General features: G+C 71.6%; 92 protein-coding genes, 2 tRNA genes and 1 pseudogene (2 of these 95 only partly in view). 41 read left to right on the top strand and 54 right to left on the bottom strand.

All coding sequences use genetic code 11. From position 1 onward, the window contains the following. Positions 1 to 613, top strand: partial view of a S1/P1 nuclease gene (locus tag OV090_RS03455; protein ID WP_267702023.1) — the 3' portion only. It extends 452 nt beyond the left edge of the window; 613 of the gene's 1,065 nt are visible here — the last part of the coding sequence; its start codon lies beyond the left edge, outside the window; its stop codon occupies positions 611 to 613. A 192-nt stretch (positions 614 to 805) separates the two neighbouring features. On the opposite strand, the gene OV090_RS03450 is transcribed toward OV090_RS03455, so the two are convergent. After that, positions 806 to 1,639, bottom strand: coding sequence for an MOSC N-terminal beta barrel domain-containing protein (locus OV090_RS03450; RefSeq protein ID WP_267702022.1), 834 nt, complete (start codon positions 1,637 to 1,639; stop codon positions 806 to 808). Positions 1,640 to 1,987: 348 nt separating this feature from the next. Between OV090_RS03450 and OV090_RS03445 the strand changes: the two genes are divergently transcribed. The 3 genes from OV090_RS03445 to OV090_RS03435 all read left to right on the top strand — a co-directional run bounded on the left by OV090_RS03445 (position 1,988) and on the right by OV090_RS03435 (position 7,062). After that, complete coding sequence (locus OV090_RS03445) at positions 1,988 to 4,411, top strand: ATP-binding protein (protein WP_267702021.1); 2,424 nt, start codon at positions 1,988 to 1,990, stop codon at positions 4,409 to 4,411. Between the two features lie 136 nt (positions 4,412 to 4,547). After that, positions 4,548 to 5,630 carry an alpha/beta hydrolase gene (locus OV090_RS03440; RefSeq protein ID WP_267702020.1) on the top strand — a complete coding sequence of 361 codons (1,083 nt, stop codon included), beginning with the start codon at positions 4,548 to 4,550 and terminating at the stop codon, positions 5,628 to 5,630. A gap of 151 nt (positions 5,631 to 5,781) precedes the next feature. After that, positions 5,782 to 7,062 (top strand): DUF3089 domain-containing protein, encoded by a 1,281-nt coding sequence (locus OV090_RS03435; RefSeq protein WP_267702019.1) that lies wholly within the window; start codon positions 5,782 to 5,784, stop codon positions 7,060 to 7,062. A gap of 71 nt (positions 7,063 to 7,133) precedes the next feature. Here the strand turns inward: OV090_RS03435 and OV090_RS03430 are convergent, their stop codons facing one another. Next, positions 7,134 to 7,577 carry an N-acetyltransferase gene (locus OV090_RS03430; protein ID WP_267702018.1) on the bottom strand — a complete coding sequence of 148 codons (444 nt, stop codon included), beginning with the start codon at positions 7,575 to 7,577 and terminating at the stop codon, positions 7,134 to 7,136. Between the two features lie 170 nt (positions 7,578 to 7,747). Between OV090_RS03430 and OV090_RS03425 the strand changes: the two genes are divergently transcribed. Together OV090_RS03425 and OV090_RS03420 are read left to right on the top strand one after the other, a co-directional pair. Next, positions 7,748 to 9,553 carry a serine/threonine-protein kinase gene (locus OV090_RS03425; RefSeq protein WP_267702017.1) on the top strand — a complete coding sequence of 602 codons (1,806 nt, stop codon included), beginning with the start codon at positions 7,748 to 7,750 and terminating at the stop codon, positions 9,551 to 9,553. Beyond that, positions 9,540 to 11,909 carry a hypothetical protein gene (locus tag OV090_RS03420; protein ID WP_267702016.1) on the top strand — a complete coding sequence of 790 codons (2,370 nt, stop codon included), beginning with the start codon at positions 9,540 to 9,542 and terminating at the stop codon, positions 11,907 to 11,909. Before OV090_RS03425 ends, OV090_RS03420 begins: the two co-directional genes overlap by 14 nt. A gap of 250 nt (positions 11,910 to 12,159) precedes the next feature. Here OV090_RS03420 and OV090_RS03415 read toward each other — a convergent pair whose 3' ends face one another. Together OV090_RS03415 and OV090_RS03410 are read right to left on the bottom strand one after the other, a co-directional pair. Then, on the bottom strand, positions 12,160 to 13,272 hold the full coding sequence (locus OV090_RS03415; RefSeq protein WP_267702015.1) for a hypothetical protein: 1,113 nt from the start codon (positions 13,270 to 13,272) through the stop codon (positions 12,160 to 12,162). Between the two features lie 160 nt (positions 13,273 to 13,432). Continuing rightward, positions 13,433 to 13,756, bottom strand: a complete 324-nt coding sequence (locus OV090_RS03410) for a hypothetical protein (RefSeq protein ID WP_267702014.1) — start codon at positions 13,754 to 13,756, stop codon at positions 13,433 to 13,435. Between the two features lie 267 nt (positions 13,757 to 14,023). Here OV090_RS03410 and OV090_RS03405 point away from each other — a divergent pair, with 267 nt between their 5' ends. After that, positions 14,024 to 14,521, top strand: coding sequence for a hypothetical protein (locus tag OV090_RS03405; RefSeq protein WP_267702013.1), 498 nt, complete (start codon positions 14,024 to 14,026; stop codon positions 14,519 to 14,521). Positions 14,522 to 14,711: 190 nt separating this feature from the next. Here OV090_RS03405 and OV090_RS03400 read toward each other — a convergent pair whose 3' ends face one another. Both OV090_RS03400 and OV090_RS03395 read right to left on the bottom strand, forming a co-directional pair. Continuing rightward, positions 14,712 to 15,800 carry a hypothetical protein gene (locus OV090_RS03400; RefSeq protein WP_267702012.1) on the bottom strand — a complete coding sequence of 363 codons (1,089 nt, stop codon included), beginning with the start codon at positions 15,798 to 15,800 and terminating at the stop codon, positions 14,712 to 14,714. Between the two features lie 68 nt (positions 15,801 to 15,868). Continuing rightward, positions 15,869 to 16,771 carry an ATP-grasp domain-containing protein gene (locus OV090_RS03395; RefSeq protein WP_267702011.1) on the bottom strand — a complete coding sequence of 301 codons (903 nt, stop codon included), beginning with the start codon at positions 16,769 to 16,771 and terminating at the stop codon, positions 15,869 to 15,871. 126 nt (positions 16,772 to 16,897) lie between these two features. On the opposite strand from OV090_RS03395, the gene tssI reads away from it, so the two are divergent. The 6 genes and pseudogenes from tssI (at position 16,898) to OV090_RS03365 (ending at position 24,608) form a co-directional block, all read left to right on the top strand. Beyond that, entirely contained in the window at positions 16,898 to 19,027 is a 2,130-nt protein-coding gene (gene tssI / locus OV090_RS03390; protein ID WP_267702010.1) for a type VI secretion system tip protein TssI/VgrG, read from the top strand. Positions 19,028 to 19,042: 15 nt separating this feature from the next. Further along, positions 19,043 to 19,312, top strand: a pseudogene (locus tag OV090_RS50445) (PAAR domain-containing protein); the annotation flags it as partial. A 353-nt stretch (positions 19,313 to 19,665) separates the two neighbouring features. Then, complete coding sequence (locus tag OV090_RS03380; RefSeq protein ID WP_267702008.1) at positions 19,666 to 21,072, top strand: hypothetical protein; 1,407 nt, start codon at positions 19,666 to 19,668, stop codon at positions 21,070 to 21,072. Further along, positions 21,069 to 21,953: an Imm72 family immunity protein gene (locus OV090_RS50440; protein WP_267702007.1), complete on the top strand. Its 885-nt coding sequence runs from the start codon at positions 21,069 to 21,071 to the stop codon at positions 21,951 to 21,953. Before OV090_RS03380 ends, OV090_RS50440 begins: the two co-directional genes overlap by 4 nt. Continuing rightward, positions 21,950 to 22,849, top strand: coding sequence for a DUF4123 domain-containing protein (locus tag OV090_RS03370; protein WP_267702006.1), 900 nt, complete (start codon positions 21,950 to 21,952; stop codon positions 22,847 to 22,849). The genes OV090_RS50440 and OV090_RS03370 overlap by 4 nt, the downstream gene beginning before the upstream one ends. Positions 22,850 to 23,627: 778 nt before the next feature. Continuing rightward, a complete protein-coding gene (locus OV090_RS03365) occupies positions 23,628 to 24,608 on the top strand; it encodes a HAMP domain-containing sensor histidine kinase (RefSeq protein WP_267702005.1) in 981 nt (326 codons plus the stop codon). 90 nt (positions 24,609 to 24,698) lie between these two features. On the opposite strand, the gene OV090_RS03360 is transcribed toward OV090_RS03365, so the two are convergent. Both OV090_RS03360 and OV090_RS03355 read right to left on the bottom strand, forming a co-directional pair. Beyond that, entirely contained in the window at positions 24,699 to 25,436 is a 738-nt protein-coding gene (locus tag OV090_RS03360; RefSeq protein ID WP_267702004.1) for a hypothetical protein, read from the bottom strand. Continuing rightward, the gene (locus OV090_RS03355; protein WP_267702003.1) at positions 25,433 to 26,083 is read right to left on the bottom strand and encodes a hypothetical protein; all 651 of its coding nucleotides are present in this window, start codon (positions 26,081 to 26,083) and stop codon (positions 25,433 to 25,435) included. Before OV090_RS03355 ends, OV090_RS03360 begins: the two co-directional genes overlap by 4 nt. Before the next feature lie 212 nt (positions 26,084 to 26,295). On the opposite strand from OV090_RS03355, the gene OV090_RS03350 reads away from it, so the two are divergent. Continuing rightward, positions 26,296 to 27,918: a HEAT repeat domain-containing protein gene (locus OV090_RS03350; RefSeq protein WP_267702002.1), complete on the top strand. Its 1,623-nt coding sequence runs from the start codon at positions 26,296 to 26,298 to the stop codon at positions 27,916 to 27,918. Between the two features lie 1,041 nt (positions 27,919 to 28,959). Continuing rightward, positions 28,960 to 31,230, top strand: a complete 2,271-nt coding sequence (locus tag OV090_RS03345; protein WP_267702001.1) for a hypothetical protein — start codon at positions 28,960 to 28,962, stop codon at positions 31,228 to 31,230. A gap of 123 nt (positions 31,231 to 31,353) precedes the next feature. Here the strand turns inward: OV090_RS03345 and OV090_RS03340 are convergent, their stop codons facing one another. Beyond that, the gene (locus tag OV090_RS03340) at positions 31,354 to 31,686 is read right to left on the bottom strand and encodes a hypothetical protein (protein WP_267702000.1); all 333 of its coding nucleotides are present in this window, start codon (positions 31,684 to 31,686) and stop codon (positions 31,354 to 31,356) included. Positions 31,687 to 31,785: 99 nt separating this feature from the next. Continuing rightward, a complete protein-coding gene (locus OV090_RS03335; RefSeq protein ID WP_267701999.1) occupies positions 31,786 to 33,078 on the bottom strand; it encodes a pectin acetylesterase-family hydrolase in 1,293 nt (430 codons plus the stop codon). 197 nt (positions 33,079 to 33,275) lie between these two features. Between OV090_RS03335 and OV090_RS03330 the strand changes: the two genes are divergently transcribed. Beyond that, a complete protein-coding gene (locus OV090_RS03330; RefSeq protein WP_267701998.1) occupies positions 33,276 to 34,772 on the top strand; it encodes a trypsin-like serine protease in 1,497 nt (498 codons plus the stop codon). Positions 34,773 to 35,034: 262 nt separating this feature from the next. On the opposite strand, the gene OV090_RS03325 is transcribed toward OV090_RS03330, so the two are convergent. Together OV090_RS03325 and OV090_RS03320 are read right to left on the bottom strand one after the other, a co-directional pair. Continuing rightward, positions 35,035 to 35,748, bottom strand: a complete 714-nt coding sequence (locus OV090_RS03325) for a hypothetical protein (protein ID WP_267701997.1) — start codon at positions 35,746 to 35,748, stop codon at positions 35,035 to 35,037. Between the two features lie 275 nt (positions 35,749 to 36,023). Further along, the gene (locus OV090_RS03320; RefSeq protein ID WP_267701996.1) at positions 36,024 to 37,139 is read right to left on the bottom strand and encodes a hypothetical protein; all 1,116 of its coding nucleotides are present in this window, start codon (positions 37,137 to 37,139) and stop codon (positions 36,024 to 36,026) included. A 487-nt stretch (positions 37,140 to 37,626) separates the two neighbouring features. Here OV090_RS03320 and OV090_RS03315 point away from each other — a divergent pair, with 487 nt between their 5' ends. After that, on the top strand, positions 37,627 to 38,913 hold the full coding sequence (locus OV090_RS03315; protein ID WP_267701995.1) for a hypothetical protein: 1,287 nt from the start codon (positions 37,627 to 37,629) through the stop codon (positions 38,911 to 38,913). A gap of 429 nt (positions 38,914 to 39,342) precedes the next feature. On the opposite strand, the gene OV090_RS03310 is transcribed toward OV090_RS03315, so the two are convergent. Both OV090_RS03310 and OV090_RS03305 read right to left on the bottom strand, forming a co-directional pair. Continuing rightward, positions 39,343 to 40,344, bottom strand: a complete 1,002-nt coding sequence (locus OV090_RS03310) for a PEGA domain-containing protein (protein WP_267701994.1) — start codon at positions 40,342 to 40,344, stop codon at positions 39,343 to 39,345. A gap of 143 nt (positions 40,345 to 40,487) precedes the next feature. Next, entirely contained in the window at positions 40,488 to 42,815 is a 2,328-nt protein-coding gene (locus OV090_RS03305; RefSeq protein WP_267701993.1) for a serine/threonine-protein kinase, read from the bottom strand. A 165-nt stretch (positions 42,816 to 42,980) separates the two neighbouring features. Here OV090_RS03305 and OV090_RS03300 point away from each other — a divergent pair, with 165 nt between their 5' ends. Beyond that, on the top strand, positions 42,981 to 44,138 hold the full coding sequence (locus OV090_RS03300; protein ID WP_267701992.1) for a fibrinogen-like YCDxxxxGGGW domain-containing protein: 1,158 nt from the start codon (positions 42,981 to 42,983) through the stop codon (positions 44,136 to 44,138). Between the two features lie 89 nt (positions 44,139 to 44,227). Further along, the gene (locus tag OV090_RS03295) at positions 44,228 to 45,385 is read left to right on the top strand and encodes a fibrinogen-like YCDxxxxGGGW domain-containing protein (protein ID WP_267701991.1); all 1,158 of its coding nucleotides are present in this window, start codon (positions 44,228 to 44,230) and stop codon (positions 45,383 to 45,385) included. A gap of 32 nt (positions 45,386 to 45,417) precedes the next feature. Here OV090_RS03295 and OV090_RS03290 read toward each other — a convergent pair. After that, a tRNA-Leu gene (locus OV090_RS03290) sits at positions 45,418 to 45,497 on the bottom strand. 167 nt (positions 45,498 to 45,664) lie between these two features. On the opposite strand from OV090_RS03290, the gene OV090_RS03285 reads away from it, so the two are divergent. After that, positions 45,665 to 46,702, top strand: a complete 1,038-nt coding sequence (locus OV090_RS03285; protein ID WP_267701990.1) for a fibrinogen-like YCDxxxxGGGW domain-containing protein — start codon at positions 45,665 to 45,667, stop codon at positions 46,700 to 46,702. A 671-nt stretch (positions 46,703 to 47,373) separates the two neighbouring features. Next, positions 47,374 to 48,735: a DUF4041 domain-containing protein gene (locus OV090_RS03280; protein WP_267701989.1), complete on the top strand. Its 1,362-nt coding sequence runs from the start codon at positions 47,374 to 47,376 to the stop codon at positions 48,733 to 48,735. An 18-nt stretch (positions 48,736 to 48,753) separates the two neighbouring features. Here OV090_RS03280 and OV090_RS03275 read toward each other — a convergent pair whose 3' ends face one another. From OV090_RS03275 to nth, 5 genes are all read right to left on the bottom strand, one after another. Continuing rightward, positions 48,754 to 49,377, bottom strand: a complete 624-nt coding sequence (locus OV090_RS03275) for a hypothetical protein (RefSeq protein WP_267701988.1) — start codon at positions 49,375 to 49,377, stop codon at positions 48,754 to 48,756. 97 nt (positions 49,378 to 49,474) lie between these two features. Then, positions 49,475 to 50,482 (bottom strand): hypothetical protein, encoded by a 1,008-nt coding sequence (locus OV090_RS03270; protein ID WP_267701987.1) that lies wholly within the window; start codon positions 50,480 to 50,482, stop codon positions 49,475 to 49,477. A gap of 345 nt (positions 50,483 to 50,827) precedes the next feature. Continuing rightward, positions 50,828 to 50,895: transfer RNA gene (locus tag OV090_RS03265), tRNA-Asp, on the bottom strand. Positions 50,896 to 50,970: 75 nt separating this feature from the next. Continuing rightward, complete coding sequence (locus tag OV090_RS03260; protein WP_267701986.1) at positions 50,971 to 53,691, bottom strand: hypothetical protein; 2,721 nt, start codon at positions 53,689 to 53,691, stop codon at positions 50,971 to 50,973. A gap of 158 nt (positions 53,692 to 53,849) precedes the next feature. Further along, positions 53,850 to 54,488: an endonuclease III gene (gene nth / locus OV090_RS03255; RefSeq protein WP_267701985.1), complete on the bottom strand. Its 639-nt coding sequence runs from the start codon at positions 54,486 to 54,488 to the stop codon at positions 53,850 to 53,852. Between the two features lie 126 nt (positions 54,489 to 54,614). On the opposite strand from nth, the gene OV090_RS03250 reads away from it, so the two are divergent. Beyond that, positions 54,615 to 55,781, top strand: a complete 1,167-nt coding sequence (locus OV090_RS03250; protein ID WP_267701984.1) for a serine/threonine-protein kinase — start codon at positions 54,615 to 54,617, stop codon at positions 55,779 to 55,781. A gap of 148 nt (positions 55,782 to 55,929) precedes the next feature. Here OV090_RS03250 and OV090_RS03245 read toward each other — a convergent pair whose 3' ends face one another. From OV090_RS03245 to OV090_RS03235, 3 genes are all read right to left on the bottom strand, one after another. Next, complete coding sequence (locus OV090_RS03245) at positions 55,930 to 56,235, bottom strand: hypothetical protein (protein ID WP_267701983.1); 306 nt, start codon at positions 56,233 to 56,235, stop codon at positions 55,930 to 55,932. A gap of 273 nt (positions 56,236 to 56,508) precedes the next feature. After that, positions 56,509 to 56,730: a hypothetical protein gene (locus tag OV090_RS03240; protein ID WP_267701982.1), complete on the bottom strand. Its 222-nt coding sequence runs from the start codon at positions 56,728 to 56,730 to the stop codon at positions 56,509 to 56,511. Between the two features lie 69 nt (positions 56,731 to 56,799). After that, on the bottom strand, positions 56,800 to 57,270 hold the full coding sequence (locus tag OV090_RS03235; protein ID WP_267701981.1) for a hypothetical protein: 471 nt from the start codon (positions 57,268 to 57,270) through the stop codon (positions 56,800 to 56,802). Here OV090_RS03235 and OV090_RS50435 point away from each other — a divergent pair. Continuing rightward, positions 57,197 to 58,045 carry a DUF1993 domain-containing protein gene (locus tag OV090_RS50435; RefSeq protein ID WP_346660348.1) on the top strand — a complete coding sequence of 283 codons (849 nt, stop codon included), beginning with the start codon at positions 57,197 to 57,199 and terminating at the stop codon, positions 58,043 to 58,045. The two genes, OV090_RS03235 and OV090_RS50435, sit on opposite strands and share 74 nt — an antisense overlap. Positions 58,046 to 58,135: 90 nt before the next feature. Beyond that, entirely contained in the window at positions 58,136 to 59,746 is a 1,611-nt protein-coding gene (locus tag OV090_RS03225) for a GMC family oxidoreductase N-terminal domain-containing protein (protein WP_267701979.1), read from the top strand. 305 nt (positions 59,747 to 60,051) lie between these two features. Here OV090_RS03225 and OV090_RS03220 read toward each other — a convergent pair whose 3' ends face one another. Further along, positions 60,052 to 61,413 carry a lysine 2,3-aminomutase gene (locus OV090_RS03220; protein WP_267701978.1) on the bottom strand — a complete coding sequence of 454 codons (1,362 nt, stop codon included), beginning with the start codon at positions 61,411 to 61,413 and terminating at the stop codon, positions 60,052 to 60,054. 430 nt (positions 61,414 to 61,843) lie between these two features. On the opposite strand from OV090_RS03220, the gene asnB reads away from it, so the two are divergent. From asnB to OV090_RS03205, 3 genes are all read left to right on the top strand, one after another. Then, the gene (asnB, locus tag OV090_RS03215) at positions 61,844 to 63,469 is read left to right on the top strand and encodes an asparagine synthase B (RefSeq protein WP_267701977.1); all 1,626 of its coding nucleotides are present in this window, start codon (positions 61,844 to 61,846) and stop codon (positions 63,467 to 63,469) included. Between the two features lie 3 nt (positions 63,470 to 63,472). Next, positions 63,473 to 64,744 carry an aminotransferase class I/II-fold pyridoxal phosphate-dependent enzyme gene (locus tag OV090_RS03210; RefSeq protein ID WP_267701976.1) on the top strand — a complete coding sequence of 424 codons (1,272 nt, stop codon included), beginning with the start codon at positions 63,473 to 63,475 and terminating at the stop codon, positions 64,742 to 64,744. Between the two features lie 466 nt (positions 64,745 to 65,210). After that, positions 65,211 to 65,471, top strand: a complete 261-nt coding sequence (locus OV090_RS03205) for a GlsB/YeaQ/YmgE family stress response membrane protein (RefSeq protein ID WP_267701975.1) — start codon at positions 65,211 to 65,213, stop codon at positions 65,469 to 65,471. A 60-nt stretch (positions 65,472 to 65,531) separates the two neighbouring features. Here OV090_RS03205 and OV090_RS03200 read toward each other — a convergent pair whose 3' ends face one another. Next, entirely contained in the window at positions 65,532 to 67,343 is a 1,812-nt protein-coding gene (locus OV090_RS03200; RefSeq protein WP_267701974.1) for a hypothetical protein, read from the bottom strand. A 1-nt stretch (position 67,344) separates the two neighbouring features. Then, entirely contained in the window at positions 67,345 to 68,796 is a 1,452-nt protein-coding gene (locus OV090_RS03195; protein WP_267701973.1) for a triacylglycerol lipase, read from the bottom strand. Positions 68,797 to 68,936: 140 nt separating this feature from the next. Here OV090_RS03195 and OV090_RS03190 point away from each other — a divergent pair, with 140 nt between their 5' ends. Beyond that, a complete protein-coding gene (locus tag OV090_RS03190) occupies positions 68,937 to 69,653 on the top strand; it encodes a CoA transferase subunit A (RefSeq protein ID WP_267701972.1) in 717 nt (238 codons plus the stop codon). A 156-nt stretch (positions 69,654 to 69,809) separates the two neighbouring features. Next, complete coding sequence (locus OV090_RS03185) at positions 69,810 to 70,391, top strand: DJ-1 family glyoxalase III (RefSeq protein ID WP_267701971.1); 582 nt, start codon at positions 69,810 to 69,812, stop codon at positions 70,389 to 70,391. 100 nt (positions 70,392 to 70,491) lie between these two features. On the opposite strand, the gene OV090_RS03180 is transcribed toward OV090_RS03185, so the two are convergent. From OV090_RS03180 to OV090_RS03160, 5 genes are all read right to left on the bottom strand, one after another. Continuing rightward, complete coding sequence (locus OV090_RS03180; protein WP_267701970.1) at positions 70,492 to 71,079, bottom strand: DUF4291 domain-containing protein; 588 nt, start codon at positions 71,077 to 71,079, stop codon at positions 70,492 to 70,494. A gap of 56 nt (positions 71,080 to 71,135) precedes the next feature. Beyond that, positions 71,136 to 71,774, bottom strand: a complete 639-nt coding sequence (locus tag OV090_RS03175) for an SRPBCC family protein (protein ID WP_267701969.1) — start codon at positions 71,772 to 71,774, stop codon at positions 71,136 to 71,138. Further along, positions 71,771 to 72,130, bottom strand: a complete 360-nt coding sequence (locus OV090_RS03170) for a metalloregulator ArsR/SmtB family transcription factor (protein ID WP_267707060.1) — start codon at positions 72,128 to 72,130, stop codon at positions 71,771 to 71,773. Before OV090_RS03170 ends, OV090_RS03175 begins: the two co-directional genes overlap by 4 nt. Before the next feature lie 334 nt (positions 72,131 to 72,464). Further along, on the bottom strand, positions 72,465 to 74,564 hold the full coding sequence (locus tag OV090_RS03165; protein ID WP_267701968.1) for a hypothetical protein: 2,100 nt from the start codon (positions 74,562 to 74,564) through the stop codon (positions 72,465 to 72,467). 170 nt (positions 74,565 to 74,734) lie between these two features. Beyond that, a complete protein-coding gene (locus tag OV090_RS03160) occupies positions 74,735 to 75,268 on the bottom strand; it encodes a Rid family hydrolase (protein ID WP_267701967.1) in 534 nt (177 codons plus the stop codon). A 565-nt stretch (positions 75,269 to 75,833) separates the two neighbouring features. Here OV090_RS03160 and OV090_RS03155 point away from each other — a divergent pair. From OV090_RS03155 to OV090_RS03130, 6 genes are all read left to right on the top strand, one after another. Then, a complete protein-coding gene (locus OV090_RS03155; protein ID WP_267701966.1) occupies positions 75,834 to 76,121 on the top strand; it encodes a YciI-like protein in 288 nt (95 codons plus the stop codon). 435 nt (positions 76,122 to 76,556) lie between these two features. Further along, positions 76,557 to 77,666, top strand: coding sequence for a substrate-binding domain-containing protein (locus OV090_RS03150; protein WP_267701965.1), 1,110 nt, complete (start codon positions 76,557 to 76,559; stop codon positions 77,664 to 77,666). 15 nt (positions 77,667 to 77,681) lie between these two features. Next, entirely contained in the window at positions 77,682 to 78,668 is a 987-nt protein-coding gene (locus OV090_RS03145) for a hypothetical protein (RefSeq protein ID WP_267701964.1), read from the top strand. Between the two features lie 6 nt (positions 78,669 to 78,674). Further along, complete coding sequence (locus tag OV090_RS03140) at positions 78,675 to 80,042, top strand: hypothetical protein (protein ID WP_267701963.1); 1,368 nt, start codon at positions 78,675 to 78,677, stop codon at positions 80,040 to 80,042. A 412-nt stretch (positions 80,043 to 80,454) separates the two neighbouring features. Next, entirely contained in the window at positions 80,455 to 81,909 is a 1,455-nt protein-coding gene (locus OV090_RS03135; protein WP_267701962.1) for an SGNH/GDSL hydrolase family protein, read from the top strand. A gap of 201 nt (positions 81,910 to 82,110) precedes the next feature. Beyond that, positions 82,111 to 83,400 (top strand): DUF4388 domain-containing protein, encoded by a 1,290-nt coding sequence (locus OV090_RS03130; RefSeq protein ID WP_267701961.1) that lies wholly within the window; start codon positions 82,111 to 82,113, stop codon positions 83,398 to 83,400. A 7-nt stretch (positions 83,401 to 83,407) separates the two neighbouring features. On the opposite strand, the gene OV090_RS03125 is transcribed toward OV090_RS03130, so the two are convergent. The 17 genes from OV090_RS03125 to OV090_RS03045 all read right to left on the bottom strand — a co-directional run bounded on the left by OV090_RS03125 (position 83,408) and on the right by OV090_RS03045 (position 101,047). Further along, entirely contained in the window at positions 83,408 to 83,677 is a 270-nt protein-coding gene (locus OV090_RS03125; RefSeq protein WP_267701960.1) for a hypothetical protein, read from the bottom strand. A 149-nt stretch (positions 83,678 to 83,826) separates the two neighbouring features. After that, on the bottom strand, positions 83,827 to 84,096 hold the full coding sequence (locus OV090_RS03120) for a hypothetical protein (protein WP_267701959.1): 270 nt from the start codon (positions 84,094 to 84,096) through the stop codon (positions 83,827 to 83,829). Between the two features lie 53 nt (positions 84,097 to 84,149). Beyond that, positions 84,150 to 84,419 carry a hypothetical protein gene (locus OV090_RS03115; RefSeq protein ID WP_267701958.1) on the bottom strand — a complete coding sequence of 90 codons (270 nt, stop codon included), beginning with the start codon at positions 84,417 to 84,419 and terminating at the stop codon, positions 84,150 to 84,152. Beyond that, a complete protein-coding gene (locus OV090_RS03110; protein ID WP_267701957.1) occupies positions 84,416 to 86,803 on the bottom strand; it encodes a DUF4157 domain-containing protein in 2,388 nt (795 codons plus the stop codon). Before OV090_RS03110 ends, OV090_RS03115 begins: the two co-directional genes overlap by 4 nt. Positions 86,804 to 86,843: 40 nt before the next feature. Further along, the gene (locus OV090_RS03105) at positions 86,844 to 87,842 is read right to left on the bottom strand and encodes a right-handed parallel beta-helix repeat-containing protein (protein ID WP_267701956.1); all 999 of its coding nucleotides are present in this window, start codon (positions 87,840 to 87,842) and stop codon (positions 86,844 to 86,846) included. A 177-nt stretch (positions 87,843 to 88,019) separates the two neighbouring features. Then, positions 88,020 to 88,460: a hypothetical protein gene (locus tag OV090_RS03100; protein ID WP_267701955.1), complete on the bottom strand. Its 441-nt coding sequence runs from the start codon at positions 88,458 to 88,460 to the stop codon at positions 88,020 to 88,022. Positions 88,461 to 88,532: 72 nt separating this feature from the next. After that, complete coding sequence (locus OV090_RS03095; protein ID WP_267701954.1) at positions 88,533 to 89,438, bottom strand: ADYC domain-containing protein; 906 nt, start codon at positions 89,436 to 89,438, stop codon at positions 88,533 to 88,535. A 443-nt stretch (positions 89,439 to 89,881) separates the two neighbouring features. Next, positions 89,882 to 90,676, bottom strand: coding sequence for a lysophospholipid acyltransferase family protein (locus OV090_RS03090; RefSeq protein WP_267701953.1), 795 nt, complete (start codon positions 90,674 to 90,676; stop codon positions 89,882 to 89,884). Positions 90,677 to 90,680: 4 nt separating this feature from the next. Then, positions 90,681 to 91,589, bottom strand: coding sequence for a diacylglycerol kinase family protein (locus OV090_RS03085; RefSeq protein ID WP_267701952.1), 909 nt, complete (start codon positions 91,587 to 91,589; stop codon positions 90,681 to 90,683). A 77-nt stretch (positions 91,590 to 91,666) separates the two neighbouring features. Further along, positions 91,667 to 93,382, bottom strand: a complete 1,716-nt coding sequence (locus OV090_RS03080) for an AMP-binding protein (RefSeq protein ID WP_267701951.1) — start codon at positions 93,380 to 93,382, stop codon at positions 91,667 to 91,669. Continuing rightward, positions 93,383 to 93,616: an acyl carrier protein gene (locus tag OV090_RS03075; RefSeq protein ID WP_267701950.1), complete on the bottom strand. Its 234-nt coding sequence runs from the start codon at positions 93,614 to 93,616 to the stop codon at positions 93,383 to 93,385. It lies immediately after the preceding gene. Further along, on the bottom strand, positions 93,613 to 94,386 hold the full coding sequence (locus OV090_RS03070; RefSeq protein ID WP_267701949.1) for an enoyl-CoA hydratase/isomerase family protein: 774 nt from the start codon (positions 94,384 to 94,386) through the stop codon (positions 93,613 to 93,615). The genes OV090_RS03075 and OV090_RS03070 overlap by 4 nt, the downstream gene beginning before the upstream one ends. Next, a complete protein-coding gene (locus OV090_RS03065; RefSeq protein WP_267701948.1) occupies positions 94,383 to 96,017 on the bottom strand; it encodes an AMP-binding protein in 1,635 nt (544 codons plus the stop codon). Before OV090_RS03065 ends, OV090_RS03070 begins: the two co-directional genes overlap by 4 nt. Beyond that, complete coding sequence (locus OV090_RS03060) at positions 96,014 to 97,495, bottom strand: polysaccharide pyruvyl transferase family protein (RefSeq protein ID WP_267701947.1); 1,482 nt, start codon at positions 97,493 to 97,495, stop codon at positions 96,014 to 96,016. The genes OV090_RS03065 and OV090_RS03060 overlap by 4 nt, the downstream gene beginning before the upstream one ends. A 10-nt stretch (positions 97,496 to 97,505) precedes the next feature. Further along, on the bottom strand, positions 97,506 to 98,651 hold the full coding sequence (locus OV090_RS03055) for an SDR family oxidoreductase (RefSeq protein ID WP_267701946.1): 1,146 nt from the start codon (positions 98,649 to 98,651) through the stop codon (positions 97,506 to 97,508). A gap of 4 nt (positions 98,652 to 98,655) precedes the next feature. After that, positions 98,656 to 100,341 (bottom strand): SDR family oxidoreductase, encoded by a 1,686-nt coding sequence (locus tag OV090_RS03050; RefSeq protein ID WP_267701945.1) that lies wholly within the window; start codon positions 100,339 to 100,341, stop codon positions 98,656 to 98,658. A 28-nt stretch (positions 100,342 to 100,369) separates the two neighbouring features. Beyond that, positions 100,370 to 101,047: a haloacid dehalogenase-like hydrolase gene (locus OV090_RS03045; protein ID WP_267701944.1), complete on the bottom strand. Its 678-nt coding sequence runs from the start codon at positions 101,045 to 101,047 to the stop codon at positions 100,370 to 100,372. Between the two features lie 315 nt (positions 101,048 to 101,362). On the opposite strand from OV090_RS03045, the gene mqnB reads away from it, so the two are divergent. Next, entirely contained in the window at positions 101,363 to 101,992 is a 630-nt protein-coding gene (gene mqnB / locus OV090_RS03040; protein WP_267701943.1) for a futalosine hydrolase, read from the top strand. Further along, complete coding sequence (locus OV090_RS03035) at positions 101,989 to 102,807, top strand: 1,4-dihydroxy-6-naphthoate synthase (RefSeq protein ID WP_267701942.1); 819 nt, start codon at positions 101,989 to 101,991, stop codon at positions 102,805 to 102,807. The genes mqnB and OV090_RS03035 overlap by 4 nt, the downstream gene beginning before the upstream one ends. A gap of 85 nt (positions 102,808 to 102,892) precedes the next feature. On the opposite strand, the gene OV090_RS03030 is transcribed toward OV090_RS03035, so the two are convergent. Further along, the gene (locus tag OV090_RS03030) at positions 102,893 to 103,666 is read right to left on the bottom strand and encodes an ABC transporter ATP-binding protein (RefSeq protein WP_267701941.1); all 774 of its coding nucleotides are present in this window, start codon (positions 103,664 to 103,666) and stop codon (positions 102,893 to 102,895) included. A 109-nt stretch (positions 103,667 to 103,775) separates the two neighbouring features. Here OV090_RS03030 and OV090_RS03025 point away from each other — a divergent pair, with 109 nt between their 5' ends. Next, complete coding sequence (locus tag OV090_RS03025) at positions 103,776 to 105,719, top strand: YgiQ family radical SAM protein (RefSeq protein WP_267701940.1); 1,944 nt, start codon at positions 103,776 to 103,778, stop codon at positions 105,717 to 105,719. Positions 105,720 to 105,917: 198 nt separating this feature from the next. After that, a complete protein-coding gene (locus OV090_RS03020) occupies positions 105,918 to 106,643 on the top strand; it encodes a hypothetical protein (protein ID WP_267701939.1) in 726 nt (241 codons plus the stop codon). Here OV090_RS03020 and OV090_RS03015 read toward each other — a convergent pair. Beyond that, positions 106,600 to 107,517, bottom strand: a complete 918-nt coding sequence (locus tag OV090_RS03015; RefSeq protein WP_267701938.1) for a trypsin-like serine protease — start codon at positions 107,515 to 107,517, stop codon at positions 106,600 to 106,602. The genes OV090_RS03020 and OV090_RS03015 overlap by 44 nt on opposite strands. A 161-nt stretch (positions 107,518 to 107,678) precedes the next feature. On the opposite strand from OV090_RS03015, the gene OV090_RS03010 reads away from it, so the two are divergent. Beyond that, entirely contained in the window at positions 107,679 to 108,953 is a 1,275-nt protein-coding gene (locus tag OV090_RS03010; protein WP_267701937.1) for an endonuclease/exonuclease/phosphatase family protein, read from the top strand. A gap of 82 nt (positions 108,954 to 109,035) precedes the next feature. Here the strand turns inward: OV090_RS03010 and OV090_RS03005 are convergent, their stop codons facing one another. The 4 genes from OV090_RS03005 to OV090_RS02990 all read right to left on the bottom strand — a co-directional run bounded on the left by OV090_RS03005 (position 109,036) and on the right by OV090_RS02990 (position 114,433). Beyond that, a complete protein-coding gene (locus OV090_RS03005) occupies positions 109,036 to 110,055 on the bottom strand; it encodes an amidohydrolase family protein (RefSeq protein WP_267701936.1) in 1,020 nt (339 codons plus the stop codon). Beyond that, positions 110,045 to 110,674 (bottom strand): hypothetical protein, encoded by a 630-nt coding sequence (locus tag OV090_RS03000; protein WP_267701935.1) that lies wholly within the window; start codon positions 110,672 to 110,674, stop codon positions 110,045 to 110,047. Before OV090_RS03000 ends, OV090_RS03005 begins: the two co-directional genes overlap by 11 nt. Before the next feature lie 455 nt (positions 110,675 to 111,129). After that, on the bottom strand, positions 111,130 to 112,698 hold the full coding sequence (locus tag OV090_RS02995) for a hypothetical protein (protein ID WP_267701934.1): 1,569 nt from the start codon (positions 112,696 to 112,698) through the stop codon (positions 111,130 to 111,132). A 184-nt stretch (positions 112,699 to 112,882) separates the two neighbouring features. Continuing rightward, positions 112,883 to 114,433, bottom strand: coding sequence for a sigma 54-interacting transcriptional regulator (locus tag OV090_RS02990; RefSeq protein WP_267701933.1), 1,551 nt, complete (start codon positions 114,431 to 114,433; stop codon positions 112,883 to 112,885). 160 nt (positions 114,434 to 114,593) lie between these two features. Here OV090_RS02990 and OV090_RS02985 point away from each other — a divergent pair, with 160 nt between their 5' ends. After that, on the top strand, positions 114,594 to 114,911 hold the 5' end (the start) of the coding sequence (locus OV090_RS02985) for a hypothetical protein (RefSeq protein ID WP_267701932.1). The gene runs 606 nt beyond the window's last position; the window shows 318 of its 924 coding nt (coding positions 1-318); the start codon lies at positions 114,594 to 114,596; its stop codon lies beyond the right edge, outside the window.

Genomic DNA, 114,911 nt, shown 5'->3' with positions numbered 1-114,911 from the left:
GAACCGACCGGTCGGGGTCCAGCAGGCGCTGCCGAACGCGCTGCGCGAGCTCGACGATCGCAGCTTGCCGGTCGAGCGCCGGGCGGTCGCTCTGGCGTGGGTGCTCCACCTGGTCGGCGACTCGCACCAGCCGCTGCACACCGTGGCGCTGTTCTCGTCGCGGCACCTGCCGCAGGGCGACCTCGGCGGCAACGCCCTGATCGTCCGGCTGCCCGGACCGGCCGGCGCGACGCCGACCCGGCTGCACGCGGTGTGGGACGACATGCTCGGCGACGATCCGAAGACCGAGCGCGCGGCCAAGAGCCGCATCGTCGCCGCCAACCCGCGGCGGAGCCTGAAGCCGGAGCTGGCGGCCTCTGACGGCGCGGCGGGGGTCGAGGCGATGGTCAACCTGTGGCTCGACGAGAGCTTCCGCGCCGCCGACGCGAGCGTGTACGACGCCCGTCTGCGCGCCGCGTTGCTGGCCCCGCTCGCCGCCGGCGCGACCTCGCCGTTCCCGATCGCGCTCGACCGCCGCTACCTGCAAGCGGCGCGCGCGGTGGCGATGCGCCGCGCGGCCCTGGCCGGGTATCGCCTCGCCGATTGCATCGGACGGGCCGAGAGCCGGCCCTGACGCGTGGCGTTGGGCGATTGTGATGATATGTCCTTCAGGGCATGTCATCACAATGTCGCCCTTGTCGGAATGTCCGGATGACCTTCGGGACATTCCGGAATGGCCATGTCTCGCAGCGTCGCACACCGTCGTCACGGTGAGCCTGCTGCTCTTTCAGTCATGCCCGATGGGGCATGTCCAAAAGGTCACCTTTCAGGCTGGCGCCTCGCCCGCCAGCAGCGCCTGCACGCGGGCCAGCGAGGTCGCGATCGCGGCCGACGGCGAGTCAGGGTCGCCGTCCGGGATCAGGACCTCGCCGACGCGTACGCGCCCGGGCGAGCGCGTCTCGGCGTAGGCGCCGGCGCAGGCGTGGCGGCCGAACGGGCCGAGGTCGAACTCGTGGTGCTCGGCGATCGTCCGCAGCGTCCGCGGATCGGCGGCGAGCTCCTCATGGGCGCGGGTGACGACGACGCAGCGCGGGGTCGGCAGGCCGACCGCCAGGGCCAGGCCGGAGGGGCCGCGGAGGTCGCGGCCGAGCAGCGCGTCCTCGGAGAAGGCGCCCGGGGCGTCGCCGTCGTCGAGCAGGAAGTTGGGACGGAAGCGGCGCGGGTCCCAGGCGACCTCCGGCTGCAGCGCCCGCAGGTGCGCCAGGGTCCGCGTCGTGAGCACGTGGACCGGCGCGAAGTCCTGGTGGCGGCCGGGCGCGGCGAAGCGGCCGGGAGCGTCGCCGGCGGCCTGCAAGCGCACGCGGCGGCCGAGCAGCGACGACAGGGCGGGCTCGATGTCCGCGCCCTCGACGACCTCGCCGTCGGGCAGCGTCACGCGCAGCGGCAGCGGGGCGTCGCGGTCGGCGAGCAGGGCAGCCCGGCAGGCGCGCAGGGCCGGGTGCGTCGGCCCGCGCTTGTTGGCGATCGTCTCGCCGGTGTCGACGTCGACCGCCACGTACTTGCGATCGCCGTCGCAGCCCGCGTGATCGACGTAGGTCTCGGGCAGCGACTCGCCCAGCATCGCCTTGACGGGGTAGCGCCAGATCGCCAGGACGCCCATGGTCTCCTCCGGGCGCCAGAGTAGCGCGGCGGGCGGGGCGGATGAGATGTCCGAAGGGACATCTGGTGACAGGACCCGGGCGGGCGCCGCGGGGCCGCCGCGGTGCGCGAAATGACGCCGACCGCCGATGCGGACGCGGACGTCGCGTCGCTGGCCCGATTGGCAGCATTTGCGTCGCGCATCGCTGCCCGCAATTGGGGCACGGCCCGTCTTCAGGCGTGGGATCCCGCGTGCGGTGAATCGGGCGCAGGTGCGTTCATCGGGCCTGCTCCGAGCCTGCGGCGGCGGTCGCCGCGCCCGCCACGCGGGGCGGTCATGCTCCGTCGGAACGTGATACGTAGGGGGCACTTGACCGTCCGCCCGCCACTGCTGCTCCGTCAGCACGTCTGGCGCGCCTTCCTGCGGGTCGCGCTGCTCCCGTTGCTGCTCGTGGAGATCGCGCTCATCGCGGTCTATCTGCTGGCCAACGTCGCCGGCACGCGCGAGAACCTGGCGGCGGTGCGCGAGATCGCGGACGCCGAGCTGGCGCGGATCGCCGCCCACAAGGCCGCGATCATCGACGGTCAGCTGGCCGGCGTGCGGCAGATGGCGACGCTCTACGCTCGCCAGACGCAGGAGGCGCTGACGCGGCCGTACGCGCTGACGCCGGAGCAGCGCGCGACCTACAAGACCTCGCCCGACGGCGTGTTCTACAGCGAGCTCGGCGCGCCGGGCAGCTCGCTGTACTACAGCGCGGCGACGCCGGTGGGCTCCACCGAGCTCGACAAGGTCGCGCGCACGACCCAGCTCGATCCGGTGATGCGCGACATCCTGGCGAGCAATCCGCTGATCGTCCAGCTGTACTTCAACACCTTCGACTCGATGAACCGGATCTTGCCGGCGGTCGACAGCCTGGGGCAGTACGGCGCGCGGATGGACATCCCCTCGTACAATTTTTATTACGAGGCGGACGCCAGGCACAACCCGGCGCGCGAGGCGGTGTGGACCGACGCTTATGTCGATCCGGCGGGGCAGGGGTGGATGGTGTCGTGCATTGCCCCGGTGTACCGCGGCGACTTCCTCGAGGGCGTGATCGGCCTCGACATCACGACCAAGACGATCATCGCGGAGGTGCTCGAGCTGCAGCTGCCGTGGAGCGGCTACGGGGTGCTGATCGGCAAGGACGGCACGCTGCTGGCGTTGCCGCCGGCGGGCGAGGCCGAGTGGGGTCTGCGTGAATTGACCGATCACTCGTACACCGAGCTCATCATGCGGGACACCTTCAAGCCCGACGACTTCAACCTGTACAAGCGGCCCGACCTCGCCGTGCTGGCCGAGAAGATCCGCGGCGCGCCGCAGGGCGTGGCTGCGATCGACCTCAAGGGCCCGCACGTGGTCGCCTGGGGCACCGCGGCGCAGACCGGCTGGACGCTCCTCATCGTCGCGCCCGAGCGCGACATCTACGCTCAGGTCACCAGCCTCGGCGACCGGCTGTTTCGCATCGGCGGCTGGATGGTCTTCGGGCTCATCGCGTTCTATTGCGGGTTCTTGTGGTTCATCGCCCGGCGCGCGCGCCAGATCTCCGCCGAGGTCGTCACGCCGCTGCTCGCCATCGACGGCCTGGTGCGGCGGATCGGCGCCGGCGAGTACGTGGTCGAGCCGCCGCCGATCGTGATCGCCGAGCTCGACGCCAGCGCCCACGCGGTGGCCGAGATGGGCCGGCAGCTTGGCGCCGCCTACCACGAGGCCGAGGTCGCCCGCGACGGGGCCCAGCGGGCCTCGCAGCTCAAGTCGGAGTTCCTGGCGACGATGAGCCACGAGCTGCGCACGCCGCTCAACATCGTCATCGGCATGAACGAGCTGCTGCGCGAGGACGTGAGCGACCCGGAGCTGCAGCGCTACACCGACGCGATCGACAGCGCCGGCCGCGACCTGCTGCGGATCGTCGAGGACATCCTCGACCTCTCGCGCATCGAGGCCGGGCACATCGAGCTGTCGACCGCGCCCTTCGACCCCGCGGGCCTGGTCGAGTCGGTGGTGCAGCTGTTCGTGCCGCAGGCGCGAGCGCGCGGGCTGCACCTGGCAGTGGTCGTCGAGGCCGCGCTGCCGGCCGCGATCGTCGGCGACCAGGGCCGCATGCGCCAGGTGCTGTTCAACCTGGTCGGCAACGCCATCAAGTTCACGCCGCGCGGCGACGTGGTCGTGCGGGCGCGGCGGATCGAGTCGCACCTGCGCGTCGAGGTCGAGGACACGGGGATCGGGATCCCCGAGCAGGCGCGCGAGCGGATGTTCCAGCTGTTCACCCAGGTCGACGGCTCCTACGCGCGCAGGCACGGCGGCACCGGCCTCGGGCTCAGCGTGTGCAAGCGGCTGGTCGAGCTGATGGGCGGATCGATCGGCTATCACAGCGAGGCGGGCGAGGGCTCGCTGTTCTGGTTCGAACTGCCGCTGGTCGAGCAGGCGCCAGCCGCCGAGATCTCGCCGTTCGCGGGCCTGCACGCGCGGATCGTCGGTGCGAGCTCACCGTCCCGCGACGCACTGGTGGCTACATTGAGGAACCTCGGCCTCGCCGTCGAGCGCGCGAGCGATACCGCGACACCCGCCGACGCGGGGGTCGATGTCTGGATCCTCGAGGGCGACGCGGTCGCTCCGCCGCGCGCCGTGGCCATCGCTATCTCCGATGGTTCGCTGCCCCGGGGGTTCGTGGCCGCAGTGGCGGAGCCGTTCACGCGCGAGGCAGTGCGGGTCGCGCTTGCCACAGCTGTCCGGACAATGGCGCCACGTTCGACCTGAATCGCACTCCGGGCAATCACCGTTGCGAGCGCTCCGCGCCTGGCCTATGACCGGACTGCTCATGCGTCGTGTGATTCGTCAATCATCGTTATTGGCAGCCCTGGCCGTCGCTTCTCCGGCCTGTTTCCTCGATGACTTGCTGGACGGCGATTCGAGCCCGGTGAAGCACGACACCATCGCGCTGTCCACCGGCATCGACGTGGCCTACCGCGAGCTCGGCGACCCCGACGGCGACGTGGTCATCTTCCTCCACGGCTACACCGATACCTCGCGCTCGTTTCTGCCGACGGCGCTGGCGTTCCACCAGCTCGACGACGATTATCACCTGTACGTCCTCGACCAGCGCGGCCACGGCGGCTCGTCGATGCCGCCTGCGGCCGACTGCGCGGCCGCGCCGGCTCCGTGCTTCGAGCCGTCCGACCTGGCCGACGACGTGATCGCGTTCATGGACGCCAAGGGCATCGCTCGCGCCTCGATCGTCGGCCACTCGATGGGCAGCTTCGTCGCCCAGGAGCTGGGCCTGTCGCACCCGCAGCGGGTCGACAAGCTGGTGCTGATCGGCACCGCGGCGAGCGTGGTCGGCAACGTGGTGCTGCAGGACTACATCCTGGCCGAGCCGGTCGAGGGCTCGTGGAAGGCCGGCTTCGAGGCCCAGGGCCTGCAATTCCCCGAGGAGGTGTACGAGCTCGATCCGCTCGACGCGAACGCCGACGCGCAGGCGTGGATCGAGGGCGCGTGGGTGGTCGACCCGGCGGCCGACCCCGACTTCCTGGCGTCGATCGTGCCCGAGACCGCGGCGACGCGGATGGGCACGTGGATCGGCGTGGCCCGGGCGCTGCTGCAGACCGACAACAGCCAGCGCCTGCAGGAACTGAGCGTGCCGACGCTGATCCTGTGGGCCACCCAGGACGGCTTCTTCTACGACGACCCCGACCAGCAGGCGCTGCGCGCCGCGCTCGACGTGGCCGTCGACGCCTGCAAGCTCGAGTACTGGTTCAAGCAGTACGGCAAGCGCCCGCTCGGCCCCGACGGGGTGCAGGTCGACGACATCGGCCACAACACGCAGTGGGCCACCCCGCAGGAGGTCGCGCGCGACCTGAAGGCGTACCTCGGCACCGGCAAGCCGACGACGGACTGGTATTACTCGGCCGACGGCGATCCGCAGCACATCGTCACCAAGAAGAAGGCGGCGCCGCTGATCCACGGCAAGTGCGAGTGACGGGCCGCTCGCTCGCCGCGGCGGCCGGCGGTCCCGTGAATGGGAGCGCTGGGCTCGCTGCTGCGATTGACCCGCGCAGGCCGGCCGGGGGCGCCGAACCTCCGGACGGCCGCGCTTGACAGGCGGTCGCCGCAGATCTTTACGTGAGGCGATGCTCGCCGCTTCCCGGGTCCCGCTGGCCGTCTTTTTCGTGGTCGTCGCCTGCGGCGGTGGAGAGGGCGGCGAGAGCGACTCCACGGAGACGGGGACCGCCGCGACGTCGACGGAGCCGTCGACCTCGACCACCACCGGGACCACGACGACCCCCACCGAGGCCGCGCCGACGACCACGAGCTCGAGCGGCGATCCGAGCACCACCGGCGCGCCGCTCGAGGGCTACGCCGATCCGGCGCTGTGGCTGTGTCACCCGGACAAGCCGACAGGCGCCGACGCGTGCCTCTCGGCCGACCTGACCGCGACCGAGCTGCTGCCCGACGGCGGGACCGCGATCGTCGAGCACACGATCGCCGCCGCGCCGGCGTTCGACTGCTTCTACGTCTACCCGACCGTCGACATCCGCCTGCAGCCGGGCCAGACCGAGAGCTTCGACGACCTCGACCAGGAGCTCGACCCGCTGCTCAACCAGGCGGCCCGCTTCACCTCGATGTGCCGGATGTTCGCGCCGCTGTATCACCAGGTGACGATCGGCACCTACGGCAGCGGCGACGCCGAGGCGCTGCTGACCGCGGCCTACCAGGACGTGCTCGCCGCGTTCGAGAGCTACCTCGAGCACCACGCCGACGGAAGGCCGCTCTTGATCCTCGGCCACTCGCAGGGCACGTACATGACGACGCGGCTGATCCAGGAGGTCGTCGAGCCCGACCCGGCCCTGCGCGAGCGGCTGCTGGCGGCGTTCCTGCTCGGCGGCTCGTTCAGCGTGCCGTTCGGCGAGGCGGTCGGCGGTACGCTCTCGACCCTCCCGCTGTGCGACAGCGCCGAGCAGCTCGGCTGCGTCGTCGCCTACCGCACCTACGCGGCCGCGCTGCCGCCGGAGGGCGGCTCGAACGCGCCCGACATCCCCGGCAACGACGTCGCCTGCGCCAACCCGGCCGCGCCCGGCGGCGGCTCGGCGCGCGCTCGCGGGGCGTTCTTCCCCAACTTCACCCACCAGGAGGCGGTGTTCCCGAAGATCGACTTCGGCGCGGCGATCGATACGCCCTTCGTGGTGATGCGCGACTTCTACGGGCTGTCGTGCCAGACCGACGGCGACGGCCAGCACTTCCTCGCGGTCGCGCCCGAGCCCGACGACGGCGACGTGCGCACCGATCCTGTCGATGTCACCGCGCCGCTGTTCGCTCCGGGCTTCCTCGGCCTGCACGTGCTCGACTACAACTACGCGCTGCAGGACCTGCTCGACGCGGCCACGGCCAAGGCAGCCGCCGCGGGGCTGTGAACCCGAGGACATGTCCTCGGAAGAATGTCCGAGAGGACATGTCGAGGTGAACATGCCCTGAAGGACAGAACTCAGTCGAGCGGCCGCGTCATGAGCACCCGCGGCGGGGCGGTGAAGCCGGAGCGGCGGTAGAGCTCGATGGCGGGCGTGTTGTCGGTGCGGACCATCAGGTGGACCGCGCGGGCCCCGTGGGCGCGGGCCGAGGCGAGGGCGGCGTCGAGGAACAGGCGGCCGCGACCGGCGCCGCGGACCTCGGCCCGCAGATACAGCTCGGTGAGGAAAGCGTCGCGACCGCCCCACTCGAGGTCGAAGCCCCAGGTGAGCACGAAGTAGCCGAGCGGCGCGTCGCCGTCGAGGCCGAGGACCACGGTGCCGAGACCGGGCGAGCCGATCAGGGTCCGCAGCGGCGCCTCGCCGGGTCCGCGGCGCCACGGGATGTGCTCCAGGCGGTTGAAGTCCTCCATCATGTCGAGGATCGCGGGGACATCGGAGCTGGTGGCCGGGCGAAAGTGCATCGTGCCGGCACTATAGGGCCCACCGCGGAGCTTGCGCGCCGGCGGCCGGTTTCACGCGTCCGGGGGCCTCCAGGGCCAGCGGGCGCCGATCCGTGCGCGGAGAGCGGCGGCGCGCAGGCGCGTGCGCGGGCGTTGTCGCCGGACGGCGTTGCCGGCACCATTGCTCGGGCGTGGAAGGACGCGAGACTCAGGCGAGCGCCCTCGAAGACACGGCGACGCTCCAGCGCACGTTGCCGCCGGGGGCCTCGCTCGCCAACGCCCCGACGCTGCTCGGCGACGCCACGCCGAAGCAACCGACGGACGCGCCCGAGCTGCCGATCGGCGCCGAGGTCGGCCGCTACAAGATCACCGGCCGGATCGGCGCCGGCGGCATGGGCGTGGTCTACCGCGCCTACGACCCGCAGCTCGACCGCGAGATCGCCCTCAAGCTGCTGCTCGCGGGCGCCGAGGGCGGGACCGAGGGCCGCAACCGGATGCTGCGCGAGGCCCAGGCGGCGGCCAAGATCCGCCACCCCAACGTCGTCACGGTGTTCGACGCCGGCGAGGTCAACGGGCGGGTGTTCATCGCCATGGAGCTGATCGCCGGCTCGACGCTCAAGGGCTGGCTGCGCCAGCAGCCGCGCACGTGGCGGGAGATCCTGTCGATCATGTTGATGGCCGGCGAGGGCCTGGTCGCCGCGCACGCGGCCGGCCTGGTCCATCGCGACTTCAAGCCCGACAACGTGCTGGTCGGGGTCGAGGGCCGCGCCCACGTGCTGGACTTCGGCCTGGCCCGCCCGGCCATCGACGCGGCCGCGCTGCCGACGGCGCCCGCGCCCTCGCTGACGCTGCGGCCCGGGCGCGAGGCGCTGCTGCAGTCGCTGACGCTGACCGGCATGACCGTCGGGACGCCGGCGTACATGGCCCCCGAGCAGCACCTGGCGCGCCCGAGCTCGGCCCGCTCGGATCAGTTCTCGTTCTGCGTCGCCACCTACGAGGCGCTGTACGGCCAGCGGCCGTTCAAGGGCGAGAGCTACGGCGAGCTGTCGATGGCGGTGATCGACGGCAAGATTGTGTCGCCGTCGCGGCGCTCGCAGGTGCCGCCGGCGGTGTGGCACGTGCTGCGCCGCGGCCTGCAGCCCGACCCCGACGCGCGCTACCCGGCGCTGGCGCAGATGCTCGCCGAGCTCGACGCGGCCATGCGCGCCGACGCGACGCGCCCGCGCTACGGCCTGTACGCCCTCGGCCTGGCGGCTCCGCTGGTGGCTGGCCTCGTGTACATGTCCGGAATGACAGGCGAGGAGCCGGACCCGGGCGACTCGCCGCGGCCGCCGCCGGCCAGCGCGGTCGTCGATCATCGGGACGCCGCGCCGGCACCGACGCCGACGCTGCCCGGCCCGCCCGCGGTCGGCCAGGCCGGCGTCGCGCTGATGAAGACCCAGCACGTCGACCTGGCCGCGCTGTACCAGCTGCTCGCGCCGGTGGTCCCGGCCGAGGCGGCCCAGCTCGAGCTCGGCTCGGAGGGCCTCGGCCTGGTCGGCCCGGCCGCGAACGCGTGGAAGGAGCCGCTCGACCAGCTGGCGCAGGCGATCGACTCGCAGCGGCGCAGCATCGGCGAGCTGGTCCGCGTCAGCGCGCCGAACGGGCTGTGGGCGGCGTACGAGGTCGGGCTCGAGGGCATCGACCGCAAGGCCACCGCGGTCGCGGCGCTCGACGACGTCGAGGCGGCCCTGTCGTCGCCGACGCTCGGGGTGCTGCTGGTGCGCGCGCCGTTCAAGGCCCAGGAGGGCGTGACCCGCTGGCTGCGCTCCGGCGGCGGCGAGGCGCAGCAGTTCAAAGAGTGGTGCTACAACAACCCGAGCCTCAAGAAGACCGAGTGCGCCAAGACCCTGCGCGACTGCGAGTACAACGCGATCTCGTGGGAAGAGGGCGCCGAGGCGGCGGATGCGGCCAAGAAGGGCCGGGCCAAGCGGAAGTACTGCTATGGCAAGGCGTGAGCGCCGGGCCGCGCTGGCGCTGCTGCTGACGCTCGCCTGCGCCCCGCGCGGGCCGACGACCGCGGAGCCAGGTGCCCCCAAGGACATGTCCTTGGAGACATCCGGTGCGGCGGCGGTGGCGGCCTGCGACAAGCAGGCGAGCGCGGTCCAGGACGGGCTGGTGCGCCTCGCCGATCGCTACCTCTGGGAAGAGATCGAGCTGCTGGTCCAGGCCCACGCGGCGACCCGCGGCCGGCCCGACGCGACCCGCTGCGCCGAGGCGACCCGCGCAGCGCTGACGACCGTGACGCTGCGCTGGGCCGAGCAGGGGGCCGAGTCGGGCGGGTCGCAGAGCCACGCGCTGGCCCGCCAGGCCTACGCGGCGCTGCGCAAGCACTTCCCCGCCGAGGCCGAGGCGCCGCTGCTGCACCACGCGATGGGCAAGCTCGAGTGGGCCCGCGCCGAGCGGCTGACGCTCGAGATCGGCGAGCGCACCTTGACCGACGAGGCGCTGCGCGAGGCCCACGCCCACCACCGCGCCGCCCTGGCCGGCGGCCTGCCGACCGAGCAGGCCGCCCGCTCGGCCCGCGCCCAGCTCGACGCGGTCCGGCGCGTGCGCGAGGGGGAGCCTGCTCCATGGGTCATGTCTGAACAGACATGTTTGCCGGATCCGCGGGGCCGCTGCACCGACCCCGTCCCGCGCGTCGCCCCCGGCGAGATGACGGCCGGCGACCGCGAGTGGCTGGCCGCCTACGACGCCTTCCTCGCCGAGCCCGGGCTGCAGGGCACGCCCGAGGCCGGGCAGGTCGCGGTCGAGCGGGCCGAGCTGCTGATGCGATACCGCCGCTGGGACGAGGCCGAGACCAGCCTGAGCGCCGTCAGCGGGCCGGCGCGCGAGCAGGCGCGGGTGCTGCTGGTCGGCCTGCTGCTGGCGCGCTGGATGGAGGCCGCCAGCGCCGGCGAGCGCTCGGCCGCCCGCGTCGCCCTGGTCACCGTGGCCGTCGAGGTCGAGGCCGCCGGCGGGCCGCAGGTGGCCCAGGTGGCGGCGCTGCGGCGCGCGGCGCTGTGGGCCCAGGCCGAGGAGTCGGAGGCGGTCGGTGACGACGCCCGCTGCGGCGCGGCCTTCGAGGGGCTCTACGCCGACCTCGGCGCCGACATCCACGCGGCTGCCGAGGCGGCCGACGGCGCCGGTCGCTGCTACGAGCGCGCCGGCCTGACGCAGAAGGCGATCGACTGGCTCGAGCGCATGGCCGACGTCCACCGCGAGGACCCGCGGGCCCCCGACGCGGTGCTGCGGCTGGCCCGCTTGCACGAGCGGATCTTGAACGACGAGCAGGCCCGCGATCGCTACCTCGATCTGGTGGCCCGCGCCCCGCGGCACCGCGCCGCAGCGACCGCTCGCCGCCGCTCGCTGATCCTGAGCCTGCGCGCCGGGACATTGCCCGAAGGACAGCTCGACGCGCTGATCCGCGGCCGCCCGGAGGAGCGCACGCTGGCGGCGGCGATCCAGTTCCGCGCGGTGTTCCGCCCCGGCGTCACGCCCGAGGCGGCCGAGAAGTACATCGAGCGGTTCGGCAAGGAGGGCGGGCCGCGGCGGCTGGCGATCGCCCACGCGCGCGCGGCCGAGGCGTGGCTGCGGGCGTCCTGCCCGGTCCCCGGGGCCGAGGGCCTGTGCGTCGAATTCGGCCGCGACCGCACGCCGGCGCGGGTGATCGCCCGCCTGCCCAAGCCGCACGCCAAGGGCCGCGAGCACCTCGACCGCGCGCAGAAGCTGTTGCCCGAGGTCAGCGGCGGCGAGGTCGACAAGCTCGAGGCGCCGATCGCCGTCGACGCCGAGGAGGCGCGGACCGCCAGCCGCCAGGTCGCGCTGCTGCAGGGCGACCTCGACGCCGAGTCGGCGCTCACCAGCCAGCCGCCGAAGAGCCTCGACCCGGCCCGCTCGCGCGCGTGGCTCGAGGTCCGCAAGGCCGAGGTCGAGCGCATGAGCGCGGTCTACGAGACCGCGATCGCGGGCGGGGCCGGCGGCCGCGATCAGTCGGCGGCGCTGGTCGAGACCCGCAAGGCGCAGGTGTACGAGTCCGACCTGGCGCTGCTCGACGAGGTGGCCGCCGCCGTCGAGGCCGCCGGCGACGCCGGCCTGGCCCAGCAGATGCGCGAGCTGGCAGCCCAGCGCCGCGAGGCGGTGTTCACGGCCTACGCCCGCTGCCTCGACCACGTGGCCGCGTGGGGCCACGACGCCGGAGGCCAGAGCGCCCTGTGCCGTGCAGGCCTCGGCCGCCTGGTCGGTCGCTACGAGGAGCCGCTGGAGTACGCGCCCGACCACGACGGACGGGTGATCGTCGGCGCGGCTGCGAGAGCGTCGGGCCCACCGCGATGAGGCGGGGAGCCTCCGAAGGGCGGGCGCGGGCTCGCTGCAGTGAAGCGCGGGGACCGAGTTTTTAAAGAAGGCGGGCGGTCTCCGCCGGCGCGCGGACAAGGTTGCGAGCTCGCGGTGAGGCGAGGGGGGCCATGGCGACGGGCTCGCCCAGGTCGACGAGACATGCCTGAAAGACCATGTCGAATCGGGCATGTCGCATCGAGCATGACGATCAAGACATGTCCATCGGGACATGGCCGAGAAGACAGTCTCAATCGCCGAGCTCGCGCAGCAAGATCCGCGCGCGCAGGCGGCGGCGCTCGTCGGCGCCGAGGTTGTCGACGTAGGCCCGCAGGAGCGCGCGGGCCTCGGCGCGGGCGGCCGGGTCGGCGGCGTCGGCCAGCAGGATGCCCAGGTTGAAGGTCAGCTCCGGCGGCAGCTTGGCGGGCGTCGTGGTGTCGAGCCCGAGCTCGCCGAGCGCGCTGCGGTAGGCGGCCTCGGCCGGCTCGCGCTCGCGGCGGCGGGCGTGGCTCACCCCGAGGCCGAGGAACGCCGCGTAGCGCAGTCGCGGCGAGGGCGCGGCGGAGGCCTGCTGGTACAGCCGCACCGCCTCGTCGAGGTTGCCGGCCGCGAGCTCGGCGGCGGCCCAGGCGAGCGCCGCGGCGTGGTCGTCGGGCGCCAGCTCGAGCGCGCGGGCGAAGCGGCGCCGACCGTCCACCGGATCGGCCGAGCGAAAGGCGATCCGCCCGCACGCGGCCGCCAGCACCGCCGCGCCCTCGCGGTCGCGCAGGCGGGCGAGCAGCGGGTCGGCGCGGTCGCGGCAGATCGGCGCGGCCCGTTCGCGCGGGTCGGCGTCGTGCAGCGCGGTGAAGCGCAGCGCCAGGCTCAGCGCGTAGGGGTCGTCGGCGGTGACGGCCAGCGCGGCCGCGACGTCGCGCGCCAGCGCGGCCGCGTCGAGCGGCCCGTCGCGCTTGCCGAGGTCCTCGGGCCTTCGCGCCCTGAAGTCGAGGTACGCCGAGACGTCGCGGGTCAGGCGGTAGACGGCGCGCGCGCCGGCCGTCAGCGGCAGCTCGCCCACGGCCGCGTCGATGTCGGCGACCCGCCCCGACTCGTGGGCCAGCACCGCCAGCGCGTAGGCCCGCGCGGTCGAGCCCGGATCGCGGCGCAGCAGGGCGAACCGGATCGCCAGCGCGCCCGCGTCGTCGCCGCAGCGGAGCAGCACGTCGGCCCGGGTCAGCGCGCGGGAGCTGTCCCCGGGGACAGGCGCCGGGGCGCACGGATCGACCTCGACCACAGCCGGCGGCGGGGCCGGCGGCGCCTTGTCCGGCGCCGTCTGACGCGCGCAGGCGAGCAGGAGCGCGCAGAGGAGCAGGGCGCGGGGCACGGAGCGGGGAGGATATCAGTGTGGCGCGAAGTTCTCCACGAAGCGGAGGCGTCGAGGCCGGCCGCGGACCACCAGGTCGACGGCGCCGTAGAACCATGCTTCGCCGCTCACGAGGCCGCAGCCTGACGACGAGGGGAGCATTGGAGCACCGCCCGGCCTGCTACGATCGATCGCGGTCCAGACGGTCCAGGTCCACGTCCGAGCGTCGTGCCGAGAGGGCATGGCGTTCCCGCCACTCTTGCATGCACCGCCAGCACCCCAGGCGGTCGAGCTCGTGGTGCCGCCGCATCACGGTCTCGTCGCGCGCGCCGGTCGCCAGCGCCCGCTCGAACAGGGCCTCGCACTCGCGGCAGATCCACACCCGGAAGAGCAACTCCGCCTCGATCAGGTCGATCGGGCGGTCCTCCTCGCGCGCGGCGAAGACGTGAGCGCAGGCGCCGAGCGTCCCGCATTGGCCGTGCCTCTCGCAACGAATCGAGCCCATGGCCGCGAGCTTGCCCCGTCGAGCTCGCCAGGTCCAGCCCCCTCGTGGCGCGAGCGGGAGCCGCAGGACGCCCGCGCCCGCGAAGAGCTCTCGCCGCGACTGCCGGAACGAAAATGTCCTTTGGGCCATGTCATGACATTGCCATCGATTCGCCGCCTCCCGCGCCGGCGGCCGCCCCGCCGTGAGCAGAGGCCGATCTGCAGTGAATGTCGACAGTCTGAATAGGCGGATCCAACGCGCGTCCGTGAGCACCGAGGTTTTTAAAAAATGCACAAGATCATCCTGACCCTGTTGGCGCTCCTCTTCAGCGTGACCGGTTGCAGCCTCACGCTCTCGTCGCACGGCGGTTGGGGGTCGGACGGCCCCGCGCCGCGGATGGCCAGCCGCGGTTACGGCTGGGGCTCCGCGGGCGACCCGGGCCTGCACGGCCGCGGCAAGCCGGCCCGTCGTGTCGACGCCAGCGAGCGCCCCGCGACGAAGCCGGCCGGCGCAGTGCCGCAGAAGGCGAAGCAGCCGGCGATCACGTGGGCGGGCGAGGTGCCGCAGAAGGCGAAGAAGCCGGCGATCACGTGGGCGGGCGAGGTGCCGAAGAAGGCGAAGCAGCCGGCGATCACGTGGGCGGGCGAGGTGCCGAAGAAGGCGAAGCAGCCGGCGATCACGTGGGCCGGGAAGGTGCCGCCGAAGCGGGCGAAGCAGCCGAGCAAGCCCGCCGGCAAGCGGCCGGCGATCACGTGGGCCGGCACGGTCCCGCCGCGCCCGCAATGAGGTCGAGCAGGCGCGGCTTTCGAGGCGCACGCCGAACCTGCTCACACGGCCATGTCCATGAGGACATGGCCGTTTTTGTGCGCCCGCGACGGCGGGCCGCGCCGGCGCCTGGCCAAACGGACATGTCCTCGCGGACCGGCGCGGCCCGGCGCGGCCCGTGCCTCGCGCAGCAGAAGGCGGCCCCGCACAGTCAGGGCGTGAAGGTCTCGCAGGCCGCGTCGACGACGGTCGTCAGCGCCTCTGCGAAGGCGTCGCCGATCGGGTCGGCGCCGCGCTTCTTGCACATCGATCGGTACATGCCGCGCGCGCCGAACGTCCCGGCGACCTCGCGCAGCACCTCGGAGTCCTTGACCTCGCCGCCGCCGTAGGCGTTGTCGCAGCCGCCCTCGTCGCCGCCGATGCCGAGGAACACCACGCGCTCCGCGTCGCCCTTGGCGCCGACGATGGCGTCGTGGATCTTCGCGGCGTCGTCGGGGCCGACCGGCGACTCGTCCTCGTCGGTGATCGCGACCACCAGCAGCACCGAGTCGGCGCGCGAGAACCCGGCGTTGACCGCGACTCCCGGATCGAGCGCCTTGGCGGCGGTCCAGGCCGGCTGCTCGTCCTCGTCGTCGGCGTCGCTGCAGGTGTCGGGGATCGACGCGTAGCCGCCGTTGTCGCCGCCCTTGCCCTCCAGCGCCTCGTCCTGGAACGGCAGCTGGACCACGCAGGCGAAGTTCTGCGCGATCGTCGGGTCGTCGGAGGCCAGCCAGTTGCGGCCGCCGGGGAACTGGCAGTCGGTGTCGCCGGCGCCGTAGTTGTGGAAGTGCGGCGGCTTCGGGCAGGCGTTGATGACTGCGACGTGGAAGTCGTCGATGCCCTCGCCGACCTCGAGCGCCAGAGTCGCCTGGATCTCCGCGAACGTCGCCGGCAACGAGGCGAGCGCGTCCGCCATGGTCGCCGAGGCGTCGACGACCAGCAGCACGTCGACCTTGGTACACGCCGCGACGATGTCCGGCAGGTCGGGCCCCGGCGAGGTCGTGGTCGACGAGTCGTCGGCTGCCGACGAGTCGTCGCCGCTGGTGGTCGTCGGCGCGGTGCCGGTGGTCTCGCCGGCGCTGGCGCTGCCGTCGGTCGGTGGCTGAGTGCTCGGGCCGCCGCTCGTGGTCGTGGTCGCGCTCGCAGTGGCGCTGGTCAGGCCGCTGGCGAAGCCGCCGGTGTCGGAGTCGTCGCCGCCGGCGCAGGCGGTCAGAAGAATGATATGTCCGAAGAGACAGGCGAGTCGAGCTGCGCTCCGCATGGGGCGCGATGGTGGCGGCGCCGATCCACGCGCGCGTCACGGCCGCGTCGCAGCTCGGCCGCTAGGCGTCACGCATCGATCGGCTGCGGATCCCAGGCCGCCAGGGCCCGGTAGAAGACCTCCGGATCGAGCAGCGGCGGCAGGCCGGCGACCTGGCCGTCGCCGAGCTCGATCGCGGTCCAACCTCCCGCTGCACGCTCGGCGAGGTCGAGGCTGAAGAAGCGGCTCGGCACGCGGCGCGCGAGGTCGGCGAACTCCGGCGGCACAGCCGAGTCGGCGATCTCCCACGCCGGCGCCTCGACGAGCGCGCGCCCATCGGCGATGAAGCGCCGCCATTCGCGGGGCAGGGGCATCCCGCTCCTCGGGTGGTTCCCGAGCGGCACCAGCGGCTCGTAGGCGCGGAAGACCAGGCCGCCGACGAGGTCGTCGCCCTGGCGCTCGATGAAGTTGCCGACCACGCGACGGACCTGGGCGATGTCGTCGGCGGCGCGGATGAAGCACGCGTCATTCCACTCGTGCTTGCGCGACTTGACGTAGTCCTTGACGACGAGCGCACGCCCGCCGAAGCGCGCCAGAGCGGCCGCGATCTGTGTCTCTTGCAGGCCGTCCTCGCGTGGCAGCACGACTGTCTCCGGCGTGTCGTCGCCGAGGTGCGGCAGCGCGGCGGGCAGCAGGTGGGCGCTGCGATAGGCCGCGGGGTCGTTGACGAGCTGCAGGCCGCGCGCGCCGAGCCCGGCGTGCAGCGCGTCGTAGGCCGCCGGCGGCAACATCCAGCCGCGGTAGACAGCGACCTCGAGGGCCTCGCTCGCCTGCACCCGGCGCAGCGCAGCGCCGACGTCTCCCGCGACCAGGGCCTCGAAGTCGACGCACGACCACGCGATGCCGACCGCGTCGGCGGCCGCGACCTCGGGCGCGAACGCGCGATCGGGGCGGCGCTCGAGCAGCGGGTCGGTGCAGAACAGTACGCGCATGCGGGCATCCTAGCGGGCGTCGGCGCGCGCGGCAGGACCTGCCGTCGCGGGCCTGTGCGCGACATCGGCCGGCAACAGCCAGTACACCGCTCTGTTACGATGGCGCGTCCGGGGGGTGGAAGGGGTTTGATCGCCAACTTGGTCTCGGCGCTGACGGGCAACGCGGCGCTGTTCACGTTCACCGCCTCCGCCGGCGATCTCGAAGTGGTCCGCTTCGCTGGCTTCGAGGCGGTCTCGTCGCTGTTCGAGCTGCGCATCGAGCTCGCGGGTCCCGAGATCGACCTCGCGGCGCTGGTCGACAAGCCGGCGCTGCTGACGATCGGTGGCGTCGAGTCGCCGCGCCAGATCCACGGCCTCGTATGCGGCGCCGAGTACAGCGGCGAGCTGCGCCAGCACCACATCTACGAGGTGACCTTCGTGCCGCGGGTGTGGCGGCTGACGCGGCGCCAGGACAGCCGGATCTTCCAGCGCAAGACGACGCAGACGATCGTCGGCGAGGTGCTCGAGAAGGCCGGGATCCCGCGCGACTGGTTCCGCTTCGACCTGTTCTCCTCGTACAACCCGCGCGACTACTGCGTGCAGTACCGCGAGTCGGACTGGGACTTCGTCAGCCGGCTGCTCGAGGAGGACGGCATCTACTATTACTTCGAGCACAGCGCCGAGAAGCACGTGCTCGTGATGAGCGACAAGCCCGGCGCGCCGGCGATCGCGGGGCCGCAGGAGGTGTGGTGGGCCCCCCCGCACGGGTTCGTGCGCGGACAGGAGCACATCACCCGCTTCCGCCTGCTCGAGGGCGTGCGCACCGGCAAGTCCGCGCTGCGCGACCACAACCTTCACAAGCCCGACCAGCAGATGGACGCCAGCGAGTCGGCGCAGCTGGCCACCGACCTCGAGGTCTACGACTTCCCCGGCGAGTACCAGGTCAGCGGCGGGCGCAGCTCCGACCAGGGCGCCGGCCTGGCGAAGATCCGTCTCGAGGCGATGCAGCACGACCGCCGCCGCGGCCTCGGCGAGAGTGATTGCCCGCGGCTCGTGCCCGGCTACTCGTTCACGCAGGCCGGCCACCAGCGCGGCGACCTCGACGGCGATTACAAGCTGCTGCGCGTCGAGCACAAGGGCGAGCAGTCGCAGGTGCTCGAGCAGGACGCCGGCACCGAGTTCTCCTACAACAACAGCTTCGTGTGCATCGAGGCCAAGACGCCGTACCGGCCGCCGCGCGTGACCCCGCGGCCCGCGGTGAGAGGCGTGCAGACGGCCACCGTGGTCGGCCCGCCCAACGAGGAGATCTACGTCGACGAGCACGCGCGGGTGAAGGTGCAGTTCCACTGGGACCGCAGCGACAAGTTCAGCGAGGATTCGTCGTGTTGGGTCCGCGTCAGCCAGCTGTGGGCCGGCAACTCGTGGGGCGCGATGTTCATCCCGCGGATCGGCCACGAGGTGCTGGTCGACTTCATCGAGGGCGACCCCGACCGCCCGGTGATCGTCGGCCGGATCTACCACGGCCTCAACCTGCCGCCGTACCCGCTGCCGGAGCAGAAGACCAAGAGCACCATCAAGTCGGACACCTACCAGGGGGCCGGCTACAACGAGCTGCGCTTCGAGGACCAGAAGGGGATCGAGCAGATCTTCATGCACGCGCAGCGCAACATGGACATCCGCGTCCTGCACGACCGGATGGAGAGCGTGCTGCACAACCGCCACCTGACCGTCGGCAGCAACGACGGCGGGGCCAAGATCGGCGACTACTACGAGAACATCTGGCGCGACCACCACTGGCGCATCGATCGCAACCGCAACGAGCACGTCGGCGGCGACCTGCGGATCCGCGTCGGCGGCATCGACGGCGTCGGCCACGTCGACACCATCATCGAGGGCAACCGCCGCGAGCTGGTGATGCAGAGCCAGAGCCTCGAGATCAAGGCCGACCTCAAGATCAAGATCGGCGGCGGCCACCACGAGCAGGTCTTGGGCGACGTCCACCGCAAGGTCACGGGCCTGTTGTCGGTCGAGGCGCTCAAGGAGGTCCACTACAAGTCGTCCAAGGTCGTGATCGAGGCGTCGCAGGGGCTGACCGTCCGCGGCCCCGGCGGCTTCATCACCATTCACGCCGGCGGCATCGACATCGTCGGCACTCTGGTGAAGATCAACAGCGGCGGCTCGGCGCTCACCGGTACGGCCGCCGGCCCGCAGAACCCCGACGAGGCCAAGCCCGTCGAGCCCACCAAGCCCGACCCGGCCGACAGCGGCGGCATCTGACCCGAAGGACACGTCATGCCGCCCGCAGCCCGCATCACTGACATGCACGTGTGCCCGGTGCCGACCCACGTCGGCGGCCCGGTGGTCGTCGGCGAGACCTCGGTGCTGATCGGCATGATGCCGGCCGCGCGCGAGGGCGACAAGCTGGTGTGCGCGACCGGCCCCGACAGCGTCGCCCGCGGCGAGCCGTCGGTGATCATCGGCAACAAGCCGGCCGCGCGCCTCGGCGACCCGACCACCCACGGCGGCACGATCGTCGTCGGCTGCCCGACCGTGATCATCGGCTCGTCGGCCCAGGTCGAGGCGCTGCGCACCGACAAGCCGTTCTGCGAGGAGTGCGAGAAGCAGCGCAACACCACGCTGATCCTCGACCACCGCTACCACGACGACGAGCCGGTGCAGGAGGCCGAGTACGAGGTCGAGCTGCGCGACGGCACGATCCTCAAGGGCAAGCTCGACGCCAACGGCCAGGCCCGCATCGAGGGCGTGCCGCCCGAGCGGGCCCGCGTCCGCTACGGGCCCGACGTGCGCACCTGGGAGCGCAAAGAGCAGACGCCGAACCCGACCTTCAAGGAAGAGTTCTCCGACAGCGACGCCGACGCGCTGATCGACGCCGTCACCGGCGAGGGCCAGCAGCGATGAGCGGCGGCGAGTACATGCGCGCCATCACCGACGTCGGTGAATGGATCTGGGGCCTCGTCCGCGGCGGGTTCAACGAGCAGCAGTCGATCAGCCAGATCATCGTCGACGCGATCATCGGCATGATCCCCGTGGTCGGCGACGTCACCGCGGTGCGCGACCTCCTGGCGGTGGTCATCCGCCTCGCCGACCACCCCGAGCGGCGCCAGGAGACCATGCAGTGGGTCGAGCTGGCGATCTGCCTGTTCGCGCTGATCCCGGTGGCGGGCGGCGCGATCAAGGGCGTGGGCCGGCTGCTCGCGCGGGTCGGTCGCAACGCGGCCGACGCGGCGCCGGTGCTGCGCGAGGCGATCGAGCTGCTCAACCGCCTCGGCTCCGGCAACGCGGTCCGCTTCATCCGGGAGCTCGACCTGTCGCGCTACACCGCCGAGCTGCAGCGCCACTTCCGCTCGCTGGTCGGGCGCGTCAACACCACGATCGACCGGATCCTGCACCGCGGGCGGTGGGTGCTGCCGAACAGCATGAGCGAGCGCCTGCGCCAGCTGAAGGCGGCGATGCAGGAGCTGCTGGCGCTCGGCGACCGCATGATCCCGCAGGCGGTGCGCGACCTGAATCAGTGGCTGCACACGGTCCAGCGCCACATCTACGCCGGGTCGTACCACGAGATCCCGTCGAGCCTGCGCGCCGAGACGCGGGAGCTCGAGCGCGGCCTGTTGCGCGAGCGCCGGCTGCCGAGTCAGGCCGATCTGCCGTTCCCGCCGTCGACGATCGCCAACTACCGCCACCGCATCCCGTGGCCCGACCTGCGCCAGGGCGGCTTCCACAACCCGTCGCACAACCCGTACCGCAACATCCGCACCTTCAGCGGCAACCTGCAGGCGGTCGCGCTGCGGCACCCGCGGAAGATCTACCGCGTGATCGAGAACGCCGAGGGCCGCGCGGGCGCCTTCTGGTCGCTCGAGAAGCCGGCGAGCGGCCGGGCGTGGCGCGAGGACTACGCGGTGCTCGAGTCGTGGAACAGCGACGGCCACTACATCGAGTTCGAGATCCCGCCGAACATGACGCTCTACGTGTGGCAGGGCAAGGTCGCCAGCCAGGTCGAGACGGACGCGGCGAAGACGGCGACCTACGGGCAGGTGCTCAACGGCGGCGCGCAGCAGCTGCTGATCGACCTGCGCCACCCGAGCAACGCGTGGGCGATGAGCCACGTCGAGGCGCTGCCGCTGCACCCGACCGGCTGGCGCGATCACATGGGCGTGAACGTGCCGAACGAGCAGACCCGTGCCATCCTGCTCGGGCAGGTCGAGCGCGCCGAGCGGGTCGGTGAATTCACCGCGGTCACGCGCGTCACGGGCGCGGCGGTCCGCGGCTCGCAGGCCGAGGAGAGGCGGCAGCAGCAGCAGTGACGGAGCTCCAGACCATCGTCCGGCCGTTCTCGCCGGCCGAGCTCGCTATCGACGCCACCACCCTCGCACAGGTGTTCTATCGCCTGTGCCGATACTCGTCGCTGACCTACGTCAAGCGCTGCACGCTGCTCGTGCAGCAGTTCAGCGCCGGCTTCGACGCGTGGGCCCGCAAGTCGGGGCCCGACCACACCCTGTTCGCTCGCAAGGCGCTGAAGACGGTCTACCCGCCGCTGGCGGCGCTCGAGCAGGTGCCGGGGCTCCTGCTCGGCAACCAGAAGACGCGGGCCTACGACGCGCTGATCCAGGCCGGCTTCCTCGCCGAGCTGCTCGGCCACGGCTTCGACGGCGGCATGCGCTGGGAGAAGTTCGGCTACAACTACGGCGAGCGGCCGAGCGTGGGCCTGTTCGCGTGGGCCGAGAAGGCGGTGGTCATGGCGGCGCAGATGCAGCGCACCGCCGAGGCCAAGTGGTCGCACACGCTGATGGCCCTGCAGCGCCCGGCGCCCCCGCACGCTCACCTGCAGCCGATGCCGCCGGCCGACGGCGTCGTCGTCGACCCGGACGAGGTCGTGCCGGTCACCGGCGTGTGGGTGCCGATCGACGTGCCGAACGGCTGCCCGAACTACCTGGTCGAGGGCGTGCCGGCGCCCAAGCTGACGGTCGAGACCCAGCGCGTCGACTCCGAGGGCTACCCCGGCGACCCCGAGAACCCGCCGATCGCCGCGCGCACCGACTACGTCCACGGCGAGGTGCCGACCCGCTGGCAGCTGGCGTGGGACGACATCCGCTACCGCGCCGGCGTCGAGATCGACGAGCCCGAGTTCCTCGACGAGGAGACCGAACTCCCGGCCTGGCCGCCGGCCCATCCGCCTTCGCCATGAGCGCGAGCCCTGCCACGAGCCCCCCTCTCGACGGACCGCCCAGCCTCGACGGACCCGCGCCGCGGCTGGTCGTCGAGGTGCTGTGGGGGCCGGAGCAGGGCAAGAAGGCCGTGATCGCCGCGGGCGGGGCGATCACTGTCGGGCGCGACGCGGCGGCCGGCCTGTGCCTGGCGCACGACGGGGCGCTGGCGCCGATCCACCTGCAGATCGAGTGGGACGGGCGGGTCGCCGCGGTGCAGGCGCTGGTGAACGAACGGACATGTCTCGACGGACAGCCGATGCGCGAGGGCAAGAGCGGCCACGGCGGCTGGGTGCGCGCCGGTGCGTCCGACCTGTCGCTGGCGATCGAGCGCCACACGCGGCCCGATCCGCCGCCGACGCCGGAGAGGGTGGCCGCGGCCGCGCCGGCGATCGCGGCCCTGCGGGCGCTGCCGGGCCGGCTGTTCGCGGTCGCGGATGCGTCGCGCGACGATCGGGTGCGGGTGCTCTTGCGCGAGTCGCCGGCCCGCCACCGCTCGCTGTTCGATGGCTGGCAGGGCGACGCGATCGCCGAGACCGCGCCGTACCTGGTCGAGCTCGGGCCGCCTCACCCGGAGCTGATGGGCGATCTGGTGGTCGAGGGCTGGCACACCGACGACGCCCGGCGCGACGGCGACGGCGGCTGGGCGATCTTCCTGTCGGTGCCCGACGGCCGCGAGTTCGAGGCCGTGCGCCGCCACCTGCGCAAGTTCCTCATGGTCGAGCTCGACCGTGAGAAGGTCTACTTCCGCTTCTACGACCCGCGGGTGCTGCGGGCGTTCGTGCCGACCTGCACCGCCGCCGAGCGGCGCGAGTTCCTCGGCGACATGGGGTGGCACATCACCTGTCCCGAAGGACTGATGAGCTTCCGCGCTTGAGCAGCGGGAGGCAGTCCCGGAGGACTGCCGAGCTTCCGCGCCTGAGCGGCGCGTGAAGCACTCCGAAGGACTGCTGCGCCTGAGCGGCGCGCGTGAGGTCTTTGTGCACGCGCGGCCGAGGACGACCGCATCCGCCGGGTCGTGCCCACTTTCGTGGCCTGCGATGGGCCCGGCCCGCGGGCGCCGGGCTCGACCAGTCGGCGGCGCAACTTCACGCCGGCGGGCTTCCGACTCGCGGGTCCGCCGTCCGACTGCGTGCGAGAGTGACGCGCCGCGCACCCGCCGGAGTGAGGCGCGGCCGGGCCCCGGCGGCCGCGTTTGCGCCCGGCCGAGCCTCGCGGCCGGAGGCCCCGGGCTGCGCCCGCGCGACCCGGCGCTACGCTTGCCGCTGCGTGCCCGACCCGCGGCCGACAGCCGAGCGCGTGCTCTCCTCCCCGCCGGAGCCCCCCTTCGCGGGCCGGCCGCGGCCTCGCGGCGCTCGCACCGACATGGCGCTCGGGACAGGTCGCCGCGGTGCGGGAGGGAGCGGCGCGCCGCGGCCTCGCGGCGCTCGCACCGACATGGCGCTCGGGACAGGTCGCCACGGCGCCAGGCGGGCCGGCACGGGCCTGCGCGAAGGGACAGGTCGAGGTGCGCCCGCCCGAGTCGGCCGCGACGGGGACGACCTGTCCGGAGAGACACCTCCACGCCCGCCGGCCCGCGGGTCCACGCCCGAGTCCGCGAGCGACATGTCCGAACGGACAGGCCTTCATCCGACCGCGCGCGAGGAGGCCGGGCCATGAAGCTGCGGACGCGGGTGGCGGCGGCGCTGTTCGTGGTCGCGGCGCCGGTCCTGATAGGCGTGAGCGCGCTGCCGGAGCCGCTGCTCGGACGCACCGGCGCGCTGGCCCTCGGCTTCGGCCTCGGGATCTCGGCGGCGCTCGCGGTCGCCTGGCCGCTGCTCGGACGGATCCGCCAGCTCGCCGCGGCCGCCCGCGACGCCGCCGAGAGCGGCCATCGCCGCGAGATCGAGGTCGGCGGCGACGACGAGCTGGCCGAGCTGGCCCACAGCTTCAACGCGGCCGGACGGGCCGTGCGCGACCACCTGGCCCTCGGCGAGCGGCGCAACGCGGCCCTGCGCGACGTCGTCGTCGACGCCACCCACGACGTCATGCTGCCGCTGACGGCCCTGCACGGCCACCTCGGCGACCTCGGCCCGGGCGCGGCGATCGCCGAGGTCCACCACATCGCCGGGCTGCTGCGCAACCTCGCGGCCGCGGCCGCGCTGGCGACCGAGGTCGCGCCGGCGCGGGCGGCGATCGACCTCAACGCGGTCCTGCTGCGCGTGGTGGTCCGCGCGACCGCGCAGGCGCGCAAGGCGGGGGTCGAGCTGGTGTCGGCGGTGCCCGAGGCGACGGTGTGGATCGACGGCGACGCTTTGCTGGTCGAGCAGGCGATCGTCAACGTGATCGACAACGCGGTCGCCTACAACTACCGCGGCGGCCACGTGGCCGCGGTGCTGGTCCGCCGCGGCCACGACGGCTTCGCCCTGCGCGTCGAGGACGACGGCCCCGGGGTGAGGCCCGACGAGCTGCCGCGCCTGACCGAACGCTACTTCCGCGGCGCCCACGGCCAGCAGGCCCGACCCGGCGGCCGCGGCCTCGGGCTCCACATCGCCGCCCGCGTCGCCGACGCCCACGGCTTCTCGCTCGAGCTGGCCCGCGGGCCCTACGGCGGGCTGTGCGTCGAGCTGCGCGGCCGTCGGCGGGCGAGCCGGTGAGCCGAGGGACATGTCCGCGGCGGCATGTCCATGGGGGCATGTTCTACGGGCCATGTCTGAGAGACCATGCCCGATCGACCATGCCCGAGATCAGCGGTTGTCGAGCGCGACGCGGCGGAAGGACCCGCACCCGCCGGTCGACGGGGCGCCCGGCGTGGCAAAGCACGGGATGCCCGGGTCCGGCCCGTCGACGAGGACGTTGCAGCGCCAGTTCCAGCCGTCACCGACGGCGAAGTCGCCAGGAAAGGTCGAGACGAGGCGGAAGGTCGCGCGCTGGTGCGGCGGCAAGGTCGTGACCTCGCGCTCGTCGCGGTCCTCCGGGTCGAGGAAGACGTTGCCGCCCGCGGGCGTGAAGCCGACGAGGCCGACGTCGTGGAGCGCCAGCGGCACCTCGCAGCCGTTGTGCAGCTCCACGACGGCCCGCGGCGGCGCGCCGCGGATCGCCCGCAGCTCGACCCCGAGGCAGTTCACGACCCGGCGGCGCTGCTCCGCCTCGTGCTGACGCGCGGCCTCGGCCCGCCGTTCCTCGGCGGCGCGGTCGTCGAGCACGACTGCGACGATGTAGCCGCCCGCCAGCAGCACGTGCATAAAGGCCGGCCCCCAGGTGCGCCGGCCGACCCACAACATGAGGAAGGTCGTCAGCAGCGCGTAGGCGACGAGGATCTCCAGCGTGACGACGGCGGCGAAGCCCAGGAGATCGAAGATGCCGCTCGGCCCCGCGAACGCGCGGCCGCCGAACACGTACGCGTACAGGACGACCAGCGCCAGCAGGGCGAGGCCGTGGAGCTGCCAGGCGCGCCGCGGGTCGCTGCGATCGGGCGCGGTCACTGCTGGGGCACCGGCGGGGCGGCCGCCAGCGCGTTGCGGAACTCGGGGGTCTGGGCCAGCTTGACCGAGCCGTCGAGGGTGGCGTCGCCGAAGGCCTGCAGGAAGTTGCTCTCCTGCTGGCTGCGGCCCCAGCGGCTGCTCTTGCCGGCGATCGGGCCCTGCCACAGCGTCGTGCTGTTGCGGTCGATGAGCCAGCCCTGGGCCATCAGCGCGGCCTGGTAGGTGTTGCCCTCGACGATCCAGAACTGGTCGAGCTGCAGCTGCAGGGTGTGCGTCGCGGCCTGCGGATCGGCGGTGACCGGGAAGCCGAGCGCGGAGAGCTCCTTGGCGAACACGTTGCGGACGTATTCGGTCGGGACCTGGCCGCCGGCGGCGTTGTAGACCGGCAGGTCGGGGTTGGCGTCCTCGCTGACCCCGAGCAGGTGCGGATCTGTCACCTGCCGCTTGTCGACGATCTGGGCGATGAAGATGAGGGTGCCCGGGGGGACCGCCGCCAACCCCGCGACCTTCGACGGGTCGGCCTTCTCGCTCGGCGAATAGACCAGCGGGAAGGAGATGATGTCGGGTGACGAGGCGCAGGCGCCTGCGGTCAGCGCGGCGGAGAGGAGGCCGCAGGCGAGGAGCGAGGAGCGGGCGCGGTGCTGCATGGCGGGGCCACAGTAGCACCCCGCGCCGGGCCCGGCGACGCGGCCCACTGCAGCCGCAGGCAGTGCAAACGGTGACGCCGATCACCGCCCGCCGCGGCGGGCGCGCAGGCGAACGCAACTGCGGTTAACAACGTTCAAAAGCCCGCCAAGGGCCGATCGCGGCCGGCTGCGTGCTGCAGACAAGCAGGGCGTGCAGGGGTATGGTCGCGGTGGTGCTCGTCAACCTCGACGCGATCGACTGGAAGTCCCTGCGACACGCCTACGGAGAGGCGAGCGACGTGCCGAAGCTTATCCGCGCGCTCGTCAGCGATCACCCCGGCAAGCGGGAGGGCGCGCTCGACGCGTTGTTCTCGACGATCTGGCACCAGGGCACGGTGTACTCGGCGAGCCCCGCCGCGGTGCCGTTCCTGGTCGAGCTGCTCGAGGCCGAGGCGCAGGAGGATCTGCCGGCGATCCTCGAGCTGCTGGCGCACCTCGCCACCGGCACGCCCGACGAGGACGCCGAGGCGCCGCACAACGCCGCCACCGCCGCGCGCGAGGCCGTGTCGCGCGGGATCTCCGTCTACGCGCGCCGCCTCGGCCACCCCGAGCCGGCGGTCCGCGTGGCCGCGGCGTACTTGCTCGGGCTGTTCGCGGTCGAGGCGGCCCGCGCCCCGCTCGCCGCGGCCGTCGAGGACGACTCCGAGCCGGCGGTCCGCGCGGTGGCAGCGTTCGCCCTCGGCTGCATCGCCGACCCGGCCCGCGCCGACGAGCTGCGCGAGCGGCTGGTCGACATCAGCGAGCACCCCGCGGTGCGCCTCTACGCCGGCCTCGGCCTGTCGCGCGGCGGTGCGCCCGTGGAGGGCCCGCAGTTCGCCGCGCTCGCCGAATTGGTCGAGGACGTCGATCTGTTCGGCCAGCTCGACGAGCTCCACGACAACGCCGCGCGCATGAGCTACGGCCCGCTCGCCGACGGCCTGGTGCGCCTGCCCGCCGCTGCGCGCCTGCGCCTGGCCCCCGCGCTCGGGCGCGCCCTCGAGGCGGTCCGCGGCCGCGACGCGCTCGGTCTGGCCACCGCGCTGCTCGGGCTCGCCTTCGCCGACGCGAGCGTGCCCGCGGGGGCCGGCGCGGAGGTCCTCGGCGAGGTCCAGCGCCAGGTGCTGGCGAGCCTCGTGCGCGCGCCGGCGGCCTGGCGCTACGCCAACATCGGCACCGCGCTGGCCGACATCGGCCTCACGCCGGCGCTGACCCAGCGCGCCCCGCTGGCAGAGTGGCTCGGCGTCGACGCCAGCGAGCTGGCCGAGGACGACGAGGACGAGGACGGCGACGAGGCCGGCGACGGCGACGAGGACGACGAGGACGCCGGCGTCGACGTCGACGCGCCCGAGCCCGACCTCGGCGAGCTCGACCGGATCGGCCGCTTCGTCGCCTGTCTCGACGGCCAGGACTGGCGCGAGGCCCGGCAGTGGTTCGCGTTTTACCAGCAGATGCGCGGAGTCGCCCGCGTCGAGCCGCCGGCGATCGGCCGCTACTTCGGCGCCCACGCCAACCTCGAGGCCGGCTACTGGCTGTACGACCGCGAGCTGTCGCGCTCTCTCGGCACCTGCGTCCCGCTCGAGCACATCCGCTTGGCCGTCGGGCGCAAGGACTCCGACGACCAGGTGGCCCTGCGGATCCGCGTCGACGACGACTGCCTCGACGCCGTCCTCGCCGCGATCGTCCGCCACCAGGACCGCGTCACCCCGACCGACTTCACCGCCCTGGCGATCGACCTCATCGGCGCCGCCCCCGAGGTGCTGCTGGAGACCGGCCGAGCCCAGCGCGCCCGCCTCGGTCGCGCTGCCGGCAGCGCCTGAGATCGGTTCGCCGACGGGCAGGGCCCGCTGCCGTCGACGTTCATGGTTGGAGAGGGGCGGCCCGGTGGGGCTCGCGGGTCCGACTCCGACTTTGAGGGGTGACGCGCCCGTCGGGCCCGCGTGGCTGTCACTGGGATGGTCGGAGGCGGGCCCGGTCGGCCGCGAACTACGGATGGGTGGAGACGGGTCGCGCGTCGAGCCGCGTGGCCGTCTCCTACTTTTATGGAAGGAGAGGGCGGCCGGTCCGCGGGGCTGCGACCTGGGCCCGTCGGGTCCGTATGGCCGTCTCCTACTTTTATGGAAGGAGAGGGGCAAATCGGCCGACCCCCGCATGGCCGCGAACTGCGGATAGGTGGAGACGGTGCCAGCCCGTCGGGCCCGTGTGGCCGCGACCGTTGGATAGGTGGAGACGGGGCCCCGGGGGCCCGTGTGGCTGCGAACCGCTGGATCGATGGGGCCAGGCCGTCAGGCCGGGGGACCGCGAATGACCGATCCTCTCGCTCGCCTCACCACCTTCCGCGGGCGCCGGGGGCCTGCGAGGGTGGACCGCGGCGAGGGTTCTTCCGGGGGTGCTCCCCCGCATGTCTTCGCGGACATATGGTGACAGTCGTGGCGGGGCGGCAATCCTCGGATGTCTCTCGGAACATGTGTCCTTTTCGCCGCGAAATATTTTCCTTCGCCTCGCGCGCCAACCCCCGGCGGACTGGACGCCGCGGAGCTCTCGGCGAGTCCGGCGGTTGGGCCGCCGGGCCCCACGAGCGCGGACGGGGTACGGCGAATCATCGCATGTCTCGAGAGACATCCGACCGCCCAGGCCGCCGGCTGCGGCGGTCCGCGCGCGGCGAGCTCGGCGGTCCGCTGCATTGGCATGACTCGAAGGACATCCCCATAGAAGTGCTCGTGCGTTCGAGTCGCACGTGCGGGTGAGCTGCGGACCTGGTCCAAAGACCTTGCAGGTCCGCAAGCCCGACCGCGGCTGCAGAGTGTGCACGGCGCGGCGCACTATCGCCGGAGGCGCGTCGCGCATAAAGTCCGGCTCCCATGCGTAGGATTGTTCTGCCTCTCCCCCTCTCGGTCGCCCTCGCGACCCTCGCCGCTTGCGGCGACGATGCGACCGTCGACACCACCGCGTCGACCTCCGAGACCTCGACCACCGACGACTCCACCAGCACGAGCCCGGGTCCGACCAGCGACACGCTGACCACCGGCGTGCCGACCACGACCGAACCGACGACGTCGACGAGCACGACCGACACGACCGGCACGACGACCGACGACACGACGACCACCACGTCGACGACGGACGACACGACCGCGACGACGACGACGACGACCGACACGACCGACACGACCGATACGACCGCCACGACCGACACGACCACCGCCGCTGACAACTGCGGCGACGGCGTGATCGAGGACCCCGAGGTGTGTGACGGCGCCGCGCTGGCCGATCAGGACTGCGTGTCGCAGGGCTTCGACAGCGGCACCCTCGCGTGCGCGGCCGACTGCACCGGCTTCGACATCAGCGGGTGCGTGCTGGCCTCGTGCGGCAACGGCGCGATCGAGGGCGAGGAGTCGTGCGACGGCGACGACCTGGCCGGGCAGGACTGCGTGTCGCAGGGCTTCGAGAGCGGCACCCTGACGTGCATGGAGAACACCTGCGTGTTCGAGCTGGCCGGGTGTTTCACCTGCGGCGACGGCAACGTCTCCGGCACCGAGGTGTGCGACGGCACCGAGCTCGGCGGCGAGGACTGCGTCAGCCAGGGCTTCGAATTGGGCGATCTGGCTTGCGCGGCCGACTGCGGCGCGCTCGACACCAGCAACTGCAGCACCTGCGGCGACAACGCCCTGAGCGGCGCGGAGGAGTGCGACGGCGCCCTGCTCGGCGGCGCGACCTGTCAGACGCAGGGCGCCGACTACGGCTCGCTCAAGTGCTCGGCCGACTGCGGCTTCGACCTCTCGGCGTGCATCACCGCCGTCTCCGAGATGGAGCCGAACGACGACGGCATGGTCGCCGTCGGCGTCAACGACTTCAGCGCCGCCAACGCCAACGGCCCGTTCACCGACGACACGCTGATCAAGGCGAAGATCACCCCGGTCGGCGACGACGACGTGTTCGCCGTGCAGAACACCGGCGACGGCTACGCCACGCTGCGTCTCGAGACCTTCGGCATCGCGGGCCCGGGCACCTGCGCCACCATCGACACCGTCGTCGAGATCCGCAACGCCGCCAACGCGCTCCTCGCCACCGACGACGAGAGCGGCATCAACAGCTGCTCGCTCATCACGGCCTATCCGCTGGCGCCGGGCGAGACCCTCTACGTGCGGGTGATCGACTACCAGGACAACACCGTCATCAACGACTACCTGCTCGACATCAAGATCGATCCGGTCGTCTGCGGCGACGGGACGCCCGGCTTCGGCGAGCAGTGCGACGACGGCAACCTGGCCGACGGCGACGGCTGCGACGGCACCTGCAAGATCGAGGGCCTGATCACCGAGATCGAGCCCAACAACACCAACGCCCAGTCCGACGGGACCGGGATCGTGGCGACCGGGTCGGCGATCTTCGGCGGCGCGATCACGCCGGTGGCCGACGTCGATCGCTGGCGCCTCGACCTCGCCGCGCCGTCGTTCCTGCGCTTCGAGAGCTTCTCCGTGCTCAACGATTGCACCGGCATCAGCACGGTGCTGCGGCTCTTCAACCCCGCCAACACCCTGATCATCGCCGAAACCGCGACGGCGGGCATCAGCACCTGCGCGGCGCTGGTGTTCCCGCTCCCGGCCGGCACCACCTACATCCAGCACGAGGAGAACGGCAACAACGCCGTCATCAACAACTACTTCCTCCAGGCCGCGGTGCTGACCGACGCCGGCACCGAGACCGAGCCGAACGAGGCCCAGGCGGCCGCCAACCTCAACATCCAGAACGGCTCCGATCTGCTGGTGTTCGGCGACCACTCGGTCAACGCCGACTCCGACTTCTACCGCATCGACGTGCCGGTCTCCGGCAGCTCGCTGCGCCTCGAGGTCATCGAGGGCGACCGCGCCGTCGAGACCTGCGAGAGCAACGGCGTCGACTCGCGGCTGACGGTGTACAACGGGCAGGGCGTCGAGCTCGCCAACGACGACGACAGCGGCCGCGGCTTCTGCTCGATGCTCGACGGCACCGGTTCGGCGCCGCTGCACGCCGGCTTGCACAACCTGGCCGCCGGGACCTACTACGTCCAGGTGCGCGCGTCCACGCTGTCGCAGAACGGCGCCGCCGGCCAGTTCACCTACCGGCTGAACGCCACCGTCCGCAAGCCGTGAGGCCGGGCGCCCGCTCCGGGCGCGCCGCTTTCACGAACGAACGGCCATGTCCTCCGGGACATGGCCGTTCGGCCATTCCCGAACGGACATGTCGCCGCGGCACGGCCGCCGCGCCGGCCCGGCCTACGGGATCTTGCGCAGCCGGACGTCGCCGGCGGGCCCGGCGATGTCGGTGAAGATGCCGGACAGGCTAGTCGGGCTCTCGACCTTGCCGACGTAGAGCGCGTGGTAGCCGGTCTTCTCGTTGACCTGGCGGATCGAGAACAGGGTCCCGCGCGGCGACGTGTACAGCGTGCCCTGGAAGTGGCTCGGGTCGTCGGCGGGGAACACGTAGCGGCCGACGAAGTGCTCGGGGTCGAGCTGGATGATGATCAGCTCGTACGGCACTGTCGTGGGCGCGAGCTGCCCGTTGAGGGTCCGGTCGAAGCTGAATTCCCAACGTCCGCTGAGGTCCATAGGGGCTCCCGAGGCCCGACCGTAGGCGTCCGCCCGGCGCCAGTCAATGGCCCCCGCGCGCGCGTTCGCCAGCGCGCGCGGCGGGCGGCGGCCGCGGCACTAGTTGTCCTCGTCCGGCTGGACGCTCTCGCGGTAGCTGACGAGCGGCTTGTCGTCGTCGAGCAGGGTGCCGATGAAGTCGCCGAGGTCGACGCCCTGCTCCTCGATCTCCGTGTCGAGGTACGAGATGATCGACACGCAGTGGCTGGTGTTGAGGCTGCGCCAGTAGGGCAGGTAGTACGCCATGTTCGGGTGCGGGTCGTACAGCGCGGTCATGAGGTCGGTGTCCTCGGCCCAGTACTCGAGGATCTTCTCCTTCGTCATGTCCGGGTAGAAGCGCTCGTACGAGTAGCGCGAGTAGTTGAAGTCGCGCTGGAAGAACACGGTGCTGAGGCGGTCGTCGGGGTAGAGCGCGGCGAGGTGGGTGTTGAGCACGCCGAAGTCGTCGTCGATCTCGTAGCCGGGCGGCAGCTCGCTGAACACCGAGTCCACGTTCCACGAGGAGCGGATCTTCTCGTGCAGCTTGGCGGACCAGCCGCCGCTCGGGAAGATCGGGCCCGAGTCGTCCATCAGGTAGCCGCGCTGGGCGTCGATGCGCGAGCGGAAGAAGTGGTAGTTGATGAGCGAGCCGGCCCCGCCCGCGCTGCAGCCGGTGACGAACAGCCGGTCGGTGCCCGGGAACTGGTTCGCCATCCAATCGGTCGCCGCCATCACGTTGTTGTGACCGTTGTGGTGGAACTCGAGGTCGGGCTCGACGCCCTCGGGGTCCGGATAGACGATCACGTTGTTGCCCGTGTGCACGTCGCCGGTACAGTACGGGAGGAACACGAAGTTCCAGTCTTTGGTGAGGCCCTCGACGTCGCGGCGCATCAGCGGCGACAGGTTCTTCGTCAGCGGGTCGAAGAGGAGATCGTCGGGGACGCCGTCGGGGTGCGCGGCGCCGAGATCGGCCTTGCCGGAGCAGGTGTCGAAGTCCCAACAGGCCCCGCCCGGCTCGAGCATCACCAGGAGATCCTTGGCGCCCTCGTGCCAGTTGACGAAGATCTTGTACTGGCTGCCGTTGCCGCACACCGCTCCCTCGAGCGGGACCGTGATCCACTTGTCGTAAGCGGGCGGCTCGATCGGCCCGCCCGTGGTGGTGTCGGTGGTGGAGGTGTCGCCAGAGGAGGTGGTCGGCGCGTCCGTCGTGGCGTCGGTGGTGGTCCCGCTGGTCGGCTCGGCGGTCGTCCCGGTCGGACTCGTCGACGTGTCCGTGTCCGGGATCACCGCGGTCCCGCTCGCGGGGGTGCCGTCATCGCCGCAGCCCGTAAACAGCGCCAAAACACCCGCGAGCGCGAGCCTGTGTCGCGACATCCTTTGCTCGAACTTCATGCCACCGGTCCTCAGGCCGTCCACGGTAGCAAAACTCACCTGTCGTTCGCGAGACCATGGAAACGCTGTGTTTCGTGCGTTTCCATGGCGAGTAGAAACCCCTCGCGCGATACCGCCCGATCACACCCACAGGCGCCTACCGCTTGGTCAGGCCTCGCTCGTAGTGCCATGGTAGGGCGATGAGGCCCCCAGCGTACATCTCAGCCGCCTTCGTCGCCCTCTCGTTCGCCACCCCGGCCGCTGCCGACGAGCCGCCCGATGTCCTCGGCTTCCCGGTCGAGCCGACCGAGATCTACGGCGGCGTGGACACGGTGGCGTGCGGCTGGCCGACGACGGTGTCGATGCTCGGCCAGTGCACCGGAACGCTGGTTCACCCGGAAGTGGTCATCTTCGCGGCCCACTGCGGGTCGGGCTACAACGGCGTCCTCCTCGGCGAGTCGATCAACGGCCCGAAGCGCCAGGTGCCCACGGAATTCTGCCAAACCTTCCCGGGAGGCGGTCCGGGGAACGGCCAGGATTTCGCGTTTTGCAAGCTCTCGCAGCCGCAGCTCGACATCCCCATCGTGCCCATCCTGATGGGTTGCGAGACCGACATCCTGCAGCCCGGCCAGCAGGTGACGATCGTCGGCTTCGGCAACGCCGACACCGGACCGTACGGGGTCAAGCGCGAGGTCGTCACCACGATCAACAGCATCACCGGCAACAATGAGGTCGACATCGGCGGCAACGGCAAGGACAGCTGCCAGGGCGACTCCGGCGGGCCGGTGTTCGTGCAGCTGGCCGACGGCTCGTGGCGCGTGTTCGGCATCACCTCGTACGGCGGCGCGTGCGGGACCGGCGGCATGTACTCGCAGATGCACCGCGGCATCGACTGGTTCGAGCAGCAGAGCGGCATCGACCTGACGCCGTGCCACAACGCCGACGGCACGTGGAACCCGACACCGGCGTGCAAGGGCTTCCCGCTCACCCCGGGCGTCGGCAACGGCGACTGGGGTACCGGCTGCAACGGCGGTGAGGTCGGTGGCCAGAGCGTGACCTGCGGCTCGGCGGCCTGCGACGAGGCGGCCGACAAGGAGGGCCCGACGGTCAGCGTGCTGTCGCCGACCGACGAGACGGTGCTGATGTCGCCCGACATGGCCGAGAACGTGTCGACGTCGATCAGCATCGGCGCGACCGACAACGCCGGCGGCTGCGGGGTGAAGGAGGTCCGCCTCCTCATCAACGGCAACGACATCGGCGGCGTCGACATCGCGGAGCCGTACGAGTTCGCCAACGTGGCGTTCCCGACCGGCTGCTGGGAGGTCGGGGCGAAGGCGATCGACTGGGTCGGCAACGAGGGCCTCGCGGAGCCGATCACCCTGTGCATCAATCAGGAGCCGCCGCCCCCGCCGCCGCCGCCGCCGCCGGACACCACCGACGGCGACAGCGAGTCGGGCGGCGACAGCGACTCCGGCGAGTCGACCGACGGCGCGCCCACGACCGGCACCGACCCGACCCAGGGCAACAACAGCAGCAGCGGGCCGATCACGACGGCCGGCTCGGCGACTGCCGGCGACACCTCGGGCCTCGGCGAGTCGGACGGCTGCGCCTGCGCGGCCGACAGCTCCGGCGCGCCCAAGGGCGCGGGGCTGATGCTGCTCGGGCTGGCGCTGCTCGGCCGCCGGCGCCGGCGCTGAGCGGGATCGAGGAGGGCCCGGAGCGCCGCTCCGGGCCGCGCGAGCCCGGCCTGCGCGCGGGCTCGCTGCGAAGGACGTCGGGTCTCGGCGGCCGCTTCGGCGAGATTCATGGGCCACGAGTCCGGGCGGCGAGCCTCACGGATCGCGAGCTCGGCTCGACAGGCGGCGAGCGGTCCGGGGTGTCTGCACGGGCATGCCCTGGAGGGCATGTCCCATGTGACATGTCTGATCAGGCATGCCTTTCAGGACATGTCCCCTAAAATCAAAATCGGCCGGCGAGCGACAGGCCGATGAAGCGGGGGGTCACGCTCGGCTCGATCCGCAGCTCGCTCAGGCGCGAGACCCGGACGGCGCGGGCGTACGAGACGCCGTAGGCGAGCAGGCCGGCGCCGGCGACGGTGAGAGACTGGCCGGCGGCGGTCAGCACCAACCAGGCGCTCCAGCGGTCGCGGACGCAGTCGACCGTCAGCTGGCCCTCCCGGCGGCAGGTCTCGGCCCCGAACCTGTCGCGCCACAGGGCCACCCGCGAGCCGACGTACATCGCCAGGCCGAGGGCGAGCAGGCCGGCGCCGCCGCCCAGGTAGGCCGGGGCGATCTTTTCGCGGCGATCGTGCCGGGTCCGGTTCCACGCCGTGAAGCGGCCGCGCACGGTCCCGCCGCCGGCCGCCAGCCCGATCGCGGCGAAGTTGAGCAGCGGGGCCACGGTCGAGAAGCCGAGGTAGCGCAGCGACTCGTCGACGCAGCCGGTGACCGTGATCTGCAGCTCGGGGAAGACGTGCTGCGGGCCGTTGCAGCCGCGGCGGAGGATGCCGATCCGCCACACGTGCGCGGCGAGCCCGAGGCCGCCCGAGACGCCGGCGCTGACCAGGAGGCCGAGGCCCGACAGGGGCATCGCCGGCGGCAGCTCGCGCGCGGGCGCGGGCCCGACCGGCCGGACGAGCGTGAGCGACACGAACAGGGCGAGCGCGGGCGACATCGCCGCAAGGTGAGGGCGATCGCGGATCGACGCCAGCGCGCGCGGAGGGCCGCGAGACCGTCGGGATCGTCGGTGTGCGCGGCGTCGCAGCGAGCCGGGGCGTGGGCGCGAGGCGGGCGACCGGTCGGAGGGTGTCTCGAAGGACAGGTCGAGGAGGCGGGCCAGAGGCAGCGGTGGTCGTCAGGACTCGGCGCGAGTCGGGGATCGGCTGGCGAAGCGGACATGTCGGAACGGACAGGGAGCCAGCGGTCCGCGCCGCTGAACGGCGGGGCGGCTCAGATCTCCGGCGACTGGCAGGTCTCCTTCGGCGTGACCGTGACGAAGGCGAGCAGGCCGCCCTCGCCGGCGATCAGCGCGCCGGAGGTGTTGCCGCGGGAGACCACGCGAGCGCCGGCGCCGACCGGCGTGGGCTCGGCCAGCATGGAGGACTCGGGCCACCCGCCGAGCGTGCCGTCGTCGTAGAGGGCGACGAGGATGCTGTTGATGCGGCCGAGGCCGAGGACCGGGGTCGCAGGGTCGGCCGGGTAGAACGAGACCTCCTTGGCGGCCTGATGGAGGACGTTCCCGGTGGCGGTGACGATCGCGGCCTCGTCGTAGACCTCGGCGATCCGCACGAGGTCGTCGGTGGTGCCGGTGTCGACGGGGGCCCAGGTGAGGCCGCTGTCGACGCTGTGGACCGCCAGGCCGCCGTCGCCGACCGCGACCAGCGGGCTGCCGGTGACCGCGCGGAACGAGCCGGTGGCGGCGGGATCGAGGACGACCGGCTGCCAGGTCGCGCCGCCGTCGGCGGAGCGCACGATCACGCCGTCGCCGACGGCGATCCCGTGCAGCGAGACCTCGCCGTCGACGATGAAGTTGAAGAACACGACGTCGCGCAGCGCGGCCTCGGTGCCGAGATCGACGGGGACCCAGGTGTCGCCGCCGTCGACGCTGCGGTGGGCGACGCCGCCGTCGCCGACGACCATCCAGCTGCTGACATCGATCAGCTCGACCCGCTTCAGGGCCGGATCGGCGGGCAGCGCGAGGGGGTGGAACACGCCGCCCTCGTCGGGGCGGAACAGTCGACCGTCGGCCGTCAGGGCGAGCGCGGTCTTGGGGCCGAGCGCGGCGACCGACACGAACTCGACCGCCTCGTCCGCGGCGATCGGGTTGACGTTCAGGAGGTAGACGAAGTCCTCGCAGCCGGGGGTGCCCTCGGTGACCGTGGGCGACTCCTCGGTCGGGTCGGGCAGGCCGGTGGTCGGCGACGAGGAGGTCGAGGACGAGGAGGTCGAGGACGAGGAGGTCGAGGTCGACGAGGCGCCGTCGGTGTCGGCGTCGGGTTTGGAGCAGGCGAGCGCCAGAGTCGGCAGCACGAGCAGGAGCGAGGACGGCGAGCGAAGCGAAGTCATGGCAGTCCGTTCAATTGATCGAGAGCGGCCGGAGCTGTCAATCGCCGGCGACGAATCACGCGGGCTGCTGTGGTGATTGCCCGCCCCCGACCCGGGGTGGCAGCCGCCCCCGCGGTGCCTGTCAGCCGCAAAGCGCGGCTCATGGGCCTCCGGCGTGGGGTCGACGGCGCCCCCGGGTTCGAACCGCGGCAGCGCCGTGTCCTCGTCCGCGTCGCTCGAACGCGAGTAATGCTGGGACTCGTGGCGGCGCTCGGAGTGAATGTCTTCATGGACATGTCTGATAGGACATGTTTTTGACGGATCGGCGATGTGCGGTGGCGGCGGCCTCGCCGGGCTCTGCGAATGCACGCGGCGCCCGTCATTCGCAGGAGTGCGCTCTGTCGGCGCGCGGTTCGACGCGGGCCGCGCTCGCATCCGCCCTGAAGCGCCAGCGGCCCGCGCGACCGTGCGCGTTCCCTCCGCCCGGCAAACGGCGGACAATGACGTGGTGACGGCTCCCGATTCGCAGGACCGCGCGCGCGACGGCTTCTATCGCCTGCTCGCGGCGGCGATGACGTACGGCTGGGCGCGGCTGATGGCGTTCCTGGCCTGGATGGCGCTGCTGGTGTCGACGTACGCGTCGCTCGACGGGGTGATCGGCGAGGGCACCGTGGCGCCGCTCGGGCTCGTCACGCTGAAGACCGTGCCGCTGCTGCTGGCGGTGCTGGTCGCGCTGCCGAACGTGATGCTGCACATCGTCGCGCGCATGATCCTGTTCCGCTTCTCGCGGCGGAACTTCAACCTGCTGTGCCGCGAAGCGCCGGCCGAGGCGGCGCTGCCGGACGAGGTCAAGGCGCGCTGCCAGGCGACGTGGGCCTACGAGCGCGGGCGGGCGCAGATGCGCTACGAGTCGGGGCTGCTGCCGCAGGTCGGCGTGTTCGGCCTGCTGGCGTCGGCGATGCTGGCGTTCTGCATCCTCGGGATCCACCTGCCGCCGTCGCAGCTGTTCCCCAACCTCGGCGGCGAGCTGCCGACCTGGCACATCTGGGTCGCGTGGACGGTGCTGAGCACCGCGACGACCTCGTTCATGCTGTCGGTCGGCCGGATCCTGGTGCGGATCGCTGGCTACGACGCGACCACCCGCACGTTCGCCGACGCGGCCCGCTCGTTCGGTCTGTGCGTGGTCAGCGGCGGGCTGCTGGCGTGCCTCACGGTGTCGAGCACCGATCCGAAGACCGCGCAGGCCAGCATCGCCATGGGCATCGCCGTCGGGCTGCTCGGCGATCGGGCCTTCATCGCGGTGTCGAACCGCGCGGCCGCGCTGCTCGGCACCGAGGTCGAGGTCGTCGAGCCGGGCATCGGCCTGCGAGTGATCGAGGGCGTCGGGGCGGAGGACAGCCAGCGCCTGCAGGAGGAGAACGTGACGTCGGTCCACGCGCTGGCGTTCGTGCCGGTGCCGCGGCTGTTCTTCAACTCGTCGCTCAACCTGCAGCGGATCTGCGACTGGCAGGATCAGGCGCTGCTGTTCGTGTACGTCGGCGAGAGCCGGGCCAAGGCGCTGCGCGAGCAGTTCCAGATCCGCGGGGCGATCGACGCCCAGCGGCTCGGCCGCGGCTTCGAGGACATGCCGGCCGAGGTGCAGCAACAGCTGGTGGTGAGCCTCAACTTCCCGAGCCCGACGCACGCGCGGCAGCTGTTCGCGCGCCTGGCCGTCGACCCGCGCATCGACGAGCTGCGGGCCTATCGCGCCGCCGAGCTGAGCTTGGAGCCGCTGCTCGACGACCGACGCGCGTGAGCTCCTCGCACGCTTCGGACGCCGCCGGTGCGCCGCTGCGCGTCAGCCCGACACACGCAGCGACGACACCGGCGACGTCCAAACTCGGGCCCGACGCGGGGCACCGCGCCGCCGGTCGGGTGAAGGCGGGCGATCGTCGCCCGTCGCGGAGGGCGAGCGAAGCCGGGGCGCGTACGGTCGCGCCACAAGATCGCTGCTGCTGGACATCGTGCGAACACACCGAGGGGCTCGACTCCAAGTCTGGGCGGAGCGTCGGGGGCGGCAATGCGGCGACGATGACTTGCGCCACGAGCAGGTCGCGCGCGGCGCCGCGGCGCCGCGGCGTCGGTTCGTCGCGGCGAGGCGGCGTCGGGGCACGAACGCCGATCGGACAGATGTCGGCCGCGCAGGTGCGACAGTTCGGCTGTGTCGCCGATTACTCCCGATCGCTCAGAATGCGCCGCTGAGGCCGATGTAGGTGGGCCCGAGACGCGCGCGCAGGCGGGTCTTGCCGCGGTCGCGGGTGCGCAGGAGCAGCATCGTGCCGGCGGTGCCGAGCAGGGCGCCCGCGGCCAGCACCGCGGCGCCGCCCCAGTCGGTGTCGAACACGAAGCGGCAGCGGCCCGAGAGGTCGACGTCGGGGCCGGTGCAGCGCCCGCGGTACTCGTCGCCGTCCATCGACAGCAGGCCGAGGCCGAGGCCGAACAGCGGGATGCCGGTGAACAGCAGGCCCCAGCCGGCCCCGCGCAGCTTGAGGGTCTCGGGCGTGCGCCGCAGGTCGATCTGCAGGCTCTCGCGCAGGCCGGCCACCGCGACCAGCTCGCGCTCCTCCGGGACGTACCCTTCGGACATGACCCGAACGACATGTTTGCCCTCGAGCACGTTGCGCTCGACCGGCGCGGCGCCGACCAGCTGGCCGTCGATGAAGACCAGGGCGCCGGGCGGGGTGGTCGCGATCTCGAACGCCGGCGGCGGCTTGGCCAGGGCGTCGAGCTTGGCCAAGAGGCGCGCGGCCTGGTCGGCCGTCAGGGCCCGCAGCTCGGCCAGGCCGCACAGCTCGCAGCCGCGCTCGCTCTCGGCCGCGCGCCCGAGGTCGCGGGTGGCGACGAGCTCGAGCCGCAGGGTGTAGTCGCGATCGCTGACGGTGACCTGGGCCCGCAGCACGAACGCGGCGCCGAGCTGGTCGCGCAGCCGCGCGAGGCAGGCGTCGTCGCTGCACGCACCGCCGGCCACGCGCGTGACCGCCTCGGCGTCGAGCAGCTGCAGCCGGCCGCGCGCGAGCCCGCCGCGCAGGTCCTGCTCGAGCTGCGAGGCGAGCAGCGGATCGTCGGCCCCGCTAATGGTGATCGGCGCGATCGCCAGCTTCGGCGCGTCGGCCTCGGGCGCCGCGGGCGCGGGGGCAGGGGCGCTCGGGGCCGGCTGGGCGGCCGCGGGCGCGGCGGCCAGCGACATGGCCAAAAGCACATGGATGCCAGGACATGTCCTGCGGAACATGGCTTCAGCCACCGAGCTCCTCCTGGGCGGCCGCGCTTGCTGCGCGTAGAGACATGTCCATGGCGACATGTTCAGGAAGACATGTCCGTTCAAACATGGCCTCAGCCACCGATCTTCTCCTTGACCTTGTCGAGGCGGCCGGCCGCCTTGGCGTGGCCGAGCTCGGCGGCCTTGTCGTACTGGGCCTTGGCGTCGGGGTAGCGCAGGACCTTGAAGTAGGCGTCGCCGAGGCGGAGCCGGAACTCGCCCTTCTTCGGCTCGGCCTTGACCGCCCGCTCGGCGAACACCACCGCCTGCTCGAAGTGGCCGCGGTCGAACTCGACGTCGGACAGGCCCATCAGCGCCGCGCCGTTGCGGTTGTAGGCCGCGAGCGCCTGGTTGAAGGCGCGCTCGGCGGCCGCGAAGTCGCCGCGCCGGCGGGCCGCCTCGCCCTCCTGCGTCAGCTCGTCGGAGCGGGCCCTGTCCTGGGCCGCCTGCGCCAGCTGCTCCTCGGGCTCCGCGGCCGGCGGCGCGGGGGTCGGCGGGGCGGCCTTGGTCTCGGTCTTCGGCTCGGGCTTGCCGGGGCGCGGGCGCGGCGGCTCGGGCGTCGGCGCGACGGCGACCACCACCGGCGGCGGCTCGGGCGTCGGCGGCGGCGTCGCCACGGGCGCGGGATCGGCTGGCTGTTCGGGCATGTCCTCGGGGACATCCCGGAGCGCGTCGGGGCCGAGCAGCGCGGCCAGCAATTCGGTCTGGGTGGCCGCGCCGCGCTCGCGCACGAACTTGCGCAGGCGCTCGTCGCGGTGGCCGCGGTCGTGGTCGGCGAGGATCTCGAGCAGCTCGGCGGCGGCGACGTCGGCGGCGGTGAACTCGCCGCGCTCGGCCTTGGCCAGCAGCTCGGCCATCTGCCCCGGGGTGTAGAGGCCGCGCTCGCGCGCCTTGGGGTGGTCGGGCTGGAACACCAGCGCCTGCGAGTAGAAGTCGCGCGCGAACGGCTTGCCGGCGTCCGTGTCCCAGTAGGTGTCGCCGAGCTCGGCGAGCGCGTCGGCGAACTCCTTGCGCAGCTTCTGGGCCTCGTCGCGCGCGGGGCGTTCGGCCGGGCCCTCGGTGCGGTCGAGCGCGACGACGCGGAGGATCGACGTGTCCTTCGGGTCAGACGCCGGCGGGTACACCCAGTGGGCGGCGCTGCCGGCGGTGCGCGCGTCGGCGGCCAGCTGGGCGATGTGGGCCAGCTCTTCGGGGGTGGGCGGGCGCTCGCGCGTGGCGAACAGGACGGCGACCGCGGCCACTGCGGCGGCGGCGACGGCCACCGCGACGCTGCGCCAGCGGCTCGGGCGCGCGAGCAGGAGGTCGCGGGTGAGCGCGGCGAGCAGCGCGTCCATCGACGGGTGGCGCTGGGCCGGCTCGACCGCGAGGCCGCGGACCAGGGCGTCGTGGATGAACGCCGGCACGTCGCCGGGCGGGGGCTTGATCAGCTGGCCGGAGCACACGCTGTCGGCGAGGTCGAGCAGGTTGTCGCCGGCGAACGGCGGCCGCTGGTACAGCGCGGTCCACAGGGCGACGCAGAAGCTGAACTGGTCGGAGGCCGCGTCGGTGGCCTCGCCGCGGTGCTGCTCCGGCGACATGTACGCCGGCGTGCCCATGATCGTGCCGGCCATCGTCAGCGCGGTGCTGAAGGCGTTGTGTCGGCCGACGCGGAGGGCGACGCTGTCGCCGACGCTCTCGGGGGCCGGGCTCGGCTGCTGACCGGCGGTCCCCGCCAGGCCGAAGTCGGCCACGCGCGCGCGCCCGTCGTTGCCGATGAGGACGTTGTCGGGCTTGAAGTCGCGGTGCACCAGGCCCTCGGCGTGCGCCGCCGCCAGGCCGCGTCCGGCCTGCACGAACATGTCCCGGACCTCGCGCCACGATCGCTTCTGTTCCGAGAGCCATGCCCGAAGGGTCAGGCCCTTGACGAACTCCATGGCGACGTAGATCTGGCCGCCCTGCTCGTTGATCTCGTGGACCTGGACGACGTTGGGGTGCGACAGCCGGGCCATCGCCTGGGCCTCGCGGACCATGCGGTCGCGGGCGTTCGGATCCTGGGCGGCGTCGCGGAGGACCTTGACGGCGATCCGGCGGTCGAGCTCCTCGTCGTAAGCGGCGTAGACGACCCCCATGCCGCCCTCGCCGAGAGTGCGAAGGACGGAGAAGCGGCCGAAGCGGGGCGGGGCGGCCACGGGGCCGACCAGCGCGCCCGGGTGCGAGGGCCGGGTCTGATCGAGCGCGAGGGTGGTGGCGCGGGCCTCCGCGAGCGAGTCCTCGACCGGTCGATCGAGCGTCTCGTACAGCTCCTCGCGCGGGCGGGACGCGACCATCTGCGCCGGCGTGGCGGCGACGAGCGTGGAGTCGATGCCTCCCCCGCGCAGCGTGTCAGGAGATTCGCGCAGCGTGTCGGGGGGCTGGTTGCTCACGGGGAAGTACGACCCGCCCGTCTCGGCCCGGTCGTCTCTCTCAAGGCTAGCGCCGAACGGCGCAGGCGTGAAAGTGGCGAGTGCGCGCCGGCGAGCGACGCGCGGGGCAAATTCGCGCGAAAAGCCGCGATTGTCGGCCGCGAGCGCCTCGTTTACACCAAGACGATGGTGACGCACGCGGTCCAGTGGCGAGCGAGCGCGGGGATCGTCGCGGTCGCGGCGTTGACGGGTTGCCTCGACCGGAACCCCGAATTCGAAGAGCCACAACTGCCGACCGCGAGCGGCTCGGGCAGCACGAGCACCACGGGAGATCCGACGATCGACCCGACGTCCCAGGGGACGACCGGCTCGCCCACCGCGGCGTCCGGGGCCGAGTCGGCGACCACCGCGATCGAGCCGACCAGCGGGACGACCGACCCGCTGACGACGGGCATGACGACGACCGACGGGCTGACGACGGGCATGACGACGATGCCGCCGGTGGGCTGCGGCGACGGCATCATGACGCCCGACGAAGAGTGTGACGACGGCCCGATGAACGCCGACACCGCGGCCTGCACCAGCACGTGCAAGCTGGCGAAGTGCGGCGACGGGCTGATCCAGACCGACGTGGAGTACTGCGAGGACCTCAACGAGGATCCGGCCGACGGCTGCGTGAAGTGCTTCGAGCCGCACGTGTGCCAGGAAGTGCTCGACCGGGCCCCCGGCGCGCCCACGGGGCTCTACAAGATGGATCCGGACGGGCCCGGGCCGGGGCCGCTGGTGCCGGTGTATTGCGACATGACGCTGAAGGGCGGCGGCTGGACCCGCGTCGAGCGCAGCCCGTTCGCCGACCCGATCGCGCGCGCGCTGTTCGAGGACGTCGAGGTCAACTACGACGACCCGACCAAATCGCGCTATCGCATGGGCAAGGCGGCGATGGTCGTGGTGGGGCAGCATTCGAACGAGATGTGGATCGAGTGCGGCGGCGTCGACCACCTGTGGACCGACTCGGGCTTCCTGTTCGCGGGCGAGGACAACCCGAACACCTGCGCCAACTTCGGCGCGGTGCTCTACAAGGAGGCGCAGCTCAACGACGTCCTGCTGACCGACGTCGCGCTGTGCACCGGCTTCACCGGGTTCCTCGACGGCGAGTGCCCGGGCGTGTGGCGCATCGACGAGTTGGAGCAGGAGCTGTGCGCGCTCTCCAGCACACCGTGGATGGAAGGGCAGATGTTCACCACGCCGTACTCCGACCTCTTCGCGGTCGATCCGGCGGTCGTCGAGCCGGAGCTCCACGATTGTCACAAGCCGGGGGCCATCCGCGCGGTGTTCCTGCGCTGAGCGGCGGGCGCGGAGCGCGAGCGCGGCCGTGCGCTCCCGCGTGTGCGGGCCGATTGTCGGCGGCGGCGGCGTCGACTACACAGAAATCCATGCGTGCACAGCGGAGCGAGCTTGTCGCGGGTGTCGTCGTCGCCGCGCTGTTGACCGGTTGCCTCGATTCGAACCCGTGGTTCGAGGAGCCGACCGCTTCGGGCGCTGCCTCGGGCACGACGCAGGTGCCGACGACCGGAGGCACGACCGCCGCGCCGCCACCCACGAGCTCGACGAGCGCAGAGTCGACGACGACGACGACGGAGACGACGGCGACGGGGACGACGACGACTGGATTGACCGCGGACACCGAGTTCAGCACGTCGTGGCCGCTGTCGACCAGCACGACCGAGTGGTTCTCGACCGGCGACCCGTGGACGTGCGGCAACGGCGTGCTCGAGGGCCCCGAGCAGTGCGACGAGGGCGCCGACAACAGCGACAAGGGCGCCTGCACGACCCTGTGCACGACCGCGGAGTGCAGCGACGGCTTCGTGCACGCCGGCGTGGAGATGTGCGACGACGGCAACTTCGATCCGAGCGACGGCTGCGTCGCCTGCCTGGTCCCGCACACCTGCAAGGAGATCCTCGACAACGATCCGCAGGCGAGCGACGGCCAGCACTACGTCGATCCCGACGGGCCGGAGCCGATGCCGCTCATCCCGGTGTACTGCGACATGAAGACCGCGGGCGGCGGCTGGTCCTTGCTCGAGCGCAGCCCGCGGAGCGACCCGATCGGCCGGGCGCTGTTCAAGGATGCGCCCGAGAACCCGGGCGATCCGCTGGCGCCGCGCTACCGCATGCCGCGCATGGCGATGGGTGTGTTGGCCATCCACTCGACGGCGATGCGGCTCGACTGCGGCGGCGGCGATCACCTGGTGACCGCCGCGCAGTCGCTGTTCGCCGGTGAATTCGGGCCGCCGGGCTGCGCCAACGCGGGCCCGGTGCTCTACCAGGAGGCGGAGTTCAAGCAGTACAAGCTGACGAACGTGCAGCTGTGCACGGTGTTCGTCGGCCTGGGCGACGGCCAGTGCCCGGGCGCGTGGAGCATCGACGAGGAGAACCAGTACGACTGCCTGCTCACGGCCTATCCGTGGGCCGGCAACAACGAGGCGATCTCGCCGCCGTCGGCCGACGCGTTCGCGGTCGACCCGCAGAGCGTCGACCCCGACCACGACTGCCACAAGCCGGGCGCGATGCGCCGGATCCTGGTGCGCTGAATCGTCAATGAGGGGCCGCCCGACGGATGCCGTAAATCATGCAGGAATCGAACCCGCATTTTCAGATCTTGAATCCGACGCGTTTACCATTTTCGCCAAAGATAGATGACTCCCGCCCACGTGGCGGCCCCTCGCGGCGAGGATGACCGTCCGCGGCCGCCCGCGTCAAGCCGCGCCGAAGCCGCGCGCGGGCGGTCCTGCGCCGTTCTCGACGAATGGCGCGATCTCGCCCGAATGCGGGGAATTGCTGGCGGCGGCGCGCTCGACTACACCGGGGGGATGCGACTTGGCTTGCTCGGTGCGGGGGTGGTGGTGGCGGTGTCGGGGTCGACTGGGTGTCTCGACCGCAACCCGATGTTCGAGGAGCCGCTGCCGACGGGGAGCGATTCGGACGGGGCGACGACGAAGGTCGAGGGCATGACGAACGGCGTGCTGTCGACGACGACGAGCACGACGAGCGAGGGCACCACCGTCGAGCCGGGGACGACGACGGAGCACGAGGACACGCACTGGCCGCTGACGACGACGTCAACGTCGTCGACGACCACGGGCATGACGTTCGTGATGGAGATGTGCGGCGACGGGATGGTCGAGGGCGGCGAGGAGTGCGACGACATCAATCCGGACATCGACGACGGCTGCATCGATTGCAAGGTGCCGCGGACGTGCGCCGACGTCCGCCAGTTCGTGCCGAACGTGGACTCGGGCGTGTATGAGATCGACGTGGACGGCATGGGCGGTTACCCGCCGCTGGCGGTCTATTGCGACATGGCGACGACGGGCGGCGGCTGGACGGTGATCGAACGCAGCCCACGGGAAGACCCGATCGGGACCGCCCTGTTCGTCGACGCTGCGGTCAACTCGAATCTGCCGGAGGAGCCACGCTTCCGGATCAAGAAGGAGGCGATCGAGCTGCTCCTGCCGCACGTGGCGGAGATGCGGATCGACTGCGGCGGCGACGATTACCTGCTGACCGACGCCGGGGCGATCTTCAGCGGCGAGGGCCTGCCGGTCTGTGCGAGGGCCACGGTGGTGTACAAGGAGGCGCGGCTCAAGGGCTACGCGCTGACCGACACCGAGCTGTGCACCGGCTTCCACGGGTTGGCCGAGGGCTGCTGGGGCGCGTGGAACGTCGACGAATACTCGCAGCAGGATTGCGGGCTGCCGCCGCATCCGTGGAACTTCATGGTGCCGATCACGAGCGACGGCGCCGATGCGTTCGCAGTCGACGCTTCGGCGTTGGACAATGGGCAGATGATGCCGCCGATCCACGATTGCCATGAGCCGGGCGCGGTGCGCGTGGTGATGCTGCGGTGAGCTGCGAGTGCGCGAGGGCGGTGCGGCGATTGAGGGCGGTCCGTCGCAATCACCACGAATCGCCGGCGCGCCGCACTGCGTCACCGCGGTGGTGGCGGCTCGTTCACAAAAGAAAGAGACAGAGACTCGCGCGGCGCCTCGGGGCGTGACCGTCAGGCGGTAATCGGGACTGGAGCACGCGAAGCGAGGTCCGCCCTACCATTTTGCCCGCATCCACGGCATGGACCGGCCGCGGCGCCGCGAGAGTCGACGAATCGTAAGCGGGGCAGGGGCCGGTCGCAAGGTGCGGGGCACGTGGTCGTTCGCGCCCGGTGGGCAGGCGCGTGCGCCAGCGAAATTAGCGAACCGGAGCGCGCGCGGGTAGCTCCCGCAGGGAGCCGCGAGCGTCGAGATCGAGGCCTGGAGGCGGCTCGACGGGCCCGCTCTGGAGAGGCATCGCCTCGTTCATAAGCCGGAGGTACGAAGACGGCGCGGCTGACGCGTCGGGTACGACCGCGACCGGCACGAACGACGCCTCGCCTCGTTTGCCGATGCGTAGCGAGGTGCGCGCTCCGAGGGGGACGGAAACGATGTTTGCGAGAATCGAGCGGGACCGGGAGATGTCGGAGATGCCGTTCCTGTGCGTCTGCGCAGGATTGAAGCGCGGACCGCCGTGAGGCGAACATCGGGCGATGTTCGAGACAGTATTGGCATGTATCGTTCTCCTCAGCCCAATAGCGCTGATAGTCGCCCTTGTGCTCCTCCGCAGAGTCAAGGCCAAGTACACCGAATTGCAGCGGCGATTCGCACCGGTGGTTGACGCCGAGCAGGAACGCCAGCGGGTGATGGCGGAGGTGGCGGCCTTGCAAGGGCAGCGTGCCGTAGCGATCGCGGACACCGAGCAGGCCCGTGCGGGGATCGCAAGGTTGCGGGCGGAGTTTGCCGTCCTCGACGAGGAGAGCAGCCTGCAGTCCTTCGCCCTCTACAAGCCGAGGTACGCCTTCGCCAGCTCGGAGCGCTACCAGAGCAAGCTCGAGGAGGTCCGTGAGCGACAGAAACGCATGCTCAAGGACAAGACGGCAGCCACGTGTGCCGAGGAGTGGTCGGTCAACGGCAGCAAGGTCGAGGGCCGCAAGCAGATAAATCAGACCTTGAAGCTGATGCTTCGCGCGTTCAACGGCGAGTGCGACGCGACCATCGCCAAGGTCCGCTACAATAACGTCAGCGTGATGGAAGCGCGGACCCGCAAGGCGTGGGAGGTCATCAACGGTTGCGCCGAGGTTCAGCGCTGCACGATCAGCAGTAGCTACCTCGATCTCAAGCTTCAGGAGCTGTACCTCGTCCACGAATACGAAGAAAAGTTGCAGCAGGAGAAGGAAGAACAGCGCCGGATCAAGGAGCAGATGCGAGAAGAAGAGCAGGCCCAGCGCGAGCTGGAGAAGGCCAAGCAGGACGCGGAGAAGGAGGAAGCTCGCTTCGCAGAGGCGCTCAAGAAGGCCCAGGAAGAGATCCTGCGCGTGTCAGGCGCGAAGCAGCAGAAGCTGCTGGCGCAGGTCGCCGAGCTGGAGCGGAAGCTGTCGGAGGCACAGGCGAACAAGGCGCGCGCTGTCTCGCGGGCGCAGATGACTCGCTCCGGCCACGTCTATATCATCTCGAACATCGGCTCTTTCGGGGAGCACGTGTACAAGATCGGCATGACGCGTCGCCTCGACCCAATGGATCGCGTCAAGGAGCTCGGCGATGCTTCCGTCCCGTTCGAATTCGATGTCCACGCGATCATCTACACAGAGGACGCGCCGAAGCTGGAGAACGAACTGCACAGGGCATTCCATCACCGGCGGGTCAACCGCGTGAACGAGCGCAAGGAGTTTTTCAACGTCTCGCTCGTGGAGATCGCCGAGCACGTGCGCCGCCATCACGCGAGCATCGAGATCGTCCTCGAGGCCGAAGCCATGGAGTACAGGAAGACGCTGTCGATGGCTCAAGGTGCCGCGAACCTCGCCCCGGATCCGAAGCAGGCGCTGGTCAGGCCGGCTGCGAGTGTCGGCGCGTGAGGACCATACTGCCAGGACTCACCCGCAGATGTCTGGCTCCTCGTCGCAGAGCATTTGCAGGCTCATGACCCCGGACAGGAAGAGCGAATCTTTGCAGCCGCAGACCTTCTGGCAGCACAACTCGTCGGACACGAGGAATACAGAGCAGATGAGCCCGGTCATGCAGCCGGGGATCGGGGGGCAATCCTCGACGGTCTCGCAGGTCTGCGTGCAACGCGTCTCGTCCAAAAGGACGGAGGCCGACACGTCGCAGAGGCCCTCGTCGCATTTCGCGGCGGGGTCGAGGTTCATCTGGCAGTCGATGTCGTCTTCACATTGGTACTTCTCGGCGATGACGAGCAGGCAGATCCCGCCGTCGCAATTCGGCTGGGGGCTGATCGCGGTGTAATTGATCACGGGGGGAAAGCCGACCAGGTCGCAGGCGGAGCCGTAGGCGCCGCTCGGAATGCCCGTCGTGCTGGCCGGAGCGGTGGTGGTGCTCGCGCCCTGATCGTCGCCGGTGGTCGTGGAGAGGGGACCGCCGCTGGCACCGCCGCTGTCGGTCGCGGTGATCGTCGTGCCGATGACCTCCGGGGGCCGCAAGCAGCCGGGTACGAGCAATGCGACGGTGAGGAGACGCGAGCGGGTGAGGGTGCGTGACATCGAGGGTCTGTCCGGTCGAATACGGGCCCGGGGCTGGCAGCGGCGCTCGGGCGGGAGGCGCGTGACGTCGCGGGATCCCCGGGTCGGGGCGGATCCGTCAGAAAATGTGAAGGGCGAGCCCGCCGCCGAGCCGCACGCCGACGGGCGGGACGGTGTAGACCAGCGTGTCGGCGTCGCTGGCCCGGTACTGCCGGCGCGTGAACGCGACCAGGCCCTCGACCTCGATGCCGAGCGACAGCCAGCGCAATGGCTGCCATCGCACGCCCGGCGCGAGCAGACCGGCCGCCCACAGGCCGCGGCTGCGGTCGTTCTGTTGCAAGCCGGCGCCCTCGGCCAGCAGCGCGCCGAGCTCGAGGCCGGCGCACAGCTCGAGCGAGACGGTCCGCCGCACGAGGCGCGGGCAGCCGCGCACTGCCCCGGCGGCGAGCTGCAGCTTGACGCCGATGCCGGGCAGGTCGGAGGCGCGCGCGAGGCCGGGGAACCAGCCGCTGCCGCGGAGGTCGAGCCGGACCCGCCGCCACAGCAGCGAGACATTGCCGGACAGGCCGGCGGTAAAGCGCTGACTCGGCCCGATCCCGGCGGCCGCGCCGAAGCCGATCGCGAGGCCGGGCCGCAGACGCGACGGCGAGGATGATGGTGAGGGCGTCGGAGCGAGGTCGGTCGCGGGCGCAGGCGCCGGTGGTCCTGTGATGGGGAGCGGCGTGAGGTCGACCTCGAGGGCATCGCCGGGCGTCGGGGCGGCGACGACCCGCGCGGACACGCCGATCGGCGCGGCGGCGACGGCGAGGATCACCGCGGTCGCGCCGGCCAGCGCCTCGCACTTGGGGCTGTGCAGGATCCGCTGCTGCGCGCCGCCGCTGTCGCGGACGCGCAAGTCCAGGGTGTAGCCGGCGGCGTCCGCGGTGATCGAGGCCTCGGCCGTGACCGACTGCGGCGACTCGCCGGCGGTCAGCCGCAGGGCGGTCGCCTCGACCTCCTCGCGCGTCGGGCAGCCGGCGACGTCGGGCCAGCGCAGCTCGAGCCACGACGGTGCGGCGGCGGCTTCGCCGGCAGCGAGCAGCGTCATGCACAGGGCGACGAGCCAGGACCATGGTCGAAAGGACATGTACATCGAGACAGGAGATCGAGGGCCGGCGTGCGAGCGTAGCGAGGCCGGTCGGCGCCGACAAGGCGGGCCGGCACAGCGCAGCTCACGTCGATGCAGTCGAGGTGAAGCCGCCGACAGGGGCGAATCGGTGCGGGCCCAGTCACCCGATCGCGATCCTGTGCCGCCCGCGCCGAGCTCTGCGGGCGCGCGACGGGGCCAGCAGCCGAGCACGAAGACATGGACCTTCAGCGCCGCAGAAGGCGGGTCTGCTCGAGGGACCACCGACGAGCCGCCCCGGCCCGTTCTCTTCAGTTGTTCGCAGTTCGGTTCCGCGAAGTGAGGGGCTGCCCGACGGGCACCTGTTACATGCGAGGATCGAACTCGCGGCCTTCAGTGTGACAGACTGACGTGATGACCAATTTCACTAATGTTGGTGATCCCGCCCACGTGGCAGCCCCTCGCCGGCGAGGATCGCCGGAGCGAGGGGCCAGCGTCAAGCGGCGCGGTCACTCGTGCTTGCCGGGCTTGCCGTCCTTGCCGGCGGCTTCGCGCGTGCGCATGCCGTCGGTGGTGCGCGAGATCGGGGTGCCGCGCACCAGCTGAGACAGCAGCTCGGCCGGGCTCTTGCCGCCGAGCAACGCGACCAGGTTCATGTTGCTGGCGGCGGCCTTGAGGACCTCGCTGTCGGCGGCGGCTTGCAGGGCGCCGACCAACTCGTGCTGCAGGGCGCCGAGGCGGACGGCGTCGGCCTGGGCGAGCGCGGCCGCGCGGGCCTGCTCGACCTCGGCGAGGGCGCGCGCGTGCTCCTCGGCGGCGCGGTCGACCAGCGCGCGCGCCTTGGACTCGGACTCGGCGGCGAGCACCCGCGCGGCGGCGGAGAGCTCGCCCTGCTCGCGGTCGCGGTCGCGCGAGGCCTCGAAGGTCAGGCGATCGAGCTGATGCTTGAAGCGCAGAGCGTCGGCGTCGCGGCCCGCCACGAGCTGTTGCTTGAGCGCGGCGATGGCGTGCTCGTCCTGGGCCTCGAGCTTGTTGGTCTCGGCCATGCGCTGGCTGGCGCCGCGCTGTAGGGCGTGCTCGTCGGCGTCGAGGGCGTCGCGCAGGCGAGTGGACTCGAGGCGGCGGCGCGACTGTTGATCTTGCAGCTGCAGCGACACGGCCTCGCGCTGGACGTTGGCGAACAGCTCGGAGAGGGCGGCGTCGGCGACCTGGAAGCCGAGCACGTCGACGCCGCTCAGGACCATGCCGTTGTCGACGAAGCGGAGCAGGCCGTCGTCGCCGTCGAGCAAGGTCTTGCGCACGACCGCCGGGAACTCGATCAGCAGTTGAGTCGCCGACAGCACCCGCGCCGCCTCGCGCACGCGCGCGCGCACGGTGTCGGCGAGCAGCTTGACCGGGTCCTCGACGTGGAACCACTTCTCGGGCTCGCCCTCGAAGTGGCCGGCGAGCCCGAGCTTGACCTTGAAGCGGACGAAGTCGGCCGACTCGATCTCGAAGTTGTCGGCGACGCGCCCGCCCTGCACGCGCAGGAAGCAGGTGGTGACGGTGGTGTGGCCGTCCTTGGTCTTGCCCTTCGACAGCTTGAGCGCGGTCAGCTGCTCCTCGTACTCGAGCAGCTCCGTGCGCGGACCGACGACGACGCGCCGGCCGTGCCGCGAGGTGATCAGCACGGCCTCGTTGTTGGGCACGATGACCGACAGCGCCCACGGGGTGACGACCTCGGCGGTGGTGTGCTTGTGCGGCTCGGCGTGGCCGATCCACAGGTTCCACTTGTCGTGCGGGATCCGCCGCTGCACGTGCTCCTCGCCGCGCGGGTCGACGAGGTACGAGGTCTCGCCGCGGACCATCTTGACCATGCCGGTCCGCTGGTCGCGGACGTAGACGCCCGACTTCTGATCGATGCCGATCGCATTGATGACGACGTTGTCGTGGTCGTTGCCGACGTGGGGCTCGCGCGTGACCGGGTTCAGCACCTCGGCCTCGATGAACGGGAAGAACACGCTCGGCAGGCCGCGCACCAGCAGCTCGGCGCCGGCCTCGTAGTGGTCGCGGTCGAGCGGGGTGCCCGGCGGGAGCCGCTTGCTCAGCTCGTCGCGCCCGATCGGGGTGATGATGCGGAGGTACAGCGCCTGGTGCTCGCCGAGCTCGTAGGCGTCGTAGACCCGCCGCCGCGAGCCGCGCTGCAGGAAGGTGTCGTGCGGGCCGGGGAACACGCGCGCGGGGCCGCGGACGATCCGCGGGTTGCCGTCGGCGTCGAACAGGAAGCAGAAGTTCTTGGGCCCGAGGACGACGGCCCGCCGCGCGTAGGGATCGGCCGCGACGCCGCGACCGCCGTCGGCGGTGCGCTGCCGCCTCTGGGACGCGCGGTCGTTCCACGCCTCGTCGAGGGTCGCGAGGATCACGCCGCGCTCGCCGCTGGTGAGGTCCTGGCGGTGGCGGATCTCGTTCTTCACCACGCTGAACTGCTTGGCCGACATGCCCTCGCCGACCTGCGCCAGCAGCTTGGCGAGCTCCTCCTGGACGGCCACGGGCAGGGTAGCGACGCCGTCGTCCTCGCGGCCGCGGGCCTCGGTCTCCTCGAGCGCAGGCACGACCTCGATGCCGGTCGGCGGGATGAAGAATTGCGTGTGGCGGCCCTGGATGACGATGCGCTGGCCGATGCGCAGCTGCGAGGGGTGGGCCTTGGTGGCCGGCTCGGGCTGGCTGCGACGGGCGGTGGCGTCCTCGGCGCCGTCGATGACGACGCTCGAGAGGCCGGCGGACTCGATCACGAGGCGGAAGTAGGGCGCGGTCTCGTCGAGCGGACCGACGACCTCGACCAGGAGATACTGATTGGCGTTGAGCTTGTGCGCGGGCCGGACCTCGGCCGACTGACCGGGCCACAAGGCGAAGGCGCACGGACCGGGGATGATCTTCTTGGTCCCGAGCCTCAGCTCCTTCTCCTTGTTGCCGCCGGGCACGTAGGAGCCGTTGGGACCCTCGGGGTGGTCGGCGTAGACGGGGTTCTCGAGCAGGACGTACTCGCCGTCGCGGGCGATGATGAAGGGCCGCGCCTCCATCGGCGCCGGCTCGTAGCCGCCGCGCCCGTTCGACCGCACGATCCGGTCGTTGGCGCTGGGCGTGAACTCGGTCGGTCCGATGTGGGTGAGGATCTCGCCCGACGTCTCGTTGAGCGACCACAAAAAGGAGCGACGTGGGACGGGGATCTTCTGCCGATTCTCGATGGCCATCTTCGATCTCGCTGACGGCCGGCAGGATAGTCCGCGGGCCCTGCGATCGGAAGCGCCGCCGAGAGGCCGCTCGCGCGCGGCGGCGGCCAGGCGCGCGCGGCCGCGCGGGTCGGGTTCACGCGCTCGTCACCGGCGCGTGAACCCGCCGGTTCGCGCCGTCAGGCCGCCTTGACGCCGATCTTGGGGCAGATGTCCTGCATGACGCAGTTCGGGCAGTCCGGCTTCTTGGCGGTGCACACGTAGCGACCGAGCAGAATGATCGCGGGGCCGAAGAAGGTCCAGTCGTCCTGCGGGACCATGCGCATCAGATCGCGCTCGATGTCCTGCGGACCCGAGTGCTCGGACAGGCCCATGCGCCCGGCCAGGCGAATGACGTGGGTGTCGACGATGACGCCCGAAGGTATGTTGAAACATGTCGCAAGGACCACGTTGGCGGTCTTGCGGGCGACGCCGGGCAGGCGCACCAGGGCCTCGATCGACTGCGGGACCTCGCCGCCGAACTCGTCGACGAGCATGCGGCAGGCGTTCTTGATCGCCTTGGCCTTCTGGCGGAAGGTGCCGGTCGGGCGTACGGCCTCCTCGAGCTCGGCGAGGTCGGCGTCGGCGAAGGCCTGGGCGTCGGGGTAACGCGGGAAGAGGGTGCGGGTGACTGCGTTGACCCGCTCGTCGGTGCACTGGGCGGCGAGGATGGTGGCCACGAGCATGTGCACCGGGGTGTCCCAGTCGAGCTCGTAGCGAGCGTCGGGGTAGCTCTGGCGCAGGCGGTCGAGGAGCACGTCGATGTCGGGTCGCTGCATGGCGGCCGGATTATGCCCCGGATGGCGTGCAGGCGGCGCGTTCCGCGGCCGGCCGTTCGCCGGCTGGTCCGAGGCGGATCACGCGGTTTTCCCCCGCGGGCCGCAGTCCGCTAGACTCCCGCGCCGATGGCCGAGACCGCACCGCCCGAGGGCTTGCAGCGCTACCAGATCATGGAGCCCCTCGGCGCGGGCGCGCAGGGGCGCACGTTCCGGGCGATCGACCGCCAGACGGGCGCGGCGGTGGCGGTCAAGGTGCTGCACCTGCGCTCGCTCGGCGGCGACTGGAAGCCGTTCGATCTGTTCGAGCGCGAGTGCCAGGCGTTGGAGTCGCTGTCGCACCCGGGCATCCCGCGCTACGTCGATCGCTACACCAGCGAGACATCCGGCGACTTCTTCCTGGTGATGGAGCTGGTCGAGGGAGCGCCGCTGTCGCAGCGCCTCGGGAGGCCCGGAGATCCGGCAGAGCTGCTGCGCTGGCTGACCGGGGTGCTCGACATCCTCGAGTACCTGCACGGCCGCCAGCCGGCGGTGATCCACCGCGACATCAAGCCGTCGAACTTGATCCTGCGGCCGGACGGGCGGCTGTGCCTGATCGACTTCGGCGGGGTGCGCCTGGCCGTGCGTCCCGACGGCGGCTCGACGATGATCGGCACGTTCGGCTACATGGCGCCGGAGCAGCTGCACGGCGAGGCGACCCCGGCGACCGACATCTACGCGCTCGGGGCCACGATCGCGGCGCTGGCCACGGGCCTGCCCGCCGACCAACTGCCGCGCAAGGGGCTGCAGATCGACGTCGAGCGCTGCGTGGCGCCGGGCCGGCTGCGAGATGTCCTTTCGGCCATGTTGGAGCCCGACCCGACGCGCCGGCTCGCCTCGGCCGCGGCGGTGCGCGCGGCCCTCGGGGCGTCGGCCCGCGCGCCGCGCCAGGCGAGCGAGCCCCGGCGCGCGTCGGCGTCGGCGTCGGCGTCGTCGCAGGCGCTCGAGCACGCGCCGGCGCCCGACTATCCGGCCCTGCGCGGCCTGCCGAAGTTCCTGCGAGTGTTCGTGTGGCTGTGGGCGTGGATGGCCACCGGGCTGTTCCTGCTGATCGAGTTCGTGTTCGTGCCGACGGTGTTTGCGCTGCAGGCGTCGGGCCGCCGCTACAAGAAGAAGGCGCACCGCCTGAAGCGCCTGCGCGCCCGCGAGGCCGACGCCCTCAGCTCGGTGCAGCGGATCCGCCGGCGCTTGCAGGCGATCGCCACCAACAGCGACCCACGCGACCGACCCGCGCTGCCCGAGGGCGACCGGCGCTGAGCGATCGTGAGGGGCGCGTGAGCTATTAAAAGTAAAACGGACATGGCCCGAAGGCCATGTCCGCGCACCGTCCATCTCGACCAGGTGCGCCCGTCCGTGGACGCGTGGTGTGAGGATATGTCCGAAGGGACATGTCCTCACGTCGAGCTCACTTGGGCGCCGGCGGCGGCGGGTTGGTGGTCGGCGGGGTGGTCCCGGCGGTGGGCGGCGTGGCGTCCGCGGGCGGCGTGGTGGCGTCGGTCGGCTCGGCCGTCGCGTCGCCGGCAGGCTCGGCCGGCGGCGGGTTCTCCAGCGCCGGATCGACGGGAGCGGGCTCGGCCGGGGCGACCGCAGCGGGCTCGGGGTTGGCGGTGTCGGTCTGCTGCTTGTTGCAGCCGCTCATCAGGGAGGTTCCCGAGACGGCCATGATCAGCGTCGTGATCGCACCGACGATGTTGTGCTTTGAAATCCGCATGTTGTCCTTTCGGGGAGGTTGCAATCAGGTAACCCGGTCTCGCCATCGCGGTAAAGCAAAAACATTACGGTGTCGCAATTGGGGGCCGTGGACACCAATTGTGAGCAGGCTCAGCAGGAATCGGACGCGCGGTGATTTCGCATAACCGCGATTCTTGCCGAGGGCGCACGATCCGCCGCGACATCGTATTCGTGGGATTTTTGCCGCGGGGAATGCCGCGAGGGCGCCGATTGGCGAATGGAGGAAGGCCCGCCAGGGGCCGCCCCCATGCCTTCAGGGCCTGCAGGCGCCGCCGCCCAGCGGACGAGCGAACTCAGCTGTGACGAATCCGGTTTCGGCGATCAGCGCGTGCCACGTGGCCCGCGAGAACAGGCCCTCGACGTGAGTGTCGTGGACGGACTCGACCCGCAGGCCGTCGCGCAGCACGAGCGCGAATTCCATCTGGATGAGGTCGTCGGCGGGATCGGGGTCCCAGCTCCATGGAATGCCGCGCATGGCCTGTTCGCCGGGGGCCTCTTGCAGCATTCGGTCGACTGGACGAAACCGCCGCGCACGATGTCGGCCTCAGCCACGCAAGACGCGGGCGAGCAGGCCGAGGCCCATGTTGGCGGTGTTGCAGACGATCATGACCACGCCGATCCACCAGAAGCGGCGCCGCACCGCCGGGAGCTCGTCCTCGCGGGCGAACACGCGGCGCGGCCACAGGGTGAAGGTGACGTGGAGGAACAGCGCCAGCGACACGAGGAGCAGCGCGACCTTGGTGGCGACGAGCCAGGTCCACGGCGCGGCGGTGTCGCGGTGGGCGAGGGCGAGGGCGACGCCGCTGGCGACGATCGCGGCGATGCCCGCGAGGACCTTGTAGCGCGCGCCGTGGACGACGCTGAAGATGAAGTCCTCGAACTCGCTGGCGCGGGTGAAGAACCGCTCGGCCCGCGGGTGGAGGACGAACACGCTGAACACCATGGCGCCGATCCACACGCCCCCGCCGAGGACGTGGACCGCGATCGGCAACACTCGTGCGAGCGCGGTGCTCATCGCCGGGGCCGAGCCTATCACGCGGGCCGAAGCGCCGCGGCCGGTCGCGGTGGTTCACCGGCGCGCGAGGACGAGCGGACAGCGTGACGGGCTCGCCCGCAGCCTCGCGTGCCCGGCACCACGGCGGCCACGGACGGCGCGGTCCTGCAGGGCCCGGGCGGACGATCTCGTGGGGCCGAGGAAGATGATCGCGACTTCATGCGACGCCCGCGAGGCGGGCGCGGGAAACCGAGTACGATGCGCGGGCGGAGCACACGATCGCATGAATCTGTTCGACATCTCGATCCCTCACATGAGCCGTACCCTGGGCCAGGTCCCCGTGTGGCTCGACAAGGCCCAGGCGTTCGCGGACCAGCGGAAGTTCGACGTGGGCGTGCTGCTCACCGCCCGCCTGGCGCCCGACCAGTGGCACTTCACGCGGCAGATCCAGGCGCTCGTGCTGGGGCCGCTGCGGCTGGCCAACCTGCTGCGCGGGCAGGCGCCGGCGGACAACTTCGACCTCGAGCCGACGATCGCGGCGGTGCGGGCCAGCGTGGGCGAGACGCGCGAGAAGCTCGACAAGCTGCGCAGCGACGAGTACGCGGGCGCGGAGGCGCGGGTGATCCCGCTGCCGTTCCTCCCGGGCAAGGGCCTGCAGGCGTCGGACTTCGTGCAGCAGTTCGCGCTGCCGAACTTCTACTTCCACGCAGCGACCGCGTACTCGATCCTGCGCCACCACGGGGTCGACGTCGGCAAGCCCGACTTCCTCGCGCCGCTGGCGTTCCGCGACCTGTAGCGCCGGCGCTGTGACGCGGCGCAAGGGGCGGCGCGCGCGGGCGGCGGAGGCGGTCGGGTCGGGCGGCCGCGTGATAGAGTCCGCGCGCGCATGAGCTTCGATCCCGACGTGTTCGACTACGTGATCCTCGGCGGTGGTTCGGCCGGTTGTGTGCTGGCCGGGCGGCTGTCCGAGGATCCTTCAGTGCGGGTCCTGCTGCTCGAGACCGGCGACCGGGCCGAGCGGCACCCCGAGTCGCTGCGGGCGGACGGTTACAAGGACGCGTTCGTCAACGACGAGCTGCTGCACCCCCGCTTCAGCGTGCCGCAGCGCGACTGCGGGCGCCGGCCGCTGTGGCTCGGCTCGGGCCGCGGCATGGGCGGCAGCGGCTCGATCAACGCGATGGTGTACCTGCGCGGCTCCGAGGCCGACTTCCGCGCGTGGGACGTGCCGGGCTGGGGCTGGTCGGACGTCGTGCCGGCCTACGAGCAGCTCGAGCGGGTGCTCGACGTGCGCTCGCGCGAGCCGACCGAGTTCACCGAGGCGTGCATCGCCAGCGCCGAGGAGGTCGGGTTCCACCGCGAGCGCGACCTCGACCGCGGCGAGCTGCTCGGGGCGCTGGGCTACGAGCGGATGAACTACCGCGGCGAGCAGCGGCGCAGCGCCTACGTCGCGTTCGTCCAGCCGCACCTCGACCGCATCAACCTGGTCGTACGGACAGGTGCGCACGCGCACCGGCTGGTGCTCGACGATCGTCGGCGGGTGGTCGCGGTCGAGTACGAGGAGGGCGGCACGCGGCGCACCGCGAAGGTCCGGCGCGAGGCGGTGCTGTGCGCCGGCACGCTCGAGTCGCCCAAGCTGCTGATGCTGTCGGGGGTCGGGCCGCGCGACGTGCTGCGCGCGCACGGGGTCGAGCCGGCGTTCGACCTGCCGGGCGTCGGCGAGAACCTGCACGACCACCCGAACGTGCAGCTGTTCTACTTCGGCAAGCGCGCGGTCGACTGCAACTACCCGCAGCTGTACGGCTTCCATCGCGCGCTGCCCGAGAGCGACCTGCCGCCCGACCAGGCCGACACCTGCTACGTCTTCTACCCGGCGCGCTCGTCGTTCCGCGAGGCGACGATGCGGATGGTGCCGGCGCTGACGGTGCCGCCGGCGCTGTACCGGCGGACGCGGCTGCCGCGGGTGGTCAAGGCCGGCGTCGGCCTGGCCTTTCGGCCAGGTTTCGTCCGCCGCGCGGTCGAGCGGGTCTACGGCCTGGTGGTCATCCTCGGCAAGCCGAAGAGCCGCGGCACCGTGCGGCTGGCGTCGGCCGACCCGCGCGAGCAGGCGCTCATCGACCCGGCCTATTTCTCCGACCCGGAGGACATGCAGGCGATGATCGCCGGGCTCCGCCTGGCCCGCCGGATCGCCGGGGCCGAAGGCCTGCGCCCGTGGGGCGGGCCGGAGGTGCTGCCGGGCGCGTTCATCCGCTCCGACGCGGCCCTGGCGGCGTTCGTGCGTCGCATGGCGATGACGACCTATCACTACGCCGGGACCTGTCGCATGGGACAGGTTCCCGGCAGCGTGGTCGACGCGCAGCTGCGCGTGCGCGGGGTCGAGAACCTGCGCGTCGCCGACGCCTCGATCATCCCCGAGGTGCCGGTGTCGGCGCTCAACGCCCCGAGCATGATGATCGGCTGGCGCGCGGCCGACCTGCTGCGCGCGGCCGCGTCCGGCTGAGCGGGCGAGGCGAGGCGGCGCCGCTTCATCGCCGAGACGGGCGGCGCTGTCGGTCGGCGTCACGCGTTGCATGTCCGAAAGGACAGGTTACCAGCACGGTCTGAGGCGCTCGCCCATCGCCGATGAGCGAGCGGCGCAGTCGGCCGGCGCCGCGCGTTGCATGGCCGAAAGGACAGGTCCCCATCTCGGCGTGGGGCGCTCGCCCATCTCAGTTGGGCGAGCGCAGCGCAGTCGGCTGGGGCTGCGCGTTGCATGGCCGAAAGGACAGGCCCACAGCGCGGCCTGGGCGCTCGCCCAGGAGCGCCTCACGCCTCGGTCGCCGGGGTCGCGCCCAGCATGTCCAGGCGGACCCGCGCGCGCCGGCGGCTGAGCTCGGCCAGCTCGTCGGCGTAGAAGAAGTCGGGCGCGCCGAAGGCCGGGCGCAGCTCGCTGACCCACGCCGCGTCGGGGTCGTACTCGGCGAGGAAGATGCGGCCGACCCACTCCGGGTTGCGGCCTTGCAGCATCCGCAGCACGAAGTACGGCTTGCCCTCGATCTCCGTCACGCCGTCGACCAGGATCTTGCCCGGCGTCGCCGACATCGACGGGCCGCGGACGCTGCGACACAGGCCCGACAGCTGGCGGTAGGCGCCTTGATAGATCTGCAGCGCGCGCGCCAGCGGCACCTTGAAGTACTCCTTCGGCCCCGTGTCGCGCTCGATGAACATGTAGTAAGGCACAGCCCCGAGCCGCACCTGCGTGCGCCACAGGTCGGCCCACACGGCGGGGTCGTCGTTGACGCGGCGGACCAGCGGGGCCTGGCAGCGGACCACCGCGCCGGAGTCGCGCACGCGCTGCAGCGCCGCCGCTGCGGCCGGCGGGGCGAGCTCGCGCGGGTGGCTGTAGTGGGCCATCACCGCGACGTGCTTGCCGGCGGCCTGGATCTCGCCGAACAGGCGCAGCAGGTCGTCGGCGTCCGGATCGGTGAGGAACCGTGCCGGCCAGTACGCGAGCGCCTTGGTGCCGAAGCGGATGTGCGCGAGGTGGGGCAGGTCGGCGCGCAGGAGCGGCTCGACGTAGCGCCGCAGCACGCTCGTGCGCATCACCAGCGGGTCGCCGCCGGTGAACAGGACGTCGGTGACCTCGGGGTGCTGCTCGAGGTACTCGACCAGGGTCTCGGCCTCGCGGGCCGCGAACTTGAGGTCGTCGAGGCCGACGAACTGGGCCCAGCGGAAGCAGTAGGTACAGTACGCGTGGCAGGTCTGGCCCTGCGCCGGGAAGAACAGCACCGTCTGGCGGTACTTGTGCTGCAGGCCGCGCCGCTCGACGCCGGCCTCGATCGGCACGTTGAGGTCGATCTGGCCGGCGGGGTGCGGATTCATCGCCAGCTGGATCGCCCGCGCCCGCGCCTGCAGCTCGGCCTCGCCGCCGCTGCGCACGAGGTCGACCAGCGCGCTCAGATCGGCGTCCGCGAGCATCTCCGGCTGCGGAATCGTCAATTGATAGATGGGGTCGTCGGGCGCGCGCGACCAATCGATCAGGTGCTCCAGCACGTAGGCGTTGACGCGGAACGGCAGGACCTGCGCGACCGCTCGCAGCCGCAGCCGCGCGTCGGCCGACAGGGCCGCCAATTGAGGGATTGCATCGATGTCACGGGCGGTGAACGCCCGGTATGCACCTGATTTCAACGCGCCATCCGGCATCCGATTCCACTCTCCATTGCGAGCGCCCGGGCGCCGAGGGCGCCGGACGAGTGAGTGTCTCTTGGCACAGGCGCGTTCGACCTCGGCGGAACACGACGCTGACAGGCCGCGCTCGTCCGACGCCGGGCCACGCCGGGCCACAGCGTGTGATTGAGCCACAACTTAACACGCAACCGAGGATCATCGCAAGGACAAATCGTCAATATCGACGCGTAATCGTATTGGCGAACCGAGGTTCGCAGTATGTCGATTCGTCGGTTACGGCCCCGTAACGGGGCGCGCGAATCGTGCGCGTGGTCTTTGGGACATGTTACGAGGGACAGCACGGTTGCCGCGGCCGCGGCCCCGCGGTATACCGGCGGCCTGTGCGGGGCGAGGCCGATGCGGCCGCGCCCCGACGGAGGGAGAACGAAGCATGTGTGGAATCCTCGCGGTCTTCGGGGCCGTCGACGACGCGCTCCTCTCGCAGGCGACGGCCGCGAGCGAGCGCCTGAGCCACCGCGGGCCGGACGGCCACGGCGTGCACTACCAGCAGGGCAGGGGCGCGCTGATCCACCGGCGGCTGGCGATCATGGATCCGGCGTCGGGGCGCCAGCCGCTGTTCGGCCGCGACGGCGGCGCGCTGGTCCACAACGGCGAGATTTACAACCACGCGGCGCTGCGGGCCAGGCTGCAGGCGGCGGGGCGGGTGTTCCGCAGCGGCTCCGACAGCGAGGTGCTGGTCCACCTCTACGAGGCCCGCGGCGACGCGTTCGTCGCCGAGCTCGACGGGGTGTTCGCGCTCGCGGCCATGCGCGACGACGACTGGGTGGTGGCGCGCGACCCGATCGGGGTCAAGCCGCTCTACTACGGGCGCGACCTCGCCGGCAACCTGTGGTTCTCCTCCGAGCTCAAGGCGCTGGTCGACCGCTGCGCGTGGTTCAAGGTGTTCCCGCCCGGGCACATCTACACCGGCCGGGGCGGGCTGCGCCGCTGGTATGAAAGGACATGGCTCGAAGGACAGAGCGACTACCGCCGCGACGCCGCCGGGCTGCGCGAGCGCTTCGAGGCCGCGGTCGACAAGCGGCTGATGAGCGACGTGCCGCTCGGCGTGCTGCTGTCGGGCGGGCTCGACTCGAGCCTGGTGGCGGCGCTGGCGGCCCGGCTGGCGCGGCGGCGTGACCCGGGCGCGCGGCTGCAGTCGTTCGCGATCGGCGTCGACGGCGACTCGCCCGACCTGCGGGCGGCGCGGGAGGTCGCGGCGTTCATCGGCACCGAGCACCACGAGGTCCGGCTCGACCTCGACGACGGCGTCGAGGCGCTGCGCGCCATCATCTGGCACACCGAGTCGTACGACATCCCGACGGTGCGCGCGAGCGTGCCGATGTACCGCCTGAGCCGCTACATCCGCGACCAGGGGGTCAAGGTCGTGCTCTCGGGCGAGGGCTCCGACGAGGTGTTCGGCGGCTACCTCTACTTCTACTTCGCCGAGGGCGAGGACGCGTTTCAGCGCGAGACGGTCGAGCGGGTCAAGAACCTCCACTTCAGCGACGTCCTGCGCGCCGACAAGAGCACGATGGCGCACGGGGTCGAGGCGCGGGTGCCGTTCCTCGACCTCGCGTTCCTCGACCTGGCGATGACGATCGATCCGGCGCTCAAGCGCCCGCTGGCGCCCGGCGCCGACCGCGAGGGCAGGATGGAGAAGGCGCTGCTGCGCGCCGCGTTCGCCGATCCGGCCGATCCGCTGCTGCCGCCGGCGGTGCTGTGGCGGCAAAAGGAGCAGTTCTCCGACGGCGTCGGCTACGGCTGGGTCGAGCGGCTCAAGGCCCACGCGGAGGCGACCGTGTCCGACCTCGAGCTGGCCGAGGCCGGCGAGCGGTTCCCGCACGAGACGCCGACCACCAAGGAGGGCTACCTGTACCGCGCGCTGTTCTCGTCGCTGTTCCCCGGCGACCACGCGGCCCGTTGTGTGCGACGATGGGTGCCGCGCTGGCAGGCCGACGCCGACAGCTCGGGTCGGGCCAACCCGCTCCACGCCAGCGCTGTCCGAAAGGCCAGGTGAATCGTGCAGGGACGTCCCAGCCTCAACCTCCAGGTCCGCGGCCTCTCGCCGTCGGCCACGGTGTCGATCAACGAGCGCAGCAACGACCTGATGGCCGCCGGCCGCGAGGTGTTCAAGCTCGGCCTCGGCCAGTCGCCGTTCCCCGTGCCCGAGAGCGTGATCGAGGCGCTGCGGGCCCACGCCGCGCGCAAGGAGTACATGCCGGTGCGCGGGCTGCCGGCCCTGCGCGACGCGGTCGCGGCCTATCACCAGCGCGGCATCGGCGGCGAGCGCGAGTACAGCGGCGAGCACGTGCTGGTCGGCCCGGGCAGCAAGGAGCTGATGTTCATCACCCAGCTGGCGTTCTACGGCGACCTGGTGCTGCCGTCGCCGGCGTGGGTGTCGTACTCGCCGCAGGCGCGGATCATCGGCCGGCAGGTGGTGTGGCTGCCGACGCGCGCGGAGGACGGGTGGAAGCTGCGGCCCGCGGACATCGACGCGCTGTGCCGCCGCGACCCGGGGCGCCCGCGGGTGCTCATCCTCAACTACCCGGCCAACCCGACCGGCCAGACCTACGAGGCCGACGAGCTGGCGGCGCTGGCCGAGGCCCTGCGCGCCCACGAGGTCCTGGTGGTGTCCGACGAGATCTACGGCGAGCTCCACCACGACGGCGCGCACACGTCGATCGCCCGCTTCTACCCCGAGGGCACGATCATCAGCTCGGGCCTCAGCAAGTGGTGCGGGGCGGGCGGCTGGCGGCTCGGCACGTTCCTGTTCCCGCGCGAGCTCGAGTGGCTGCAGCGGGCGATGATCGCGGTCGCCAGCGAGACGTACACGTCGACCAGCGCGCCGATCCAGTGCGCCGCGGTGACTGCGTTCGCGTTCGGGCGCGACATCGCCGCCTACGTCGCCCACGAGCAGGCGATCTTGAAGGCGCTGGGCGCCTGGTGCCACCAGCATCTGAGCGCCGGCGGCATCGCCTGCGCGGCGCCCCGCGGCGGGTTCTACCTGTTCCCGGAGTTCCACGGCCGCGCGGAGGCGCTGCGGCGGCGCGGGATCACCAGCGGCGAGGCGCTGTGCGAGCGCCTGCTCGAAGAGACAGGTGTTGCCATTCTCCCGGGCAGCGACTTCGGCCGGCCCGCGGGGGACCTCACCGCGCGGCTCGCCTACGTCGACTTCGACGGCGCCGCGGCGCTCGCGGGCCACACGGGCCAGGCGATCGACGAGGCGTGGCTGCGGCGGTACATGCCGCGCGTGCTGACCGCGATCGAGCGCATCGTCGCGTTCGTCGCCTGAGTCGACGGTGCTCGCCCCGCGGCACCCCGCCGAGGACGGCGCGGGTGACCGCGACGACGAGGCTGCTCGTCGGTGAGCGCCGGCGGGACGGCGAGCACGAGCGTGGCGAAGCCGCCGGCGAGGTGCGAGCCGGACAGGTCCGTCACGAGCGAGCGCAGGTCCGCAGCGACGGCGGTACTCGAATCATCGCTCTTGCGAGCGGCCCCGTCGCTGCGCGCCGAGCCTGTCGCCGGACTCGCGAGCGAGCGACAACGCGGCCCCCCCGGCCGGAGCACCGCATTTGCAACGTCCGCGAGCTCGCGGCAGGCCCGCCAGCGGCGACGGGCTCGGCCGCGGCGGTGGCAGACTCGACCGGCCAAACGACGATCCTCGCCGGTCCAGGTGCGATGATTCGCGGGTCCGGTCGATTCGTTGCAGCGGCAACGGATCGCGCTACGCTCCGGTCGGTCTTGCGGAGGAGAAAACCATGGAGTTCATCTGGACATTGATCGTGGGCCTGATCGCGGGCGCGCTCGCCAAGCTGGTCATGCCGGGTAAGGATGCGGGCGGTATCATCGCCACCATGCTCCTCGGCATCGCCGGGTCGTTCGTCGCCGCCTTCCTCGGCCGCGCGCTCGGCTGGTACTCGCACGTCGACGGGGGCCCGGGCATCATCGCCTCGATCGTCGGCGCGCTGATCCTGCTCGGCATCTACCGCCTGGCAGTCGGCCGCAGCATGCGCAGTTGATTTCGGCCTGCGCCGTGCAGGCCGCTCTTGCTTCGCCGCCGGCGGGCGGACGCTCGGCTCTCACCGTGTGAGTAGTTCGTCGAGGGCCAGCATCCACTCGCCGGCGGGCGTCACCACCCACGCGCCCGCGGTCAGGCGGGCGCGCACGGCCGCCGCGGCTTCGACCGGCAGGGCGTCGACGATCGCCATCGGGGCGAGCTGAGCGAATGGGACATCGTCGGCCAACCGACGACAGCCCTCTGGCCACGCGGCCAGGGCGACCCGTCGACCCTGCCGGTCGAGGACCGGCTGCAAGCCCGGCACGTCGGCCGCGAGCAGCGCGTCGAGGGCGACGTCGTCCCAGGCGGGCGCCGCCTCGACGAGGACGCCGTGGCCGGGCAGGCCTGAATCATCGGACATGACCCCAGGTTCCTGTCCCATGGGCTCTGTGCTCATGGACAGGTCCCGAAGGTCAGCCACACGCCGGCGCATGCGCGCGAGCAGGGCGGTCGCGTCGGGGCGGCGCGCGGGGTCGGGGTCGAGGGCGTCTTCGACCACTGCGCGGGCCTCGGGCGCGCTGCCGCCGAGGTTGCCGGCGACGAGCGCGACCAGCAGGGCGGCGGCGCCGTAGATGTCGCTGGCGGCGGTGGGGGCCCCGCCGGCGCGGACCTCGGGGGCGGTGATGGTGAGCAGCTCCTCGAGCGCGCCGGTGCGGGTGGCGATGAGCCCGGCGATCGCGTCGGCGCCGAACGGGCCGAGCAGCGGGCGCCCGGCGGCGTCGCACACCAGCTGGGCCGGCAGCAGGGAGCCGTGGACCAGCCCGCGCGCGTGGGCGGCGGCCAGGCCCTCGAGCAAAAAGGCGATCAGGGCGCGGGCCCGCGGCAGCGGCATGCCCGGCGGACGGATCAGCGCCCGCAGGTTGTTGCCGGCCTCCCAGGGCAAGATCAGGATGCCGGCGCGGGCGTCGAACTGGACGATGCCGCGGATCGCCGGGTGCTCGAGCGCGGCGGCGGCGATGGCCCGGCGGTGGAACGCCTCGAGCGCGTCCTGGACCGCGGGGTCGCCGGCGCCGCCGTCTTGGAGCTCGGCGAGGAGGAGGTGGATCTCGACCTCGGCGAGGGTGACGCGGTCGATGCCCTCGTAGGCCGCGCCGGAGAAGCTGGCCGGCAGCGAGGCGCGGACGAGGAAGCGCGCCGGCACGGGGGCGCCCTCGGGGGCCTCGCCGCGGCCCTGCAGGACGATCTGGGCCGCGAGGTCGTGGCCCAGGGCCCCGAGCCCGCGGGCCAGGAGGCGGCTCAGGGCGGCGCGGTCGGCCCCGCCGGCGCGGATGGCCGCCTGGGCCCGCCGCACCGCGGCCTCGGCGTCGCCGAGCTCCCACGACAGCTCGGCGGCGAGCTGCAAGGTCGGGCCGTGGCGCTCGGGCAGCGGCTCGAGCAGCGCCAGGGCCTCGCGCACGCGGTCGGCCTCGGCCAGCACGCGCGCGGCCCCGAGGCGATCGCCGGCGCGCACGAGGGCGCGGGCGCGGGCCTCGGGGTCGTGATCGCCGAGGGCGAAGATCCGGGCCGCGTCGGCGTGCCGACCCTTGCGCTGCAGCAGCGCGGCGGCCTGCTGGCGGGTGTCGGCGTCGGCGGCGGTGAACACCGCGATGATGCGGTCGACGACGTCGGGCCGGCCGAGCTCGATGGCGGCGCGCAGGGCGTCCAGCGGGCGGCCGGCGCGGGCGTAGTGCTCGCAGGCGCCGGCGAACTCCCACACCTGCTCGAGCACCCAGCCGGCCACGGCGTGCCGGCCCGCGAGCGCGAGCGCGTGGGCGAGGGCCTCGTGCCGCCCCTGGGCGAGCAGGCGCTGCTCGTCGTCGGTCAGCGGCTCGGGCGGGGCCGGGATGGCCGCCAACTCAGTGCTCCTCCGCGAACAGGTCGCGCGCGAGCTCGCGGTAGAACTCGAGGTGGTCGAACTTGAGGTCGGTGACGCCGAGCAGCTGCCCGACCTCGTCGATGTGGTCGGCGATCATCTCGCCGCGGTAGTCGCCCCACTTGGCGCTCTCGACGGTGACGAGGCCGTCGTTGTCGCCGCGCGCGAGCTGCAGCACGGTGTAGCCGAGGCCGATCAGCGGGTCGACCAGGTCCTGGCAGTGGTTGCCGGGGATGAGGAAGCTGGCGGCGTCGCAGGTGCGACCGGTGTAGCTGATGTACTTCACCCGCGGGTCGTCGGGGTTCGAGGGGTTGAACTCGTCCTGCATGTAGTGCTCGCTGAGCGAGTAGAACGAGGCCTCGGCGTCGGACTTCTGCTGGGCCGAGATGGCGCCGACGAAGTTGAGGAGGAAGCCGAGCGCGGCCTCGACCCCGCCCGGCGCGAGGCCGAGGGCGAGGTCGGTGATGTACGTGCCGCGGTGCGGGCTGGCGATCGTCACGACCACGGAGACGCGGTCGCCGTAGCCGCGGCTGGCGACCACCGCCCGCGAGTCGATGCCGCCCTGGCTGTGGCCGAGGAGGTCGAGCTTGCGCGCGCGCTGGGCCACCAGGAACTCGTCGAGCTGCTCGGCGAGCTGGCCCGAGCGCACCGTGGTGCTGTTGTACGGGTCGAGGATGGCGACCTCGACCGGGAAGCCGAGCGACTCGAGCTCGGCGGTGACGCCGTAGAAGTAGGTGATGGGGCCTATCGCCTCGAAGCCGGTCCAGCCGTGGACGAGCACGATCGGGAAGCGGGTGGTCTCGCGCTCGCAGCCGATCGAGCACACGAACTCGAGGTTGTAGTCGCTCGGCGCGTCGGGGCTGTCCGATCGGACATGCACCGCGAACTCGCCCGAGCGCGGGACGGCGAAGATGGCCTCGGCCGGGGCCTCGCCGCTGACCAGCGGGGGCGCCAGCGCGGCCTGCCACACCAGCGCGCCCGGCTCGTCGGGGTAGGCGACGGTGGCCCGCAGCGGGCCGGCGCCGTCGGTGCGGGTGAGGCGGATCTGCCACGAGCTCTCGTCGGGGAAGGCGACGTACCAGCGGTGCTCGCTGCAGGCCGGCAAGGTCTCGCCCTTCACGTCCTCGCCGACGCCGAGGTAGTCGCGCTCGATCAGCGTCAATTGATTCGGGTCGCAGGCGGGCTCGCCGGTGGTCGTGGTCGCGCCGGTGGTCTGACCGTGGCCGTGGGTGCCGCTGCCGTCGTCGTCGCCCGTGCCGGTGGTGGTCGGCGGAGCCCCGGGCGGGCCGTCGCCGGCGTCGCTGCCGGGGGCGTCGGAGTCTGTCCCTTCGGTCATCCCGGCGCCGGCGCCGGGGCCCTGCGCGTCGCCGCAGGCGAGGGTCACGAGCGAGACCGCGAGCGCGGCGGTGAGCGCGGGCGAGCGTAGGGACGACACGCGTCGACTGTAGCAGCGAGGACGCGGGCTCCGGGAGTGCGCGCCGCCGCAATGTGCGCTGGCGCCGGTCCGGGCGCCCGCCCTTGCGGGGGTTGCTGCGGGGCTTTGCCCGGGGCGGCGCCTGGGCTATAGCCGGGCCCATGACCGCGACGAGCCGCTCCAAGCTGTTCTCCAGCGCCGCGGAGGCGCTGTTCGACGTGCGCGACGGGGCCCAGGTGGCCGTGGGTGGGTTCGGCCTGTGCGGCAACCCGGAGGCGTGCATCCAGGCGCTCGCGGCCTCGGGGGCGAAAGACCTCGTGATCGTGTCGAACAACTGCGGCAACCAGGGCCAGGGCCTGGCGGTGCTGCTGCAACGAAGGCTGGTGGCGCGGGTGATCTGCAGCTTCGTCGGCGGCAACCCGGATCTGGAGCAGCAGATGCTCTCGGGCCAGGTCCAGGTGGAGCTCAACCCGCAGGGCACCCTGGCCGAACGCCTGCGCGCCGGCGGGTCGGGCATCCCGGCGTTCTTCACGCCGACCGGGGCCGGCACCGTGGTGTCCGAGGGCAAGGAGGTCCGTGAGTTCGCGGGTCGCCCCTGCGTGCTCGAGACGGCGCTCCAGCCCGACTTCGCCATCGTCCGCGCCGAGGTCGGCGACCCGCTCGGCAACCTCCGCTTCTATCGCACGGCCCGCAACTTCAACCCACTGGCGGCGATGGCGGCGCGGGTCACGATCGCCGAGGTCGACCGCCTCGTCGACGTCGGCGAGCTCGACCCGGACGATGTCCACCTGCCCGGAATCTTCGTTCAGCGGGTGATCCACGTGCCCGAGCACAAGAACGTGATCGAGTACCGCACGACCCGCCCCCGCGCCGGTTGAGCCGGCGGCCGCGGCGCTGGCCCGAGGCCCGCAGCAGGCCCCGCAGGCCCAGCCGGCGGGGCGTCCGCGCGCCTTCGCCGGTTTTTGTCAATTTTGCGAGATCGCGGCTAGCCTCACCGGGCCGGAAGGATAGGCGAGGGTCACATGACGGAGGACATGATCGAAGACATCGAGGTCGAGTCGACCATCCCGCGCGCCCTGGTGATCCTGGCCGAAGGGGCAGAGGAGGCCGAGGCCGTGATCGTGGTCGATATCCTCCGCCGCGGCGGGATCGACGTGGTGTTCGCGGGGCTCAACGGCGACGGCCCGGTCCTGTGCAGCCGCAAGATGAAGCTGAACACCGACATCGCGCTGTCGGCGGTGACCGGCCACTTCCAGGCGATCGTGCTGCCGGGCGGAGCCGAAGGGGCCCGCCGCCTCGGCAGCTCCGAGGCGGTCGGCGAGCGCCTCCGCCACGCGGTCACCGACGGCCTGGTCGTCGGGGCCATCTGCGCCGCCCCCCTGGCCCTGCTGGCCCACCAGGTGTTCGCCGGCAAGGCGATGACCTGTCACCCCAGCGTGGCCTCGCGGATCGCCGCGTACGGCAAGCTGGTCCAAAAGCCAGTCGTCGAGGACGGTCAGCTCGTCACGAGCCAGGGCCTCGGCACCGCGATCATGTTCGGGCTCACTCTGGTCCGCAGGATCATGGGCGACGTCCGCGCGGCCGACGTCGAGCGGGGCCTCACGCTGCCCCGCTGAGGTCATCGAACGGACCGCCGAGGTCGAGCGCGAGGCTGCGTCGCGTCGACGCGAGCGGTCGAGCCCGACGCGCGCGGAGGGCCGTCGACGAACCCCGAGCTCACGCGGTCGCGCCGATCGTGCGGGCGAGCGCGGGCGAGAGCGGGTAGGGCTTCTCGGGCGGCAGGAGGGCCTTGGCCCGCCCTTCGTGGCCGCTCTTGAGGTGGCCGTGGATCTTGCGCACCAGCGGGGTGAGGTCGGTGATGTCGACGGTCCACGCGTCGGCGAAGCGATCGATGACGTGGCGCGAGAGGCCGACCTGGATGCTGCCCTGCTGCAGGTCGGCGCCGCGGAGCGAGCGCTCGGGGTCCCACTGGATGTGGACGGCGGCGGCGGCGAAGCGCTCGCGCCACTCGTCGGGGTCGCGATGAAGCCGCGGATCGTGGCTGGTGAGCACGCCGGCGGCGAGCGCCTCCTCCCAGCCGGCGCGGGAGATCCGTACGGCCAGGATGTGCTCCTGGCCGGACTTCTGCGCCCAGTTGCTGCGCTCCATCAGCCACAGGAACGAGGGCTTGATCCACGTCATGCGCGTCCGCGAAAACGGCGGCACGAAGCGCTTGGCGGCCAGCGCCGGCCTGGCGATCGCGGGCCCGTACGCCTGATAGACGACGATCGTGCGGGCGTCGAAGTCGGCGCGGATCTGGTTCATGGCGGCCGACGAGAGTCGCACGCCAGGCCGGCCGCTGCCACCGGGGCGGGCGCGGCTCAGGAGGCCGGCGGGCCCTGGACGTCGGGGGCGAAGTGCGCGAGCGAGGCCTGCAGCAGGCCGGCGATCTCGTCGGCGGTGGCGGTGCCCGAGGCGGCCGCTGCGGCGGCCCAGGCGTGCGCCGACTGGCGCGAGAACTCCTGGATCTCGCGCGAGTTGGCGGCGGCGGCCGGATCTTCGACGACGTGGCCGCGGAGGTACTGATCGAGGCCGAGCAGGCCGGCGTCCCAGCCGGGGCCGACGAACAGCGAGCCGGCGCCGCTGCCCGCCAGCTCGATCGGGACGTTGTGCTCGACCTCGAGGTTCGTGGTGTCGTTCTCGCCCGCGGCCAGCCGCACCTCGACGAGGCTGGTCTCGCCGCCCCAGGTCAGCTTCAAGAGGCGCGGAGGATCGCAGCGGAGGATGTCGCCGCCGGCGTTGCCCTTGAGCTGGAACTTGCCGCCCTCACGCAGGTCGCCGCTGAGCTGCGAAAACCACCGCTTGACCCGCTCGGGGTCGGTGATGGCTTCCCACACGTCGGCCGGGGTGCTGTCGTAGGTGCGGCGCACGAGCACCGAGATGCCCTGGCCGCCGGCGGCGGTGGGGCGGCGGGCGACGTCGCGGTGGATGGCGTCGATCTGGTGGACGATGTCGATCATTTGTCTTCCCTCTCCGTGGCTTCGGCCTTGAGTCGTCGTTCACGTTTGCCGCGCGCGATCTCGGTGGCCAGCGCGTCCAGGCGCTGCTCCCAATACCGACGGAATGGCGCGAGCCAATCGTCGACCTCCTGCAGCCGCTCGGGAGTGACTGCATAGAGGCGACGGGTGCCCTCGGGCCGCACCGTGGCGAATCCGTGGTCCCGCAGGACCCGCAGGTGCTGTGATACCGCCGGCTGGGAGATCCCGAATTGGTCCTGGACCACCTTGGTGATGGCGCCCGAAGATTGCTCGCCGTCGGCCAGCAACTCGAGGATCCGTCGCCGCACCGGGTCGCCCAGGATGTCGAACGCGTGCACTGACTCGGTGAGTATCAATGTTGGCTTATATAAGTCAACGGTGAAATTCTGTTCGGGCTCCTGGGCGGGATTTGGTGGCCGAAACGGCGATGAGTGAAACTGAGCGGAGCGAAAACGCGCATGGCGCGGGCGTGCGTCTTGCCGGTGAGCCGCGGACGAATCGGTGGCGCGACCGATTCCATCGCGCCGCGACCGAGGTCTCGTCAGAGACGCCGGGCGAGAGCGACGAATGTCGATAGGCCGAGTGAGTGCGATGATTCGCACGGCAGATCGAACAATGGCGGCAGTTCGACGCCACGGCCGGCAGCGCGTGCGGCCGGCAAATCGAGGGACGTCAATTCGCGGGCGCGGAGCGGCGGGCGAACTCGAGGTCGAGCCGGACGCGGCCGCCGACGACGTCGCCGGCGAGGCGGAAGCCGCGGTCGGTGAGCCACGACTGCAAGAAGCCGGCGTCGCGCGGGCCGTCGTCGAAGCTGCCGATCAGGCGCCACAGGTCGGGCAGCTCGCCGTAGAACGCGGGGTTCGTCTCCTTGTCGCGCTCGACGTCGGCGAGCAGCCACTTGAGGCGGTCCTGGCCGTCGGCGGCGGCGATCCAGCCGAACTCGACGTCCTTGTCGCCGAGGCGCACGGTGCCAGGGTCGGTGACGAGGTAGACCTGCACCGGGGCCTCGGCCTCGGAGAGCCCGGCCGCCTCGACCTTGGCGTCGACGCCGGCGACGGTCACCGGCGAGAAGCGCATCGACGACAGGCCGACGAGCGAGCGGAACAGGGCGAGGTCCTGGCCCTGCACCCGCGAGTAGGCGACGTAGTCGGTCTGCACGCCGCGGTCGCCGATCTGCAGGCTGCGCAGGCTGCCGCCGAAGCCCTCGACGCGGCCGAGGATGTCGAGCACGGTGCGGATGATGCCGGCCTCCATGCCCTTCTGCTCGCGGCCCCAGCGCTCGAGCATGCCGAGCGCGCTCGGCCAGGTCTCGAGCGCGAGGACGACCGGACCGAAGTCGCCGGCGTTCTCGATCGCTTCGCTGAAGGCCCGCTCGTCGCGGCCGTAGAGGCCGATCGCCAGCTCGCCGAGCGCGGCCAGCGGGGGCAGGCCGGAGCTGCGCCAGCACGCCAGGGCGCCGTCGCACAGGCCGGCGAGGCTGGGCACGCCGACGCCGGCGGACGGGCGCGAGAATGTCTTTTCGGCCAGGTCGGCGGCGGCGGGGTCGACTGGCTCCCAGGACATGGTCATCTGGACAGTCTCGGGATCGACCGCGGCCTCGAGGCGCATGCCGGAGAACAGGCGCCGGGTCTCGCGCAGCTGCTCGAGCGCGGCCCGCTGCCCGAGCGCGCGCGAGACTTTCTCCGCCCGCTGCCCGGGCTCGTACCAGCGCAGGTCACGGACGGTGTCGGCGATCTCGTAGACCTCGGACAGCGCGGGCAGGGCGGCGGCGTCGGCGTAGGCCGCGAAGTCGCCGCGCAGGGTCGCTAGCACAGGCAGCTCGGCCGGGGCGGCCGCGAGGCCGCTGGTGACGGTGGTGACGCGATCGGGATCCCACGCCGCGCCGGTCCCGGCGGGGAAGAAGAACAGGTCGAGGACGACTGCGGCGGCCTCCTTGCGCGCGACCAGCAGGGCGCCGGCGTCGCCGAAGCAGAACTCGCTCGGGCCGATCTGGCCGCACAGGGTCGCGATCTCCGGCGGCCGCTCCTTGTGGACCATCCGCGTCAGCAGGGCCGGCAGCGCGGCGGGATCTTTGGCCGGCAGGTGGACGCGGTTATGGAACGCGAGGCTACCTGCCCCTCGGGCCATGGCCTCCTGGTCAGGTGAGGGAGCGTCGGGCGGCGGCGGCTTCCACGGCTCGGAGATCGGCGTGACCGGCTGGATCGGCGCCGAGTCGAGGTATGGCTGCGGCGGGCTCGGCGGGGGCGGCTGGGGCGGGGGGGGCACCGGGCGCGGAGACGGCCACGGGGCGACGTCTGCCGGCGTTGTCGCGGCCGCGGGGAACGGGTTCGGCAGCGCCGGCGCGCTGCCGATCCGCTGCAGGGCCTCGCGCACGCCAGGCATGGTGGCGGCGATCGGCCGCGCGATCGTGACTGTGACGTAGGCGTCGGGGTCGAGGCCGAGGCGGGCGCTGACGTCGTCGACGCGTGGGTCGAAGCCGAGGTCGACGCCGGCGCGGGAGACCTCGCGGGCGGTGTCCGGATCGAGCGGCAGCGACTGCAAGTACTTTTGGATCGCACCTGGCTTCAAGGCCATGTAGACGAAACCACCGGCGACGTACCCCGGGCCCTGGCCGACTGTCGCGCGCTCGAGCGGCGGCATGCGGGCGTGAATCGCCCGCAGCGCGGGATCGGTGGGATCGTCGGGGGCTCCGGCGCCGCCGCGGCCGCAGGCGAGGGCGAGGACGACGGCGAGACCGAGGCCGAGGCGAGGACGCGCGAAGGCGTGAGGCATCGGCCGAGGATACGCCGACCGCTCGGCGGCAAACAGCCCTCGCCGTGGGACCGTCGATTCGTCGCACCCGCGGCTGCGAGCGAGCGAGCCGCAGGCGCTCGAAAACGGTCGCGGCCGCGCCGTCCAGGCGACTATGCGGACGGTGCGGCCGGGTCACGCGAGCGCGCGAGCTATTTGGCGCACCAGATCTCGTACTCGACGAGCATGCCCGGGATCGCCAGGGCGTCGACGATTCGCAGGGTGCCGGCCGCCGGCTTGATGTTCACCGGGGCGAAGTAGTCGGCGAACAGGCCGAGGATCGCGTTGAACTCGCCGTCGGTGACGTCGGTCGTCAGCGTGAACTCGATGCGGATGATGTCCTTGCGGTCGTAGCCGGCGTCGTCGAGGTATTCGTCGAAGTGGTCGAGGATGTACTGCGTCTGCCCGACGGCGTCGCCGGGGTGCATGATCTGCCCGTTCGAATCGTGCGCGCCGTGGCCGGCGATGAGGAACAGCTCGTCGATGTTCCGCAGCTTGAGGCCCCAATTGAAGATAGCCCCGAAGTCGGGCGCCTCCGGGTTCGGCACCGCGATCTTCTTGAAGTTACCGTTATTGTTATTGTTATTACCGTTGCCGTTGCCGTTGCCGTGACCCCAGCCGTTGCCGTTGCCGTTACCGTGGCCCCAGCCGTTACCCGATACTACTTGAGGCGCCGCGATCGACATCGAGAGCGCGAGGAGAATCGTCGAAATGAATACTGGCCGCTGCATCCCACACCTCCAACGAGAACACGTTACTGGGCCGGTGATACTCGTGTCAATCGCCGTCGATGCGCATGCATCAACTTTGGGGCAGCGCCGCGTACCTTGCTTCACTTCACCCACGGCCGCTGACAGGTGGTTGCGGGCGCAAGCCGGGATTCATGGCGCAATTCGTCGGCGAGCCGAGGATTCACCTATGATCATTGTTTCGCGGGGCGGCAGATGCCGGCCCGCGCGGGTCACTCTCGGGCCGCGCCTGTCCGCAGCCGCGTGCGACGAATCGCGCGGGCGAGGGCGCGCCTCACAATGTATATAGTGCGAGTGCTCGTCGGCGGATCCGGGAGCGCGCAAATGTCAATTGGGGACGTCGCACCGCGTGGGTCGTGACGCCCCTCGTCGGTGGCAGTCGACCCCGCGCACGGTCACCTGTCCGGCGGCCTCGGCCGCGGCCCGATAAAGACATGTTTTCCAGCGCTTTCGCGCGGCCCGCACGACCCCGGACGCGGCCGTCCGGATATGCTCGCCGGCGATGTACTTCGTGCTCCGCTACGAACTCGTCGACGATTACCTCGAACGCCGTACGCCGCTGCGGCCCGAACACCTGGCGCTGGCCCGCGCGGCCGTCGAGCGCGGCGAGCTGCGGCTCGGCGGCGCGCTGGCCGAGCCGGCCGACGAGGCCCTGCTGGTGTTCCGCGGCCCCGACCCGTCCGCGGCCGAGGCGTTCGCCCACGCCGATCCTTACGTCCGTGAAGGGCTGGTCCGCCGCTGGACCGTGAGGCCCTGGACGGTCGTGATCGGGGCCGACTTCGCGGGCTGAAGGCCCGGCGAGAGCGACAGGGGCGCTCGTCGAGCGGGCGGCCTGGGCTGCTCTGCTCGGTTGCCCGGGTCGATGTGACGCCTGGGACGACGCGGCGGCCCTGCAGACGCCGTCGTCGCCGGCGTGGTGCGTGAGGAGTCGGCTCGCTTCCGGCCCGAAGGTGCGTCCGGGGCCGTGACGCCCGTGGCGGGAGATGCCTGTCTCATCGGACAGGTCGATTGAACGAGGCGACAGCCGACGTACTCGGGGTGTGCGCCGTCTCGGCCCGCGAGGCTGCGGCTTGGCGTTCGTGAATGGATGTCCTTTCGGCCATGTAGCGAGCGATCGCGGCGGGCGGGGCTGCACGTTTTTGCAGTGCGCGAGCGGCGGATGCCTCCTGGGCAGGTGGATCGACGCTTGACAAGCATGCTTTCCATCATGGAAAGAGTACGCGTCATGTCCGAAAGCGAGCCGAACCGGGTGCGGGCGGTGCGAGAGGCCCGCGGGCTGTCGCAGAGCGAGCTGGCGGCGGCGGCGAGCCTGTCGCGGCAGAGCGTGGGGGCGATCGAGGCCGGGCGGGCGACCCCCGCGGTCGACGTGGCGCTGCGGCTGGCGCGGGCGCTGGATTGCCGGGTCGAGGAGCTGTTCGCGCTCGCGGACGCGGAGCTGCGCGTCGAGGCCGAGCCGGCCGGGCCCGCGCAGGCGGGGCGGGTCGCGCTGGCCCACCTCGGCGGGCGCTGGGTGACGTATCCGCTGGTGGGCGAGGCGATGCGGCTGGCGGCCGACGCGATCGTGGCGGAGGCGCCGAAGCGACGCGGGCGGGTCCAGGTCGAGCTGGTGCGACCGCGGGCCGAGGCGCAGGACAACCTGATCGTCATGGGCTGCGCGGCGGCGCTGGGGGTGCTGGCCGATCGCCTGAGCGGGCGCGCGGGGGCGGGGCGGGTGATGTGGCTGCCGCGCTCGAGCACGCAGGCGCTGGCGGCGTTGGCGGCCGAGCACACGCACGTGGCCGGGGTGCATCTGATCGACGGGCGCACCGGCGAGGCCAACGTGCCCGACGTCCGCAAGCATGCCGCGGGGGCGATCGTGCTGATCACCCTCGCGCGGTGGGAGGCGGGGCTGCTGCTGGCGCCCGGCAACCCGCGGAAGATCCGCGGCGCGGCCGACCTCGGGCGCCGCGGCCTGCGGCTGGTCGCGCGCGAGACCGGCTCGGGCTCGCGGCGGCTGCTCGAGCGCGAGCTGGTGCGCGCGGGCCTGTCGGCGGCGCTGGCCGGGGCGGCGCCGGTGCGGGCGAGCGGTCACCTCGAGGTGGCGCAGGCGATCGCCAGCGGGGCGGGCGAGGTCGGCGTGGCCACGCGAGACGCCGCGATCGCGTTCGGCCTCGAGTTCGTGCCGCTGGCCGAGGAGCGCTACGACCTGGCGATCCCGCGGGCCCTGCTGGCCGATCCGCGGCTGGAACGATTCCTCGACGCGATGACCTCGGCGGGGTTCCGCCGCGAGCTGTCGTCGCTCGGCTACGACGTGCGCGGCTGCGGCGACCGCGTGGCGGAGCTCGACGCCGCCTGACCTTTGGAGCAGCTCATGAAGACACGCGTGTGGACGATGACTGCGGCGCTGGCGGCCTGTGTGCCGCAGGCCGCGACGACTGCGACCGACAGCGAGACGGGCACGGACGCGACCGGGACCGCGAGCGAGGCGACCGCCGACGCGCCGACGACAGACGGGACGACTGATGCGCCGGCGCAGTGCGAAACGTTCCCGACGTACCGCATCGACGTGCAGGCCGAGCCCAACGGGCTCTACTACCGCGCCGACGAGCAGCGGCTGTACATCGCCGACGACGACGACAACCGCGTGCTGGTGCGCGACGAGGACGGAGCGATCGAGGTGTTCGCGGAGATCCCGAACCCCTCCGGCGATCCCGGCTCCGACGGCCTCGGCGACCTCGACTTCGCCGCCGACGGCACGCTCTACCTGCCGCGCTTCGGCTTCGGGATGCCCGGACTGGGGGCGATCTTCCGTGTCGGGCCAGGCGGCACGGCGGAGGCGCTCGCGGGCGTCAACGACGAGTGGCGGCGCGTCGGCCTCGACTACGACGACGCGCGCGGGCTGCTCTACGTGGCCACCTACTCGCGCGACGCCGACGACGTGTACACCGGCTGGATCGCCAGCGTCGACCCGGTCGCCGGCGTCGAGACGATGATCGTCGGCGGTCTCAGCAAGCCGGTCGGGATCGCGGTGCTCGGCGACACTCTGTTCGTCGGCGACCAGTCCCAGCGGCAATTGTTCAAACTCGATCTGAAGGCCGCGGCGCCGGCGTTGACTCTGGTGTCGGACGAGTTCGAGTCGCTCGACCTGATGGAGACGACGCCCGACGGGGCCCTGCTGGTGCTGTCGTACGACACCGCCAACAGCACTGGCCGCGTCTACCGCGTGACCGGGGACGGGGCGATCTCGACGGTCGCGGAGGGCGACTGGGAGCCGCGCGGGATCGCCTTTGACGGCGTCAGCCGGATCTTCGTGTCCGCCCGCGATTCCCAGCAGATCGTGGTCATGCCGGCCTGTTGACCGCCCGTGGACCCGACGACCTTCATCCTCGGCGCGGCGCTGTGGGCCGCGCCGGCCGACGAGATCACCAGCGTCCCGGTGCCCGAGAGCCGCGAGGGCGCCGATCGTGGTCGAGAGGACATGCCCGAAGCGACAGGTCCTTTGGAGCCTGTCGTCAAGACCACGTCAGACGCGGGTCAGGGGACGGGCGGCGCCGGCGCAGGTCCGGTGGCGCCGGCGGGCGCCCCAGCTCGGGATGTCTCGAAGGACATGCCCGCGGGGACATCCAGGCCGCCGCTGCGCGAGCGGTTCCAGTTCTTCCCGTACGGGTGGATCCGCACCGACGCGACCTGGTACTCGGCGCTGCGCGAGGGCTACAGCAACATCAGCCTGGCGGGGGCGCGGATCGGCGGCGGGGTCCAGATCGGGCCGGTCACTGCGTTCGTGACGATCGAGGCGGCGCAGGCCAAGGGGCCGCAGCTGTTCGACGCGTTCATCTCCTGGGCCGCGGCGCCGCGGCTGCGGCTGCGCGCCGGCCAGTTCAAGGCGCCGTTCGGCCTGCGCTTCAACGCGCCCGATTTGGTCGACGAGCTGCCGCGCGCGCCGCTGTCGATGCTGGCGGCCACGCCCGGGCGACAGGTCGGGCTCGAGGTGGCCTACGACTTCTGGCGCTGGGCCGAGGTCACCGCCGCGGTGTTCTCCGGCATCGGCCAGAACCGCGAGGCCAACAACACCAAGATCGCGTTCGCCGGCAAGGTGCAGCTGAGCCCGCTGGCGTTCCTGCAGCGCGGCCCGCAGCTCCTGCTGGTGGCGTCGGTGTTCGCCTACCACAAGACCCATGGCTTCACGCCGACGGTGACCACCGCGTTCGCCTTCGACTTCTTCCACGGCCTGCCGAGCACGGGCGCCTCGCGCCGCTTCACCGCCGGCGGCGGGCTGTTCTGGCGCTTCCTCTCGGCCCGCGGCGAGTTCTTCTACACCTACGACTCGCGCGAGCGCGACACCGACGGCGACCCGTTCACGCCCGGCGACCCGCTGCCCCAGCTGATCGGCGCCGGCGGCTACGCCCAGGTCGGCGCGGTGGTGACGGGCCAGGACAAGGACCCGGCGACGCTGCTGCCGCGGCTGGCGAGCCGCCGCGTGCGCGACAGCGCGGTCGAGCTGTCGGCCCGCTTCGAGCGCTTCCGCGTCGGCGCCCGCGACGTGGTCGGCAACGGCATCACTGCGACGTCGGCCGGCGTGAACTGGGTCCTGCTGCAGCACCTGCGCGTGTTCGCGGCGGTGAACTGGCAGCGGCTGGAGACCGCGATCCCCGAGATCCCGCGTGCGACCTCGTGGGGCGTGACGGGAGGCATCGCCGGCTTCTTCCTCGGCCGCGCCGGGCGCGGCGATTGACGTGTCCGAAGGGACATGTCCCGAGCTCGGGCGCAGGATGTCCGAAGAGACATGTCTGCACGGGGCCGCCTCTCGGCGACATGGCCTTCAAAGCATGTCTGAAAGTGCATGGGTGAGGCAATTGTCGCGCCACGGACCCTGAGATGAGCCGCGCTCGGCGGGACTCCGCCTGCAAGCGCGGCGTCCGTGCGGCCCTGATGCGGGGATGTCCGGGAGGACAGGTTGTGCCGCGGTTGCGAAGACGCGCGGGGACGCCCGAGCGGGCGCTCCGGGGCGCCTCCCGGCGGCCCACGGACGCGCGCACCTGCGTTCGCCGAACAGGCCGCGGGACTCGCCCAGGCGCGCTCCCGGGCCTTTCGGGGCGGCGCGGCGCGGCGCGTTACGCGGCCGACATGGTGTACCCTGCCGGGCCATGACGCGATGGATTATCGGACCGGTCGCCGCGCTGGCGGTCGGGTGCGCACAGGGAGCGCCGCTCGACGGCGACACCAGCGGGACCCTCGGCACGACCGCGGCCACGGCGATGCCGACGTCGACCGAGCCGACCACCACCTCGGGGACGACGACCGAGACGGGCGGGACGACGACCACCACCACGAGCGACAGCGAGACCCTGAGCTCGGAGACCGACGACACCGCGACCACCACCACCGGCGAGCCCACCGTGCTCGGCGAGTACTACCCGTTCGACGAGGTCCACTCGCCGCTCACCGCCGATGTCGCCGCGTCGCTGGCCGCGATCAAGGCCAAGGGGACCAAGACCGACGGCGTGTTCGCCAAGGTCGGCGGCTCGAGCACCGCCAGCACCAACTTCATGCACTGCCTCGCCGACGCCATGCAGGTCATGGAGCTGCCGGCGGAGCTGCAGCCGACCGTCGACTTCTTCAACGCGACCGCGGCGGGCATGGGCGCGACGTCGTTCAGCCGCGTCAGCCTGGCGGCGATGGCCGGGTGGGGCGGGGCCGACGTGCTGGCCGGGATGCCGTCGCCGCTCGCCAACGAGGTGACCGAGATCAGCCCTCGCTTCGCGCTGGTGCTGCTCGGCACCGCCGAGCTCGAGGTGCCGCCGCCCGACGGCGTGTTCACGTTCGCCGACAACCTCACTGCAGTGGTCGACGCGCTGATCGCCGGCGGCACCATCCCGATCCTGTCGACCATGCCGACGCGGGCGATGCCGGCCGGCATCGAGGTCTACGTGCCGCGCTACAACGCCTTCGTCCGCGCGCTCGCGCAGGGCCGCAAGATCCCGCTGATCGACCTCAACCTCGTCCTCGCCGGCCTGCCGGGCTTCGGGCTCGCGGCCGACGGCATCGACCTCAGCGTCGCGCTCGGCGGCGACATGGTCACGCCGGCCCCGTGCGCGTTCGGCTTCGCCGGCACCACCAGCGGCTACAACCGCCGCAACCTCGCGACCCTCGAGGCGCTCGCGCGCGTCAAGCCGGTGGTGGTCGACGGCGCCGCGCCGCCCGACGCGTCGGCGCCGACGCTGCTGGGCGCCGGCACGCTCGCCGAGCCGATCGTGATCCCGGGCCTGCCGTTCGCCGACATGCGCAGCACCGCGGACAGCCTCAGCGACGAAATCGACGCCTACGCCGGCGCCTGCATGTCGATGGGCGAGGACGGGCCCGAGTTCGTCTACGAGCTGACCATCGCCGAGCCGACCAAGATCCGCGCGCTGGTGTTCGACCAGGGCACGGTCGACGTCGACCTCCACTTGCTGACGCTGACCGACGCGGGCACGTGCGTGAAGCGAGCCGACCGCGAGCTCGAGGGGCCGCTGCAGCCGGGCACGTACTACATCGTGGTCGACACGCTCGGGACCGCGACGCCCGGCGAGTTCGGGCTCGTGGTGCTGCCCGAGGTCTGAGCGCGATCCCGCTCCGGGGCGCCTGCGTGGCCGCCCGAGGGCGCTAGTGCAGGACTGGGGTCGGCTGACCCAAAGAGCAGGCGCCAAAGTTCATGCGCAGCGGCACGGCCCGCGCGCTCGGGCGAGCCCGCCCGGGCCGGGGGCCGCGTGCGCCAGGGTGAGAACGGGACGGACAGGTGTTACAGTGCGGCCCCGAACCCCATGAAGCACGCGCAGGACGAGCTGGTCTGGATCGACGGGACGGGGGCGGCGCATCCGCTGGGCGAGGTCGCCACGCAGCGGATGCGCACCCGCGAAGGCGCGTTCCGGATCATGCCGTCCCCGCGGCACCTGGTGTTCATGCGCTACGTCGGCGCCGACGGCCGGCGCGACCGGGAGGACGGCGCGGTGGTCCGGATCGCCGGCGAGATCACGGGGCCGGGCGCGATGGCCGACGTGATCGCCCTGCTGGCGCAGGTCGGCTGGCGCGGCGAGCTGGTGGTGCAGGACTCGGAGCACTCGCGCAGCCTGTTCTTCGAACACGGCTCGATCGTCGGCGTGCAGTCGGACGCGGGCGACGAGCTGCTCGGCAACATCGCCTACCGCTTCGGAGTGGTCCACGAGGAGGTCCTCGGCGACGTGCTGATCCGGGCCCGCAAGACCGGCGAGCGGTTCGGCGTGGCCGCGGTGGCGATGGGCGCCCTCACCGAGGAGCAGGTGCTGAGCCTGCTCGGCCGCCAGGTCGAGGAGGTCGTGTTCTCGGTGCTGATGGCGGACGACGGCCTGTACGCGTTCCTCGACGGCTACGAGGACTCGCGCCTGCCGTTCCGCCAGGTCCACAGCGCGACGTCGTTGCTGATGCACCTGATCGTGCGCCTCGACGGCATCCGCTACTTCCGCCCGTGGATCCCGTCGTCGCAGTACATCCCGAAGAAGCGGCCGGGCGCGCTGGCCCCGGGCAACGAGGTGATGCCGCTGTGGAACGCGATCGACGGGACCCAGAGCGTCGAGGCGCTCGGCCGCTCGACCGGGCTCGGCGAGTTCCAGGTCACGGAGATGCTGTTCCAGCTGACGCAGTCGCAGCACGTGATCATCCTGCCGCCGCGGCTGCGCGGCGGGGCGGCCGAGGCGGTCGAGCTGGCCAACACCGCGCTGCGGGCGATCCACCAGCGCGCCGACATGGCCGGCCGCGGCACCGTGTTCCGCAACGCGATGGCCGGGTTCGCCCGCGGGTCCTACGACGACCTGTTCCGCGGGGCAGGTCCGTTCGAGCACGGCGGCTTCAACGGGCAGATGATCGACGGCAACGCGAACCAGACCTGCCGCACCCTCGGCGGCGAGCCCGAGGTGCTGGTCCGCGAGATGATGTACGACTACGTGGCGTTCGCCCTGCTGTCGTGCGGCGCGTCGATCGGCAAGGCCGACGAGCAGGCCCTGAGCCGCGAGGTCGAGCCCCTGCTGGCCAAGCTGCGCCCCGCGAGCCAGTCGGGGATGTTCCGCCTCAACAAGTGAGCCCGCGTCAGGCCTGGGCGTGGGACGCTCGCAGGCCGAGATAGACGGCGGCGGCGAGGCCGACGAGCACCGTGTTGACGAGGAACCTGGCGATCGCGCGCCGACGATGGCGACGCGCGTCGTACGTGCGCGTGAGGACCATCCCCTGCGGCATGACGAACAGCGCGAGGAACCATGGGGAGGGGAACACCCAAAAGGCGATCGGGACGAGCATGAAGAGGACGAACAGGACGTGGTAGTCGAGCCCGTTGATCCAGCGGTCGCAGCCTGCCGTCATGCTTCTTCGTCTCGCGGATGAAAGAGTACGAGAAATAGACTGCGGCTGGGACGTCGACACCCGCTGACCCGCGAGGTCGAGCCGCTGCTGGCCAAGCTGCGCCCCGCGAGCCAGTCGGGGGTGCTCCGCCTCAACAAGTGAGCCGCGCGTCAGGCCTGGGCGTAGGACGCTCGCAGGCCGAGATAGACGGCCGCGGCGAGGCCGACCAGCACCGTGTTGACGACGACCGTGGCAACCGCGCGCCGACGATGGCGACGCTCGTCGTACGTGCGTGAGAGGACCAGCACCTGCGGTATGACGAACAGCGCGAGGAACCACGGGGAGGGGAACACCCAAAAGGCGATCGGGACGAGCGCGAAGAGGACGAACAGGACGTGGTAGTCGAGTCCGTTGATCCAGCGGTCGCTGCCTGCCGTCATGCTTCGTTCGCCTCGCGGTTGAGGATGTTCCGCCTCGACAAGTGAGCCGCGCGTCAGGCCTGGGCGTAGGACGCTCGCAGGCCCAGATAGGCGGCCGCGGCGAGGCCGACGAGCATGGTGTTGACGACGAACGTGGCCAGCGCCGGCCAGCGATGGCGACGCGCGTCGTACGTGCGCGAAAGGACCATCCCCTGCGGCAGGACGAACAGCGCGAGGAACCACGGGGAGGGGAACACCCAAAAGGCGATCGGGACGAGTATGAAGAAGAGGAACAGGACGTGGTAGTCGAGCGCGTCGATCCAGCGGTCGTTATCTGCCGTCATTCTTCGTTCGCCTCGCGGAGGAAAGAGTACAAGAAATAGACGGCGACGGAGGCGCCGCCGACACCGGCCGCGGCGAACAGGGGGTCGAGGACCAAGCGGCGGCCCCACAGCTTCGTCGCCGCCCACGAGGTGGTCTGGCCCGCGTGCAGCTTCTCGGCGGCCGTGGCCAGGTGTGCGCGGGTGACGATGAGAGTGTTGCCCTCCTTGACGACGTCGTCGAGGATGAGGTCGCCGAAGCCCGCCTTGTGCTGGCCGAGGAGGCGCTTCATGGCGCTGTAGCCGCCCTCGACCTCGTGGGCGTGGAACAGCTTGGCGGCGTCGCCCTGAAACACCAGCATGCCCTGCTTCTCGTCGATCATCGCCTTGAAGCGCTCGAGCGCGGTCGTCACCGGGATGCGCGCGCCGTAGGCCGAGCCCTCCGTCTTGCCCCAATACCGTCGGGACTGCCAGATGAGCTCGATGTCGTTCGCCGCGCTGAAGATGAGGTCGGTCTTTGCGCCCATCTGATTCATGAGTCGCGCGAGCTGGGACGCCTCGGCGGCCGTGAGCGCCTGACCGCCCCGGATCCGGGCCTCGGCCTCGCGGATGAAGGCCCTCTGCTCCTCGGATAGCGCCCGCATCCCGCGGAGCAGCCGCAGCGCCTCGCGTTCGGAGATCCCACGGGCAGCCGCCTCCTGCCGTGCCAGCTGCAGCTCGGCCTCGGGCGTCGCCTTGGCCAGCCGCAACGCCGGACCCAGGAGAGCGAACAGGCCGAGCACGACGCGTCCCGCGGGGGACAGGCGCTCGCCCCAGAGCGTCCGGCCCGCCGCGGCCTGGCCCACGAGCAGCAACGGGCCGACGTAGGGGATGGCCCCGAGCGCCAGCTCGGCGGAGAATTTGGCGGCCGACTCTGCGCCGCCCGCGAAGCTTTTTGCCGCGCTGCGATCCGATTCATCGACCTCGACGACGCGGCCTGCGTAGGGGCCGGAGGCGGCGCGATAGGCGATCTTCCCCTGGCGGATGAAGGGCTGCCAGGTGGGCTTGGCGATCGCCTCGGCCGGCAGGCTCGTGTCCTCGAAGAAATAATTCTCCGTCCCGCCGGGATGCGTGATCTTCGCTCCGAGGTACGGTCGGGAGAATTCACGGCCCATTTGCACCGCTCCGAACGGCCGCTCGGGGTCGATCGCGTCGGTGCTGACGATCGTGGACCCTGCTGCGTATTGCACCTGGACCTCGGCGCCGGCCGGGTTCAAGCGAATGACGAGGAGCCCGTCGTCGCGGCGGACGACGGCCGGCTGAAAGTCCGGTACCAGCGGGATCGGCGTCTCGAGCGGCGGCGCCGGATCTCGCGTCGACTTGAAGCGCAGGAGGGTGCCCTTCTCGGCGAACTGGAGCGCGATCTTCTGATTCCCCGCGACCGGCACGGCGAAGCTGACGAAGTCACCGGCGACGATCGGCGGGGTGAGGTTGCTGGCGCGCTTGAGCTCGTCGGAGAGGCTGCCCGAAAGCGCGAGTGGGTCGCGCTGAATGAAAGGCCGCACGGGAGCGGGGGGCCCGAATCGTGGGAGCGGCGCGTCGGGGCGGGGGGCGATCGCGGCCGGCGAGCGGCCTTGCTGAATGGTGTGCGTCAGTTCGTGCGCGATCAATCGCGTGCCTGACGGATCGGCGGGCCGAAACTGACCGCGGTTGAAAAAGATGTCCGCGCCGCGCGTGAACGCCCGTGCGCCGAGCTGGTCGGCCAGATGGTGAGCGCGTGATCCGTCGTGGATTCGAACGCCCGAGAAATCGGCGGAGAACTGCGCCTCCATCCGGCGGAGGAGCGCCGGCTCCAGCGGGCGCCCCGGGACCTGACGGAGCTGAGCGGTGAACCCGGACGGCGGATCGGGCAGCGCCGTCGGCCGGTGCGCGGCGCGTGCCGGCGACGCGGCCAGGGGGGACAGTCGCGGCGCGAGGTCGGCGGCGGGCGCAGCGGCCGCGACCGACGCTCTCGCGGGTGCCGCGAAAGATGCATCGGTGTTCGCTCGCGCGAGCGGTGCGGGCTCCGCGGCGACGCGAGCGGCGATTCGATCCGCTTCGGCTTCGAGGGGCGAACGTACGCCGGGGGCGAACAGCGGGGCGGGCGAGCCTCGCTGCGGCCGCGGTCGTTCGCCGCCGCGGTCACGATTCGCAGCACGGGCCGGAGCAGGACGGGGACGCATCAACGGAAGAAATGTCGCCATGATCGACGCTCTCAGCGATATTACCGCTACCTCTGCCAGGGTAGAGGCGGCGCAAGGCTGGCGCAAGGCGCATTCCGGCGGGCGGCCGGGCGGCCGGGCGGCCGGGGGCCTGAGCCGCGAGGCCGGCCACGTCGTCCGTGCTCGCCGGGTATGTTCCATCGAATGTTCACAGTCGGCGGCAGACATGCTGCATGGATGCAGCGCCGAACTATGCACAGCCGGCGATTCACGGGATCGGCGAGTCGTCGTCGTCGTAGACGTTGCCCTCGATGATCGGGTCCGGGTCGTCGAGGGTCCACGGGCCGTAGCCGTGGCCGCGGCCGAAGCGGTTGTGCAGGATCTTGGTGCCCATCGGCACGGTCTCGCCGGTGCCGCGGATGTTGAGGGTCCAGCCGCCGCCGTCGAACCAGTTGCACTCCAGAGTGAGGTCGATGGTGGCGCCATTGAGGTCGCCGGTCTGCACTGCGGCGTTGCTGGCCCCGGAGATGTCGTTGTGGCGCAGGGTGACGCCGGCGCCGCCGGTCGACTGCACACCGTCGTTGTGCTCGTCTGGCCCGTTGGACAGGTCGTGGACCCAGCAGTCCTCGATCAGGACGTCGCTGTCGGCCTTGAAGCCGTCGGCAGTGCCGTGGATGTTCAGCCGGCGCGCGGTGTAGTTGGCGAACGAGATCGCCGCGGTCGCGTTGCCGGACAGGCCCTCGATCTCGCTGTCCTCGACCACGAGGCCGACGTTGTCCTCGTCGAAGTAGCGGATCGGGTAGTAGTCGTCGGTGCGGATCCGTACGTGGCGGATCGTGACGTCGTCGGCCAGCACGGTGATCGTGCCGTCGATGTCGAGGCCCTCGACCACTGCGCCGTCCTCGTCGACGGTGATGGAGCCGCTCGGCACGAGGCGCACACCTTGGGGCACCCCCGTGTTGTCGGGGCCGGGGCGGGGGCCGTCGCACGGGCCCAGCGGCTCGCCGGTGCTCGTGCTCGTGGGGTCGGCGGTATCGGCCGTGGTGGGCTCGCCGGTGGTGGGCGCCGCGGTGGTCCCGGAGGTCGTGGTCGTGGTGCCGTCCCCGGTGGTGGTGGCGGTCGAGGTCGGGCCGTCCGCGGTCGCCGTGGTGGCGTCGTCGGTCGTGCTGCTCGTGGCCGCCGTCGCTCCCTCGGTCTCTGCCGGCGCGGGCGCGCCTCCGCAAGCCGTCACCAGCGCCACGCTCGTGCACCACCGGAAGCTCCGCATCGGCCCGCCCTCCACGCGGCATCTTCGACGGGGCGGGGCGGGGCGTCAACCCGCAGCCGGGCAGCGCGTGCCCGCCCGTGCCGCCGGCAGACCCCGGGCGGCCTCACCGCAGCGCTGTCGCAAAGCACATGTCCGAGAGGACATGTCGAACAAGACCTGCGCGATCGAGCATGCCCCTCAGGGCATGTTTCCGGGGTGCAGCGCGACGACGGCGGCGTCGATGTCGAGCTCGAGGTCGACCGGCTGGCCGTGGTCGAAGGTGCCGAGGTAGCGGTCCCAGTCGCAGCGGGCAGAGGCGGCCAGGCGCACTCCGCCGGGCGAGGCGGCCAGGCGAAAGCCGAGCGCATTCACGTCCTGGCCGTGCGGGAAGAGGGTGACGGCGCGGCCGAGCAGGGCGCCGGCGACCTCGTCGAGCGAGCGCAGGTCGACCGAGACCTCGGCGCCGATCAGCGCCTCGGGCGAGCGCGGCCCGGGGACGACGGTGCCGGCCAGCCACAGCGTCGCGCCGGCGTGGTCCAGCGCGAGGTTCCAGTCGGCCTCGGGGCCCTCGCAATGGTAGAGCTCGAGCGAGGCGTTGCGAAAGGTCCAGGTGGTGTCACCGATCCGGATCCAGCTCATGCGCCTCCATACCACGGGAGGCGGTCAGGCGGGGAACCTGGCCGAATGGCCAGGTTCCCGGAGGCGTGCGTCTCACTCGGGCTGGGAGCCGTCGCAGGAGCCCGGGTCGGACTGCCACTTGTCGCAGTAGCGATCGGCCAAAAGGCCGCCGCGGCCGCTGTCGAAGTCGCCGCAGGTGCTGATGTCGTCGATGGCGTCGAGGCAGGTCGGGAACTCGTAGGGGACGCCGGCGTCGTCGAGCATCTTGAGGCGCCGCTGGTCGCCGACACAGACGGCGCCGTCCGGGCCCCACTCGGCCTCGATGCCCCAGTTCTGCATGGTCAGCGTGGCCGGGCCCTGGATCGCCGGGCTGAGCCCGTCGAACACGTCGATCGGCGTGCCGTTGAAGGTGTGGGGGGTGCCGTCGCCGCAGTAGTCGGCGCGGGCCAGCCGGGTGCACGCCTGGTGGTGATCGGCGAGCGAGACGCCGCCGACGGTGGCCCACGGGCGATAACCCCACTCGACGCACTTGGCCAGCACGGCGTCGCGGCAGGCGAAGGTGACGACGCTGGCGTCGTCGTTGCGGTCGCCGGTGACGCCGTCCCACCAGTTGCCGATGGCGATCGCCTGGGTCGGCTGGCCGTTGTGGTCGTAGCAGAGGCTGGACCAGGTGCCGGCCCCCACGTCCTGCACCGCGATGTCGTAGAACCACACGTCGCCGGTCGGGTCGGCCGGGTCGAGGAAGATGTCGTCGAAGCGCAGGACGTAGGTGTCGGTGCCGGCCTCGAGGCTGAGCAGCGAGCCGATGAGGTCGTCGCCGCTCACCTGAACCGGAGTGCCGTCGACCACCATGGTGGCGGAGAAGCTGCTGCCGTTGAGGTTGATACCGTTGAGGTTGATCCCGTTGATGGTCCAACCGTTCATGCGCATGCCGTTGAGGTTGATCCCGTTCATGCGCATGCCGTTGAACTGCTGACCGTTCATCACGGCGGAGTTCAACTCGAGTCCGTTACCGACGTCGCTTCGCAGCGTAACCGCCGTTTGAACGTCGTTATCGACGACATCACAGGCCACAACCGAACCGACCAGTGCCAGCCAAATCCCTCGAGTCATGGTCCCATCTTCTCCTGACCTCTCGGCATGATCGAGGTCCTTCGGACGCGCAAGGTGACCGAAATCCTTGCGGACGGGCGAACCCAGCCGTCTCCGTGTGCGGCCCGTTCGATGGCTCCACGGTTCGTACGTCCGTCACACACACCCGGGACGGGAACGAGCAATGCCACGCGGCGGCATCGCGCGCGTGGCCGGAACTCGAAAGGAAATCGCGGCAGTGTGACGCGGGCGATGGCCGTCACACTGCCGCGATGACCCGGGTCCCACATCTCCGCCGCCGCGACTTGCAGACGGAGGATTCACCCGACACCGATCGCCGACCCGGGCGATCAGGCGCCGGAGGCGATCGGCGTGGCGTCGGAGGGGATCGGCGCGGCGCGGCCGGGCACGATGCCGCGCTCCGCGAAGTCGGCGATGATCTTGTGGGCGCGCTCCATGACCTCCGCCAGCTCGGCGTCGGACAGGCCCTTCGTCTCGATCGGGGCGCCGACATAGATCGTGATCTTGGTCGGGGTGAGCAGGTACGAGCCCTTGTGCATCAGATCGTACATGCCGTGCGTGGCCAGCGGAATGACCGGGAGGCCGGCGATGCGGGCCATCCAGAACACGCCGCGCTTGAACTCGGCGACCTTGCCGTCGAGCGTGCGGTGGGCCTCCGGGAAGGCGAGGATCGAGATGCCCTTCTTGGCCCGGTCGCGCGCGGCCTCGGCGATGGCGCGGTAGCGGTTCTTGCCGTCCGGCACCGGGATGCCGTCGGCCAGCTTCATGATCCAGCCGTACATCGGGATCTTGAACTGCCAGGCGTTCATCAGGCCGCAGAAGGCGTGCGGGATCGAGGCGCAGGCGGCGTGCGCGTCGAGCAGGTTGACGTGATTCATCATGAACACGCCGCGCCGCTCGGGGTCGAAGTCGGGGTCGTAGATGACCTCGACCTGCGACAGGGTGATCTTGAGGACCGCGCCCATGCCGGGCCCGCCGATGTAGTTGTGGGTCTTGCGCGACGGGACCACCGTCGACACCGCGGCCCACGTGACGGCGACGGCGCCCATCCACGCGAACGAGACGGTCCACACCGCGGCCGAGTAGACGACCTGAGCTGCCTTCTTGAGGATCTTGAACACCATTACATCACGTCCGGACGTCGAGCGCGCCGGGGACGACCTCCAGCCGGCGCGGGTTTATCTTGATCATCTCGCCGTCGACCATGACGTCGATGTCCTCGGCGAGGCGGAGGTCGAGGCCGGGGGCCTGGTAGCAGCGCACGGCCGGGTGCTGCACGTGCGTGCCGCTGAAGATCTTGGGGAAGGTGCGCAGCAGGCCGACGCGGCCGAGGCGACCGACCCGGATGATGTCGAGCAGGCCGTCGCGCGTGTTGGCGTCGGGCGCCATCATCATCTTGCCGCCGGTGAAGCGGCTGTTGTTGAACGAGAGGAAGGTCAGCGGCTCGCGGTCCTCGGGGTGACCGTCGATCTGCATCGGGAAGGTGTAGGGCCGCAGCGCGGCCACCCGCAGCACGGTGCTCAGCGTGTAGCCGAACTCGCCCAGCGCCGAGAAGTTGCGGTTGCGGGTGGCGCCGACGTCGGCGACAAAGCCGATGCTGAAGATGTTGATGAAGTGCAGGACGCCGCGGGTGTGCGTGCAACGGACGAGGTCGCACGGCCGGGTCTTGCCGGCGATGATCGCCTCGATCGCGTACTCGGCCCCCTGATCGGTGAAGTCGCGCAGGAAGGAGTTACCTGTCCCGAGGGGCAGCATGCCGAGCGACGGGCGCTCGCCCTCCGGCAGCGCGCCGGAGAAGATGCCGTTGATCAGCTCGTAGCTGGTGCCGTCGCCGCCGACGGCGATGAAGTGGCGCCGGCCGGCCGCGACGGCCTCGCGCGCGAGCTCGGTGGCCTGACCGGCGGCGCGCGTCTCGACGACGTCGACTTTGATGCCCGACTGCCGCAGCCGGTCGACGACCGCGGGCGCCCGCTTGCCGCACACGCCGCCGCCGGCGGCTGGGTTGACGACTGCGAGGAGGGTGGCCGGATCTTGCATGCGGGCATGCTATCAGGCCCCGAAGGGCCGTGGAGGGGCGGATGGCCGCGGAGCGGGGGCGGTGGGGCCGCGGCGGTTCACAGCTCCCGCAGGGCGCCGTCGCGGCCGAGCGGCTTGAGCTCGCGGGCGAGCGGGTCGCGCTTGATCTTCTGCGAGGCGGTGCGCGGGAATTCGCGGTCCCACAGCACGTAGGCGGAGATCCGCTTGTAGTCGGCGAGCCGGAGGTTGCGCCTGCGGAAGGCGTCGATGAGGGCGGCGCGGCCGGCCTCGTCGAGGCCCGACTTGGGCCGCACGACGACGATGAGCTGCTCGTCGGTCATCTTGCCGGTCGGCCAGATGAAGTTGGCCGCGAACACGCAGAACTCCTCGCAGTCGTCGATGTCGCCGAAGGCGGCCTCGATGTCCTCGGGGTAGACGTTCTTGCCGCCCTCGGTGACGATCATGTTCTTGGTGCGACCGAACAGCTTGAGGTGCCCGGCGGCGTCGATGCTGCCGAGGTCGCCGGTGCGCAGCCAGCCGTCGACGATCGCCTCGCGGGTCAGCTCGGGCGCGTCGAGGTAGCCGAGCATGACGGTGGGCCCGCGCACCCACACCTCGCCGACGCCGGCGTCGTTGACGTCGCGCAGCTCGAGCTCGGTGCCCTCGACCGCCTTGCCGACGCTGTCGCCGCGGAACGGCTTGAGGTCGTTGACGGTGAGGACGGTGCCGGCCTCGGTGAGGCCGTAGCCGATGGCGACCGGCAGGCCGAGGCGGTTGAAGTACTCGGCGCTCGTGCGGTCGACGAAGGCGCCGCCGCAGAACATGAGCCGCAGCTTGCCGCCGAAGTACTCGTGGATCGGGGCGAGCAGGGTCTTGCTGAGCCGGTGGTCGGGCGCCTGGCGGGTGGCGTACTCGTTGAGGTCCATCAGGCCGCCTAGCACGAGCCGCTGCCACTTCGGTAGCTCGGCGATCTTCTCTTTGATCTTCTTCTCGAGGGTCTTGAGGATCGTGGGCACCAGCGCCATGTGGGTGATGCCGTAGCGCTTCATGGTGCTGGCCAGGTAGGCCGGCCGCAGGGTGCGCTGGTGGACGACCGCGCCGCCCATCATCAGCGCGAGCAAGAAGCCGCACATGAAGTCGATGGCGTGGTTGGTCGGGAGGATCGAGAAGTAACGATCGCCCTCGCTCAGCGGGTAGAGGTTGCCGAGGGTCTCGGCCTGGGCGAGGTAGTTGGCGTGGGTGAGCTGGCAGCCTTTGGCGGCGCCGCCGGTGCCCGAGGAGTAGACGATGCAGGCGACGTCCTCGCGGGCGCGGGCGTGGTAGGTGAAACCTGCTCCTTGGGGCAGGTCCTCCCAGCGCACGGCGCGGCCGATGCCGGCGCCCTCGGGGGCCTCGGTGACGATGACGAGGGTGCGCTCGAAGATCGAGGGATCTTCGCGCTGCAGCTTGTCCCACGCCGGCCATTCGGCGAGGACGACGCGCGGGCGGCAGTGGGCGAGCAGGGCGTGCTGCTCGGGCGCGGTCAGCTTGTAGTCGATCGGGACCAGCACGGCGCCGGCCCACAGCGCCCCGGTGGCGCCGATCAACCACTTCGACTGGTTCTGCATGACGATCGCGCAGCGATCGCCGGGGCCGAAGCCGTGGGCCTGGACGGCGCCGGCGAACCGCTCGGCCGCGGCCCGCAGCTCGGCGAAGGTGTGCCGCGAGTTCTCGCGGTGGCGATCGGCCTCGATCAGCGCGGTCCGGCTCTTGTACGTGATGGTGGCGTCACGCAGCGCCTCGCCGAGGCAGGACAGCTTTCCCAGGTCGAGCATCTAGCGCCTCGCGTCGATCTTCTGCGCCAGGGCGGCGAAGGTCTTGATCCCCTGGAGCTCGTAGTCGGGCAGCTCGACGTCGAACTCGTCCTCGACGTCCGAGATGAGCTCGACGGCCTGGAAGCTGTCGATGCCGAGGCGCTCGAACAGGTCGTCCTCGGCGCGGAGCTGGGCCGGGTCGGCGCCGAAGCGCTTGGCGGCGAGACGGATGAGGGTGTCGAGGGAGGTGCTCATGGCAGGTACGGTCTCAGGTCGGTGGACTCGACGAAGCGCTTGAGGGCGGCCAGCAGCGCCGGGCCCTCGGCGAGGCGGACGAACAGCTCGCGCTCGGCGAGCAGCTCGTCCTTCGGGAGCTTCTTGATGAAGGCCTTGGCGGCCTCGCGCGCGGTCTTGTCGAACTTGGCGGTCTGGGCCGCGAGCGCGCGCGCGGCGGTGATGCCTTCGCCGCTGGCGAGGACCTGGCTGACGAGGCCGGCCGCCAGCGCCTTCTTGGCGTTGATGCTGCGGCCGCTGAGCAGGAGGTCGCGGATGAGGCCGTTGCCGACGTCGCGGCGCAGCCGCGGGATGCCGCCGAAGCCGGGGATGATGCCGAGGCGCAGCTCGGGGAAGCAGAAGCGCGCGGTCTTCTCGGCGATCAGGACGTCGCAGGTGAGGGCGAGCTCGAAGCCGCCGCCGAAGCAGACGCCGTGGACGACGCCGACGGTGGTCAGCGGCAGCATGTCGAGGTCGTCCATGACGCCGTGGATGGCGTCGATGAACTGGCGGATCTGCGGCCCGTGCTGATCCTTCGGCGCGTCGCTCAGGCCGCGGTAGAGCTCGCGCAGGTCGGCGCCGGCGCAGAAGCCCTGGCGCAGGCCGCTGCGCAGGATCAGGGTGTGCGCGTCACGATCGATCTGGTCGAGGAAGCGGCGCAGATCGGCGAGCATGGCCGTGCCGATCTCGTTGCACGGCGGCGTGGCGAGGGTCAGCTCGTACACGCCTTCGCTGTAGGTCCAGTCGATCATGACGCGTAGGCCTTGTCGATCTCGGCGCGGTAGCGCTGCTCGACGGCGCGGCGGCGCAGCTTCTGGTTGGCGGTGAGGAGGCCGTTCTCGATCGTGAACGGCTCGGCGACGCGGATGAAGGCGCGGACCTTCTTGTAGTGCGGGACGCTGGCGTTGACGATCTCGAGCGCGGCGTCGATGGCGTCCTTGGGCACGTCGCCGGGGACGATGATGCCGAGGAACGGCCGCGCGTGGCCGACCAGCATGCACTGCTCGGCCTTGGGGCAGGCGGCCAAGAACTTCTCCTCGATCGGCTCAGGGGCGATGTTGTGGCCCGACTCGGGGACGAGGATGTTCTTGACGCGGCCGATGATGCGGACGTTGCCGGTGGCGTCGAGGTCGCCCTGGTCGCCGGTGTGGAACCAGCCGTCCTTGATCGCCTCGGCGGTGGCCTGCTCGCGGCCCCAGTAGCCGGCGAAGATGCCCGGGCCGCGCACCAGCAGCTCACCCTCGTCGGAGATCTTGATCTCGCAGCCCTGGATCGCGTGGCCGACGTAGCCGGGGCGCACGCCGCCGGGGATGTCCATGGTGACGATCGCGGTGGTCTCGGTCAGGCCGTAGACCTGGTAGACCTGCACGCCGACCAGCTCGAACCACCACTGCGTCTCCTCGGCCAGCGCCGCCGAGCCGCAGATCAGGAACTCGAGGCTGGGGCCGATCTGCTGCTTGATCTTGCTGAAGACCAGCTTCTTGGCGGCGGCCAGAGTGAGCCTGTCCAAAAGGCCAGCCTTGCCCTCGCGCACGGCGCGGAAGGCGGCCTGGCCGCGGTGGTAGAGGGCGAGGGCGATGCCGCCGCGCTCGCCGATCTTCTTGCCGACGCCGTTCTTGATCCGCTCGAGCACCGCCGGCACGTTGAGGTAGTAGTGCGGGTCGGCGGCGCCCATCTCGGCGACGAGGTTCTGCAGGTCGGTCGACAGCAGCAGCGGGTTGCCGCGGTACAGCTGCGTCCACAGCATGACGCGCGAGCCGGCGAAGCAGAACGGCAGGAAGTGGAACACCTTGTCGGCCCGCTTGCCGCCGGTGATGCGGTCGACGCTGCCGCGGGTCTGCGGCAGCATGTAGTCGACGTTGGCGCGGGTGAGGACGACGCCCTTGGGCTCGCCGCTGGTGCCGGAGGTGTAGATGATGGTGACCGGGTCGGTCGGCGCGACCGGGCGCGGCGGCTCGTGCACGGGCTCGCCGGCGAGGACGTCGAGCATGTCCTCGATCGGGCAGTGCTCGGGCCACGCATTGCGCAGGCCGGCGGCGAGCTCGGGGCCGTCGGCGATGACGAGCACCGGGCCGCAGTCGCGGACCATGACCGCCAGCTCCTTCGGATCCTGGCGGCTGTAGAGCGGGACGACGATCGCGCCCTCGAACAGGATGGCGAGGTCGGCGGCGACCCAGCGGGCCGAGTTGGGCGCGAGCAGGGCGACGCGGTCGCCCGGCTTGACGCCGCGGCTGCGCAGGAAGCCGCGCGCGTGGGCCACGAGGTGCAGCAGCTGCGCGGCCGAGGTCGGCCGGCGCTCCTTGCCGTGGAGCTCGATGAGGAGCTGATCCTCGCGGGTCTTCTGGACCGCCGCGTGGATGACTTCGAGGAAGTTGTCGCTCATGCGTGGCGCTCCAGCAGGCGCTGCACGTTGGCGGGCAGCGGCGGCAGGTGGGCTTCCCAGGTGCGCGGGAGGTCGCGGCGCGGGAACTCGGGGTAGACGCGGACGACCTCGTCCATGAAGTCGATGCCCATCTGACCCATGAGCTTCAGCTGGGCCGGGACGGCGCGGGCGATGTCGGCGCTGATGCCCTCGGCGTCGCGCCACAGGCGGCGCAGGGTGTGCAGCAGCTTGTCGCCGAGGCCCTCCTCGTCGACCTCGAAGAACATGTCCGGGTGGCCGCGATCGTTCATGAGGTTGCGGATCCGCTCGTCCATGGTGACGCCGGCGGAGGGCACGAGGCCGGGCATCGAGGTGACGATCGCGTGGAAGCGCGAACTAATCATCATGCTGCAGTTACGCAGCACGCTGACGAGGTCGTACATGTCGTGCTCGTCGCTGACGAACAGCGCGCCGCCGCGATCGAGGCGCGGCTGCAGGTCCTCGCAGGCGTGGCGGTCGAGCTGCTCCATGCCGACGAGGATGGTGAAGAACTCGCGCTCCGCGGCGAACGCGTTGACACCGTCGGCCAGGGCCTGGATGTACGCGTTGTACTTCTTGTCGGACGCTTCGCTGTGGTGGTGGAAGTAGAAGGCGCTGTAGTGCTCGTGCTTGTACTGCCCGCCGAGCTTGTAGGCGGCGTACTTGAGCAGGTCGGGCTTGACCGGCCACCAGAACGGGTTGATCGGGCAGACGACGAGGACCTTCTGGCGGCCGTCCCAGCCGGCGTCGCGCAGCAGCTGGGCGCCCCTGGACAGCGGAGCGGGGTCGAAGGTCCAGGCGGTGTCGGCCCCAGAGGTGGTGCGGATGCCGAGCTCGCCGAGGACCTTGCGCGAGGGCTCGTTGCGGCAGATGACGAGCGACTTCTTGCAGGCGTCGCGCACGAAGTCGCGGAGCGCCGGGGTCATGTTGCCGGCCTCGGCGCCGTAGCCGACGCTGACCTTGTTCTCGGCGTTGGCGAGCCCGAGGGCGCCGGCCATGAAGCAGGTCAGCGCGCTCGAGAACTTCGACTTGAACATCGAGCCCTCGCAAGCGATGACGCCGTGGTGCTTCGGGCACTCGGTGGCGATGAACTTGGGGAACACCGCCGGCAGCTCGATCTGGTGGACGGCGCGGAAGTAGCCGCGCGTCAACTTGGGATCGACGGTCATGATCGTCAGCTCGAGCTGGTCGTCGCCGACGACGTGGCGCAGCTGGCGGATCATCTCCTCGACGCGGACGTCGGCGCCGGTGTTGCGCGTGCCGACGTAGCCGGCCAGCAGCAGCTTGAGCGGCTTGCCCGGCTTCCACGTCTCGGGCGCCATGCCGAGGACGTTGCGGACGGCGACGCCCTCGATGGCGGCGGCGACGGTGGCCTGGAGGGCGCGGTCGGGGTCGACGACGTCCTTGACCTTGTCCCAGATCTTGCTGGTGGTCTTCTTGACGGGTGCGCTCTTGGACATGTTCGAAGGGCTAGGCGACCTGCCGGACCTGGGCGCCGCCGGGCCAGGGCTGGTACGGGTAGCTGAAGTTGTGGTCGACCGCGAAGCGGTAGAGTCCGTAGGCGTAGCGGTCGAACGGCGCCGGCGACTCGCCGAGGGCGTCGACGACCCGGCGGTTGTCGAACACGGTGTCGAAGGTGAGGTAGGGCAGGAACACCTTGAGCAGCGAGGCCGGCAGCGACAGGCCCCAGCCGCGCGGGGTGTTGGAGGCGGTCTCGACGACGCGGTTGAAGGCGCCGTTGAGGCCGGGGACGAAGCGGTGCTTGACCGGGTGGCCGGCGCGGCGCATGGCCTCGACGACCTGGCGGTAGGTCAGCGAGGCGGTGCCCGAGCTCAGGCTGTAGGCGTCGTGGGCCAGCTTGTCGCGCTGGTGCAGGGTGACGATCGCCTTGGAGACGTAGTCGACGGGGACGATGTCGAGCCGCCAGTCGGGGTGGAACGGCAGCACCGGCAGCTTGGCGAGCATGACGAAGGCCCGCACCATGTCGAACTGAGTGGTCTCGGGGAAGCGGCTGTCGCCGAGCACGATCGACGGGCGCAGCACCAGCTGCTGCACGTCGGGGAGCAGCTCGTGCAGCATGTGCTCGCAGAACTTCTTGGTCCGCGAGTACGGGTCGTAGTCGGACTTGTCCCAGTCGATGGTGTTGTCTTCGGTGACGACCTCGTGCTTGCGCTCGCCGGCGACCGCGACCGTGCTGATGTCGGTGAAGCGGCGCAGGCCGTGCTGGTCCTGGGCGTCGCGCGCGAGCTTGAGGACGCTCAGCGTGCCGCGCAGGTTGACGTTGAAGCACGCCTTCGACGACTTGCGGTTGAGCGAGGCGGCGCAGTGGATGACCGAGTCCATGGTGCGGACCAGCTTCTCGCGCGCGTCGGCCTCGAGGCCGAGGCCCGGGAAGGTCAGGTCGCCGAGGTAGAGGTCGCAGCGGGTGCGGACGAGGTCGATGAAGCGCGGGAAGTCCATGTGCAGCTGCATGGACTTCCACAGCCGCTGCTCGGCCTCGGCCGGGTCCTTGGCGCGGACGAGGAGGGCGAGCCGCTCGCTCGGGTGCTCGTCGAGCAGCCCGGCGGCGACGTACGAGCCGATGTATCCGGTGGCTCCGGTGAGGAAGATGGCCATGGTGTCAGACGACCTCGGCGTGGGGCGCGGGCGCGGCCTCGGGCGAGCGCAAGCGGAAGGGGTGGCGCGGGGCGTAGCTCTCGGGGGTCTTGTTCTCGAACAGCGGGAAGCACCACTTGCGAAGCCCGGGGATGTGGACGTCGATCCAGTAGTGGCGCCAGTCGATGCTGCGCGGGTCGCAGTCCCACTCGGGCTCGACGACGGGGTGCCGCAGCAGGTTGCGGGTGACGAACGCGAAGTAATTGTCGTGGATGAACGGCAGGTAGAGCTCGCACATGCGCTCGATCTTGTCGATCGACTCGAGCGCGTCCTCGGTGTGCTCGACGAGGTCGCCGAGGCGGCGGCGGAGGAACTCCGGCCAGCCCTTCGGCGGGTCGCGCAGCCACTCGTCGACCGACTCGGTCATCTTGCGGATGTTCTCGATCCGCATCGGGTGGTCGGGCGTGACGGCGATCGCGTCCCAGCGCGACTTGACGACGCGGTCGAGGGTGGTGTCGCCGCGGGTGCGCAGGTGCTTGCGGTGGGCCAGCGCGACCAGCTCGACGGCGCGGTCGATGGTGAGGAGGTTCAGGTCCGAGCTGCCGCACTGGTAGACCGGCGCGTGCTCGCCCCGCATCAGCGCGGCGCCGGCGACGGTCATGCCGCGGCAGACGTAGTCGACGGGGATGATGTCGAAGGGGTTGCCCTGCTTGCACGGCAGGTGGCGGAACCAGCTGCCGAGCGCGTAGCTCAGCGGGCCGCAGGTGTTGAAGCCCTGGTTCCACCCGGGGAACGGGTAGCTCATGGAGCTCTCGACGATCGCGGGGCGGAACATGCTCCACCGGCCGGGATCGAGGCGGCGGGCGATCCACGCCTCGGCCATGTTCTTGGTGTACGTGTAGATGTTGGTGAAGCCCCAGCGGCCGGCGCGGCGCTGGCCCTCGGCGACCATCGCGTCCTTCAAGAGGTTGCGCTTGATCCGGCGGGCGGTGTTGCGCACCAGCATCGCGTTGTTCTCGTCGCCGCCCTTGTCGCGGATCTGCTTGACCGCGTCGTCGTGGGCGCGCTTGTCCATCTCCGGCGACTCGTGCTCGGCGAGGATGGCGTCGATGCTGACCTGGACCTCGGCGCACTCGACCTCGACGTCGAACGGCTGGCCGTCGGGCGAGAGGTCGGGGCGGATGACCTCGGGGATGAGGCCGTTCTTCTTGCCGGTGACGTAGCAGGTCGAGATGTGCAGCAGCACCGCCTTGTCGCAGGCGGCGACGAAGTTGGCGGCGTTGCGGGCGCCCTCGACGTTGGTCGTCATGGCCTCGCGCAGGTCGGGGTCGAAGTCGACGAGGCCGGCGCAGTTGATCACGAGGTCGATGTCGCGGCGCAGGCGAGCCAGCACCGCCGGGTCCTCGACGCCCATGTCGGGCTGCGAGACGTCGCCGGAGACGACCTCGATCCGCTCGCTGATGAAGCGGCTCATGTCGGCGCCGTACTTCTCGTGCAGCGGGCGGAAGCACGGCGAGGTCTGGACCTGGCGCTCGAACCGGTCGGCGGCGGGGCGCAGCGCCTTCTTGCGCGTGAGCACGTAGATCTTGCCGACGTCCGGCACGTACTGCAGGACCATCGCCAGCCAGACCTTGCCGAGGAAGCCGGTGACCCCGGTGAGCAGGACATGGCGGCCGGCGTAGCTGTGCTTGATCGAGATCGGCGTGTTCACGGGTGTCCTCCGGTTCCTGTCCCCAAGGTCAGTCGCGATAATCGATGATCGGCCAGTCAGCGTCCTTGGCGCTGCGGCGCAGGACGAAGTCGGGGTTGACTGCGCACGGCTTGCCGACGCGCGAGAGCAGCAGCATGTCCGGGCCGTGGGCGCCGTAGGCGGCGCAACGCGAGAGCTCGAAGTCGTGCGCGGCGGCGTAGTCGTCGAGCCAGCGGCCGCCGACGTTCGAGCCGATGACCGGGTCGAGCAGCTTGCCGGTGGCCTCGCCGTCCTCGAACTCGATCTTGTTGTAGACGAGCTCGTCGTAGTGCTTGAGGTGGCGCGCGAGCGGCTTCATGATCGGCTCGATGCTGTCCGACAGCAGCACGACCCGCCGCCCCTCGGCCTGCAGCCGCTTGAGCAGCTCGAGGCCCTGATCCAAAATCGTGTCCTTCAGGACATCCTCGGCGTACTCCTCGCAGAGGACCTCGACGCGGTCCTGGCTCATGCCGCGGATGGCGAGGTGGGCGAGGCGGTGGGCCAGCGCGCGGTCGGTCTGCCCGAGCAGGCGGTGGACCGGGGCGGCGAGGCCGACGAGGCCGAGGCGGACGGCCCGCTCACCGAACTTCTTGGCGTTGGCGGCCAGATAGGCCGCCGCGCTGAGCACGCCGCGGGCGAGCAGGATGCCTTCGACGCGGACGAATGCTGCCGTGTTGGTTTGTGTCATCGACCAGGCTCGCGGCCTAGTTAGCGCACCCGAGGCCGGCGTTACAAGCATTCGCGACCGGTCTCGAATGCCTGCGAAGGCCGCTGCGCACGCCGTTTTACGCGTGCAGGGGGCTTCGCAGGATCGGGCGCAGAGGGGGCCTGGCGCCGGTCCACGGGGCTTTGGTGGCGTCAGTCGCGAGCGGGCGAGATGTTTACTCGCGTGAGTAAGTAGTTGGCGCGGACGATTGATCGTGCGTTTAAGAAATTCCTTCGGCGTGAGACCGGTCGGGGGGTCACCGGTGGGACGCGCGGCGAGGTGCGCTATCGTGTGGCCGTGACCGCGCCGCTGCTCGTCTGCGCCGCCGAGGTCGAGGGCCGCGGGCTGCCCTCGGCGCTGCGACTCGGCGTCGGCAAGGTGGCGTCGGCGGTGAGCATGACGCAGGCGCTGGCCCTGCGGCGGCCGGCGTGGGTGCTGCTGTTCGGGGTCTGCGGCGCCTATCCCGAAGGACATGGCCCGGGAGGCAGGCTCGACGTCGGCGACGTGTGCCTGGTCGGCGAGGACTGGCTGGGCGACGAGGGGGTCGCGGTCGACGACGGCTTCCTGCCGCTGGCGCAGCTGGGGCTCGGGTCGGTCGGGCCGTTCGAAGCCGACGCGGGGCGTACGGCCGCGGCGGCGCGGCTGCTCGCGGCGCCGGTGGTGCGCGGGGCGACGGTCAGCACCTGCAGCGGGACGGACGCGCGCTCGCGTGCGCTGGCCAGCGGCACGGGGGCCACGGTCGAGACGATGGAGGGGGCGGCGGTGGCGTGGGCCTGCCGCGCGCTCGGGGTGCCGTGGGTGCAGCTGCGCTGCGTGAGCAATCGAACCGGCCGACGCGCCGCGGGCGGGTGGGACCTGCCGCGCGCGGTGGCCGGGGTGCAGGCGGCGCTGCTGCGACTGCAGGCCGCGAACTGGGGGAACGAATGAGCGAGCCGCTGCCTCTCGGGTTCTCGCCGTGTCCGAACGACACGTGGATGTTCGACGCGCTGGTGCGCGTGCCGGAGTTCGTGCCGGGGCTGCGGCCGCTGCCGTGGCTGGCCGACATCGAGGCGCTCAACGAGCGCGCGCTGGCCGGCGAGGCGCCGCTGCCGGTAACGAAGCTGAGCGCGCACGGGCTGTTCTGGGTCGAGCGCGATTACCTGGTCTTGCGGACAGGCGCGGCGCTGGGCCGCGGCTGCGGGCCGCTGGTGGTCGCGCGCGAGGCGACGGAGCTGGTGGCGCTGGCGGGGCGGAAGATCGCCATCCCGGGCGCGTACACGACGGCGCACCTGCTGCTGCGCTGCTTCGCGCCGGCGTCGGTGACCGTGGTGCCGATGCGCTTCGATCGCATCATGCCGGCGGTGGCCGCGGGGGAGGTCGACGCGGGGCTGGTGATCCACGAGGCGCGGTTCGTGTTCCGCGATCACGGGCTGCAGCAGGTGGCGGACCTCGGCGAGGTGTGGGAGGCGGCGACGGGGCTGCCGCTGCCGCTCGGGGTGATCGCGGCCCACCGCTCGCTGCCCGCCGGGCAGGTGCGGGCGGTGGAGGAGGGGATCGCCCGGTCGATCGCGGCGGCGGAGGCCGACCCGGCCGCGGCGTGGCCGTTCGTGAAGGCGCACTCGCAGGAGCTGAGCGACGAGGTTTGCCGGCAGCACATCGCGCTGTACGTCAACGAGTTCTCGCGCGACATGGGAGCCGAAGGGGCGGCGGCGCTGGCCGAGCTGCGCGCGCGCGGGCAGGCGGCGGGGCTGTTGCCGCGCTGAGGACATGTCCGCGGGGACATGATCGTCCAGACATGTCCGTGAGAACATGCTCTCGAGCGCCTGTCCGTGAAGACAGCCGGCGGCGTCAGCTGGCGGGCAGCGCCTCGAAGAACAGGCGGCCGTCTCGCTCGTGGGCGACCACGCCGAAGGCCGCGCCGAGGTGCTGCGGGCTGAACACGTCGGGGCAGGCGCCGACGCGGGCGCGGCCGGCGGCGAGCAGGACCGCGTCGTCGGCGTGGCGGCGGGCGAGGTCGAGGTCGTGCTCGGCGACGAGGACCGCCACACCCTCGCGCGCGAGGGCCCGCAGGTGGCGGTAGAGGCCGAGGGCGTGGCCGATGTCGAGGCCGGCGGCCGGCTCGTCGAGGATGACGACGGCGGCCTCGGCCGCGAGCATGCGCGCGAGCATGACGCGCTGGCGCTCGCCGCCGCTGAGCCGGCCGATCGGGCGCTCGGCGAAGGCGGCGAGGCCGAGGCGCGCGAGGGCGAGGTCAGTGGCTTCGGCGTCGGCGGCGCGCGGCGGACCGAAGCGGGGGAGGTTGGGCAGCCGGCCGAGGAGGACGACCTCCCGCACGTGGAGGTCGGGCTCGACGGGGCAGTGCTGCGGCAAATAGGCCAGCCGGCGGGCGCGCGCGGCGGGCGAGAGGGCGGCGAGGCGGTCGCCGAGCAGCTCGATGTGGCCGGCTTGCGGACGGTCGAGCCCGGCGAGGGTGCGCAGGAGGGTCGACTTGCCGGCGCCGTTGGGGCCGGCGACGACGCAGATCCGTCCGCGCCGGAGGTCGAGGTCGAGGGCCTCGTAGAGGACCCGCTCGGGGAGCCGACAGGTCAGGCCGCGAGCGGCGAGGGCGGGCGCCTCGGTCATGCCCGGCATTAATAGGAGAGAGGCGGGGGGGCCCCGCAAGCCCGCGGGCAAGAGGTGGCGCACGCGCAGGCACGGGCGCGCCGGCGCGGGATCGACTAGTGTTCGCCGCATGTCGCTCGTCCAGCTCAGGGCCAGCAAGACGGCGCCGCCGCGGGACCTGCGGGCGTTCCTGCCGATGACTCGGGAGGAGATGGACGCGCGCGGGTGGGACGAGCTCGACGTGCTCATCATCAACGGCGACGCGTACGTCGACCACCCGGCGTTCGGCGGGGCGCTGATCGGCCGGTTCCTCGAGGGCCGCGGGCTGCGGGTCGGGATGATCGCGCAGCCGCGCTGGGATGACCCGAAGGACATCTCGCGGCTGGGCCGGCCGCGGCTGTTCGTCGGCATCACCGCCGGCAACCTCGACTCGATGCTCAACAAGCTGACGGCGCAGAAGAAGATCCGCGGCGAGGATCAATACTCGCCCGACGGCGCGCTCGAGCAGCGGCCGAACCGCGCCAGCATCGTCTATTCGAACCTGGCCCGGCAGGCGTTCCCGGGGCTGCCGGTGGTGCTCGGCGGCATCGAGGCGAGCCTGCGGCGGATCGCCCACTACGACTACTGGAGCGACCAGGTGCGCCGCAGCATGCTGGTCGACAGCAAGGCGGACCTGCTGATCTTCGGCATGGGCGAGCGGCCGGTGTGGGAGGTCGCGCGGCGGCTCAAGGCCGGCGAAGACATCAGCACGATCCGCGACGTCCGCGGCACCGCGGTGATGCTGCCGAAGGGCCAGTGGGAGCACCTGCCGAAGAGCCGCTACGTGCGCGACGGACTGCCGCTGCACCTGCCCAGCTACGAGGAGGCGAGCGCCGACAAGGACGCGTTCCTCGAGATGTCGCGGGCGTTCCAGCACGAGACGAACCCGGGCAACGGGCGGCCGCTGGTCCAGCCGCACGGCGACCGGGCGCTCTACTGCAACCCGCCGGCGCACCCGCTCGACATGCGCGACATGGACGCGCTGTACGACCTGCCGTTCGTGCGCCGGCCGCACTGGACGTACGCGGGCAGCAAGATCCCGGCGTTCGAGACGGTCAAGCACTCGATCGTGACGATGCGCGGCTGCTTCGGCGGCTGCACGTTCTGCTCGATCACCGAGCACGAGGGCCGCATCATCCAGTCGCGCTCGGCCGAGAGCGTGCTGCGGGAGATCCGGGCGCTGCGCCGCATGGACGACTTCCGCGGCGTGATCTCGGACGTCGGCGGGCCGACGGCCAACATGTACCGGATGCGCTGCAAGAGCGAGCAGATCGAGAGCGCGTGCCGCAAGCTGTCGTGCGTCCATCCGGGCGTGTGCGAGAACCTCGACACGGACCACGGGCCGCTCGTCGACCTCTTGAAGAAGGTGCGCAAATCCGAGGGCGTGCGGCGCGTGTTCATCGCCTCGGGCGTCCGCTACGACCTGGCAGAACGATCTCCGGCGTTCATCCGCGAGCTCGCGACGCACCACACCGGCGGACAATTGTCCGTGGCTCCCGAGCACGTGAAGGACGACGTGCTCGCCAAGATGAAGAAGCCCGGGGTCGCCAGCTACGAGCGCTTCGCCGAGCAGTTCACGTGCGCGAGCGAAGCCGCGGGCAAAGATCAGCATCTGGTGCCCTACTTCATTTCCGGGCACCCGGGCAGCACGCTCGACGACATGGTCGATCTCGCGCTATGGCTGAAGGCGCGAGGCGTGCGACCCAGACAGGTGCAGGACTTCATCCCCACGCCGATGAGCATGGCGACCTGCATGTACTACACGGGTCGCGATCCGTTCACGCGCCAGCCGGTCTACACGGCGAAAGAGCTGCGCGAGAAGAAGCTGCAGAAGTCGCTACTCCTTTACTGGGATCCGGCGCAGCACCACCTCGCTCGCGAGGCGCTGCGCCGAGCCGGGCGCGCTGCGCTGATCGGTCACGGGCCGTCGTGTCTGGTACCGCCGGAGGGAGGAGGAGCGACGCGCACACATGGAGCGTCGCCTGTCCCGGGCGCCAGGCGGGCGCGGCGCGGGCTCGGGGCCGCCGGGCCATGAACCGGTCGTCCCGGTAGGGCCGACAGCCGCGCCGACAGCCGCGCTCGCGTCGCCGGTGCAGGTTCGCCCCGCCACCACCCTAGCGCACGAGCACAGGCGCGGACGGTGGTTCCGCGTCACAGCCATCTATGGATAAGATGCCCCAGCTTTATGACGATGATGCGGAGCGCGACGCGAGTGTTGGCGGCTGTCACTGTGATGTCGAGCCTGGCGGGCTGTGAGGCGCTGCTCGAGCCGAAGACGACGCTCTCGCTGGCCATCTCGCACCACGGTACGCGCAACGAGAAGGGGGTCCTGCCCAACTTCGGGGAGGCCGAAGCCGCCCGCGTGTTCGTCAACGACAAGGGCTGGCAGGTCAACCTGGCCGAGGGCGTGATCGTGATGACCGCGGCGCAGGTCGAGTCGTGCGCCGGCGAGAGCTTCGACTTCGAACTGCCGTACGGCCCGTTCCCCGAGTACCAGCTGGCGCAGGATCAGGACCTCGTCGACTTCGCCTCGGTCGATCTGCCCGAAGGGACATATTGCAAGCTGCGCGTCGAGTACGGCCGCTACCAGTCGTCGCTGGCCGAGCAGGCGTTCGACACGCCGTACCAGGTCCACGGCCACGCGTCGGTCGAGGGGCTGACGGTCTACCTCGCCGGCACGGCGGTCGACCCGTCCGGCGCCCACGAGGGCGCCAACTGGAAGTTCCAGACCAATCAGACCAGCATCGTCGAGCTCGACCTCAGCACGGCCGAGGACGGACGCCCGCTCACGATCACCGGCAAGGAGCCGGGCGGCAAGGCGCTGACGGTCGCCAAGACCTACGACGCGTTCTTCCGCGGCGTCGACTTCGCGAACTTCGACGCCGAGGCGATCAACGACCGCCTGCTCGAGGTCCTCAGCGCCGAGACGTACGTGCGGGTCGGCGCCCAGATCTTCTGAACCCGGCCAGCGCCGTCAGCACGATCAGGCCGAGCGAACCGCCGGCGTCGCCGCCGGCGTCGCAGCCGCAGCCGTCGTCGCGGTTCGGCTCGGTCACCAGGCAGTCGCACGCCTCGCACGCGTCGGTGCGCAGGTCGACACCTGTCTCTTGGTTCAGCCAGCACAGCGCGGCGTAGGGGATGGCGTAGAAGCCTCCCTTGCCGCACGTGTAGCCGCGCGAGGTGACGCCGGCGAGCACGACCTCGCCGGAGGCGAGGGTGACGAACGCAGGGCCGCCGGAGTCGCCCTGGCACGAGTCGTGGCCCTCGCCGCCGGCCTGGAACTCGAGGCCGCTCGGGCTGAAGCGGACGATCTCGACGTCGACCTGACGCTTGAAGCCGTTGAGGCTCTTCTCGTCGTCGCCGAAGCCGACCACGGTGATCGGGGCGCCGATGTACATGGCGTCGTCCCACTCGGCCTGATCGCTGAGCGGCCGCGTCGGCGCGACGCCGACGAGCGGCTCCTCGAGCACGACGTAGCCGTAGTCCCAGATGTCGACCTTGCACACCTCGGTGTCGGTGCCGCAAAAGTCGGGGTGCGAGCCGTGCGAGGCGACGGAGACGAAGGTCTCGTAGTTCGTCCACACGTCGTCGCCGACGACGACGTGCATGAGCGCGGGCGAGGGGTTGTTGTCGAGGCAGTGCGCGGCAGTCAACACGACCGTCGGGCTGACGAGCGTGCCGGTGCACATGGTGTCGCCCATGAGGATCGCCACGGCGGTCGGCCACGCGCCCGGCTCGACCAACTCGCCGCCGTAGATCGGCGCGGGCGCGGGCGCGGGCGCGGTCCACGGGAGCGGCGAGGCGAGGAGGGCGACGAGGCCGAGCTGCGACATGCGACTAGAATAACCCCGATCGCCGGGGATCCACGGCGATCCGACCCGCGTACTGCGCACACGGGTCGCGGATCGAAATTGCCCGGGCGCGCGGGCGCAGACCCCGGGACAGCGCCGTTGCGATCTGGTACCGATCGCGTAGGTCCGATCCGGGGAGGCGCGTGCCGACGAATACCTTCGCCTATCCTAACCTGGTCTCGGAGCCAGGTCCGCTCCCGCTCCGCTCGCAGCTCGACCACGACTTCACCGAAGCGCTGGCCCACATCGCCCGGATCCGCACCCGCCGCCGCCTGGAGCGAGACCCGGTGTTCCGCACGATCCGCCCGCAGCTGGAGCGGGTCCTCCGCGGCTTCGAGTGGGACCTCGAGCCGACGCTCGGCCACTCGCTGGCGCCGCGACGTCCGGGGATCGTCCGCGCGGTCGCCTGGAACGTCGAGCGCGGCAAGCGCTTCGAAGGCCTCCACACGCTGTTGACCTCCGACCCCGAGCTGTCGGCGGCCGACCTGCTGCTGCTGACCGAGGTCGACATCGGCATGGGCCGCTCGGGCAACCGCAACGTGCCAAAGGAGCTCGCCCACGCGCTCGGCATGGGCTACGTGTTCGCCAACTATCACCTCGTGCTGGTCGAGGGCGACCGCGGCGAGCGTGGTCACGGCGTGCCCAACACCAAGGCGATGCACGGCTGCGCCCTGTTGACCCGCTTCCCGGTGCTCCGCTTCGAGGCGGTGGAGCTGCAGGAGCGACGCGACAAGTTCCACGCGACGGAGAAGCGGATCGGCAACAAGCGCGCGCTGCTGTGCGAGCTGCTGCTGCCCGACGGGCCGCTGACGGTCGCGCTGGTCCACCTCGATCCGTTCGCCGGGCCCCGCGACCGCGCCCGCGACATCCGCGAGATCGTCACCCGCCTGCGCGAGTTCGGCGGCGAACGCATGCTCCTCGGCGGCGACCTCAACACCAACACCTACGACCTCAGCAGCGGCCGCGGTCTGGCCTACAACTTCTTCTACAAGCTGACGCGCTTCGGCATCGAGGGCATGGCGGCCCAGTACATGAAGCCGGAGGAGCACTTCGAGCGGGCGGTGTTCGCGGCGATGCGCGACGGTGGGTTCGAGATCGACGGCTTCAACGACTTCACCCGCGGGACCATCTACTACGACATCTACGACCCCGAGATCTTCCGCAAGGCGCTCGACTACATGCCCAAGGCGATGCGCCGGGTGATGTGGACGTACCTCGAGCGCCGCCTGGCGCCGTGGGGCGGGCGGGTGCCGTTGCGCGTCGACTGGTTCGCCGGCAAGGGCCTGCGCCCGCGCGAGCCGCAGGTGATCGAGCGTCCGGTCGCCGAGGGCAAGCTGGTGTCCGACCACAACCCGATCCTCGTCGACCTCGAGCTCGGGACCGAAGCGCCGGACCCGGGCGAAGAGACCGACGAGTGAGCGGCGCTCACGGGCATGCCCGATGGGGCATGTCTTTCAGGGCATGTTCGATGGGGCATGTGCTTCGAGACATGCTCTGAAATTACGGGGATCGGTAGGCGCCGAGCCAGGCGCGGGCGTTGCCGGCGAGCACGCGGGAGACGGCGGGCTCGGGGAGCGCGAGGCCGTGGTAGACGCCGGGCGTGAGCGCGCCGATCCGGGCGGCGTGGCGCCAGAACTCGAACCGCTCGCGCTCGAGCAGGCCGAGGTTGGCGGCGAGCTGCAGGTCCCAGGCGCGCGCGGCGTCGAGGTCGCCGGGGGCGGTGACGAGGTCGGAGCCGTACAGGAACCGCTCGGGCTGGATCTCGATGAGAGCGCGCAGCCGATCCCGATCCTCCTCGATGGCGGTGAAGCCGTCGACGCCGGGCAGGCCGGCGCCGTGGCTAGTGTCGACGCGCAGCCGCGGGAACTCGCGCAGGAGTCCGGCGAGGCGATCGAGGTCGGTGCGGCTGCCGCACAGGTGCGCGCAGACCAGCTCGAGGCGCGGGTGGGCCCGCAGCACGCGGGCGAGCTCGTCGCGGTAGCGCACGGTGTTGACGTGGACGAGCACGGGCACGGAGCGCTGCTCGAGCCACTCGAACAGCGAGGCGTGGGCCGGATCGTCGAGCGGGCGGGCGTGCAGCTTCTGGTGGCCGAAGTACAGCTTGACGCCGCGAGCACCGCCCTGAAACCACCGCTCGAGCGCGGGGATGTCGACCTCGGCCGGCTCGACTGCGACGAACGGGAACAGGCGCGCGCGGTGGGCCGCGGTGGCGGCGAGCAGGGCGTCGTTGGCCTCGCGCCAGCCGTGCATGCGCGCGTCGGGGCCAGGAGCGAGGCCGAGCGCGGGATCGAGGTGCGGCGAGGCGATCACGACGGCGGCGGCGATGGCGTTGCGATCGAGCGCGGCGAGCAGCTCGTCGACTGCACCGCCGACGAGGTGGACGTGGACGTCGACGCGGTCGCGCGCGGCGGGCTCGTCGTCGATGCCGGTGGTCCCGGTCGGCGTCGGGACGCCGCAGGCGATCGCCAGGCCGGCGAGAAGCGCGACCGCGACGCGCCCCGCCGAGGCTTCAGCACTCACACTCGTCCTCGCCTTCGTAGTTGCGGAGCTCGACGCTCAGGCGATAGGGGTACTCGGCGGTCGCGGTGTCGCTGTGGACGCGGACCAGCAGAGTGCCGGCGTAGTCGTCGCCGTAACCACCGAGCGCGAGCACGCCACCGTCGGCCGTCTGCGCGGTCAAGGGCTCGTGCGTATCGGCGCGGTAGACCTCGATGGTCATGGCGTTGTCGGGGCCGGGCGCGAGCACGGGCTCCCCGCACGCGGCCCCGCACAGGCCGGCGTCCCTCACCAGAGCGCGCACGTAGAGGTAGTGGACGCCGTAACCGAGGCTGGCGACGTCGAAGCGGTACCAGTCGTCCTCGCCGGGGCAGAGGTAGGCGTCGGTGACCTCGTGGTAGGCGGACCACTCGCTGACGCCGCTCCAGGCGACGTCGGTCGGATCGTCGGGTTCGTCGTTGGGCTCCCAGGCGTCGTTGAGCGGGCAGGCAGCAGCGCCGGTGGTCGAGGCGGCGGTGGTGGTGCCGGGGTCGTCGCCGTCTCGCGGCACGAGGTCGCAGGCGGCGAGCGCGGAGAGGATGGCGACATGTCGCAAGAGACAGGTCGAGCGCGCGGCGGCCGAGGTCGGAGCTGGCGTGGTCATCGGTGATCCAGAGTTCAGGCAAACGTGGACCCCGGACCGCGCCCGGCAATCGAGGCGCGTCGCGCAGACCGAGGCGAGGGGACAGTCGCAGGTCTGGTGAGGAAGGGACCGGGCGAGCCGCGAACGCAGGCGCAGGCGCCGCCCGCGGGGAGCGGAGATGGGATGTCCGAAGGGACAGGCGGCGAGCCGGTGAGCGCCGCGCCTCGAGGATGTCCGAAGGGGCAGGTGATCCACCTGAACGATGACGGGTGGATCTGCGCGGTCGAGATGTCCGGAGAGACAGGTCGAGTATGGCGCGGTCGGAGCGCGATATGTTCAAAGGGACAGGTTGAACACAGCCGCGGCCCGAGCGCGCGCGAGATGTCCGGAGAGACAGGTCGAAGACGACTACGGGGAACGGCGCGAGGGGCGTCGCCGCGAGCGACGCCCCTCGCGGGCCGCGGCGGGGTCGTCGCTCAGCGCTCGGCCTGGCTGTCCGCGGGGACAGGCGCGGCGGGCGGGGTGAGCAGGTCGGCGCCGACCTTGCGGGCGAGGGCGAGGACCTCGCCCATCCCGCGGGCGACCATGGCCGACGGGTCGGCGCCGTCGCCGAAGGCGGTGATCTTGACCTCGCCGAACTTCTGCGCGAACGCGCCGGCGATCGCGGGCAGGCCGGTCTCGACCAGGGCCATGCGGATCCGGTCGTCCGAGACGAGGTTGTCGACCTCGCGCGCGGCCCGGGCGACGGCCGCTCGCACCTCGCCGGCCAGACGCTCGAGCTGCAGCTCGCGCTCCTTGAGCCGCGCGGCCGCGGCGCTCTCGAGGTCCTTGAGCTCGGTGTTGGCCTTGTTGCGCTGCATGGCCAGCTGCGCGCCGAGCTCGACCTCCTTCTGCTGGGTGGCGTGCTTGACCTCGAGCAGCTGACGCTCGGCCTCGGCGTACTTGCGCTCGCGCGCGAGCTGGGCGATCCGCACGGCCTCGGCCTGGGCCGCCTTCTCTTGCTCGAGCTGGGTTTTGGCGCGCAGCTCGCCGAGCAGGCGGGCCTGCTCGCGCGCGCCTCGCTCGTCGGCGAGCTCGGTGGCAGCCTTGAGCTCGGCGATCGCCCGCGACTGCGCGCGCGCGGCCGTCTCCTCGGCGAGCTCGGTGGCGGCCTTGAGCTCGGCGATCGCCCGCATCTGGTCGCGCACGCGCTGCTCCTCGGCGGCGTGCGCGGCCAGCTCCTCGCGCTTGGCGTGCTCGGCCAGCTCGGTCTGCATGGTGCGGCTCTCGGCCTGGGCCTTGAGCTCGCGCGTGGCGGTCTCGCTGGCGATCTTGGCCTCCTCGATCTGGCGGGCCGAGGTCGCCTCGAGCGTGGCGATCTCGCGGGCGCTCTCCATCTCGGCCATGCGGGCCCGCAGCGCCAGCTCGGCGCGGAACTTGGCCTGCATGTCCTGGAACACGGTGTCCGACAGGATCTGGACGTTCTGGATCTCGACGGTGTCGATGATGACGCCCCAGCCGGTGGCGCTGGTGTCGTCGGTGCGGCCGCGGCCCTCGACGATCGGGACCAGCTCGGCCATGAGCTCGCGCGCGATCGACTCCTTGCGGCGGGTCATGGCGTCCTCGACGCGCAGGTTGGCGACGAGGCGGCGGGTGGCGCCGACGAACATCTCGGTGAGGATCTCGCCGAGCTTCTCCTGCGCCCGCTCGCTGTACGAGAAGTTGAGCATGCGGAAGGTCAGCTCGGGCTCGGCGATCCGGTAGACGGCGAGGCCGGTGATCTGCACGCCGACTTTCTCCAGGGTGACCTGGTCGGCGGTGAACTGCAGACGGTTGATGGTGGTCGGGATGACAGCGACGCTGTCCCACGGCCACTTGAAGCAGCTCGCGCCCTGACCGGTGCTGGCGCGGCGGATCCGCCCGCGGCGGACGTGGATCAGGTACTCGCTGGGCTTGGCGGTGATGAAGCCCCAGCGCTTCATCTTCTCGGGGTCCTCCACGGGCTTGCCCTGGCGCCAGGCGTTGTCGGTGGGGGCGGGCGTGGTGGGGGCGGGCTTGGCTGTCATCGTTCGACTCCTGCGCGAGACCCCTTAGCAGCCGGCGTGCCAGGCGCTGTGACGGGCCCGCTGCGGAGTCGTGGCGCGGGTGAACGGCGGACGTCGCGGTAGCGATGGGAGCGGGGGTGTATCAAAGCGAGGCAGGTGGATCGTTACGATGCACCTGCGGCGAACGGACCGTGCGGGCCCGAGGTCAGGCGCGGATCTTGAGGGTCTTGATCTTGCGCAGGAGGGTGGCGCGACCGATGCCCATGGCCCGGGCAGCGCCGCTGCGGTTGCCGTCGTGGGCGGCCAGCACGGCCTCGATGTAGAGCTTCTCCATCTCGTTCCACGACAGCCGGGCGAGGTCGGTCCCGCCGCGACCGGCCTTGCGGCCCGCGGCCGGGAGCTCGCGCGGGTCGGCGGGCAGCGGCAGATCGGCGACCTCGATGGCGTCGCCGACGCTGAGGACGACCGCGCCCTCGATGCAGTTCTCGAGCTCACGGATGTTGCCGGGCCAGCTGTGCCCATGCAGCCGCGCGAGCGCGGGCGGGGAGAAGCGCACGACCTGCTTGTTGTGGCGCTGGGCGAAGCCGGCCAGGAAGTGATAGGCGAGCTGCTCGAGGTCCTCGGGGCCGCGCTCGCGCAGCGGCGGCATGGCCAGCGAGAGCACGCGCAGGCGGTAGTAGAGGTCCTCGCGGAAGCGCTGGCGGGCGACCATGTCCTCGAGGTTGCGGTTGGTGGCAGCGAGGATCCGGACGTCGACCTTGAGGGTCTTGCGCCCGCCGACCCGCTCGAACTCGCGGTCCTGCAGGACGCGCAGCAGCTTGCTCTGGAGCGTGAGCGGGACCTCGCCGAGCTCGTCGAGGAAGACGGTTCCGCCGTCGGCGGCCTCGAACTTGCCGACGCTGCGCTGGTCGGCCCCGGTGTACGCGCCGCGCTCATGACCGAAGAGCTCGTTTTCGATCAAGGTGGCCGGCAGCGAGGCGCAGTCGACGGCGACGAAGGGCCGCCCGGCGCGCGGGCTGTTGTAGTGGATCGCCCGCGCGATCAGACCCTTGCCGGTGCCGGTCTCGCCGGTGATGAGGACGGTGGCGTCGGTGCCCGCCGCCCGTGTCACGAGATCGTAGACGCGTCTCATCCGCGCGCCGCCGCCGACCACGCCGTTGAAGCGGTAGCGCAGCGGTCCGCCGGTGGGGGCCCGCAGCTGGCCGTAAAGACTGGTGCTCTCGACCAGCATGGCGACCTGGCTGGCGAGCGCGCGCAGCAGGGCCTCGTCGTCGTCGTCGAAGGCGGCGCCCTTCTTGTTGAGAAGCTGGAGGACGCCGAGGATCTCGCCGGCGCGATCGAGCACCGGGACGCACAGCATCGAGCGCGTGGCGTAGTTGGTGGCGCGATCGATGGCGCCGTAAAACCGCGGGTCGCCCTCGGTGTGCGAGAGGTTGATGGCCTCGCCGGTGCGTGCGACGTGGCCGGCGATGCCCTGGCCGACCTTGAGACGGATCTCGCGCAGCTCCGGCAAGTGCGCGGCCTTGCTGAACAGCTCACCGCGGGCCCGATCGACCAGGTAAAAGGTGCCGCGGTCGGCGTCCATGGCCCGGGTGACGGTGTCGATGACCTGCGCCAGCAAGGCGTCGAGGTCGACCTCGCGGCGCACGAGCTCGCCGAGCGCGAACAGCACGCTGTCGCGATCGACCCGCGTGCGCCGCGGCGGTGTCTCTCCGGTGCTCGGCTTCGCCGGTCTCTTGCGCGCTGCTGGCTCCATTCGACCAGTGTATCAGAATGAGACGGTGGCTCAAACCGAGGCGTGCGTTCCCGCGCTGCAGTGAAGACAGCGCTGGAGCCGCGCGCGTGGGCGACGGAGCGGCTCGGCGCGGATGCAGGCGTTGACGCCCGCGCGAGCCGTTCGCGATAAAATCGCCATGATGAAGTCGGGACGCGCGAAGGTGCTGGGGAGGACTGCGCTCGTCGGCGCGCTGCTGATCGCAGGCTGCGGCGACGACGGGATGGGGAAAGAGACCGAGACCACTCCGACCACGGAGCCGACGACCAGCACCGGGACCGACAGCGAGACGAGCACCGGGACCGCCACCGAGACCACCACCGAGACCGCCACGGGGACCGACAGCGAGGCGAGCACCGTCTCGCCGACGACCGAATCGCCGACCACGACCGAGGGCGGCGAGAGCATGTGCAACCCGAAGATCCAGGACTGTCCCGAAGGCCAGAAGTGCGTGGCCTAC

Origin of the sequence: Nannocystis sp. RBIL2, from assembly GCF_026626745.1 — a bacterium.
Lineage (GTDB): Bacteria > Myxococcota_A > Polyangia > Nannocystales > Nannocystaceae > Nannocystis.
Note: the sequence above shows the minus strand (reverse complement) of the source record. Positions and strands in the feature narration are given on the sequence as shown.

Excerpts from the sequence above, each read along its gene's own strand:
- OV090_RS03450 (WP_267702022.1), bottom strand. The coding sequence starts at position 1,639 with ATGGGCGTCCTGGCGATCTGGCGCTACCCCGTCAAGGCGATGCTGGGC.
- OV090_RS03435 (WP_267702019.1), top strand. The coding sequence starts at position 5,782 with ATGCTCGCCGCTTCCCGGGTCCCGCTGGCCGTCTTTTTCGTGGTCGTC.
- OV090_RS03430 (WP_267702018.1), bottom strand. The coding sequence starts at position 7,577 with ATGCACTTTCGCCCGGCCACCAGCTCCGATGTCCCCGCGATCCTCGAC.
- OV090_RS03420 (WP_267702016.1), top strand. The coding sequence starts at position 9,540 with ATGGCAAGGCGTGAGCGCCGGGCCGCGCTGGCGCTGCTGCTGACGCTC.
- OV090_RS03410 (WP_267702014.1), bottom strand. The coding sequence starts at position 13,756 with ATGGGCTCGATTCGTTGCGAGAGGCACGGCCAATGCGGGACGCTCGGC.
- OV090_RS03405 (WP_267702013.1), top strand. The coding sequence starts at position 14,024 with ATGCACAAGATCATCCTGACCCTGTTGGCGCTCCTCTTCAGCGTGACC.
- OV090_RS03400 (WP_267702012.1), bottom strand. The coding sequence starts at position 15,800 with ATGCGGAGCGCAGCTCGACTCGCCTGTCTCTTCGGACATATCATTCTT.
- OV090_RS03395 (WP_267702011.1), bottom strand. The coding sequence starts at position 16,771 with ATGCGCGTACTGTTCTGCACCGACCCGCTGCTCGAGCGCCGCCCCGAT.
- OV090_RS03380 (WP_267702008.1), top strand. The coding sequence starts at position 19,666 with ATGAGCGGCGGCGAGTACATGCGCGCCATCACCGACGTCGGTGAATGG.
- OV090_RS03370 (WP_267702006.1), top strand. The coding sequence starts at position 21,950 with ATGAGCGCGAGCCCTGCCACGAGCCCCCCTCTCGACGGACCGCCCAGC.
- OV090_RS03365 (WP_267702005.1), top strand. The coding sequence starts at position 23,628 with ATGAAGCTGCGGACGCGGGTGGCGGCGGCGCTGTTCGTGGTCGCGGCG.
- OV090_RS03355 (WP_267702003.1), bottom strand. The coding sequence starts at position 26,083 with ATGCAGCACCGCGCCCGCTCCTCGCTCCTCGCCTGCGGCCTCCTCTCC.
- OV090_RS03345 (WP_267702001.1), top strand. The coding sequence starts at position 28,960 with ATGCGTAGGATTGTTCTGCCTCTCCCCCTCTCGGTCGCCCTCGCGACC.
- OV090_RS03340 (WP_267702000.1), bottom strand. The coding sequence starts at position 31,686 with ATGGACCTCAGCGGACGTTGGGAATTCAGCTTCGACCGGACCCTCAAC.
- OV090_RS03335 (WP_267701999.1), bottom strand. The coding sequence starts at position 33,078 with ATGTCGCGACACAGGCTCGCGCTCGCGGGTGTTTTGGCGCTGTTTACG.
- OV090_RS03330 (WP_267701998.1), top strand. The coding sequence starts at position 33,276 with ATGAGGCCCCCAGCGTACATCTCAGCCGCCTTCGTCGCCCTCTCGTTC.
- OV090_RS03325 (WP_267701997.1), bottom strand. The coding sequence starts at position 35,748 with ATGTCGCCCGCGCTCGCCCTGTTCGTGTCGCTCACGCTCGTCCGGCCG.
- OV090_RS03320 (WP_267701996.1), bottom strand. The coding sequence starts at position 37,139 with ATGACTTCGCTTCGCTCGCCGTCCTCGCTCCTGCTCGTGCTGCCGACT.
- OV090_RS03310 (WP_267701994.1), bottom strand. The coding sequence starts at position 40,344 with ATGTCGCTGGCCGCCGCGCCCGCGGCCGCCCAGCCGGCCCCGAGCGCC.
- OV090_RS03300 (WP_267701992.1), top strand. The coding sequence starts at position 42,981 with ATGGTGACGCACGCGGTCCAGTGGCGAGCGAGCGCGGGGATCGTCGCG.
- OV090_RS03295 (WP_267701991.1), top strand. The coding sequence starts at position 44,228 with ATGCGTGCACAGCGGAGCGAGCTTGTCGCGGGTGTCGTCGTCGCCGCG.
- OV090_RS03285 (WP_267701990.1), top strand. The coding sequence starts at position 45,665 with ATGCGACTTGGCTTGCTCGGTGCGGGGGTGGTGGTGGCGGTGTCGGGG.
- OV090_RS03280 (WP_267701989.1), top strand. The coding sequence starts at position 47,374 with ATGTTCGAGACAGTATTGGCATGTATCGTTCTCCTCAGCCCAATAGCG.
- OV090_RS03275 (WP_267701988.1), bottom strand. The coding sequence starts at position 49,377 with ATGTCACGCACCCTCACCCGCTCGCGTCTCCTCACCGTCGCATTGCTC.
- OV090_RS03270 (WP_267701987.1), bottom strand. The coding sequence starts at position 50,482 with ATGTCCTTTCGACCATGGTCCTGGCTCGTCGCCCTGTGCATGACGCTG.
- OV090_RS03260 (WP_267701986.1), bottom strand. The coding sequence starts at position 53,691 with ATGGCCATCGAGAATCGGCAGAAGATCCCCGTCCCACGTCGCTCCTTT.
- nth (WP_267701985.1), bottom strand. The coding sequence starts at position 54,488 with ATGCAGCGACCCGACATCGACGTGCTCCTCGACCGCCTGCGCCAGAGC.
- OV090_RS03250 (WP_267701984.1), top strand. The coding sequence starts at position 54,615 with ATGGCCGAGACCGCACCGCCCGAGGGCTTGCAGCGCTACCAGATCATG.
- OV090_RS03245 (WP_267701983.1), bottom strand. The coding sequence starts at position 56,235 with ATGCGGATTTCAAAGCACAACATCGTCGGTGCGATCACGACGCTGATC.
- OV090_RS03240 (WP_267701982.1), bottom strand. The coding sequence starts at position 56,730 with ATGCGCGGCATTCCATGGAGCTGGGACCCCGATCCCGCCGACGACCTC.
- OV090_RS50435 (WP_346660348.1), top strand. The coding sequence starts at position 57,197 with ATGGCGCCGATCCACACGCCCCCGCCGAGGACGTGGACCGCGATCGGC.
- OV090_RS03235 (WP_267701981.1), bottom strand. The coding sequence starts at position 57,270 with ATGAGCACCGCGCTCGCACGAGTGTTGCCGATCGCGGTCCACGTCCTC.
- OV090_RS03225 (WP_267701979.1), top strand. The coding sequence starts at position 58,136 with ATGAGCTTCGATCCCGACGTGTTCGACTACGTGATCCTCGGCGGTGGT.
- asnB (WP_267701977.1), top strand. The coding sequence starts at position 61,844 with ATGTGTGGAATCCTCGCGGTCTTCGGGGCCGTCGACGACGCGCTCCTC.
- OV090_RS03205 (WP_267701975.1), top strand. The coding sequence starts at position 65,211 with ATGGAGTTCATCTGGACATTGATCGTGGGCCTGATCGCGGGCGCGCTC.
- OV090_RS03190 (WP_267701972.1), top strand. The coding sequence starts at position 68,937 with ATGACCGCGACGAGCCGCTCCAAGCTGTTCTCCAGCGCCGCGGAGGCG.
- OV090_RS03185 (WP_267701971.1), top strand. The coding sequence starts at position 69,810 with ATGATCGAAGACATCGAGGTCGAGTCGACCATCCCGCGCGCCCTGGTG.
- OV090_RS03180 (WP_267701970.1), bottom strand. The coding sequence starts at position 71,079 with ATGAACCAGATCCGCGCCGACTTCGACGCCCGCACGATCGTCGTCTAT.
- OV090_RS03175 (WP_267701969.1), bottom strand. The coding sequence starts at position 71,774 with ATGATCGACATCGTCCACCAGATCGACGCCATCCACCGCGACGTCGCC.
- OV090_RS03165 (WP_267701968.1), bottom strand. The coding sequence starts at position 74,564 with ATGCCTCACGCCTTCGCGCGTCCTCGCCTCGGCCTCGGTCTCGCCGTC.
- OV090_RS03160 (WP_267701967.1), bottom strand. The coding sequence starts at position 75,268 with ATGTCGATCGCGGCGCCTCAAGTAGTATCGGGTAACGGCTGGGGCCAC.
- OV090_RS03155 (WP_267701966.1), top strand. The coding sequence starts at position 75,834 with ATGTACTTCGTGCTCCGCTACGAACTCGTCGACGATTACCTCGAACGC.
- OV090_RS03150 (WP_267701965.1), top strand. The coding sequence starts at position 76,557 with ATGTCCGAAAGCGAGCCGAACCGGGTGCGGGCGGTGCGAGAGGCCCGC.
- OV090_RS03145 (WP_267701964.1), top strand. The coding sequence starts at position 77,682 with ATGAAGACACGCGTGTGGACGATGACTGCGGCGCTGGCGGCCTGTGTG.
- OV090_RS03135 (WP_267701962.1), top strand. The coding sequence starts at position 80,455 with ATGACGCGATGGATTATCGGACCGGTCGCCGCGCTGGCGGTCGGGTGC.
- OV090_RS03130 (WP_267701961.1), top strand. The coding sequence starts at position 82,111 with ATGAAGCACGCGCAGGACGAGCTGGTCTGGATCGACGGGACGGGGGCG.
- OV090_RS03125 (WP_267701960.1), bottom strand. The coding sequence starts at position 83,677 with ATGACGGCAGGCTGCGACCGCTGGATCAACGGGCTCGACTACCACGTC.
- OV090_RS03120 (WP_267701959.1), bottom strand. The coding sequence starts at position 84,096 with ATGACGGCAGGCAGCGACCGCTGGATCAACGGACTCGACTACCACGTC.
- OV090_RS03115 (WP_267701958.1), bottom strand. The coding sequence starts at position 84,419 with ATGACGGCAGATAACGACCGCTGGATCGACGCGCTCGACTACCACGTC.
- OV090_RS03110 (WP_267701957.1), bottom strand. The coding sequence starts at position 86,803 with ATGTCTGCCGCCGACTGTGAACATTCGATGGAACATACCCGGCGAGCA.
- OV090_RS03105 (WP_267701956.1), bottom strand. The coding sequence starts at position 87,842 with ATGCGGAGCTTCCGGTGGTGCACGAGCGTGGCGCTGGTGACGGCTTGC.
- OV090_RS03100 (WP_267701955.1), bottom strand. The coding sequence starts at position 88,460 with ATGAGCTGGATCCGGATCGGTGACACCACCTGGACCTTTCGCAACGCC.
- OV090_RS03090 (WP_267701953.1), bottom strand. The coding sequence starts at position 90,676 with ATGGTGTTCAAGATCCTCAAGAAGGCAGCTCAGGTCGTCTACTCGGCC.
- OV090_RS03085 (WP_267701952.1), bottom strand. The coding sequence starts at position 91,589 with ATGCAAGATCCGGCCACCCTCCTCGCAGTCGTCAACCCAGCCGCCGGC.
- OV090_RS03080 (WP_267701951.1), bottom strand. The coding sequence starts at position 93,382 with ATGCTCGACCTGGGAAAGCTGTCCTGCCTCGGCGAGGCGCTGCGTGAC.
- OV090_RS03075 (WP_267701950.1), bottom strand. The coding sequence starts at position 93,616 with ATGAGCACCTCCCTCGACACCCTCATCCGTCTCGCCGCCAAGCGCTTC.
- OV090_RS03070 (WP_267701949.1), bottom strand. The coding sequence starts at position 94,386 with ATGATCGACTGGACCTACAGCGAAGGCGTGTACGAGCTGACCCTCGCC.
- OV090_RS03065 (WP_267701948.1), bottom strand. The coding sequence starts at position 96,017 with ATGAGCGACAACTTCCTCGAAGTCATCCACGCGGCGGTCCAGAAGACC.
- OV090_RS03060 (WP_267701947.1), bottom strand. The coding sequence starts at position 97,495 with ATGTCCAAGAGCGCACCCGTCAAGAAGACCACCAGCAAGATCTGGGAC.
- OV090_RS03055 (WP_267701946.1), bottom strand. The coding sequence starts at position 98,651 with ATGGCCATCTTCCTCACCGGAGCCACCGGATACATCGGCTCGTACGTC.
- OV090_RS03045 (WP_267701944.1), bottom strand. The coding sequence starts at position 101,047 with ATGACACAAACCAACACGGCAGCATTCGTCCGCGTCGAAGGCATCCTG.
- OV090_RS03035 (WP_267701942.1), top strand. The coding sequence starts at position 101,989 with ATGAGCGAGCCGCTGCCTCTCGGGTTCTCGCCGTGTCCGAACGACACG.
- OV090_RS03030 (WP_267701941.1), bottom strand. The coding sequence starts at position 103,666 with ATGACCGAGGCGCCCGCCCTCGCCGCTCGCGGCCTGACCTGTCGGCTC.
- OV090_RS03025 (WP_267701940.1), top strand. The coding sequence starts at position 103,776 with ATGTCGCTCGTCCAGCTCAGGGCCAGCAAGACGGCGCCGCCGCGGGAC.
- OV090_RS03020 (WP_267701939.1), top strand. The coding sequence starts at position 105,918 with ATGTCGAGCCTGGCGGGCTGTGAGGCGCTGCTCGAGCCGAAGACGACG.
- OV090_RS03015 (WP_267701938.1), bottom strand. The coding sequence starts at position 107,517 with ATGTCGCAGCTCGGCCTCGTCGCCCTCCTCGCCTCGCCGCTCCCGTGG.
- OV090_RS03000 (WP_267701935.1), bottom strand. The coding sequence starts at position 110,674 with ATGACCACGCCAGCTCCGACCTCGGCCGCCGCGCGCTCGACCTGTCTC.
- OV090_RS02995 (WP_267701934.1), bottom strand. The coding sequence starts at position 112,698 with ATGACAGCCAAGCCCGCCCCCACCACGCCCGCCCCCACCGACAACGCC.
- OV090_RS02990 (WP_267701933.1), bottom strand. The coding sequence starts at position 114,433 with ATGGAGCCAGCAGCGCGCAAGAGACCGGCGAAGCCGAGCACCGGAGAG.